This is a genomic window from Pseudomonas sp. OV226, assembly GCF_003148705.1.
In the GTDB taxonomy this organism is placed as follows: domain Bacteria; phylum Pseudomonadota; class Gammaproteobacteria; order Pseudomonadales; family Pseudomonadaceae; genus Aquipseudomonas.
This window is the reverse complement of record NZ_QGGS01000014.1, coordinates 1-115,343: the sequence shown is the minus strand read 5'-3', so window position 1 is coordinate 115,343 and position 115,343 is coordinate 1. Positions and strand designations below refer to the sequence as shown.

105 protein-coding genes and 1 pseudogene (1 of these 106 running past the window's edge) are annotated in these 115,343 nt (G+C 58.0%); 59 read left to right on the top strand and 47 right to left on the bottom strand.

What is annotated here, in order from left to right:
- The 3 genes from ctaD to C7534_RS20970 form a co-directional block, all read left to right on the top strand.
- Positions 1–1,292 carry the 3' portion of a cytochrome c oxidase subunit I gene (ctaD, locus tag C7534_RS20980; protein WP_046031074.1) on the top strand. The gene continues 307 nt to the left of window position 1, outside the view, so 1,292 of the gene's 1,599 nt are visible here — the last part of the coding sequence; its start codon lies off the left edge, out of view; it ends in the stop codon at positions 1,290–1,292.
- A 122-nt stretch (positions 1,293–1,414) separates the two neighbouring features.
- A complete protein-coding gene (locus tag C7534_RS20975; RefSeq protein ID WP_046031073.1) occupies positions 1,415–1,966 on the top strand; it encodes a cytochrome c oxidase assembly protein in 552 nt (183 codons plus the stop codon).
- A 25-nt stretch (positions 1,967–1,991) separates the two neighbouring features.
- A complete protein-coding gene (locus tag C7534_RS20970; protein WP_109786899.1) occupies positions 1,992–2,879 on the top strand; it encodes a cytochrome c oxidase subunit 3 in 888 nt (295 codons plus the stop codon).
- A 3-nt stretch (positions 2,880–2,882) separates the two neighbouring features.
- Here C7534_RS20970 and C7534_RS20965 read toward each other — a convergent pair whose 3' ends face one another.
- Entirely contained in the window at positions 2,883–3,086 is a 204-nt protein-coding gene (locus C7534_RS20965; protein ID WP_046031071.1) for a twin transmembrane helix small protein, read from the bottom strand.
- A gap of 70 nt (positions 3,087–3,156) precedes the next feature.
- Here C7534_RS20965 and C7534_RS20960 point away from each other — a divergent pair, with 70 nt between their 5' ends.
- From C7534_RS20960 to C7534_RS20940, 5 genes are read left to right on the top strand one after another with little or no spacing between them, the layout of a single operon-like run.
- Positions 3,157–3,897 carry an SURF1 family protein gene (locus C7534_RS20960; protein WP_046031121.1) on the top strand — a complete coding sequence of 247 codons (741 nt, stop codon included), beginning with the start codon at positions 3,157–3,159 and terminating at the stop codon, positions 3,895–3,897.
- A complete protein-coding gene (locus C7534_RS20955) occupies positions 3,863–4,456 on the top strand; it encodes a hypothetical protein (RefSeq protein WP_109786898.1) in 594 nt (197 codons plus the stop codon). The genes C7534_RS20960 and C7534_RS20955 overlap by 35 nt, the downstream gene beginning before the upstream one ends.
- 10 nt (positions 4,457–4,466) lie before the next feature.
- Positions 4,467–5,546 carry a COX15/CtaA family protein gene (locus C7534_RS20950; RefSeq protein ID WP_046031069.1) on the top strand — a complete coding sequence of 360 codons (1,080 nt, stop codon included), beginning with the start codon at positions 4,467–4,469 and terminating at the stop codon, positions 5,544–5,546.
- Positions 5,534–6,433, top strand: a complete 900-nt coding sequence (cyoE, locus tag C7534_RS20945) for a heme o synthase (protein WP_046031068.1) — start codon at positions 5,534–5,536, stop codon at positions 6,431–6,433. Before C7534_RS20950 ends, cyoE begins: the two co-directional genes overlap by 13 nt.
- Positions 6,430–7,065, top strand: a complete 636-nt coding sequence (locus C7534_RS20940) for an SCO family protein (RefSeq protein ID WP_046031067.1) — start codon at positions 6,430–6,432, stop codon at positions 7,063–7,065. The genes cyoE and C7534_RS20940 overlap by 4 nt, the downstream gene beginning before the upstream one ends.
- Before the next feature lie 150 nt (positions 7,066–7,215).
- On the opposite strand, the gene C7534_RS20935 is transcribed toward C7534_RS20940, so the two are convergent.
- The 3 genes from C7534_RS20935 to C7534_RS20925 all read right to left on the bottom strand — a co-directional run bounded on the left by C7534_RS20935 (position 7,216) and on the right by C7534_RS20925 (position 9,745).
- The gene (locus tag C7534_RS20935) at positions 7,216–7,986 is read right to left on the bottom strand and encodes a MetQ/NlpA family ABC transporter substrate-binding protein (protein WP_046031066.1); all 771 of its coding nucleotides are present in this window, start codon (positions 7,984–7,986) and stop codon (positions 7,216–7,218) included.
- A gap of 77 nt (positions 7,987–8,063) precedes the next feature.
- Complete coding sequence (locus tag C7534_RS20930; RefSeq protein WP_046031065.1) at positions 8,064–8,738, bottom strand: methionine ABC transporter permease; 675 nt, start codon at positions 8,736–8,738, stop codon at positions 8,064–8,066.
- The gene (locus C7534_RS20925) at positions 8,738–9,745 is read right to left on the bottom strand and encodes a methionine ABC transporter ATP-binding protein (protein WP_109786897.1); all 1,008 of its coding nucleotides are present in this window, start codon (positions 9,743–9,745) and stop codon (positions 8,738–8,740) included. Before C7534_RS20925 ends, C7534_RS20930 begins: the two co-directional genes overlap by 1 nt.
- 262 nt (positions 9,746–10,007) lie before the next feature.
- Here C7534_RS20925 and katE point away from each other — a divergent pair, with 262 nt between their 5' ends.
- Complete coding sequence (katE, locus tag C7534_RS20920; RefSeq protein WP_109786896.1) at positions 10,008–12,146, top strand: catalase HPII; 2,139 nt, start codon at positions 10,008–10,010, stop codon at positions 12,144–12,146.
- Positions 12,147–12,226: 80 nt separating this feature from the next.
- On the opposite strand, the gene C7534_RS20915 is transcribed toward katE, so the two are convergent.
- The 4 genes from C7534_RS20915 to zur are packed head-to-tail and all read right to left on the bottom strand — an operon-like array spanning position 12,227 to position 15,029.
- Positions 12,227–12,943 (bottom strand): PA5502 family lipoprotein, encoded by a 717-nt coding sequence (locus tag C7534_RS20915; RefSeq protein WP_109786895.1) that lies wholly within the window; start codon positions 12,941–12,943, stop codon positions 12,227–12,229.
- A gap of 37 nt (positions 12,944–12,980) precedes the next feature.
- Positions 12,981–13,769 carry a zinc ABC transporter permease subunit ZnuB gene (znuB, locus tag C7534_RS20910; protein WP_046031061.1) on the bottom strand — a complete coding sequence of 263 codons (789 nt, stop codon included), beginning with the start codon at positions 13,767–13,769 and terminating at the stop codon, positions 12,981–12,983.
- The gene (gene znuC / locus C7534_RS20905) at positions 13,762–14,547 is read right to left on the bottom strand and encodes a zinc ABC transporter ATP-binding protein ZnuC (RefSeq protein WP_109786894.1); all 786 of its coding nucleotides are present in this window, start codon (positions 14,545–14,547) and stop codon (positions 13,762–13,764) included. Before znuC ends, znuB begins: the two co-directional genes overlap by 8 nt.
- Positions 14,547–15,029, bottom strand: coding sequence for a zinc uptake transcriptional repressor Zur (gene zur, locus C7534_RS20900; protein ID WP_046031059.1), 483 nt, complete (start codon positions 15,027–15,029; stop codon positions 14,547–14,549). The genes znuC and zur overlap by 1 nt, the downstream gene beginning before the upstream one ends.
- Positions 15,030–15,095: 66 nt before the next feature.
- Here zur and C7534_RS20895 point away from each other — a divergent pair, with 66 nt between their 5' ends.
- Positions 15,096–16,016, top strand: a complete 921-nt coding sequence (locus tag C7534_RS20895) for a zinc ABC transporter substrate-binding protein (protein WP_109786893.1) — start codon at positions 15,096–15,098, stop codon at positions 16,014–16,016.
- Positions 16,017–16,135: 119 nt separating this feature from the next.
- Here C7534_RS20895 and C7534_RS20890 read toward each other — a convergent pair whose 3' ends face one another.
- Together C7534_RS20890 and C7534_RS20885 are read right to left on the bottom strand one after the other, a co-directional pair.
- Complete coding sequence (locus tag C7534_RS20890) at positions 16,136–17,086, bottom strand: homoserine kinase (protein ID WP_046031058.1); 951 nt, start codon at positions 17,084–17,086, stop codon at positions 16,136–16,138.
- Between the two features lie 57 nt (positions 17,087–17,143).
- Positions 17,144–17,434, bottom strand: a complete 291-nt coding sequence (locus C7534_RS20885; RefSeq protein ID WP_046031057.1) for a DUF2782 domain-containing protein — start codon at positions 17,432–17,434, stop codon at positions 17,144–17,146.
- A 74-nt stretch (positions 17,435–17,508) separates the two neighbouring features.
- Between C7534_RS20885 and polA the strand changes: the two genes are divergently transcribed.
- The gene (polA, locus tag C7534_RS20880; protein ID WP_109786892.1) at positions 17,509–20,280 is read left to right on the top strand and encodes a DNA polymerase I; all 2,772 of its coding nucleotides are present in this window, start codon (positions 17,509–17,511) and stop codon (positions 20,278–20,280) included.
- Positions 20,281–20,577: 297 nt separating this feature from the next.
- On the opposite strand, the gene yihA is transcribed toward polA, so the two are convergent.
- Positions 20,578–21,219, bottom strand: coding sequence for a ribosome biogenesis GTP-binding protein YihA/YsxC (gene yihA / locus C7534_RS20875; RefSeq protein ID WP_033049579.1), 642 nt, complete (start codon positions 21,217–21,219; stop codon positions 20,578–20,580).
- 191 nt (positions 21,220–21,410) lie between these two features.
- Here yihA and C7534_RS20870 point away from each other — a divergent pair, with 191 nt between their 5' ends.
- The 7 genes from C7534_RS20870 (at position 21,411) to C7534_RS20840 (ending at position 28,672) form a co-directional block, all read left to right on the top strand.
- On the top strand, positions 21,411–21,701 hold the full coding sequence (locus C7534_RS20870; RefSeq protein ID WP_046031055.1) for a c-type cytochrome: 291 nt from the start codon (positions 21,411–21,413) through the stop codon (positions 21,699–21,701).
- Between the two features lie 46 nt (positions 21,702–21,747).
- A complete protein-coding gene (locus tag C7534_RS20865) occupies positions 21,748–22,377 on the top strand; it encodes a c-type cytochrome (RefSeq protein ID WP_109786891.1) in 630 nt (209 codons plus the stop codon).
- A gap of 200 nt (positions 22,378–22,577) precedes the next feature.
- The gene (locus C7534_RS20860; protein WP_109786890.1) at positions 22,578–23,219 is read left to right on the top strand and encodes a thiol:disulfide interchange protein DsbA/DsbL; all 642 of its coding nucleotides are present in this window, start codon (positions 22,578–22,580) and stop codon (positions 23,217–23,219) included.
- Positions 23,220–23,233: 14 nt separating this feature from the next.
- Positions 23,234–24,112, top strand: a complete 879-nt coding sequence (locus C7534_RS20855) for an endonuclease/exonuclease/phosphatase family protein (protein ID WP_046031052.1) — start codon at positions 23,234–23,236, stop codon at positions 24,110–24,112.
- Positions 24,109–26,103: a GGDEF domain-containing protein gene (locus C7534_RS20850; protein ID WP_109786889.1), complete on the top strand. Its 1,995-nt coding sequence runs from the start codon at positions 24,109–24,111 to the stop codon at positions 26,101–26,103. Before C7534_RS20855 ends, C7534_RS20850 begins: the two co-directional genes overlap by 4 nt.
- Before the next feature lie 103 nt (positions 26,104–26,206).
- Positions 26,207–26,983 carry an N-acetylmuramoyl-L-alanine amidase gene (locus tag C7534_RS20845; protein ID WP_046031050.1) on the top strand — a complete coding sequence of 259 codons (777 nt, stop codon included), beginning with the start codon at positions 26,207–26,209 and terminating at the stop codon, positions 26,981–26,983.
- Between the two features lie 75 nt (positions 26,984–27,058).
- Positions 27,059–28,672, top strand: coding sequence for an EAL domain-containing protein (locus tag C7534_RS20840; RefSeq protein WP_109786888.1), 1,614 nt, complete (start codon positions 27,059–27,061; stop codon positions 28,670–28,672).
- A gap of 7 nt (positions 28,673–28,679) precedes the next feature.
- Here C7534_RS20840 and C7534_RS20835 read toward each other — a convergent pair whose 3' ends face one another.
- A complete protein-coding gene (locus C7534_RS20835; RefSeq protein ID WP_046031048.1) occupies positions 28,680–30,470 on the bottom strand; it encodes an ATP-binding protein in 1,791 nt (596 codons plus the stop codon).
- 11 nt (positions 30,471–30,481) lie between these two features.
- On the bottom strand, positions 30,482–31,828 hold the full coding sequence (algB, locus tag C7534_RS20830; RefSeq protein ID WP_046031047.1) for a sigma-54-dependent response regulator transcription factor AlgB: 1,347 nt from the start codon (positions 31,826–31,828) through the stop codon (positions 30,482–30,484).
- 433 nt (positions 31,829–32,261) lie between these two features.
- Between algB and C7534_RS20825 the strand changes: the two genes are divergently transcribed.
- The 4 genes from C7534_RS20825 (at position 32,262) to C7534_RS20810 (ending at position 36,417) form a co-directional block, all read left to right on the top strand.
- Positions 32,262–32,549 carry a hypothetical protein gene (locus tag C7534_RS20825; protein WP_109786887.1) on the top strand — a complete coding sequence of 96 codons (288 nt, stop codon included), beginning with the start codon at positions 32,262–32,264 and terminating at the stop codon, positions 32,547–32,549.
- Positions 32,550–32,632: 83 nt separating this feature from the next.
- Complete coding sequence (locus tag C7534_RS20820) at positions 32,633–32,797, top strand: DUF1328 domain-containing protein (RefSeq protein WP_003177151.1); 165 nt, start codon at positions 32,633–32,635, stop codon at positions 32,795–32,797.
- A gap of 859 nt (positions 32,798–33,656) precedes the next feature.
- Positions 33,657–34,988: a glutamate/aspartate:proton symporter GltP gene (gene gltP, locus C7534_RS20815; RefSeq protein WP_046031045.1), complete on the top strand. Its 1,332-nt coding sequence runs from the start codon at positions 33,657–33,659 to the stop codon at positions 34,986–34,988.
- Positions 34,989–35,187: 199 nt separating this feature from the next.
- On the top strand, positions 35,188–36,417 hold the full coding sequence (locus C7534_RS20810; protein ID WP_046031044.1) for a nucleoside recognition domain-containing protein: 1,230 nt from the start codon (positions 35,188–35,190) through the stop codon (positions 36,415–36,417).
- 56 nt (positions 36,418–36,473) lie between these two features.
- Here the strand turns inward: C7534_RS20810 and C7534_RS20805 are convergent, their stop codons facing one another.
- From C7534_RS20805 to C7534_RS20765, 9 genes are all read right to left on the bottom strand, one after another.
- Positions 36,474–37,100, bottom strand: a complete 627-nt coding sequence (locus C7534_RS20805; protein WP_109786886.1) for an ABC-type transport auxiliary lipoprotein family protein — start codon at positions 37,098–37,100, stop codon at positions 36,474–36,476.
- Positions 37,097–38,035: an MlaD family protein gene (locus tag C7534_RS20800; protein ID WP_109786885.1), complete on the bottom strand. Its 939-nt coding sequence runs from the start codon at positions 38,033–38,035 to the stop codon at positions 37,097–37,099. The genes C7534_RS20805 and C7534_RS20800 overlap by 4 nt, the downstream gene beginning before the upstream one ends.
- A gap of 1 nt (position 38,036) precedes the next feature.
- On the bottom strand, positions 38,037–38,840 hold the full coding sequence (locus C7534_RS20795) for an ABC transporter ATP-binding protein (protein ID WP_109786884.1): 804 nt from the start codon (positions 38,838–38,840) through the stop codon (positions 38,037–38,039).
- Entirely contained in the window at positions 38,837–39,985 is a 1,149-nt protein-coding gene (locus C7534_RS20790; RefSeq protein WP_109786883.1) for an ABC transporter permease, read from the bottom strand. The genes C7534_RS20795 and C7534_RS20790 overlap by 4 nt, the downstream gene beginning before the upstream one ends.
- 54 nt (positions 39,986–40,039) lie before the next feature.
- Positions 40,040–41,068: a DUF5924 family protein gene (locus C7534_RS20785; protein WP_046031039.1), complete on the bottom strand. Its 1,029-nt coding sequence runs from the start codon at positions 41,066–41,068 to the stop codon at positions 40,040–40,042.
- A 219-nt stretch (positions 41,069–41,287) separates the two neighbouring features.
- Positions 41,288–42,676, bottom strand: a complete 1,389-nt coding sequence (locus C7534_RS20780; RefSeq protein WP_109786882.1) for a M16 family metallopeptidase — start codon at positions 42,674–42,676, stop codon at positions 41,288–41,290.
- 55 nt (positions 42,677–42,731) lie between these two features.
- Complete coding sequence (locus C7534_RS20775; protein WP_046031036.1) at positions 42,732–44,390, bottom strand: Na/Pi cotransporter family protein; 1,659 nt, start codon at positions 44,388–44,390, stop codon at positions 42,732–42,734.
- 214 nt (positions 44,391–44,604) lie between these two features.
- Entirely contained in the window at positions 44,605–45,372 is a 768-nt protein-coding gene (locus C7534_RS20770; RefSeq protein ID WP_046031033.1) for a TerC family protein, read from the bottom strand.
- Between the two features lie 85 nt (positions 45,373–45,457).
- Positions 45,458–46,765, bottom strand: a complete 1,308-nt coding sequence (locus C7534_RS20765; protein ID WP_109786881.1) for a CitMHS family transporter — start codon at positions 46,763–46,765, stop codon at positions 45,458–45,460.
- A gap of 318 nt (positions 46,766–47,083) precedes the next feature.
- Between C7534_RS20765 and C7534_RS20760 the strand changes: the two genes are divergently transcribed.
- Complete coding sequence (locus C7534_RS20760) at positions 47,084–47,485, top strand: GFA family protein (protein ID WP_109786880.1); 402 nt, start codon at positions 47,084–47,086, stop codon at positions 47,483–47,485.
- Here the strand turns inward: C7534_RS20760 and C7534_RS20755 are convergent, their stop codons facing one another.
- On the bottom strand, positions 47,486–47,812 hold the full coding sequence (locus tag C7534_RS20755) for a DOPA 4,5-dioxygenase family protein (RefSeq protein ID WP_046031026.1): 327 nt from the start codon (positions 47,810–47,812) through the stop codon (positions 47,486–47,488).
- Positions 47,813–47,895: 83 nt separating this feature from the next.
- Between C7534_RS20755 and C7534_RS20750 the strand changes: the two genes are divergently transcribed.
- Positions 47,896–48,561 carry an NAD(P)-dependent oxidoreductase gene (locus C7534_RS20750; RefSeq protein WP_046031025.1) on the top strand — a complete coding sequence of 222 codons (666 nt, stop codon included), beginning with the start codon at positions 47,896–47,898 and terminating at the stop codon, positions 48,559–48,561.
- On the opposite strand, the gene C7534_RS20745 is transcribed toward C7534_RS20750, so the two are convergent.
- The gene (locus tag C7534_RS20745; protein ID WP_109786879.1) at positions 48,554–49,504 is read right to left on the bottom strand and encodes a choline sulfate utilization transcriptional regulator; all 951 of its coding nucleotides are present in this window, start codon (positions 49,502–49,504) and stop codon (positions 48,554–48,556) included. The two genes, C7534_RS20750 and C7534_RS20745, sit on opposite strands and share 8 nt — an antisense overlap.
- Before the next feature lie 114 nt (positions 49,505–49,618).
- Here C7534_RS20745 and betC point away from each other — a divergent pair, with 114 nt between their 5' ends.
- From betC to C7534_RS20730, 3 genes are all read left to right on the top strand, one after another.
- Positions 49,619–51,133, top strand: coding sequence for a choline-sulfatase (gene betC, locus C7534_RS20740; protein WP_109786878.1), 1,515 nt, complete (start codon positions 49,619–49,621; stop codon positions 51,131–51,133).
- Positions 51,134–51,149: 16 nt separating this feature from the next.
- Entirely contained in the window at positions 51,150–52,070 is a 921-nt protein-coding gene (gene choX / locus C7534_RS20735; protein WP_046031015.1) for a choline ABC transporter substrate-binding protein, read from the top strand.
- Between the two features lie 171 nt (positions 52,071–52,241).
- A complete protein-coding gene (locus tag C7534_RS20730) occupies positions 52,242–53,810 on the top strand; it encodes a SulP family inorganic anion transporter (protein WP_077430974.1) in 1,569 nt (522 codons plus the stop codon).
- 103 nt (positions 53,811–53,913) lie between these two features.
- Here C7534_RS20730 and aroE read toward each other — a convergent pair whose 3' ends face one another.
- A complete protein-coding gene (aroE, locus tag C7534_RS20720; protein WP_109786877.1) occupies positions 53,914–54,735 on the bottom strand; it encodes a shikimate dehydrogenase in 822 nt (273 codons plus the stop codon).
- A 13-nt stretch (positions 54,736–54,748) separates the two neighbouring features.
- Positions 54,749–55,663: an oxygen-dependent coproporphyrinogen oxidase gene (hemF, locus tag C7534_RS20715; protein WP_109786876.1), complete on the bottom strand. Its 915-nt coding sequence runs from the start codon at positions 55,661–55,663 to the stop codon at positions 54,749–54,751.
- A gap of 179 nt (positions 55,664–55,842) precedes the next feature.
- Here hemF and C7534_RS20710 point away from each other — a divergent pair, with 179 nt between their 5' ends.
- Positions 55,843–56,820 (top strand): NADPH:quinone reductase, encoded by a 978-nt coding sequence (locus C7534_RS20710; protein WP_109786875.1) that lies wholly within the window; start codon positions 55,843–55,845, stop codon positions 56,818–56,820.
- 129 nt (positions 56,821–56,949) lie between these two features.
- On the opposite strand, the gene C7534_RS20705 is transcribed toward C7534_RS20710, so the two are convergent.
- The 3 genes from C7534_RS20705 to C7534_RS20695 form a co-directional block, all read right to left on the bottom strand.
- A complete protein-coding gene (locus C7534_RS20705; RefSeq protein ID WP_109786874.1) occupies positions 56,950–57,507 on the bottom strand; it encodes an L-threonylcarbamoyladenylate synthase in 558 nt (185 codons plus the stop codon).
- 54 nt (positions 57,508–57,561) lie between these two features.
- A complete protein-coding gene (gene dprA / locus C7534_RS20700; protein WP_109786873.1) occupies positions 57,562–58,662 on the bottom strand; it encodes a DNA-processing protein DprA in 1,101 nt (366 codons plus the stop codon).
- A gap of 79 nt (positions 58,663–58,741) precedes the next feature.
- Positions 58,742–59,767: a LysM peptidoglycan-binding domain-containing protein gene (locus tag C7534_RS20695; RefSeq protein WP_046031000.1), complete on the bottom strand. Its 1,026-nt coding sequence runs from the start codon at positions 59,765–59,767 to the stop codon at positions 58,742–58,744.
- Positions 59,768–59,940: 173 nt separating this feature from the next.
- Between C7534_RS20695 and def the strand changes: the two genes are divergently transcribed.
- The 5 genes from def to C7534_RS20670 all read left to right on the top strand — a co-directional run bounded on the left by def (position 59,941) and on the right by C7534_RS20670 (position 64,626).
- Positions 59,941–60,447, top strand: coding sequence for a peptide deformylase (gene def, locus C7534_RS20690; protein ID WP_046030998.1), 507 nt, complete (start codon positions 59,941–59,943; stop codon positions 60,445–60,447).
- A 57-nt stretch (positions 60,448–60,504) separates the two neighbouring features.
- Positions 60,505–61,464, top strand: coding sequence for a methionyl-tRNA formyltransferase (gene fmt, locus C7534_RS20685; protein ID WP_109786872.1), 960 nt, complete (start codon positions 60,505–60,507; stop codon positions 61,462–61,464).
- Positions 61,461–62,771, top strand: coding sequence for a 16S rRNA (cytosine(967)-C(5))-methyltransferase RsmB (gene rsmB, locus C7534_RS20680; protein WP_109786871.1), 1,311 nt, complete (start codon positions 61,461–61,463; stop codon positions 62,769–62,771). The genes fmt and rsmB overlap by 4 nt, the downstream gene beginning before the upstream one ends.
- Before the next feature lie 22 nt (positions 62,772–62,793).
- Positions 62,794–64,170: a Trk system potassium transporter TrkA gene (gene trkA / locus C7534_RS20675; RefSeq protein WP_077430976.1), complete on the top strand. Its 1,377-nt coding sequence runs from the start codon at positions 62,794–62,796 to the stop codon at positions 64,168–64,170.
- 138 nt (positions 64,171–64,308) lie between these two features.
- The gene (locus C7534_RS20670; RefSeq protein ID WP_177412261.1) at positions 64,309–64,626 is read left to right on the top strand and encodes a tetratricopeptide repeat protein; all 318 of its coding nucleotides are present in this window, start codon (positions 64,309–64,311) and stop codon (positions 64,624–64,626) included.
- On the opposite strand, the gene C7534_RS20665 is transcribed toward C7534_RS20670, so the two are convergent.
- The 3 genes from C7534_RS20665 to C7534_RS20655 form a co-directional block, all read right to left on the bottom strand.
- On the bottom strand, positions 64,627–64,866 hold the full coding sequence (locus tag C7534_RS20665) for a PilZ domain-containing protein (RefSeq protein WP_109786870.1): 240 nt from the start codon (positions 64,864–64,866) through the stop codon (positions 64,627–64,629).
- 72 nt (positions 64,867–64,938) lie between these two features.
- Positions 64,939–65,826: a lysophospholipid acyltransferase gene (locus C7534_RS20660; protein ID WP_046030983.1), complete on the bottom strand. Its 888-nt coding sequence runs from the start codon at positions 65,824–65,826 to the stop codon at positions 64,939–64,941.
- A gap of 40 nt (positions 65,827–65,866) precedes the next feature.
- On the bottom strand, positions 65,867–66,424 hold the full coding sequence (locus C7534_RS20655) for a DNA-3-methyladenine glycosylase I (RefSeq protein ID WP_046030982.1): 558 nt from the start codon (positions 66,422–66,424) through the stop codon (positions 65,867–65,869).
- Positions 66,425–66,505: 81 nt separating this feature from the next.
- On the opposite strand from C7534_RS20655, the gene glyQ reads away from it, so the two are divergent.
- From glyQ to C7534_RS20635, 4 genes are all read left to right on the top strand, one after another.
- Positions 66,506–67,459: a glycine--tRNA ligase subunit alpha gene (glyQ, locus tag C7534_RS20650; protein WP_003213601.1), complete on the top strand. Its 954-nt coding sequence runs from the start codon at positions 66,506–66,508 to the stop codon at positions 67,457–67,459.
- Entirely contained in the window at positions 67,456–69,510 is a 2,055-nt protein-coding gene (glyS, locus tag C7534_RS20645; RefSeq protein ID WP_109786869.1) for a glycine--tRNA ligase subunit beta, read from the top strand. The genes glyQ and glyS overlap by 4 nt, the downstream gene beginning before the upstream one ends.
- Positions 69,511–69,514: 4 nt before the next feature.
- Positions 69,515–70,054: a D-glycero-beta-D-manno-heptose 1,7-bisphosphate 7-phosphatase gene (gmhB, locus tag C7534_RS20640; RefSeq protein ID WP_177412260.1), complete on the top strand. Its 540-nt coding sequence runs from the start codon at positions 69,515–69,517 to the stop codon at positions 70,052–70,054.
- 78 nt (positions 70,055–70,132) lie between these two features.
- Positions 70,133–70,912 (top strand): lysophospholipid acyltransferase family protein, encoded by a 780-nt coding sequence (locus tag C7534_RS20635; RefSeq protein ID WP_046030975.1) that lies wholly within the window; start codon positions 70,133–70,135, stop codon positions 70,910–70,912.
- A 287-nt stretch (positions 70,913–71,199) separates the two neighbouring features.
- On the opposite strand, the gene gyrB is transcribed toward C7534_RS20635, so the two are convergent.
- From gyrB to dnaA, 4 genes are read right to left on the bottom strand one after another with little or no spacing between them, the layout of a single operon-like run.
- On the bottom strand, positions 71,200–73,617 hold the full coding sequence (gene gyrB, locus C7534_RS20630) for a DNA topoisomerase (ATP-hydrolyzing) subunit B (protein ID WP_109786917.1): 2,418 nt from the start codon (positions 73,615–73,617) through the stop codon (positions 71,200–71,202).
- Between the two features lie 5 nt (positions 73,618–73,622).
- Entirely contained in the window at positions 73,623–74,726 is a 1,104-nt protein-coding gene (recF, locus tag C7534_RS20625; RefSeq protein ID WP_109786867.1) for a DNA replication/repair protein RecF, read from the bottom strand.
- Positions 74,727–74,746: 20 nt separating this feature from the next.
- A complete protein-coding gene (dnaN, locus tag C7534_RS20620; protein ID WP_017341709.1) occupies positions 74,747–75,850 on the bottom strand; it encodes a DNA polymerase III subunit beta in 1,104 nt (367 codons plus the stop codon).
- Between the two features lie 39 nt (positions 75,851–75,889).
- Positions 75,890–77,410, bottom strand: coding sequence for a chromosomal replication initiator protein DnaA (dnaA, locus tag C7534_RS20615; protein WP_046030917.1), 1,521 nt, complete (start codon positions 77,408–77,410; stop codon positions 75,890–75,892).
- 567 nt (positions 77,411–77,977) lie between these two features.
- Here dnaA and rpmH point away from each other — a divergent pair.
- The 22 genes from rpmH (at position 77,978) to C7534_RS20500 (ending at position 99,349) form a co-directional block, all read left to right on the top strand.
- On the top strand, positions 77,978–78,112 hold the full coding sequence (gene rpmH, locus C7534_RS20610; RefSeq protein WP_003213577.1) for a 50S ribosomal protein L34: 135 nt from the start codon (positions 77,978–77,980) through the stop codon (positions 78,110–78,112).
- 16 nt (positions 78,113–78,128) lie between these two features.
- Positions 78,129–78,530, top strand: a complete 402-nt coding sequence (gene rnpA, locus C7534_RS20605) for a ribonuclease P protein component (RefSeq protein WP_027926203.1) — start codon at positions 78,129–78,131, stop codon at positions 78,528–78,530.
- On the top strand, positions 78,523–78,768 hold the full coding sequence (yidD, locus tag C7534_RS20600; RefSeq protein WP_077430980.1) for a membrane protein insertion efficiency factor YidD: 246 nt from the start codon (positions 78,523–78,525) through the stop codon (positions 78,766–78,768). Before rnpA ends, yidD begins: the two co-directional genes overlap by 8 nt.
- 2 nt (positions 78,769–78,770) lie before the next feature.
- Positions 78,771–80,456: a membrane protein insertase YidC gene (gene yidC / locus C7534_RS20595; protein WP_109786866.1), complete on the top strand. Its 1,686-nt coding sequence runs from the start codon at positions 78,771–78,773 to the stop codon at positions 80,454–80,456.
- A gap of 79 nt (positions 80,457–80,535) precedes the next feature.
- A complete protein-coding gene (mnmE, locus tag C7534_RS20590) occupies positions 80,536–81,906 on the top strand; it encodes a tRNA uridine-5-carboxymethylaminomethyl(34) synthesis GTPase MnmE (protein ID WP_109786865.1) in 1,371 nt (456 codons plus the stop codon).
- Positions 81,907–82,457: 551 nt separating this feature from the next.
- A complete protein-coding gene (gene mnmG, locus C7534_RS20580) occupies positions 82,458–84,356 on the top strand; it encodes a tRNA uridine-5-carboxymethylaminomethyl(34) synthesis enzyme MnmG (RefSeq protein ID WP_109786864.1) in 1,899 nt (632 codons plus the stop codon).
- Positions 84,353–84,997 (top strand): 16S rRNA (guanine(527)-N(7))-methyltransferase RsmG, encoded by a 645-nt coding sequence (gene rsmG / locus C7534_RS20575; protein ID WP_046030911.1) that lies wholly within the window; start codon positions 84,353–84,355, stop codon positions 84,995–84,997. Before mnmG ends, rsmG begins: the two co-directional genes overlap by 4 nt.
- An 18-nt stretch (positions 84,998–85,015) precedes the next feature.
- Positions 85,016–85,813, top strand: a complete 798-nt coding sequence (locus tag C7534_RS20570; protein ID WP_109786863.1) for a ParA family protein — start codon at positions 85,016–85,018, stop codon at positions 85,811–85,813.
- Between the two features lie 9 nt (positions 85,814–85,822).
- Positions 85,823–86,695 carry a ParB/RepB/Spo0J family partition protein gene (locus C7534_RS20565; protein WP_008027541.1) on the top strand — a complete coding sequence of 291 codons (873 nt, stop codon included), beginning with the start codon at positions 85,823–85,825 and terminating at the stop codon, positions 86,693–86,695.
- A gap of 148 nt (positions 86,696–86,843) precedes the next feature.
- Positions 86,844–87,251 (top strand): F0F1 ATP synthase subunit I, encoded by a 408-nt coding sequence (locus tag C7534_RS20560; protein WP_095110158.1) that lies wholly within the window; start codon positions 86,844–86,846, stop codon positions 87,249–87,251.
- 16 nt (positions 87,252–87,267) lie between these two features.
- On the top strand, positions 87,268–88,137 hold the full coding sequence (atpB, locus tag C7534_RS20555) for a F0F1 ATP synthase subunit A (protein WP_046030903.1): 870 nt from the start codon (positions 87,268–87,270) through the stop codon (positions 88,135–88,137).
- Positions 88,138–88,270: 133 nt separating this feature from the next.
- Positions 88,271–88,528: a F0F1 ATP synthase subunit C gene (gene atpE / locus C7534_RS20550; RefSeq protein ID WP_002555987.1), complete on the top strand. Its 258-nt coding sequence runs from the start codon at positions 88,271–88,273 to the stop codon at positions 88,526–88,528.
- Positions 88,529–88,584: 56 nt separating this feature from the next.
- Complete coding sequence (locus C7534_RS20545) at positions 88,585–89,055, top strand: F0F1 ATP synthase subunit B (RefSeq protein ID WP_046030898.1); 471 nt, start codon at positions 88,585–88,587, stop codon at positions 89,053–89,055.
- 12 nt (positions 89,056–89,067) lie between these two features.
- Positions 89,068–89,604, top strand: coding sequence for a F0F1 ATP synthase subunit delta (locus C7534_RS20540; protein ID WP_109786862.1), 537 nt, complete (start codon positions 89,068–89,070; stop codon positions 89,602–89,604).
- A gap of 21 nt (positions 89,605–89,625) precedes the next feature.
- Positions 89,626–91,170, top strand: coding sequence for a F0F1 ATP synthase subunit alpha (gene atpA, locus C7534_RS20535; RefSeq protein ID WP_109786861.1), 1,545 nt, complete (start codon positions 89,626–89,628; stop codon positions 91,168–91,170).
- Between the two features lie 50 nt (positions 91,171–91,220).
- Positions 91,221–92,081, top strand: a complete 861-nt coding sequence (atpG, locus tag C7534_RS20530; RefSeq protein ID WP_046030892.1) for a F0F1 ATP synthase subunit gamma — start codon at positions 91,221–91,223, stop codon at positions 92,079–92,081.
- A 27-nt stretch (positions 92,082–92,108) separates the two neighbouring features.
- Positions 92,109–93,488 (top strand): F0F1 ATP synthase subunit beta, encoded by a 1,380-nt coding sequence (atpD, locus tag C7534_RS20525; RefSeq protein WP_007948086.1) that lies wholly within the window; start codon positions 92,109–92,111, stop codon positions 93,486–93,488.
- A gap of 45 nt (positions 93,489–93,533) precedes the next feature.
- Entirely contained in the window at positions 93,534–93,959 is a 426-nt protein-coding gene (locus tag C7534_RS20520) for a F0F1 ATP synthase subunit epsilon (protein WP_109786860.1), read from the top strand.
- Positions 93,960–94,075: 116 nt separating this feature from the next.
- Entirely contained in the window at positions 94,076–95,443 is a 1,368-nt protein-coding gene (gene glmU, locus C7534_RS20515; protein ID WP_109786859.1) for a bifunctional UDP-N-acetylglucosamine diphosphorylase/glucosamine-1-phosphate N-acetyltransferase GlmU, read from the top strand.
- Between the two features lie 216 nt (positions 95,444–95,659).
- Positions 95,660–96,436 (top strand): DeoR/GlpR family DNA-binding transcription regulator, encoded by a 777-nt coding sequence (locus C7534_RS20510; protein ID WP_109786858.1) that lies wholly within the window; start codon positions 95,660–95,662, stop codon positions 96,434–96,436.
- Between the two features lie 2 nt (positions 96,437–96,438).
- Positions 96,439–98,271, top strand: a complete 1,833-nt coding sequence (glmS, locus tag C7534_RS20505; protein WP_109786857.1) for a glutamine--fructose-6-phosphate transaminase (isomerizing) — start codon at positions 96,439–96,441, stop codon at positions 98,269–98,271.
- Positions 98,272–98,431: 160 nt separating this feature from the next.
- Positions 98,432–99,349, top strand: a complete 918-nt coding sequence (locus tag C7534_RS20500; RefSeq protein WP_109786856.1) for a TniQ family protein — start codon at positions 98,432–98,434, stop codon at positions 99,347–99,349.
- Between the two features lie 453 nt (positions 99,350–99,802).
- On the opposite strand, the gene C7534_RS20495 is transcribed toward C7534_RS20500, so the two are convergent.
- From C7534_RS20495 to tssI, 11 genes and pseudogenes are all read right to left on the bottom strand, one after another.
- Positions 99,803–101,752 (bottom strand): GAP1-N1 domain-containing protein, encoded by a 1,950-nt coding sequence (locus C7534_RS20495; RefSeq protein ID WP_109786916.1) that lies wholly within the window; start codon positions 101,750–101,752, stop codon positions 99,803–99,805.
- Complete coding sequence (locus tag C7534_RS20490; protein ID WP_109786855.1) at positions 101,749–102,636, bottom strand: TRAFAC clade GTPase domain-containing protein; 888 nt, start codon at positions 102,634–102,636, stop codon at positions 101,749–101,751. The genes C7534_RS20495 and C7534_RS20490 overlap by 4 nt, the downstream gene beginning before the upstream one ends.
- Positions 102,633–103,568, bottom strand: a complete 936-nt coding sequence (locus tag C7534_RS20485) for a TRAFAC clade GTPase domain-containing protein (protein WP_256594789.1) — start codon at positions 103,566–103,568, stop codon at positions 102,633–102,635. The genes C7534_RS20490 and C7534_RS20485 overlap by 4 nt, the downstream gene beginning before the upstream one ends.
- A complete protein-coding gene (locus C7534_RS20480; RefSeq protein ID WP_109786854.1) occupies positions 103,565–104,635 on the bottom strand; it encodes a GTPase-associated system all-helical protein GASH in 1,071 nt (356 codons plus the stop codon). Before C7534_RS20480 ends, C7534_RS20485 begins: the two co-directional genes overlap by 4 nt.
- A gap of 11 nt (positions 104,636–104,646) precedes the next feature.
- A complete protein-coding gene (locus C7534_RS20475; protein WP_109786853.1) occupies positions 104,647–105,921 on the bottom strand; it encodes a metallophosphoesterase in 1,275 nt (424 codons plus the stop codon).
- Positions 105,922–106,050: 129 nt separating this feature from the next.
- Positions 106,051–106,442, bottom strand: a pseudogene (locus C7534_RS20470) (transposase); the annotation flags it as partial.
- 341 nt (positions 106,443–106,783) lie between these two features.
- On the bottom strand, positions 106,784–106,915 hold the full coding sequence (locus tag C7534_RS32880) for a hypothetical protein (RefSeq protein WP_256594788.1): 132 nt from the start codon (positions 106,913–106,915) through the stop codon (positions 106,784–106,786).
- Positions 106,916–107,471: 556 nt separating this feature from the next.
- A complete protein-coding gene (locus tag C7534_RS20455; RefSeq protein ID WP_109786850.1) occupies positions 107,472–107,897 on the bottom strand; it encodes a hypothetical protein in 426 nt (141 codons plus the stop codon).
- Positions 107,894–112,636, bottom strand: a complete 4,743-nt coding sequence (locus C7534_RS20450) for an RHS repeat-associated core domain-containing protein (RefSeq protein WP_109786849.1) — start codon at positions 112,634–112,636, stop codon at positions 107,894–107,896. Before C7534_RS20450 ends, C7534_RS20455 begins: the two co-directional genes overlap by 4 nt.
- A complete protein-coding gene (locus C7534_RS20445; protein WP_109786848.1) occupies positions 112,636–113,373 on the bottom strand; it encodes a DUF4123 domain-containing protein in 738 nt (245 codons plus the stop codon). Before C7534_RS20445 ends, C7534_RS20450 begins: the two co-directional genes overlap by 1 nt.
- A partial coding sequence (gene tssI, locus C7534_RS20440; protein WP_109786847.1) for a type VI secretion system Vgr family protein occupies positions 113,363–115,343 on the bottom strand: 1,981 nt, incomplete at its 5' end. The genes tssI and C7534_RS20445, both read right to left, overlap by 11 nt.

Sequence of the window (115,343 nt, the reverse complement as noted above, 5' to 3'; positions counted from 1 at the left end):
TGATCCCGTTGATGATCGGCGCACCGGACATGGCGCTGCCACGGATGAACAACTTCAGCTTCTGGCTGCTGCCGGCCGCGTTCCTGCTGCTGGTGTCGACCCTGTTCACCCCCGGTGGCGGTCCGAACTTCGGCTGGACGTTCTACGCCCCGCTGTCGACCACCTACGCACCGGAAAGCGTGACGTTCTTTATCTTCGCCATCCACTTGATGGGGATCAGTTCGATCATGGGCGCGATCAACGTGATCGCGACCATCCTCAACCTGCGCGCCCCCGGCATGACGTTGATGAAAATGCCGCTGTTCGTCTGGACCTGGCTGATCACCGCATTCCTGCTGATCGCGGTGATGCCAGTACTGGCCGGATGCGTGACGATGATGCTGATGGACATCCACTTCGGCACCAGCTTCTTCAGTGCCGCCGGTGGCGGTGATCCGGTTCTGTTCCAGCACGTGTTCTGGTTCTTCGGTCACCCCGAGGTGTACATCATGATCCTGCCGGCCTTCGGTGCCGTCAGCTCGATCATCCCGACCTTCTCGCGCAAACCGCTGTTCGGCTACACCTCGATGGTCTACGCCACGGCGAGTATCGCGTTCCTGTCGTTCATCGTCTGGGCGCACCACATGTTTGTGGTCGGCATTCCTTTGGTGGGCGAGTTGTTCTTCATGTACGCGACGCTGTTGATCGCGGTGCCGACCGGGGTGAAGGTGTTCAACTGGGCCAGCACCATGTGGCAAGGCTCACTGACCTTCGAGACGCCGATGCTGTTTGCCGTGGCGTTCGTGATCCTGTTCTCCATCGGCGGTTTCTCCGGGTTGATGCTGGCCATCGCCCCAGCGGACTTCCAGTACCAGGACACCTACTTCGTCGTCGCGCACTTCCACTATGTGCTGGTGCCGGGGGCGATTTTCGGGATCTTCGCCTCGGCCTATTACTGGATGCCGAAATGGACCGGCCACATGTACGACGAAACCCTGGGCAAGCTGCATTTCTGGCTCTCGTTCATCGGCATGAACATGGCGTTCTTCCCGATGCACTTCGTGGGCCTGGCCGGCATGCCGCGACGGATTCCGGACTACAACCTGCAATTCGCCGACTTCAACATGGTCTCCTCAATTGGCGCGTTCATGTTCGGCGCAACGCAGCTCTTCTTCCTGTTCATCGTGATCAAGACCATTCGTGGTGGCCCGCCTGCACCGGCCAAACCATGGGATGGGGCCGAAGGCCTGGAGTGGAGCATTCCGTCACCGGCGCCGTATCACACCTTTACTACGCCGCCGGAAGTGAAATGAAATGAAACGCCTGGCCTTTGTAGGAGTGAGCCTGCTCGCGATGGGTTCGACGCGGTGTGCCAGACACACCGCCATTGCGAGCAGGCTCACTCCTACAGGGTTTGGCGTGGAGGTTGGAAACCATGGCTGATTCGATTTCGATGAAAAAACTGGTCACCCGCCTGCTGCTGGTGGTGGTGGCCATGTTTGTCTTCGGGTTTGCCCTGGTGCCGATCTACGACGTGATGTGCAAGGCCTTCGGCATTAACGGCAAGACCGCCGGGCAATACGAAGGCGAGCAAACCGTGGACACCTCGCGGCAGGTTCGCGTGCAGTTCCTGTCGACCAACACTGCCGACATGCCATGGGATTTCTATCCCAAGGCTGAGGAGTTGACCGCCAATCCGGGCGCTGTGAACGAGATGATTTTCATCGCGCACAACCCCACCGATCGGCCGATGAGCGCCCAGGCCGTGCCGAGCATCGCGCCCAGCACAGCCGCGGCGTACTTCCACAAGACCGAATGTTTTTGCTTTACCCAGCAAGTGCTGCAGCCCGGTCAACGGATCGAGATGCCGGTACGTTTCATCGTTGACCGTGACATGCCCAAGGATGTGAAGCACCTGACGCTGTCCTACACGCTGTTCGATATCACCGCCCGACATCCACCGGTAGCTGTAAACACTGGCGGCTGAGCGTGCCCGATAAGGAGAACAATAAATGGCAACTCATGAACACTATTACGTACCGGCCCAGAGCAAATGGCCGATCATCGCCACGTTCGGCATGGTCACCACGGTGTTTGGCCTGGGTACCTGGTTCAACGATCTGAAGGCCGCGCGGCCGGAATCCCACGGCCCGCTGATCTTTTTCGTCGGCGGCCTATTGCTGGCCTACATGCTGTTCGGCTGGTTCGGGACGGTGATCAAGGAAAGTCGTAGCGGCTTATATAGCGCTCAGATGGACCGCTCGTTTCGCTGGGGCATGAGCTGGTTCATCTTCTCCGAGGTGATGTTTTTCATCGCTTTCTTCGGCGCGCTGTTTTATGTACGTCACGTCTCCGGCCCGGCCCTCGGCGGTGAAGGTGCCAAGGGCATCGCGCACATGCTGTGGCCGACTTTCGAGTGGACCTGGCCGCTGCTCAACAACCCTGACTCGAAACTGTTTCCACCGCCCAAGGAAGTCATCAGCCCCTGGGGCTTGCCGCTGCTCAACACCGTGCTGCTGGTGAGTTCCAGCGTGACCGTGACCATCGCCCACCACGCGCTGAAAAAGGGTCATCGCGGCGCACTGAAACTCTGGCTGGCGATCACCGTGTTGCTGGGCTGTGCGTTCCTCACCTTTCAGGCTGAAGAATACATGCACGCCTACCACGAGCTGGGTCTGACCCTCGGCTCCGGCATCTACGGTGCGACGTTCTTCATGCTCACCGGTTTCCACGGCGCCCACGTGACCATCGGCACGATCATTCTGTTTGTGATGCTGATGCGGGTCATGCGCGGGCACTTTGATGCCGATCACCAGTTCGGCTTTGAAGCGGCGAGTTGGTATTGGCACTTCGTGGACGTGGTGTGGATCGGCCTGTTCGTTTTCGTCTACGTGCTATGAGGCTTACCAAGGCGCGTGCGACACCAACTGGCCACTGAAGAAGCCCCAGGCGATCAAGCCGACGGTGACAGCGGCCAAGGCCACACGAACACTCAAGGCAATGACGAGGCGGTTTGAGCTGCTGTCGTCCTTGACCAGAAAAAACAGGCCGCTGAACAGGCTGACAACCGTGGCAATCAGCATCAGGACGATGGCTGCTTTGAGCATGGTGAGACTCCGGGGGAAAGGCGATGCACTTGAGTATAGCTATCGCGACCAGCGACTTTTTGGCCTCGCCATGAAGCGCTTCCGGCCGGGCATCGTGCCGACCCTGGTGGTGGCAGCATTGCTGCCGCTGCTGGTGTCGCTCGGGTTCTGGCAACTGGGCCGAGGCGCGGAGAAAAGCGCGTTGCTGCAAAGCTATGCCGAGCGCCGCGCCGCCGAACCGATGGCCAGCACCGAGTTGCAACACACCGAAGACCCGGCCTTCCGCCGGGTTCACTTGCACGGCCAATTCGATGCCGCGCACAGCCTGCTGCTGGACAACCGCCAGCGTAACGGCAAGGTCGGCGTTGAGCTATTGCAACCGTTTCAGGACCAGGCGTCCGGGCTCTGGTTGCTGGTCAATCGCGGCTGGCTGCCCTGGCCGGACCGGCGCATACCGCCGCAGTTCACTACACCTGAAGAGGCCTTGAGTCTTGACGCCTCGGTCTACGTGTCCCCCGGCGCGACCTTCCAGTTGCATGCCGATCCGAGCACCACGACCTGGCCACAACTGGTGACCGCCGTTGAGCCGGCCAAGCTGTGGACGGCGCTGAACCGTGCAGGGTTCGCCTACGAATTACGTGAAGAAACCGGCCCCGCGTCCTACCAGGCCGATTGGCCAGTAGTGGCCATGGGGCCGGAAAAACACCTCGCTTATGCCGTGCAGTGGTTCGCCATGTCGCTCGCCCTGTTCGGCCTTTATCTCTATCTCGGCTGGCACAACGCAAAGGAGAAACACCATGGGAGCGGCCATGAATCCACCCAACATGTCTGAGGCGAAAACACCGGCGAGTCGACGCAAGGGCCGCTTTCAGCTGCTGCTGATTTTGCTCGGGGTGATCGGTCCGATGATCCTCGCCACCGGCATGTACAAACTGCAGTTCTGGGTGCCGGAGGGTCGCAGCTATCACGGCGAGCTGATCGGTAACGGCCAGACACGCGCCGATCTGGGTGTGCAGGCACAAGAGGATCGCTGGCAGTTGCTGGTAACGGCGCCCAAGGATTGCTCGGTCGACTGCCAGCAACTGGTGTACCTGGCGCGACAAATCCAGATCGGCCTTGGCCGCGATGCCTCCCGCGCCAGCCACGCCTTGGCTGCCGCGCAACCGCTGAGCAGCGAGTACGACGCCAAGCTGACCCGCGAGTATCCTCAACTACAACGCTACCCCATGGACCTGACCACTTTCAGCAAGACGACAGGGGATAAAACTGCACCGCAACTGTGGATCATCGACCCGCACGGCAACCTGGTGCTGCTTTATGACCCGACGGTGAAGGGCAAGGATCTGCTTAACGACCTGCGTCATCTGCTGAAACTGTCGAACATCGGATAAGGGCATCGTCATGGCCAAACCTGGATTTCGCCTCGCGCTGTTTGCCACCTTGCTGGCACTGATTGTGGTGTTGCTCGGCGCCTACACCCGCCTGACCCACGCCGGCCTCGGCTGCCCGGACTGGCCCGGTTGCTACGGTTTTATCAGCGTGCCGAAAAGCGAAGCCCAACTGGCGCATGCCGAATTGCACTTTCCCGATGCTCCGGTCGAAGCCCATAAAGGCTGGAACGAGATGGTCCACCGCTACTTCGCCGGTACGTTGGGGCTGTTGATTTCGATCCTGGCGGGCCGGGCCTGGGTGCACCGTCGTCATCCGGGGCAACCGGTGAAGTTGCCATTGTTCTTGCTGGCGGTGGTGTTCGCCCAAGCCGCGTTCGGCATGTGGACGGTGACGCTCAAGCTCTGGCCGCAAGTGGTCACCGGGCATTTGCTCGGCGGGTTTGCGACGCTGAGTTTGTTGTTTTTACTGACGTTGCGCCTGTCGGGCGTATTGCCGGCGCTGACCGTGCCACGGCGTTTGCAGTATTGGGCGACGGCAGGGTTGCTGCTGGTGATCCTGCAAATTGCCCTCGGTGGCTGGGTCAGTTCCAACTATGCCGCCGTGGCCTGCATCGATTTCCCGACCTGTCATGGACAATGGATGCCACCGGCCGATTTCGCCAACGGCTTTCATCTGACTCAACACATCGGCCCCAATTACCTTGGTGGACAACTGGACAGCGATGCCCGTACCGCGATTCATCTGACCCACCGAATTGGCGCGTTGCTGGTCACGCTGGTGCTGCTCGGGCTCGCCTGGCAACTGAAAGCCGTCGGCATGACGCGTCTTGCAGGGATGGTGCTGATCGCACTCACTGCACAAATCACCCTTGGAATCAGCAACGTGCTGTTCCATCTGCCGCTACCGGTGGCCGTCGCCCACAACGCGGGCGGCGCGGCACTCCTGCTGACGATGGTGCTGGTCAATTATCACGCACGGACCAGTCTGGTTCGGGTCAAGCAGCAATCCCTCGCGCGTTGGCACTTCAGCCCGCGTAAACACTCAGCCGGGCCCATAACAATAAAAGGAGAGATGCCATGGCGACATTGATCGGCGAACGTCACAGTCAGGCGATCTGGCGTGACTACCTGGAGCTGACCAAGCCGAAAGTGGTGGTGCTGATGCTCATCACCTCGCTGGTCGGCATGTTCCTCGCGACCCGTGCCGGGGTGCCATGGACGGTGCTGGTGTTCGGCAATCTGGGGATCGCCTTGTGTGCCGGTGGCGCCGCGGCCGTCAACCATGTGGTGGACCGGCGCATCGATACGATCATGGCCCGCACGCACAAACGTCCGTTGGCGCAAGGCCGGGTGTCACCGGCCTCTGCGCTGACGTTTGCCCTGGTGCTGGCCGTGCTGGGTCAGGCCTTGTTGCTGGCGTTCACCAATCCGCTGACCGCCTGGCTGACCCTCGCATCGCTGCTCGGGTATGCAGTGGTCTACACCGGTTTCCTGAAACGTGCGACCCCGCAGAACATCGTCATCGGCGGCCTGGCCGGGGCAGCCCCGCCGTTGCTTGGCTGGACCGCTGCCACCGGACACGTCAGCGCCGAACCGCTGCTGCTGGTGCTGATCATTTTCGCCTGGACCCCGCCGCACTTCTGGGCGCTGGCGATTCACCGCAAAGAGGAATACGCCAAGGCCGACATTCCAATGCTGCCGGTCACCCATGGCGAGCACTACACCAAGGTGCACATCCTGCTTTATACCTTTGCGTTGCTGGCCGTCAGCCTGATGCCCTACGTGATCCACATGAGCGGCCTGCTCTACCTGGTTTGCGCCGTGGTGCTGGGCGCAAGGTTTCTGCAATGGGCCGTGGTGCTGTACCGTGGCACCCGGCCGCACGCGGCGATCAACACGTTCAAGTATTCTATTTACTACTTGTTCCTGCTGTTTATCGCGCTGCTCGTAGACCACTACTTACTGTTGAACCTATGACTCGAACCCAGAAAACCGTCTTCATTCTCGTCGCCCTGATCGCACTGGTTCTGGGCCTGACCATCAACAAAGTGCTGTCTGGTAAAGGCCAGGGCGACCCGACGGCACTGATCGACGCGGGGATCATCCTGCTGCCGCAAAGTCGCAACTTGCCTGACGTGAAAATGACCGATCAGGACGGCAATCCAGTGACGGTCAATCAGCTGAAAGACAAATGGAGCCTGCTGTTCTTCGGCTACACCTTCTGCCCGGATATCTGCCCGACCACCCTCGCCCAGTTGCGTCAGATCAAAAGCGAGCTGCCACCCGAGGCGGTGGCCAAACTGCAGATCATCCTGGTCAGCGTCGACCCGAACCGCGATACCCCGCCTCAGCTCAAGCAGTACCTGGGCTACTTCGATCCACAGTTCAAAGGCCTGACCGCTTCCTCGGTGGATGACATTCAGAAGCTGGCCAACGCCGTGAGCATTCCGTTTATTCCGGCCGACACCAGCAAACCGAACTACACGGTTGATCACAGTGGCAACCTGGCGGTAATCGGCCCGGATGGCACACAGCGAGGGTTTATTCGGGCGCCGCTGAACAATGCGAAGCTGGTGGCGCAGTTGCCGGTGATGCTTAACCGCAAATAATCACCACGCTTTTCTGTAGGAGCACGGCTTGCCGGCGATGGCGGTCTCAAGGATGCCATCGCCGGCAAGCCGTGCTCCTACAGGGAGCGGTGTTTTGGCACAAAAAAAGGGGACGCACATGGCGTCCCCTTTTTCGTTGCGTTCAGACAATCAGAACGCCGGCACTACCGCGCCTTTGTACTTCTCGAGGATGAAGGCTTTGACTTCCGGGCTGTGCAGCGCGGCAACCAGTTTCTTCATCGCGTCGCTGTCCTTGTCGTCCGGACGGGCCACGAGGATGTTCACGTATGGCGAGTCGCTGCCTTCGATGACCAGCGCGTCCTTGGCTGGATCGAGCTTGGCTTCCAGCGCGTAGTTGGTGTTGATCAGCGCCAGGTCGACCTGGGTCAGCACGCGTGGGATGGTCGCGGCTTCCAGTTCACGGAATTTCAGGTCCTTGGAGTTCTCGGTGATGTCCTTCACGGTCGACAGGATGTTGTTCGAGTCCTTCAACTTGATCAGGCCAGCCTTCTCCAACAGCAACAGCGCACGGCCGCCATTGGTGGCGTCATTCGGGATCACCACGTTGGCACCACCCGGCACCTCGGCGAGGGTTTTGTACTTGCTGGAGTACGCGCCCAGCGGCTCCAGGTGCACACCGACCACGGAAACCAGGTTGGTGCCCTTGGCCTTGTTGAACTCATCGAGGTACGGCTGGTGCTGGAAGAAGTTGGCGTCCAGACGTTTTTCCGCTACCTGCACGTTCGGCTGAATGTAGTCGGTGAAGACTTTGACCTTCAGGTCCACGCCTTCTTTGGCCAGGGCCGGCTTCACGAATTCGAGGATTTCTGCGTGCGGGACCGGGGTGGCAGCGACAGTCAGGGTGTCTGCGTGGGCGGAGAAGGCCGCAACAGCAGCGAACGCGACGAGTAGTTTTTTCATTCAGCTAACTCCATATAAGGCGCCCGTCTGGCGCCTGCCAGCGAATGGCCGGCTCATTTGTTATTGACGAGAATTCTTTATTTTCTGGAAAAATGGACAACCAACTTGTCGCCAAAGGTTTGCAGCACCTGAACCAGCACCAGCAGCAGCAACACCGTCACAACCATCACGTCGGGCTGGAAACGCTGATAACCAAAACGGATCGCCAGGTCGCCCAGGCCACCAGCGCCGACTACACCGGCCATTGCCGTATAGGACACCAGCGTAATCGCTGTCACCGTAATCGCGGCGAAGATGCCGGGACGGGCTTCTGGCAGCAAGGCATTGGTGATGATCTGACGCGTCGTCGCGCCCATGGCCTGGGTGGCTTCGATGATGCCGCGATCCACTTCACGCAATGCGGTTTCCACCAGTCGCGCAAAGAACGGCGTGGCGCCCACCACCAGCGGTGGGATCGCACCCGCGACGCCCAGCGATGTGCCGGTGATCAACACGGTGAACGGGATCATCACGATCAGCAGAATGATGAAGGGCAGCGAACGCAGCACGTTCACCATCAGCGACAGTATCGCGTAGACGCCTTTGGCTTCCAGCAACTGGCGCGGGCTGCACAAGAACAGCAGCACGCCCAGCGGCAAGCCGAGCAATACAGTGAACAGTAAGGAACCGCCGAGCATCATCAACGTGTCGCCGGTGGCCAGCCAGATTTCGTACCAATCGATATTAACGAAGAAACTTGTCAGGACTTCCATCAGCGCAGCACCTCCATGTGAACGTCAGCCGCGGTGAAGCGGGCAAACGCCGCCTCCATGTCGCCACCGGTGACGGCCAGGGTCAGTTGCCCGTAGGGGATGTCTTTGATGCGGTCGATACGACCGGCCAGGATGCTGTAGTCCACACCCGTTTCGCGGGCGACGGTGCCCAGCAGTGGCGCGTAGGTCGCTTCGCCCTGGAAGGTCAGGCGTACGATGCGGCCCGGCACATGAGCGAAGTCGTCGCGCTGTTCGCTTTCGTCGATCTGCTCGTCTTCTTGCACAAAACGCTTGGTGGTCGGGTGCTTCGGATGCAGGAACACCTCGGCCACCGAACCTTGCTCGACGATCACACCGGCGTCCATCACCGCGACCTGGTCGCAGACTCGGCGAATCACGTCCATTTCGTGAGTGATCAACACGATGGTCAGCTTCAGCTCGCGGTTGATCTCGGCCAGCAAATGCAGGACCGACGCCGTGGTCTGTGGGTCCAGGGCGCTGGTGGCTTCATCGCACAGCAGGATTTTCGGCTTGGTCGCCAGGGCACGGGCAATGCCGACGCGCTGCTTCTGGCCACCGGACAACTGAGCCGGGTACTTTTTGGCGTGGTCGGACAAACCCACCCGCGCCAGCAATTCGGCCACCCGCAGGTCGATCTCACTGCGCGACAGTTCGCCGGCCAGGGTCAACGGCAACGCGACATTGTCGGCCACTGTCTTGGACGCCAGCAGGTTGAAGTGCTGGAAAATCATCCCGACTTGCTGACGGAAGCGTCGCAGGCTGTTGGCATCCAGCGCGGTGACTTCTTCGCCGTCGACGATGATCTTGCCGCCACTGGAGTTCTCCAGGCGATTGATCAGACGCAGCAGGGTACTTTTTCCCGCACCGGAATGACCGATCAGGCCGAAAACCTGACCGTTCTCAATCGTCAGACTGGTCGGATGCAGGGCGGGAATATCCTTACCGGCGACGCGGTAGGTTTTGTGGACGTTTTGAAACTCGATCACGTAGCGAACCTTGTGGGGCGCGTTAGAAAAAGGATCAGCGGTTAGCCGGGCGCGCATTTTAGCCTGTCCGTATAGAGGTTATTAGCATTTATTCCGCATTCATCCTTCGATTTGGCAATAACGCGATCAAAGGTCATAAAAAAGGAACGGCTAAAAACCTCATCAGTCACTAATAAGGCAACTCGAAAACGCCCCCGGTGCCGTGCCTGGGGAATGCACAGAGTCCTGGCTTCGGCGGGAATCGAACGAGGAGTTTAGCCTGATGAGCATCAAGAAGCCTGCAGCTAACAAAAGCGCAATGGCCGGTACCGATGCCCCGGACCGGGGCAACACCAATGCCAAGCTCGACAGCCTGGAAAAATTTCGCTCCGACGCCACCGACCAGGCCCTGCGCACCAATCAGGGCGTGAAGGTATCGGACAACCAGAACACCCTGAAAGCCGGCGCCCGCGGGCCTTCGCTGCTGGAAGACTTCATCATGCGTGAGAAAATCACGCACTTTGACCATGAACGCATTCCCGAACGCATCGTCCATGCTCGCGGAACCGGCGCTCATGGTTACTTCCAGGCATACGAAAACCATTCTGTGTTGACCAAGGCTGGTTTCCTGCAGGATCCGGGTAAGAAGACGCCAGTATTCACGCGTTTTTCCACGGTACAGGGGCCACGCGGGTCAGGCGATACCGTGCGGGATGTTCGAGGTTTCGCCGTGAAGTTCTTCACCGAAGAAGGCAACTTCGACCTGGTGGGCAACAACATGCCGGTGTTTTTCATACAGGACGCGATCAAGTTTCCTGACTTCGTGCATGCGGTAAAACCCGAGCCACACAACGAAATGCCTACGGGCGGCTCGGCACATGACACGTTCTGGGACTTCGTCTCCCTGGTGCCGGAGTCGGCGCACATGGTGATCTGGGCCATGTCCGACCGGGCGATCCCGAAAAGCCTGCGCAGCATGCAAGGCTTCGGTGTTCACACGTTCCGGATGATCAACGCCGAAGGCAAATCGCGCTTCGTCAAATTTCACTGGCGCCCCACCGCCGGCACCTGCTCGCTGGTGTGGGATGAGGCGCAAAAGCTTGCCGGCAAAGACACCGATTACCATCGTCGCGACCTCTGGGAAGCCATCGAGAGGGGCGATTACCCAGAGTGGGAATTGGGTGTGCAGATCATCGAAGAGGAAAACGAGCACAGTTTTGACTTCGACATTCTTGATCCGACCAAGCTGATTCCAGAGGAACTGGTGCCGATTACGCCGTTGGGCAAGATGGTACTCAACCGCAACCCGGACAACTTCTTCGCCGAGACCGAACAGGTCGCGTTCTGCCCGGGCCATATCGTGCCGGGGATCGATTTCTCCAACGATCCGCTGCTGCAAGGTCGACTGTTTTCCTACACCGACACGCAAATCAGCCGACTCGGCGGGCCGAACTTTCATGAGATCCCGATCAACCGGCCGGTGGCGCCGTTCCATAACGGTCAGCGCGATGCGATGCACCGCACCACCATCGACAAGGGCCGCGCAGCTTACGAACCGAACTCGATCGACGGTGGCTGGCCGAAAGAAACACCGCCCGCCGCGCAGGATGGCGGTTTCGAGAGCTATCCGGAGCGCATCGACGCCAACAAGATCCGTCAGCGCAGCGAGTCGTTCAGCGACCACTTCTCCCAGGCGCGCCTGTTCTTTCACAGCATGAGCAAGCACGAACAAGAACACATCATTGCGGCTTACAGCTTTGAACTCGGCAAGGTGGAGCGGGAGGTCATCCGGGCGCGGGAGGTGAATGAAATCCTGGCCAATATCGATCTGGAACTGGCCAGGCGAGTAGCCGCCAATCTAGGGCTGCCAGCGCCGAAGACCGGGACCGTCGACGTGCCGAAAATCACCCTGGAGCGCTCGCCGGCATTGAGCCAGGCCAACCTCCTGCCGGGGCATATAAAAACCCGGAAAGTGGCGATACTCGCAGCGAATGGTGTCGATGGTGCAGCCATTGAAGCGATGAAGAGGGCATTGAAAGCGGAAGGGGCGCACGCCAAATTGCTCGGCCCAAGCTCAGCCCCGGTGAGCACCGCCGATGGCAAAACGTTGCCGGTGGATGCTTCGATGGAAGGCTTGCCTTCAGTGGCGTTCGACGCAGTGTTCGTGCCCGGTGGCGCGGCGTCGATCAAGGCATTGAGCAGCGATGGCGTGGCGCTGCATTACCTGCTGGAGGCGTACAAGCACCTGAAGGCGATCGCTCTGCAAGGCGAGGCCAAACAGTTGCTGGATGTCTTGAAGCTGAAGGTTGATGCGGGGTTGGTCGTCGGGACGGACGCTAAGCTGATCAAGCCGTTTTTTGCGGCAATCGGGCAGCATCGGGTGTGGGATCGAGAGCCTAAGGCCAAGGGAATTCCGGCCTGAAGACTTGTGTTACAGGGAGGCTCGCTCCCACATAGATCAGCGATGATCATCCTGAGGGAGCGAGCCTGCTCGCGAAACCTCTAAGGTTTACGAGGGCTCAAGACCATTTGCGCCGGAATGTTACGCAGGATCTGTTTTTCCAGCTTCAAATCGAAGTCCGAATCCAGTTTCTTCACTCGTTTGGTCAGCAGTGTGGCCAGCCAGGGGTAATCATCGGTGCGCGGCGCCTGAATGCTCACATCGCATTGAAAATGCACCACATCGGCGGCAATAGCATCCAGTTGGCGACGTAACTGGCTCATATCGGAGATATTCAACGCAACCGTGGTGCTTTCAGCCGTCGGATCGATGACTTTGGCCTTTGGCTGGGATTCGGCAGCCTTGAGAGCCGCTTCGGCTTTATCCAGCTCAGCCTTGCGGGCCTGAGTGATTGCGCCGTTGACTCCACCGGTCAGCGCTGGCGCCTTGGGCATCAGGGCACGGGCACGGCTCAGAGCGGTGGCGGCGGCATTCACGTCGCCTTTTTGCAGCACGATCTGGCTGCGACGAAGATAAGCCTCGGCCAGTTGTCGCTGGTAGGGCTCAAGGGACGGATCGTTGGGCGATTCGGCTTGCAACGTCGCCAGCTGGTCTTCGGCGGTGGCCAATTCATCACTGGCGATGTTTTGTTCCAGCTGCGCGATGGCCGTAGCCCGCGCATCAGTGGCCCCTTGGGCCGCCGGTGGCGTGCTTTGGCAGGCACCCAGCAGCAAAGAAAATGCGACAAGGAGCAGATAACGGGAGGCGAACGACTTCATTCCTGCGACTCTCTATTTGCGCAAAAAACGAGCAAGTCTACACCCCTCGACGGGGCAGGACAAAACTCAGCAGAAACAGTGCGGCAGCCGTCACAACAATCGATGGGCCTGCCGGTGTGTCCTTGAACCACGACAGCGCCAGCCCGCCACAGACCGCGAGCATGCCCAGCAGGCTCGCGCCCAGTGCCATCTGCTCCGGCGACCGGGCGTGACGTTGTGCCGCAGCCGCCGGGATGATCAACAGCGACGTAATCAGCAAAACGCCGACGATTTTCATCGCCACCGCGATCACCACGGCGATCAGCAGCATCAGGGCCAATCGTAGCGAGGCCACTGGCAAACCTTCGACCTTGGCCAGTTCTTCATGCACCGTGATTGCCAGCAACGGCCGCCACAACGTCACCAACAGGGCCAACACGGCTGCGCTGCCGCCAAGGATCCAGGCCAGATCGGTCGGGCTGATCGCCAGCAAGTCGCCGAACAGATACGCCATCAGGTCGATCCGCACTTCGTGCATGAAGCTTAGTACCACCAGGCCCAAAGAGAGGGTGCTCGGTGCGAGTATTCCCAAAAGCGTGTCAGACGCCAGCGGCTGGCGTTGTTGCAACGTCACCAGCAACACCGCCAGTAGCAGACAGCCGACGGTGACCGCAACGGCCGGGCTGACATCCAGCAGAAAGCCCAGCGCTACGCCCAGCAGAGCGGCATGGGACAAGGTGTCGCCGAAATAGGCCATGCGCCGCCAGACCACGAACGAACCCAGCGGGCCCGCCACCAGTGCCAAGGCCAAACCTGCAAGCAGGGCGTAGAGCAGAAAATCAGCCATGCTTGCAGCTATCTCCATGAACGTGGGGTTGGGCTGCCGAAGCGGCGGTGACCACCGAACCATGCAGATCATGGGCGTGGTCGTGGTGGTGGTGATAAATCGCCAGGCTTTGTGCGTTCTTGCCGAACAGCTCGACGAACGCCGGATCACCACTGACTTGTTCAGGATGGCCGGAGCAGCAGACGTGGCGATTGAGGCAAACCACTTGGTCGGTGGTGCTCATTACCAGGTGCAAATCGTGGGAAACCATCAACACACCGCAGCCATGACGGTCGCGCAGTCGCGTGATCAGGCTATAGAGTTCGGCCTGGCCAGCGACGTCGACACCTTGCACCGGTTCGTCGAGCACCAGCAATTCCGGCTCGCGCAACAGGGCTCGGGCCAGCAGCACGCGCTGCATTTCACCGCCGGAAACGCTTTGCACCGGACTGTCGATGACCTGCTCGGCGCCGACTTCCTGCAGTGCCGCCAAGGCCATGACACGATCCACGCCCGGTACAAGGCGCAAGAAGCGCAGCACTGAAAGCGGCAGCGTCGGGTCGACATGAAGTTTTTGCGGCATGTAGCCAACGCGCAGTTTCGGCTTGCGCCAGACGCTGCCACTGTCCGGTTTCAACAGGCCGAGCACCGCGCGCACCAACGTAGTCTTGCCGGCACCGTTAGGGCCGATCAGGGTGACGATCTGCCCTGGCTCGACACTCAACTCGATGTTATCCAGCACAGGTTGCCCGGCAAACGTGACGGCAACTTGCTTAAGACGGATCAGCGCATTGCTCATCAAGCCCCCTGGCAGCCCGAGCAGAGGCCGACCACTTCTACGGTCTGGCCTTCGACAATAAATCCCACATCCTTGGCGCTACCAATGATGGCGTCACTGATGGACTGCTGTTCGAGTTCAATGGCGGCGTGGCATTCGCGGCAAATCAGGAACTGCCCTTGGTGAGCGTGCCCCGGATGATTGCAGCCGACGAAGGCGTTCAGCGAGGAAATGCGGTGTACGAGGCCGTTGTCCAGGAGAAAATCCAGCGCGCGATACACGGTCGGCGGCGCGGCACGACGGCCGTCCTGCTCACTGAGCACCGCGAGAATGTCGTACGCACCCAGCGGCTTGTGGCTTTGCCACACCAGTTCCAGCACCCGGCGGCGCAACGCGGTCAGGCGCAATCCCTGACGAGCGCACAAGGCATCGGCCTCAGACAATGCGCTATGCACGCAATGAGAGTGGTCGTGGGGACGGCTGGCAATCGGTGTTTTAGGCATGAGCGGCGACGAGTTTTGTGAGAGACGTTATTATGTTACCCGTTCTCGCCTCTTCGAGTGGTCATCGTGTCCCGACTTTTTTCTATCTTTGTCGCATTTGTCGCAAGTTTTTTGCTGATCGGTTCGGCGCACGCCGAGGTCAAAGTCCTCACCAGCATCAAACCCCTGCAGCTGATTGCCGCTGCGGTGCAGGATGGCGTGGCGATTCCGGAAGTGTTGCTACCGCCAGGGGCTTCGCCGCACAACTATGCCTTGCGTCCTTCCGACGTACGGAAGGTGCAATCGGTCGATCTGCTTTACTGGATCGGGCCGGACATGGAAGGCTTCCTGCCGCGCGTGCTTAACGGTCGTACGCTGCCGAGCGTCGCCGTGCAGGATTTGCCTGGGCTTAATCTTCGACATTTCGCCGAAGATAGCCAATCTCACGCCGAAGATGCCGACGAACATGACCACGATCACCGCCCAGGCACGCTGGATGCGCATTTGTGGTTATCACCGGTCAATGCTCGCGTGATCGCCACAAAAATGGCCGCCGACCTGAGTGCTGCCGATCCGGCCAATGCGGCGCGTTATCAAAGCAACCTGAAAGCGTTCGACGAGCGACTGGATGCGCTGGACCTGCGCTTGAAGGCGCGACTGGCGGGGATCGCGGGCAAGCCGTATTTCGTATTCCATGAAGCGTTCGACTACTTCGAAGACGCTTACGGCCTCAAGCACACTGGCGTATTCAGCGTCGCTGCCGAAGTACAGCCGGGCGCCCAGCACGTCGCGACAATGCGCGCGCGATTGCAGGAAGTCGGCAAGACTTGCGTGTTCAGTGAACCGCCGTTGCGTCCGCGCCTGGCGGAAACGTTGGTGGCCGGGTTGCCAGTGAAGCTGGCGGAACTGGATGCGCTGGGCGGATACACACCCGCGACTGCACAAGGATATGAGCAGGTGCTGGAGAAGTTGGGGAATGATTTGGCGGGGTGCCTGGAGTCGTTGTAACCCGGACATTTGTGTCGCCCCCATTCGCGAGCAAGCCCGCTCCCACATTGGATTCCTGTGCACACAAATTCTGTGGCTGGCGCAGTTCCAATGTGGGAGCGGGCTTGCTCGCGAAGCTTTTAAAGGGCGAAAGGAAGCGGTGTGCTGACTTTCTGCCGCTGCGCCAAGCGCAATTGAAACTCCATCGGATCGTGAATCAGCACGTCCTGCCCGGCGAAAGACTCTGCGGCAATCAACCGTGACAACCAGAACCGCACGCACGCCACGCGCAGCATCGTCGGCCACAACTCGGCCTCGGCCGCTGTAAACGGGCGCAACGCCGCATAAGCCCCCAGCAATGCCCTCGCCCTTGGCCCGTCGATCAAACCGCCCTCATTGGAACACCAGTCGTTCAAGGCAATCGCCACGTCGTAGAGCATCGGCCCGGAACAAGCGTTGTAGAAGTCGATCAACCCGGTCAGGTGCGTGCCTTCGAACATCGCGTTGTCGCGGAACAGGTCTGCATGGATATTGGCCCGCGGCAGCGCCAGAATTTTCTCTTTCTGCTGTGTGATTTCGTCCAGCGCCCGCTGCAGCAGTTCACGCTGTTCGGCATCCAGATGAGAGAGAAACTGCGTGCCCTCCTCTAGCATCCAGTCCAGGCCACGATCGGTTTTGCGCTTGATCATGTTGGCCTGGGTGGCCAGGTGCAGATGGCCGAGCAGTTCACCGACCTGCGCGCAATGTTGTGCGTTGGCTTGCTTGATGTGCTTGCCGGCCAGGCGCGGCTGCAGCAGCGCAGGCTTGCCAGCCAATTCACGCAAGGCAATGCCGTCGGTGGTACGCAGCGCGTAAGGCACCGGCAAATCAGCTTCATGCAGAACGTCGAGCAGTTCGATGAAAAACGGCATTTCATCAACCGGACCGCGCTCGACCAGGGTCAGGACGAACTCGCCCTGCTCCAGGCTGATAAAGAAATTGGTGTTTTCGCTACCGGCAGCAATCCCCTGGAAATCAAGCAGGCGGCCGAGGCCATAAGGGGCGAGAAAAGCTTCCAGCTCGGGCCGAGCCAGGGGGGTGAACACAGACATGTTTAAACTGCCAGTACGGGCGCCGCTCGTGAGCCAGCGCCGATTGAAATTAAGAAACTACTTCCACTCAAAGATTTTCCACGACGGAATCAGCATATCCGGCTGATCCGAGCGGATGAAGTTTGCATCTGTTCCATCGGCGCGTACCAGAAAATACGGCGGCGCGCCCTTCGGCGTGACCTTGATCGCGTACAGGAAACCGTTTTGACGGTACTCCTGGATGACCTTGTCCCCTTCCGTGTGGATGGTCACTTCCGGTTCCGGTGTCGGCGCATCGTCCGCCGCCATGACGGCTATCGGTGTGATTGCAAACAAGCCAGCCAGCAACAGGCGATTTAGTGTGCGCATGATAACCTTGTCCCTTTGTCGTCAACGGTCCCGCTATTCTAGCGCCGGACCCGCCGAAAAGGTTGATCCTGCTCATGAGCCAAGCCCCCCTCGTCCTGGTGGACGGTTCTTCTTACCTGTACCGCGCCTTTCACGCGCTGCCACCGCTGACCACGTCCAAAGGCCTGCCGACCGGAGCGGTCAAGGGCGTATTGAACATGCTCAAGAGCCTGCGCAAGCAATACCCGGACAGTCCGTTCGCCGTGGTGTTCGATGCCAAGGGTGGGACGTTTCGCGATGACATGTACGCCGAATACAAGGCTAATCGTCCAAGCATGCCCGACGACATGCGCGTGCAAATCGAGCCGCTGCACCAGAGCGTGATCGCCCTGGGCTTCCCACTGTTGTGCGTCGAAGGCGTCGAGGCCGATGACGTGATCGGCACCCTGGCGCGCAGCAGCGCAGCGGCCGATCGCCCGGTGATCATCTCCACCGGCGACAAGGACATGGCGCAACTGGTCGATGGCCACATTACCTTGGTCAATACCATGACCGGTAGCAGCATGGACGTGGAGGGCGTGAAGGAGAAATTCGGCGTCGCTCCCGAGCAGATCATCGATTACCTGGCATTGATGGGCGACTCTTCCGACAACATCCCGGGCGTTCCGGGTATTGGCCCGAAGACCGCTTCCGGCCTGTTGGTGGGCGTGAATGGCGGCCTGACCGAGCTGTATGCGCAGCTCGATATCGTCCCGACCCTACCGATTCGTGGGGCCAAAACCCTGCCGGCCAAGCTCGAAGAGCACAAGGAGATGGCGTTCCTCTCCTATCAACTGGCAACCATCAAGATCGACGTACCGCTGGACATCGGCCTTGATGACCTGCAAATGGGCAAACCGGATCACGACAAACTCGCCGAGCTCTACACCCTGCTGGAGTTCAAGAGCTGGTTCGAAGACAACCAGCGCGACGCCAAGCGTTCCGGGCAGGAAGTCACCGCTCCGGTGGCTGAAGAAGTTGCCGCCGAGACAGAACTCAAATACACGACGATCCTCACCCAGGCGGATTTCGACCTGTGGCTGAAAAAGCTCAACGACGCCAAGCTGATCGCCTTCGACACCGAAACCACCGGCATCGATGCGCAGCAGGCGCAACTGGTTGGCCTGTCGTTCGCTGTACAACCCAACGAAGCGGCCTACATTCCGTTGACCCATTCCTACATGGGTGTGCCGGATCAACTGGACCGCGACACCGTGCTTCGCGCGCTGAAACCGATTCTGGAAGACCCGAACAAGCTCAAGGTTGGCCAGCACGCCAAGTTCGACATGAACATCCTCGCCAACTGCGCCATCGGCGGCGATCAGGACTGCGGCATTACCGTGCGGGGCATCGCGTTCGACACCATGCTCGAATCCTACGTACTGGACTCCACGGCGACCCGTCACGACATGGACAGCCTGGCGCTCAAGTACCTGAATCACACCACCACCAGTTTTCAGGACATCGCCGGCAAAGGTGCCAAGCAGCTGACGTTTGACCAGATCTCTCTGGAACTGGCCGGCCCTTACGCCGCCGAAGACGCCGATGTGACGCTGCGCCTGCATCAAACCCTGCAAGAAAAACTCAATGCCATCCCGAGCCTGAGCAAAGTCCTGAGCGAAATCGAAATGCCGCTGGTGCCCGTGCTGGCACGGATCGAGCGCCAGGGCGCGCTGGTCGACGCCAACCTGCTGGGTATCCAGAGTGTTGAACTGGGCGAGAAAATGGTCGCTCTCGAGCGTGAGGCGTTTGCCATCGCCGGCGAGGAATTCAACCTCGGTTCACCGAAGCAATTGGGCGTGATCCTGTACGAAAAACTCGGCCTGCCGGTCTTCAGTAAAACGGCCAAGGGCCAGGCCTCCACCGCCGAAGCCGTATTGGCAGAACTGGCCGAGCAGGATTTCCCGCTGCCCAAAGTGCTGATGCAATACCGCTCGATGAGCAAGCTGAAAAGCACCTACACCGATCGTCTGCCGGAGCAGATCAACCCGCGCACAGGGCGGATTCACACCTCTTATCACCAGGCCGTGGCCGCGACCGGGCGCTTGTCGTCCAGCGATCCCAACCTGCAAAACATTCCGATCCGTACCGCCGAAGGGCGTCGAATTCGTCAGGCGTTTGTTGCACCAACCGGCTACAAGCTACTGGCGGCGGACTATTCGCAGATCGAACTGCGAATCATGGCCCACCTGGCCAAAGACGAAGGCCTGCTGCATGCCTTCCGCAATAATCTGGACGTGCACAAGGCCACCGCGGCCGAAGTCTTCGGCGTTGAACTGGCGGACGTGACTACTGATCAACGTCGCAGCGCCAAGGCGATCAACTTCGGCTTGATCTACGGCATGAGCGCGTTTGGCCTGGCCAAGCAGATCGGTGTAGATCGCAAACAGTCTCAGGCGTACATCGATCGCTACTTCGCCCGTTACCCAGGCGTGCTGCAATACATGGAACGCACTCGCGCCCAGGCGGCCGAGCAAGGTTTCGTGGAGACGATCTTCGGTCGTCGTCTGTACCTGCCGGAAATCAACGCGAAAAACCCGGCCCTGCGCAAAGGCGCCGAACGCACGGCGATCAATGCCCCGATGCAAGGCACGGCGGCCGACATCATCAAGAAAGCCATGGTAGCCGTGGACAACTGGCTGACCTCGTCAGGCCTCGACGCCAAAGTCATTTTGCAGGTGCACGATGAATTGGTGCTGGAGGTGCGTGAAGATCTGGTCGATCAGGTGCGTGAGGAAATTCGCATCCACATGAGCGACGCGGCGAAGCTGGATGTGCCGCTACTGGTAGAGGTTGGGGTCGGAAATAACTGGGATGAGGCTCACTGAGCCGTCTGAAAGGCGTTTTCTGCTGCGGCATAGCGCCGCGGCAGAAAAAGGCCAGGAGCCTTATTTCGAAAAATGCTGGGGCTTATTTCTAATGGGTTTGGAACTTCTTCGGAACTTATCCATCAACCACCACTCAGAGTAACTGAATGGCTGGTGAAGCCCTTCGATGCTCCTATGTTGTGTTAAGTGTTGGCAGATATCTGGACCCCGCCCTAGCGGTCCGGAACTTGGACCCCGGAACTTCCCCCTCCCCATAGAAGTCCGGGGTTTTTTTTGCCCTGAATTTGCTTAAAAGCCTTATTCAGCGGCCTCGGAACCCTTGTCCGCCAGCTCCATCCAGCCTGCCAATACAGTGTAGGCGTCTTCCAGGCCCAGACGTTTTGGCGCGGAAAAAAGCTGAATACTGACCGCATCCCCCCAGCCCTTACGAATATCTGCCTGCACTTTGAGCAGGACGTTTTTTGCCGCTCCGTAAGTCAGTTTGTCGGCTTTGGTCAGCAAAATGTGCATTGGCATACCGCTGGCGACGGCCCAATCGAGCATCAACAAGTCGAAGTCGGTCATTGGATGACGAATGTCCATCATCAAAATCAGACCTTTCAAACTCTCGCGCCCACCCAGATAGGCTTCCAGGTGACGCTGCCAGTGCAGCTTCAACGGGATAGGTACTTTTGCATAACCGTAACCCGGCAGGTCGACCAGACGACGATCATCGTCTAGCTTGAAGAAGTTCAAGAGCTGCGTGCGCCCCGGAGTTTTCGAGGTTCGCGCAAGACTGGCGTGCGTCAGCGTGTTCAACGCGCTGGACTTGCCGGCGTTGGAACGGCCCGCAAAGGCCACTTCAAAGCCTTCATCGTCCGGGCATTGATCGACTTTGGCAGCGCTGAGCATGAAGGTGGACTGTTGGCACAGGCCGAGGATGGGATTCTTGAGTTGCATGGGATTTCCGATGTGGGCGGCGCCGGGAATGGACGCGGCAAGCGGTGTCGTTTCCGTTTCAGTGACGCCAGTATATAATGCCGCAGATTTTGTGTGCGCTTTGTCCCAGCGAAGGATGAAGTTCACGAGAGCGATTGACCATGATTGCGCACTAGAACGTAGCACGCTCTCAACCCTGAAAAGGTCGTTTTATGACGAAATGGCTGCTAGCTGCCGGTGTCTTGATACCGCTTTACAGCGCTCAGGCTACACAGGATCCGGAAGCTGTGTACAACCGTGTTTGTGGTGCCTGTCATTCCGGCCAACTACCCATGGCGCCCCAAAAAGGCGATCAGGAAGCTTGGACGCCGAGGTTGGCGAAAGGTATGGAGACGCTGGTGCAACACGTGACCCAGGGTTTCAAGGCGATGCCGCCGCGTGGTTTGTGCATGGACTGCAGTGCCGAGGATTACCAGGCCATCATCCAGTGGATGAGCGAGTGATCCCGGTCCATAACTCTTTAACCCTTAGCCGTAGTTGGATTAGCTGATGAACAAACTGATCGTGAGTCTGCTGTTGACCGTGGGGATCTCTGGCATTGCCCATGCTGCAGATGGTGCAGTACAGCCCGGTGACGCAAAAGCCGGCCAGGCAAAAGCCGCCGTCTGTGGCGCCTGCCACGGCCCGGATGGCAACAGCATGGCGCCTAACTTTCCAAAACTGGCCGGGCAAGGTGAACGCTACCTGACCAAGCAACTGCACGACATCAAGTCGGGCAAGCGCACCGTTCTGGAAATGACCGGCCTGCTGACCAACCTGAGCGACCAGGACCTGGCCGATATCGCCGCCTACTTCGCCAGCCAGAAAGGCAGCGTTGGCGCCGCCGACCCGAAAGTCGTTTCTCGCGGTGAAGCCCTGTTCCGTGGCGGCGACCTGGCCAAGGGCATGCCATCCTGCACCGGTTGCCACTCGCCAAATGGCGCGGGTAACGCCGCTGCCGGCTTCCCGCACCTGGGCGGTCAGCACGCTCAATACGTCGCCAAGCAACTGACCGACTTCCGCAAGGAAGAAGGCGGACGCACCAACGATGGCGACACCAAGCCGATGCAGAGCATCTCCAAAAAGCTGAGCGACGAAGACATCGCGGCAGTGTCCAGTTACATTCAAGGCCTGCACTAAGGCCGGTTGATCGAGCGTTGCGAGCGATGGACACCTCCTGCAACGTTAACGCTCGATTAATCCGTCGATGCAAGCATAAAAAGGGTGGCTTTGGCCGCCCTTTTTTGTGGCCGCTGCCGTTACACTACAGAACTCACGCCCGCCATGACCTGTCTTAAAACAGGTCGCGCGAGGCGACTAAAATTGTCCAGGAGTAAAGCATGCGTAATCTGATCATCAGCGCCGCATTCGTCGCTGCCAGCCTGTTCGGCATGACTGCCCAAGCCGCCGAAGCCCCCGCCGCCCCTTACGTCGAACTGAGCAATCCGGTTCCGGTCGCCGTGCCTGGCAAGATCGAAGTCGTCGAGCTGTTCTGGTATGGCTGCCCGCACTGCTACGCTTTTGAGCCAGTGATCAATCCATGGGTCGAGAAGTTGCCTTCCGACGTCAACTTCGTCCGCATTCCGGCCATGTTCGGCGGTCCGTGGAACGCACACGGCCAGATGTTCCTGACCCTTGAAGCCATGGGCGTCGAAAACAAGGTTCACGCTGCGGTGTTCAACGCAATTCAGAAAGAACACAAGAAGCTGGTCGACAAGAATGAAATGGCAGACTTCCTGGCCACTCAGGGCGTAGACAAGGACAAGTTCCTGGCCACCTTCGACTCCTTCGCCATCAAGGGCCAGATCGTCAAGGCCACTGACCTGGCCAAAAAGTACGAAATCTCCGGCGTTCCGACCATGATAGTCAACGGCAAGTATCGCTTCGACGTGGGCTCTGCCGGCGGTGCCGAGCAAGCCCTGCAACTGGCCGACAAACTGATCGACAAAGAGCGAGCGGCTAACAAGGCTGCCGCCAACTAAGGGCTGCCTCTGCCATGCGCCGATGGGGTACTGAACGCATCGTTGGCCTGCATGATCCACGGGTCAACGAACATCATCTGGAGTCGACGGGCTTGCCCGCAGACAGTCGTCTGCGCTTGCTCAGTTTTAATATCCAGGTCGGCATCAGTACCGAGCGGTACCGGCATTATCTGACCCGGGGTTGGCAACACGTGTTGCCGCATACCGGGCGTGCCGACAATCTGCAAAAAATCGGCAACCTGCTGGGCGACTTCGATCTGGTCGCCTTGCAGGAAGCCGATGGCGGCAGTCTGCGCTCAGGCTACGTCAATCAAGTCGAACACCTGGCCCAACTCGGCGCCTTTCCTTACTGGTATCAACAACTCAACCGCAATCTCGGACGCCTCGGCCAGCACAGCAATGGCGTGCTCAGCCGCCTGCGCCCATGGGTGATCGAGGACCATCCGCTGCCGGGGCCCAAGGGTCGCGGGGCGATTCTGGTACGTTTCGGCGAAGGTCCGGAAGCGCTGGTGGTGGTCATGATGCACCTTGCGCTCGGTGCCCGCGCCCGCAGCATGCAACTGGCCTATATCCGCGAGTTGATTGGCGGCTATAAACACCAGGTGCTGATGGGCGACATGAACACCCATGCCAGCGACTTGCTGCAAAACTCCCCGTTGCGCGACCTCGGCCTGCTCGCGCCGCAACTGGAAGCGACCTTCCCCAGCTGGCGCCCACAGCGCTGCCTGGACCATATTCTGCTAAGCCCCACGCTGACCCTTGAAAAGGTCGAGGTCTTGGCACAGCCCATTTCCGATCACCTGCCGGTCGCGGTAGAAATTCGTCTGCCGGGTTCGCTCACGGCCGATGCATTGCCCGCGTTGAGTCCTGCCCTTCGCGGATCCCATGAATGAGCGACGAAACACAGCGCTGGAAAGAGAAATACCTTAAAAACATCGAACAACAGGAAAAGCTCGAACGTCGCTGGGACGCCCGGCTCGACCTGTTGCGCCGTGGGCTGGTGCGTAGCACGCTGGCGGCAGAAGGTACGGACCGTGCCGTCGACCAATGCATGAAGGAAATGCGCGAAGTCGTGCGTACCGATGACATGGACGCCGGTTTGGCCGCCCTGCTGCCGCGCCTGGAAAAAGCCGTACTCGATTCCGAGCAGCGCCGGGCAACCCGGGTCAATCAAACCAGCGCCGCACTGACCGCGCTGGTCACGCAGCTGCAATCATTGCCGCTGCCCCGGGAAGTGAGTCGACCGCTCAAGAGCTTTGCCAAAAGGCTCGATGGAAGAGTCAGTCAGGCCCGTGAGATTCCGTTACTGCTCAGTGAACTGAGCGGCCTGCAAGGCAAAGCCTTGAACCAATTGGAGAACCCTGCCGAGCCTGAACGCCCCGGTTTTCTGCAGCGACTGTTCGGCGGTCGCGAAGCGGATGAGGACATTCCGCGAGTGGTTGCTCAAGCCGTGCACACACCGGCTGCGCAGCCTGTGGAAACGGCTACCGAAATTGCGCCCGTCGTTCCCACACCCAACGAGGACACGCGATCAACCCAGCAGCCGGCAATACATGCTCCTCTCCCCGACGCGGCTGCACCTGAGCCACTGGAAATTGAAGCATCACCGGTAGTCACTGCTGAAGTGGTGGCGTTTGTCCCGCCCGTCCTTCACCCAGGCACCCCATGCGCGTCCGCTTCAGAACCACACACGCCGTCAGACATTGAAGTCCTGGAAGTGCCCGCCCTTCCCGTCCTTGCACCAGCCACTTCGGCAATCAATCCTGACGAGTTGATCCATACGGAACACACTGAACCAGAGCACTTCCTCTACGCCTTGCCCGACTCACCAGAGCCGTCCTATAGCTCCGTCGCCAAGCACATCGAAGACACGCTGCTGGGTCTTCTCGAGGACCTGACGTTACCTGAACGCCACCGCCCACAAGCTGAAGCGATGCGCGATCGCCTTCAAAACGGTTTGAACTGGTACGAATTGATCCCGATCCTCGACGATTTGGCGACCTTGATGCTGGCGATCAACGACAGCGGTCAACACGAATTCGAAGTCTATTTACAGCAACTCAATGAACGCCTGGAGTCCTTCCAGAGTAACTTGCAGGCCGCTAGCGAAGGACACGCGGACAGCCGTTCAGCGGCGCGCCAGATGGATTCGCAAATCCGCGAACAGGTCGATGGCCTGCAAAGCAGCATGCACGAAGCGGCGGACCTGGACGATCTCAAGCAGGTACTGGAGAGTCACCTTGAAGGCCTGCTCGGCACCATGGACCATCACCAGAAACAACGCGACGAGCGTGAGCAGGAGGTTGCGGCCCGGTTACACAGCCTGGCCGAACGGGTGGCGCACATGGAACAGGAAGCGCTGGGTTACCGTGAACACCTTGAAGAACAGCGCCAGAAGGCCTTGATCGACCCGCTCACTGGCCTGCCCAATCGCGCCGCCTGGAGCGAACGCCTGGAGCACGAAATCGGCCAGTGGCAGCGGCACGGCAATACCTTGCTGCTGGCCATGCTTGATCTCGATCATTTCAAAAGCATCAACGACAACTATGGCCATCTGGCCGGCGACAAGGTGCTGAAAATCATCGCCAACGTGCTGCGCAAGCGACTGCGCGGGACTGATTTCATCGCACGGTTTGGCGGCGAGGAGTTCGTTCTCATGATGCCCGGCACGGTGCCAGCAGTCGGTGCAAAACTGTTGGAAACCTTGCGCGCCGCGATCGAAGCCTGCCCTTTCCACTTCAAAGGTGAGCGAGTCACCATCACTATTTCGATGGGGCTTACAGCATTCAAACCCGGCGAACATAGCGATATGGCGCTGAAAAGAGCCGATCAGGCGCTGTATCGTGCGAAAAACGCCGGGCGCAATCGTGTGGAGGCCGGCTAACGGCCAATTGTTCCATTTTGTTTAAAACCGAGCATTTGCCGTCGGCACACAAGGCAGTACGTTACACTGTTGCATTACTGTCTTGTGTGTACTGTCTCTTGCCATGAAATATCTAGCTCTCATTGTGTCGTTGCTGTTGGCCGGTTGCGCCAGCGGTCCCCGGATCGACACCAGCCATCCTTCGGCCAATTACGACAGCCGTATCCAGTTCGTGGTGGTGCATTACACCAACGCCTCGCTAGAGCGCTCACTGCAGTTGCTGACCCATGGTGAAGTCAGCAGTCATTACCTGATTGGCGACGACAAGGGCGCCACCATCTATAAGCTGATGGATGAAAATTATCGCGCCTGGCATGCGGGTGAAAGCGAATGGCAAGGCCGGACGTGGCTGAACTCCAGCTCCATCGGCATCGAGATCGTCAACCCTGGCTTCAAAGACACTCCCACCGGGCGCCAGTGGTACCCCTACAGCGAAGATCAAGTGCAATCGTTGATCGTCCTGCTCAAGGACATCAGCAAGCGTTACCACATCAATCCCCGCGCCATCATCGGCCACAGCGACATTGCGCCGGGGCGCAAGCTCGATCCCGGTCCGCTGTTCCCCTGGAAACGCCTGGCCGCCGAAGGCCTTGGTATCTGGCCAAACCAACAGGCCGTTGCGCGCCAGCAAGTACGGTTTGCCGCACAACTGCCGAGCATCAGCTGGTTTCAGGGGCAACTGGCAACGCTGGGATATGCCACGCCACAAACCGGTGAGCTGGACGTAGCGACGCGTCAGGTACTGGCGGCTTTTCAGATGCATTTCCGCCCCTCCCGTTTCGATGGCACCCCGGACGCTGAAACCGCGGCGCTCCTGCAAGTCTTGAATCAGACAAAATAATGGCACCCGTCCGACGGTAAGAGCTTTTTCCCCATCAGCAGCTATAACTCATTGGTAATTCTTCGGATATCTATGATGGCTGTAGCTCGAGAGACACTCCGTAGCTGGTTCTATCGCCCCTGGTTTTTGGCGATGCTAGCTGCTGTCCTGAGTGCAGCTATTTTGATGGCCGGCAGCCTGTTCGTGGCGATGCATCAAGTCGAACAGAGCGAAAGCGAGGAAATGAATGCTCAGGGCGAACGCTTCCTCGCCCGCCTGGAACAGCTGTTCGGGCAGCTGCGCGAAAGCCTCGACGACCTGGAAGCCCAGCCGCTGAGAGGCTGCGATGATGAAATGATCGCGACCTTGCAACAGGTCAGTTTCAATTACCGCTTTGTCTACGAAGCGGCCTACATCGATGCGTCACGCCTGTGCTCCAACCGTCCTCGCCAGGAAGGCCTTTCGCGCCTGCGACCTCCCGATATCAGAGGCCCCACCTACAGCTACTGGCTGAATACCACGACAGAGCCCGATGAAAACCGGGCCGCGCTGATGCTTGGCAGGGGCAATTTCCGGGTGGCGACGTCTCGCGGGCATTTGACGGACATGGTCGACTTGTCGCCCGGTAGCAGTTTGCTGGTGGTGCTGGACCACGGTACTCGCGCCATTCCCGTCCTGGGTGCCGCCCAGGTCTGGCCGCCGACGGAATCCTGGACCCCCAAAAGCCGCGACGCACTGCAAGTCACGCAAACTCGTTTGATTTACCGCATGCCGACCGACAATCCGGAATACCAATTGGTCCTGATCACACCGCGCACCGGCATGCACGTGCCGGCGGTGTGGTGGTGGCTTCTTCCTGCCAGTCTCGTGTTGGGCATTATTGTCGGTTTTCTGGTGTTTCTACTGGTGCGTCAGCGCCAGTCGCTGGACGCCGAGCTACACGGAGCCATACGGCGGGGCGAGCTGCAGGTGTTGTACCAACCGATCTTCGATCTCGACAGCCGCAATTGTGTCGGTGCCGAAGCGTTGCTGCGCTGGCGAAGGCCCGACGGCTCACTGACCAGCCCCGATCTGTTTATTCCGATGGCGGAAAACACTGGCCAGATCCGGCAGATGACCGATTTCGTCCTGCAGCGCCTGCTCGAGCAACTGGGTCAATTGCTACGCGCCAACCCGCAGTTGTACATCTCGGTTAACCTGGCGGCATGCGATGTGATGGTGCCACGTATCGGCCAGGTGATGGCCCGCCTGCTGTCGCTACACCGCGTCGCTGCCAAACAGATTGCCTTCGAGGTGACCGAACGGGGTTTGATTGACGTGGTGGTGGCCAGGGAAAACCTGCAAGCGTTGCGCGATGTCGGGCATCAAGTGCTGATTGATGACTTTGGCACCGGCTATTGCAGCCTCGCGTACCTGCAAACCCTGCCGGTGGACTGCCTGAAGATCGACAAGGCGTTTATCGACGCCCTGGGCCATGACGCCGCCAGCAGCGGCGTGGCACCGCATATCATTCACATGGCACAAGCGCTGCAACTCAGGGTGATCGCCGAAGGCATCGAGCATGAAGCCCAGGCGGCGTTTCTAAGCAGCGAAGGGGTGAAATTCGGTCAGGGCTGGCTATTCGCTCATGCCTTGAGCGCCGTGCAGTTCATTGAACTGATCACCCGTGGGCGCCGAATGTCGGGCCGACGCATGAACGACGAACCGTGAAAACAACTTACACCGCCAGCGCCATGTAGAACTGAGTGCCCTGCCCCGGCCGTGAATAGACGCCCATCCGCCCACCATGCAACTGCACGATTTCCTTGCACAGTGCCAAACCCAACCCGGCCCCGCCCTTCTTGCGGCCGACCTGGACAAAGGGCTCGAAAATCCGCCCTTGCTGGCCATAGGCGATTCCTTCGCCGTTGTCCTCGACACTGATAATCACCCGCTCGCCGTGGCGCCGGGCCTGCAACCGAATCAGCCCTTCCCGTGCGGTATGGCGCAAAGCATTGTCGATCAAGTTGTCGAGCACCCGATCCAATTGCGGTTGATCGGCCTGCAGTCGGGGCAGCGGCCCCTGTACTTCAACCCGCAATTCAATCCCCTGCTCTGCTGCGGCTTCGGCAAAACGCGCCTGAGCCTGCGACAGTAGATCCTCGATGGAACATGGTGCCAAAGTCAGTTTCTGCAATCCGTTCTGGTAGCGAGAGAAATTCAGCAGGTCGTTGATCAATTGCATCAAGCGCTGCATTTCTTCATTCACGGTATCCAGCAAGTCGGCTTCGCGCGAATCCTGCGCAAATTTCGCCCGCTCGCGAAACAGACCAAAGGCCATGTGCATGCCGGTGACCGGCGTTCGCAACTCATGGGACGCACGCAGGACAAACTCGCTGCGCACCCGTTCAAACGCACGCTGTTCGGTCACGTCATGCAACACCATCACCGCACCAAGGATGTGACCTTGGGTATGGCTGACCGGCGTCAGGCTGTAGGTCAGCAACCTCGACTCGCCATCGACCTCGATGCTCAAGTCTTCCGGTGCACGCTCCAGCGTTCCACCTCGCAGCACCAGTTGCAGCTGTTCATCCAGCTCGGGACGTTCGAGGGCTGCGCCCAGCCCTTGGCCGAGACGATCGGTTTCCCAACCCAACTGGCGCTGAGCCACCGGATTGAGGTGTTCAAGATGACCTTCGCGATCGATCATCAACAAGCCATCGTCGATGCTGTCGAGTACAGCTTGCAGGCGTTGTTGACCGGCGAGCAACTCGTCGACGTTGGTGGCCTGGTGTTCACGCAATGCCTCGGCCATGATCCCGAAACGCTTGGTCAGCAGATTCATTTCCACGGCGGATGAAATCGGCAGGGTCACCTCGAAATTGCCCCTGCCAATATTATCGGCGGCCTGGGCCAAGGCTTCGATCGGAGTCCCGAATCGCCGTGCAATCCCATGGGCTGTCACGAACCCGATGATCAACACGGCCAATCCCACCAACCCGAGAAGCCCGGCGATCAGCAGCGCGCGCTCCCGGGACTGGCGCTCGGTGTCATTGATGTTATCCAGTGCGCGTTTGTGTTCAGTGAGCAGACCATTGCGCAGGGTGTTGAATTTTTCCGTCAGGACGTCATTGCCATTCAATACCTTGGTGGGATCCGTGACGTGGTCGTAGGCCTGAATAAAACTGAGATAGTCATCCTTGGCCTGCCTGAACCCGTACTCACTACCATTACCGGATTGCTCGAGCGCGATACCTTCCTCGAGCAATTCCATATAGTGCTTTCTGGCCGCCTCGAATTTTTCGGCATCAGGCTTCTCGCTGACCATGACCATCAATTGATCGCCCAAGGCCTGGCGTAGTTTGAGTCCCAGGTCCAGGGTGACGAAGTTGTCGCGAACAAGCACTTCCTGAGAGCCGGCCATCTGCATCACGCTGACCAGTCCGAGCAACAGCCCCAGCAGCGCCACGGTGATCAGTGCAGAAATACTCAAAAACAGCCGAGTACGCAGCTTCATCGCCAGTCTCATCGGTCAGCAGCTCACAAGTTGTACTGCTTGCGTTTGCGGTACAGGGTCGAGGCATCAATACCCAGTGTCTTGGCTGCCTGATCCAGTGTATCCGCCGTGGCGAGCACTGCACCGATGTGGGCTTTTTCCAGTTCATCCAGGCTCAACGCCGCACCGATGCGTGGCGCATTGTTGACCGGCGCTTCGGCCATGCCCAAATGGCTGATTTCGACTCGTTCTTGCGGACAGATGATGCTTGCCCGCTCCACCACGTTGCGTAGTTCGCGGATGTTGCCGGGCCAGCGATAACCCAGCAACGCCTCGCGGGCCTCATCGCTGAAGGCCCGGGCCGGGCGCGCGTATTCCTTGACGAAACGGGCCAGGAAACGGTCGGCCAGCGTCAGGATGTCTTCACGGCGTTCGCGCAGCGGCGGCAGGTGCAACGTGATCACGTTCAGGCGATAGAGCAAGTCTTCGCGGAATCGGCCGTCGCGCACCATGTCTTCAAGGTTCTGGTTAGTCGCCGCGAGAATGCGCACATCGGCGCGGCGGGTCACCGGGTCGCCCACCCGCTCGTATTCCTTGTCCTGAATGAATCGCAACAGTTTGGGTTGTAAAACCAACGGAAAATCGCCGATCTCGTCGAGAAACAGCGTGCCACCGTCAGCCTGATTGACGCGCCCCAACGTGCTTTCGCTGGCACCGGTAAAGGCGCCACGACTGTGACCGAAAAGTTCGCTTTCCATAAGTTCGGCGGTCAAGGACGGGCAATTGATCGTGATGCAGGACTTTTTCTGACGCTTGCTCCAGCCGTGGATGGCCTGGGACAGTTCTCCCTTACCGGTGCCGGACTCCCCCAGAATCAGAATGTTGGCATCCGTGTTGGCGACCTGGCGGGCGGTTTCGAGCACCACCTTCATGGCCGGGCTGTGGGAATCCAGACCATCCTTGGGTTTACGCACCTCCCCCTCAAGGGCCTCCAGGCGAGCGGACAGCTGCCGCACTTCCAATTGCTTGGCGGTGGCCAGGCGCAATTGATCGGGGCTGCACGGCTTGACGAGGTAGTCGGCAGCCCCTGCCTGAATCGCATCGACTGCCGTGTCCACGGCTGAGTGCGCAGTGACGATCACCACCCGCATCCATGGCGCCTGGATGCGCATTTGCGCCAGGACATCCAGGCCATTGTCCTCACCGAGGCGCAAATCAAGGAAGCAAAGATCGAACACCTGACGCTGCAACAAGGCGTCGGCCTGGGCCGCGCTGGTCGCGGTGGAGACGCTATAGCCTTCATCTTCGAGGCAGTAACGGAAGGTTCGCAGGATCGCGGACTCATCGTCCACCAGCAGAATGCGGCCTTGATGCACAGTGGCTGATTCCATATTCCTACGCTCCTTTAGTGATTATCTTGGTTAGTCCCGGATAAATCGGGCAAGTTGCATGGTCGATTCTGATCCATTCCAGCACTGGCAGGGTAGCTATCTACTGTCACCTTGCCTAATCCACTGAATAGTCTGGTTTTTTACCCAAACATCGGGTTCCAGGCGAATGCCCGCCTCCCTCTCTGACATCTGCGCTGGTCGCTCAATTCAAAAATAATCAAAGCGGCGGTGAATCTATCGTGCAATTCGCACGACCCTGCCGGGGTCATCGTGCAGGATGCGTCGCAATCGATTTGCACAAACTTTATAACTAATTGTTTTTGTTGAATTTTATGTGCAAAAAAAGCTGGCATGCCGACTGCAATGGTCTGGGTAATCAGGGCATTTAAATAACCGCCTGACAGATCACCACCAAAGTGGGAGGAGCTACAGGATGAATAGCCACCGTGCCGCCCAAATGCGTATCTCGCCACTGCACATCCAACAAGGCTTGTTTGTTGTGCTGGCATTGCTGATCACGCTGATCACCGGCCAACAGTTCCTTCGTTGGGAACAGAGCCAGCAGCCAGAGACGCCGCACGTGTCGATTCAACATGCAGCTCAAACCCACTTCAGCGCCGCCAGCAGCAACCTGGCTGACACCGCTCCCATGCGGATGATGGATGTCGACCAGCCTCAACCGCTGGATGAGCTGCCGCGCCAGGAGCGTTGGGTGTTCTAGGTAAACGAACTTGGCGTGCACCGCGCGCCGGGAAAAGCACCACAAGCGACACTTCTAAATAATGAAGCGTAAGGAGAATCACCATGTTGAGCTGGGCAATCACATTCTTGATCATTGCCATCATCGCTGCAGTACTGGGCTTCGGTGGTATCGCGGGCACCGCCACGGGTATCGCCAAGATTCTCTTTGTCGTGTTCCTGGTGATGTTCATCGCCTCCTTCTTCTTTGGCCGTCGCGGCCGAGGGTGAACTTTAGGGTTATGTCAAAAGACACGGGCAGCCGCCCAGCTTCTGGGCGGTAGTGCCGTCGCAAAAGCGGCGTGGTGAAGTAAGTGCGATCAGGGCATGCAGGACTGATTGATGGAACGGCTCAAAAAAATCCGCACTGGTAGCGAATTCGTCATATGAAAGAAGCACCATGCTTCTTTCTACTGCGCTACCCGAAGAAGGTAGACGCATGACCATGGGGCCGGGACGTTCTGACTGTTACAGGGTCGGAGTGACCTACGGGTACAGGGAGTACCTGCGCAAGGGCCGGGTCAGGCAAAAGCTGCGACGCAAGTTCGCCGGGTCATCGGGACTCGGCGAATTTGCGGAGAGCTTCACTCGCTGCACGCATTGTCCCCCAGACAACGGCTTTTATATCCCTATGCTGTTTCCGCTAAATCCCCGCAAAAACATTACGCAGTGTTTCTTATGGTTCTTCGCGACCGTATATCGAGAAAGCTGTGAACAAATAACACTAATTTTTCGCGGCTAAACGTAGGTTTTTTCTGAATTTTTAGCCCGTGATCCTTCGCACGAAAAATACCCAACCTCCTCTGAAATGGCCGGTTCGCGGCACTTATAGCTGCCGAAATGTCGTATTCGAACCGGTTGGGACGCCAGTTTCATTTAGAAAAGCTCATGCCGATTCGGCATAGGGTAGGCGTTTACGGCATTAGACGTCGCCCCCTTGCATCGGAATAGTTGCGCCTTTTTTCGCCTGCCAGAGAGCCATAACAAGCGCTCCGGGGCTCCTTATACGGGGGCAGATGCAAACACTTTTTCGCCACAAGCGTTCCAGTGACCGCGTCTGTCTGAGTCAAACGCAAGTAAGGGTAATGATATGAAGAAGGCAAAGCTTAGCCTCGCCTGGCAGATCCTCATCGGTCTGGTATTGGGGATTGCAATTGGTGCGCTGCTCAACCATTTCAGTGCCGAAAAAGCCTGGTGGATCAGCAACGTCTTGCAACCGGCAGGCGATATCTTTATCCGTCTGATCAAGATGATCGTGATCCCGATCGTGATTTCCTCGCTGATCGTCGGTATCGCTGGCGTCGGCGACGCGAAGAAGCTCGGGCGCATCGGCCTGAAGACCATCGTCTACTTCGAAATCGTCACCACCATCGCGATTCTGGTGGGTCTGGTGCTGGCCAACGTGTTCCATCCGGGCACCGGCATCGACATGAGCACCCTGGGTACCGTGGATATTTCCAAGTACCAGGCCACGGCCGCCGAGGTTCAGCATGAACACGCGTTCGTCGAAACCATCCTCAACCTGATCCCGTCGAACATCTTCGCGGCCATGGCGCGCGGCGAGATGCTGCCGATCATCTTCTTCTCCGTGTTGTTCGGCCTCGGTCTGTCGAGCCTGCAATCGGACCTGCGCGAGCCGCTGGTGAAGATGTTCCAGGGCGTATCGGAAAGCATGTTCAAGGTCACTCACATGATCATGAACTACGCCCCGATCGGCGTGTTCGCCTTGATCGCGGTGACCGTGGCCAACTTTGGCTTCGCGTCCCTGCTGCCGCTGGCCAAGCTGGTGGTGCTGGTGTACTTCGCCATCGCCTTCTTCGCGTTTGTGGTGCTGGGCCTGATCGCTCGCCTGTTCGGCTTCTCGGTGATCAAGCTGATCCGCATCTTCAAGGATGAGCTGGTGCTGGCCTACTCCACCGCCAGTTCCGAAACCGTGCTGCCGCGTGTGATCGAGAAAATGGAAGCCTACGGCGCGCCGAAAGCCATTTGCAGCTTCGTGGTTCCAACCGGCTACTCGTTCAACCTCGACGGCTCGACTCTGTACCAAAGCATCGCGGCCATCTTCATTGCCCAGCTGTACGGCATCGACCTGTCGATCAGCCAGCAGTTGTTGCTGGTACTGACCCTGATGGTCACCTCCAAAGGCATCGCCGGCGTTCCAGGCGTGTCCTTCGTGGTGTTGCTGGCCACCTTGGGCAGCGTGGGGATTCCGTTGGAAGGCCTGGCATTCATCGCCGGCGTCGACCGCATCATGGACATGGCCCGTACCGCACTGAACGTCATCGGCAACGCCCTCGCCGTGCTGGTCATCGCACGTTGGGAAGGCATGTATGACGATGCCAAGGGTCAGCGCTACTGGAACTCCCTGCCGCACTGGCGCAGCAAGGAAAAGCTGCCGGCAGGTGAAACCACCCGCAACTGATCACGCCCCCTGTAGGAGCATGGCTTGCCCGCGATGAACGATAACGCGGTGCATCTGATAAACCGAGGCGCCCCGATCGCGGGCAAGCCTTGCTCCTACAAGTGCGGTTACGCGTCTAAACAAACCCCGGAGAAATCCGGGGTTTGTCGTTTCTGGCTACCCCGCTATCATTCGCCGCATCTTCCGGGGGATTTGACTGATGCTTAATGGCCTGTGGCTTGGCTTTTTCATCGTGGCGGCCGTTTCGGCGCTGGCGCAATGGCTGATCGGCGGTAACGCCGGGATCTTCGCGGCGATGGTGGAAAGCATTTTCGCCATGGCCAAGCTGTCGGTGGAAGTGATGGTATTGCTGTTCGGCACCCTCACCCTCTGGCTCGGTTTTCTGCGCATTGCCGAGAAAGCCGGGATTGTCGAGTGGCTGGCCAAGGCGCTGGGGCCGTTGTTCCTGCGATTGATGCCGGAAGTGCCGCCCGGTCACCCGGCCATCGGCCTGATCACCCTGAACTTCGCCGCCAACGGCCTGGGCCTGGACAATGCCGCCACACCGATCGGCCTCAAGGCGATGAAGGCGCTGCAAGAGCTCAATCCCAGCGCCACCGTGGCCAGCAACGCACAGATCCTGTTCCTGGTGCTCAACGCCTCCTCCCTGACCCTGCTGCCGGTAACGATCTTCATGTACCGCGCCCAGCAAGGTGCGCCGGACCCGACGCTGGTGTTCTTGCCCATCCTGCTGGCCACCAGTTGTTCGACCATTGTCGGCTTCCTCTCAGTCGCGTTCATGCAACGCCTGCGCATCTGGGACCCGGTGGTGCTGGCGTATCTGATTCCCGGCGCCCTCGTCCTCGGTGGCTTCATGGCGCTGCTGGCGACGATGTCGGCGACGGCGCTGGCCGGTTTGTCGTCCATCCTCGGCAACCTGACGCTATTCGGGCTGATCATGCTGTTCCTGGTGATTGGCGCGTTACGCAAAGTGAAGGTCTACGAAGCGTTCGTCGAAGGCGCCAAAGAAGGCTTCGACGTGGCCAAGAATCTGCTGCCATACCTGGTGGCGATGCTCTGCGCGGTGGGCGTACTACGGGCGTCCGGCGCGCTGGATTTTGGCCTGGATGGCATTCGTCATCTGGTGGAGTGGGCCGGTTGGGACACGCGATTCGTCGATGCCTTGCCGACTGCCATGGTCAAACCGTTCTCCGGCAGCGCCGCGCGGGCGATGCTGATCGAAACCATGAAGACGTCCGGCGTAGACAGCTTCCCGGCGCTGGTGGCGGCCACGGTCCAGGGCAGCACCGAGACGACGTTCTATGTGCTGGCGGTGTACTTCGGCGCGGTAGGCATCCAGCGCGCGCGGCATGCGGTGGGGTGTGCGTTGCTGGCTGAATTGGCCGGGGTGCTTGGCGCCATCGGGGTTTGTTACTGGTTCTTCGGTTAACCACGATCCCCTGTAGGAGTGAGCCTGCTCACGCCTACAAGGGGTCCGTGTTGGTTTCAGGGTTTAGGTGGCGGGGCGGATTTTTGCCCTTGCTCAACCGCCCAATTCACCACCTGCACCGTCAATTGGTCACTCGCCTGGCCAAACCCGACCACTACCGCCGGCACCTTCACATCGCTCAACGGCTGGCGCACTTCGAAGCGCCGGCTGGCGAGGATTCGCTGATCGTAGCCACGCACCAGCACGGCATCCAGGCTCACGACCACGCTAGCGGTCGTGCCCTGATATTCGGTCTGAAACGACTGCAAATGGCCACCCAACTCCAGGTCCGCGTGGAAAATACTGTCATCGGTGCTCAGCAGCGGTACCCGGCCGTCCTGCTGGAAGCCGTCCAGCAGACGATTGCGCAGTAGCACCGGTGCCGGGTCACTCCAGCGTGAGCCTTTGTAGGTGCTGATCAGATCGCCTTGAGGAATTACCGCAATGTTCGGGCCGTCCAACGCATCACTGGCGTGGAGCTTATTCAAGCGCAACGACCAGCGTTGCGGCGTGCCATGACTGGCTGACACGTTGCTCTGGGCCGAAGGCAATCGATACACATCGAACGGCTCTGGCTTGGGCAGAATCGAGCACGAACTGATCAGCGTGAAGCCGGCGAGGAGGGCGATACGAGTCAGTTTCATGGGGTGAATTCCTTATTCTTGTCGCTGCCCAGCAGGTAACCGCTGGGGTTTGCCTCCAGGCGCTGAGAGATGGCGCGCAATGAAGTCAGGGTTTCGCGCAGCTCGCGAACGGCCGGGGCCAGGCCGTTGAGGCCCTGCATGCCGTTGTTGAGCGACTCCTGATTGGTGACGAGCAACTTGTTGATCGTCGCCGTGGACTGCTCCAGCGACTTCATTGCCTGTTCGGCGCTGCCGATGGCCTGCTTGCCATGGTCATTGAGCAGGCCATTGGCGTTGCGCATCAACGCCGTGGTTTGATCCAGCATGGTGTTGGCTTGCTTGCCCACCGACGCCAGTTGCTGCATCGCCTGACGGATATCGCCACGCTGATCGGCGATGGTGCCGGTGGTCTGTTCCAGATGCTCCAGCGTCTTGCTGATGCGCTCGACGTTTTCCGTGGAGAACAGCAGGTTGGCGTTTTGCATCAATGTATTTACGCCAGACATCAGGTCATTGCTGTCATTGAGCAGGCGCGCGATAGGCGAGGGGGAGGCTACGATGGTCGGCAGATTGCCGTCCTTGCCCTTGAGCGCCGGGCTTTGTGGCGTACCGCCGCTGAGCTGGATGATCGAAGTGCCAGTCACGCCGGTCAGTGCGAGCTTGGCCTGGGTGTCTTCCTTGACCGGAGTGTCACCGCCCAGGCGAATTCGCGCCAGCACCCGGCGTGGGTCTTTGGGGTCCAGGCGCAACGTCACCACGTCGCCAACCTTGATCCCGCTGTACTGCACGGAACTGCCCTTGGACAGGCCGCTGACCGCCTCGTTGAAGACCACTTCGTAATCCTTGAACTCGGTGTCGACGCTGGACTTGGCCAGCCACAAGCCGAAGAGCAGGGCGCCCGCCACCACAATCACGGTGAACAGGCCGATCAATACATGATGGGCTCGGGTTTCCATGTCAGACCTCGTTCAACTGTTGAGCGGCTGTCAGCGCCGCGCGGCCGCGAGGGCCATGGAAGTATTCGTGAATCCACGGATCGTCGGTTTCCGAGACCTTGTCGATGGCGTCCGCCACCAGCACTTTTTTCTGCGCCAGCACCGCCACGCGGTCGGTGATGGTATAGAGCGTGTCGAGGTCGTGGGTCACCAGAAAAACACTCAGCCCAAGCGCGTCACGCAGGGTCAGGATCAACTGATCGAATGCCGCCGCGCCAATCGGGTCGAGGCCGGCGGTGGGTTCGTCGAGAAACAGGATGTCCGGGTCCAGCGCCAGCGCACGGGCCAGCGCCGCCCGCTTGATCATGCCGCCGGACAGCGCAGCGGGGTACTTGTCAGCTGCCGACAGCGGCAGCCCGGCCAGTGCCAGTTTGACCGCCGCCAAGTGTTCGGCATCTTCACGACTCAGGCCGGCGTGTTCGATCAGGGGCAGGGCGACGTTTTCGGTCACGGTCAGCGAAGTGAACAGGGCGCCTTGCTGGAACAGTACGCCGAAGCGTCGTTCAATCATCGAGCGTTCATGTTCGGACAATGTCGGCAGGTTTTTCCCGAAAACCCTCACCACCCCTTCACTGGGCTGCCGCAAACCGATAATGCTGCGCAGCAGCACCGATTTGCCGCTGCCGGAGCCGCCGACCACGGCAAGAATTTCACCTTTGTATAAATCGAGGTCGAGATTTTCGTGCACGCTCTGACTGCCGAAGCGATTGCACAGCCCACGGACTTCGATCACCGCCTCAGAAGGCGCTCGGGGTAAACGACTCACCAGCCCATCTCCATGAAAAACAGCGCTGCCACGGCGTCGAGCACGATCACCACAAAAATCGACTGGACCACACTGGACGTGGTGTGAGCGCCCACCGACTCGGCGCTACCGCTGACTTTGAAGCCTTCGAGACAGCCAATCGAGGCGATCAGAAAGGCGAAAACCGGCGCTTTGACGATCCCGACCAGAAAGTGCTGAACGCCGATGTCCGATTGCAGCAGCGACAGAAACATTGCCGGTGAAATATCCAGCGCCACCGCACACACCACGCCGCCGCCGACAATCCCCGAGACCATTGCCAGGAAGGTCAGCATCGGCAACGACACCAGCAACGCCAGGACGCGCGGCACCACCAACAATTCCATCGGGTCGAGGCCCAAGGTACGGATGGCGTCGATTTCTTCGTTGGCCTTCATCGAGCCGATCTGCGCGGTGAACGCACTGGCAGTGCGCCCGGCCATCAGGATGGCGGTGAGCAACACGGCAAACTCACGCAGGAATGAAAAGGCCACCAGGTCCACGGTAAATACCGTCGCGCCGAAATTGGCCAACACGGTCGCCCCGAGAAACGCCACCACCGCGCCCACGAGAAACGTCAGCAGGGCGACGATGGGCGCGGCATCGAGACCGGTTTGTTCGATGTGCGCCACCATCGGCGTGATGCGCCAGCGCTTGGGTTGAAACAGGCCGCGGGCGATGGTTTCGATAATCAGCCCGACGAAGCCCAACAGTTGCAGGGTGTCCTGCCAGACCGTGTCCACGGCGCGGCCAATTCGGGTCAACAATTGAATACTGACGCTGACTTCCGGTTCCTTGATCGGTACGCAGAAATTGGTCATTGAGCAGTAGATGGTTTGCAGCAACGCGCGATCGGCAGTGGAGAGCGTGCAATCGGGATGTTCGGCGGAGCGACCGAGCCGCTCGGCCCCCAGCAACTCCACCAACAACGAGGCGCCGGCCGTATCGAGGGCGCCCAGATGATTGAGGTCGATGTGGGTGTCGTCGTTGTATTGGTCGCGAAGTTTTTCGCACAGGTGCTTGAGATCAGCGTAATGGGCGAGCGTCCAGTCACCCGTAACCCGCAGCTGTGCAGGGGAGTGAGAAGCGTCCAGTTGGGCATTGCCGGCCATTGTGCTGCTGGTCATAAACTCCGTGCTTGTTCGGTAAATGCGTAGAGCTACGTAATAGCACGAACCGCGTTACTTTTCTTTGGTCGGTGTGCTGTCCGTTACGGTGAAGCGCAGCACACCGATAAGCTGACCGTCTTCGGTCAGCACCCGGACCTGCCATTTACCTGCCGGGTTGCCCGGGAAGTTCTGCTTATGCGTCCAGGCGCGGTAGCCTTCCTTGCGTCCACCGTGGATATCCAGCGGGATGCGGTCGACTTCTTTACCGTTGAACTGCCACACGTGATAAATCCGCTCATCCAGGCCGCGCGGGGCGTTGATCGCAGTGTAGGCGTACAACCCGTCACCACGGATCTGCTCGGCGCTGACTTGATCCAGACTCTTGCCGGGGGTGCGGTCCTGCATTTGCGTGCTGATCGCCACGTCGGTCATCCACAGGGTCGCCGGCGGCACCCATGAACGCATGACCCAGCCGAGGCCACCGATGCCCAGCGTGATACTCAGAATCGCCAAGGCGTTGCGCACGGTACGGATCGGGAAGATCGACGCCAGGCTCGGGAACGACAGCAGCACGGCGATACCCAGCGCCCACTTGAAACTCTGGGACGTGGTGAGGTGCATGATGACGGGCAGGGCGGTCAGCAACGCGGCAAACAGGGTCAGCGTGTGCAGCGCCAGGAACGCCCAGCGCCGGGGGGCCAGCCATTTGTAGTAGAGCGGGTCGGTGATGGAAATCAGCGCCGCAATACCCAGCAGGCCGGTGAAGAACAGTTGGCCGCTGTTCCAGGTGGTGGTGATGAAGAAGAACGGCAGGACAAAGAACAGGCTTTCCTGGTGGATCATCTGCGTGGCGTAACGCAGCAGCGGCTGGGGAATTTCGCGTTTGAAGATTTTGGCGAACAGCTTGGTCAGGCTGTTTTCCAGCATCAGCCAGACCCAACTGAGCACCATAATGATGGTGATCCAGGTCGCCAGGCCTTGCTGGCGATCCACCAGGATGAAGCTGCCGACACCGGAAATGAACCCGCCGAGCGCAATGACCCCAGGATAGCGCTTCATCAATTCCAGGATGCGCTGGACGAAAAGGGTCAGGGTCGGCATTTGGCGGTTCACATTCGTCGTAGGAAAAATCCTCGACAGGTTACCCGCCGGGGGGCGGTGTGGCGAGGCCCGCGGCCGGAGCCGGAACCCGTGTAGCAGCTGCCGAAGGCTGCGTTCGGCTGCGCAGCAGTCGCAAATCTATTGTGTCAAATGTTCCTGATACACCGTGGTGAAGGGTTTAACGACTGCTTCGCAGCCGAACGCAGCCTTCGGCAGCTGCTACACCGGCGGCGGCGATTTTCGGTGCAAGCGCCAGCTCAGCAGTATCAGCGCAATCAGCGCCAACACCCCGCCAATCACCAAAACCAACTGGTCATCACTCATCAGTGGCTTCTCGATCCGCAAATACCCCGGTTGCAGCAACAACTCGCGCAACGCCTTGTTGGCTTCCTCCAGTGTTACGCCTTGCAGTTCTTTGGCCGGGTCAGCGAAGCGTCCGTCCTCGTAATCTCCAAGGGCACTCCAGTAATAATCGGCCAACGCGCTATTGCCCTGCACGGCCCAGGCCTGGCGGGCAATAGCCGCCTGTTTGAGGCGGTTGAATGTGTCGCTGTCGAGGCCGTCCTTGAGCAACCGGGCTTTCAACTCATCGAGGACTTGTTCAGCCTCCGGCACATTGTCACGTTCAAGGTCGGCGTTCAGGCTCATGAAGCCCACACCGCCAAACAGCTCGCGCTCGGCGGAAGGCCCGTAGGACAAACTGTGGACCAGGCGCATCTGGCGATACAGCGCCCAGTCCAGATAGTCCTTGAGCAGGTCTAACGTTTCGTCTTGCTGATCGTCCAGTACAGGCTCCGGCACCAGCCAGTGCAGCTTGGCCGCGCCGCCAAGGAAACCGCTACTCAGCGTGCGCTCGTGAGCGGCACTGGCGCGAATTTCCGGCAGGGGCAGGTGTTCGCTCGGGTCGACCGCTTTCAACTCACCCCATGCCCGCTCCAGATAGGCCGGCAGCAATCGGTCGAGGTCGCCGACCATGATCAGGGTCATGTTGTTGGGCGCGTACCAAAGCTTGCGGACTTTCTCCAGTTGCTCGCGGGTCAGGTGATCGACTTCGGCGCGCTGCGGGCATTTGAGGCCCAGCTCCACCGCCAGTTGATTACTGGCCGTGTGACCGAGGTCCTGTCGATCGAGCCAGCGTTGCAGGTGTGTGTAATGACCGCCATCTTCGCGCTCGACCACTTGCTTGGCAGCGTTGATGGCGTTGTCGTCGATTCGGGTCTGGGTCAACAGCGCCAGCAACAGGTCGAGGACCTTGCGCTGGTTTTTCGCCGGTGCCTCGATGACGAATGTCGTGTCGGCGTTACTGGTGAACGCGTTCCACTCACCCCCCAGCGCTTGCATGCGCTCTTCCAGGCCGCCTTCGCCGGTGGCATCGATACCACTGAACAGCAAGTGCTCCAGCAGGTGGGGCAGTTCTTTGTCATCGCAGCTGAAATCATCCAGACCGACGCCGACGACCAGACGAATCGCCACATGCCCGCGCTCGGTGCCCGGCTTGAGCAGCAATTGCAGGCCATTGGGCAGCGTATAACCCTCGACCTGAAAGCGATCCAGGGCAAACGAAGGGAGTGAGCCAAGCAACAAACAGGCAAACAACAGGCAACGCATAACGAGCTTCCATACGGCGAGCGCAGTTCAACAGACTTCAGACAACGGTGGACGTTCAGGGTGAATGCGTGATGTCAGCCAAATCATCGACCGCCAGCGCGCCGGTGTCGGACGTTTCAAGCACCACGTACGCACTGCTGCAGAACAGCGAATTCAAACGTTTCATGTCGGCGATCAGCTCCAGATGCAACGAGCTGGTCTCGATACTTTGCACAATCTTAAGCTGCAACCGGCTGACATGGGCATGGGCCAGACGCCGCTCCTGTGCGCGAAAACGGCGTTTCTCACGCAGTAACTGGCGAGCACTTTCCTTGTCAGCGCTCAGGAACACCGACAATCCTAGCCGCAAATTGGAGATCAACTGACGTTGCAATCCTGACAACTCCTCCAGCCCGACCTCGGAAAAGGACCGGCGGTGTGAGGTTTTCTGCTGCTGAACCTTGCGCAGCATGCGTTCAATCAGGTCGCTGGCGAGCTTGAGGTTGATCGTCAACTCAATGATTTCTGCCCAGCGCCGGCTGTCCTGGTCGCTGAGGTCTTCGCGGGGCATTTGCGCCAGATAGAGCTTGATCGCGCTGTAGAGTGCGTCGACATCATCGGTCAGACGACGCACTTCCTGGGTAACGGCCGTTTGCTTGCCATTCAACACATCGAGCATCGCTTCCAGCATGTTGTCGATCAGATCGCCCATGCGCAGGGTTTCCCGGGCCGCATTGGCCAGCGCCAGGCTCGGTGTGACCAGCGCGGTGAGATCGAGATGGCGGGGTTTGGCGGTTCCGTTGACTTCCGGCCGCTCCGGCAACAGCCAGGCGCACAGCCTGGCCATCGGACCGACGGTCGGCAGCAGGATCAAGCAGCGGACGCTGTTGTAGAGCAAGTGAAAGCCAATGACTGTTTCCTGGGGACTGAAGTCCAGGCTATCGAGCCAGTGTACCAATGGGTTCAGCACCGGAATGATCAACAACAGGCCGATCAGTTTGTACAACAGGCTGCCCAGCGCCACTTGGCGCCCGGCGGGGTTCTGCATGCTGGTACTGAGGAACGCGAGGACGCCGCTGCCAATGTTGGCGCCAATCACCAGGCCGATGGCCACCGGCAAGCTGATCACCTTGGCACCGGCCAGGGTCGCGGTCAGCAGCACGGCGGCCAGGCTCGAGTAGGAGATCATCGCGAACAATGCGCCGACCAGGGCATCGACCAAAATGTCGCCGGTCAGCGAGGCGAAGATCACTTTTACCCCTTTGGCGTGGGTGATCGGCGCAGCAGCCTCCACAATCAGTTGCAACGCCAGAATGATCAGCCCAAGGCCAATCGCCACGCGCCCCATCTGCCCGAGTCGGGTCTGTTTGCGCGACAGAAATAAAATCACCCCGACAAAGATCAGCAGCGGCGACAGCCACGACAGGTCCAGGGTCAGCACCCGCGCCATCAGCGCCGTACCAACATCCGCCCCGAGCATGGTTACCAGTGCCGGAGTCAGCGCCATCAGGCCCTGGCCGACAAACGAGGTGACCAGCATGGCGGTGGCGTTACTGCTCTGGACCATCGCGGTCACCGCGATCCCGGAGAGAAACGCCAGCCAGCGCTTGGACATGTTCTGGCCAATCACATGGCGCAGGTTGGACCCGTAGACCCGCAAAATGCCGGTTCGGACAATGTGCGTGCCCCAGATCAACAAGGCCACGGCCGATAACAAATTGAGCAGGGTGAGCATAAAGGCCCCCTGTGATGGTCGCGCCCCAGCGGGGCAAGTTGACGGTACCGCGCGTTTTTCTACGTTCTGTACTTAAGCTGTAGTTGGCTAACGGTCTGAGCGCCAGCATTACATAGCCAAGGAAGTGATTGAAACAAAAGTGTCATGAAAACGGTTTTATGCAGGCGTGAAAAAGGGGCCCGAAGGCCCCTTTTTCTATCGCATGACAATCGGGTTATTGGCCCGGAATGTCCTTACGCAGTTTCACCGGATCTTGCTGCTTCTTCTTTTTCGCAATCGCGGTGCGCATCTTGATGTTGATCGCTTCAACCGCCAGCGAGAACGCCATGGCGAAGTAGACGTAGCCTTTTGGTACGTGTACGTCCAGGGACTCGGCAATCAGCACGGTACCGACGATCAACAGGAACGACAGCGCCAGCATTTTCAGCGACGGGTGTTTGTCGATGAACTCGCTGATGGTGCCGGAAGCCCACATCATCACCAGTACGGCAACGACGATCGCCGCGACCATGACCGGAACATGGGAGACCATGCCGACAGCGGTGATCACCGAATCCAGCGAGAACACGATGTCGATGATCGCGATCTGCACGATGGTGTAGAGGAAGTTGCCGCCCTTGCCGCTCGGTTCCTCGTTGGTTTCGTCTTCGCCTTCCAGCGCGTGGTACATCTCTTGCGAGCTCTTCCACAGGAGGAACAGACCACCGAAGAACAGAATCAGGTCGCGGCCGGAAATGCCCTGGCCAAACACCACGAACAGGTCCGCCGTTAGGCGCATGACCCAAGTGATCGACAGCAGCAACAGGATCCGCGTGATCATGGCCAGCGCCAGACCGAAAATCCGGGTGCGCGCCTGCATGTGCTTGGGCATGCGGCTGACCAGGATCGAAATCATGATGATGTTATCGATGCCCAGGACGATTTCCAGGGCGGTCAGGGTGAAGAAGGCAACCCAGATTTCAGGGTTGGTCAGCCATTCCATGTGTATTCCTTTGAGCGATTGTTAAACCGCAACGGGCCCAGGCTTCAAACCGCGAAGCCGGGACCCGTTGTGGTGAGTCTTGGGCTTATAGAGTGCTGAAGAGCGGAAAGATCCCCATCAGCAACGCTGCAACCAGTATGCACATGCACACCAACACTGCCCATTTCAGGGTAAAGCGCTGATGGTCACCGAATTCGATACCGGCCAGTGCCACCAACAAGTAGGTCGATGGTACCAGCGGGCTCAGCAAGTGGACGGGCTGACCGACGATCGAGGCACGTGCCATTTCAACTGCGGTTATACCGTAATGACTGGCGGCTTCGGCAAGTACTGGTAACACGCCGTAATAAAATGCGTCGTTCGACATGAAAAACGTGAACGGCATGCTCACCAGCGCAGTAATGACTGCCAGGTACGGACCGAGGAATTCAGGGATGACCGCCAACAGGCTCTTGGACATCGCATCGACCATACCGGTGCCGGTCAGGATACCGGTAAAGATACCGGCCGCGAAGATCAGGCCGACCACCGATAGAACGCTACCAGCGTGGGCCGCAATGCGATCCTTCTGCTGTTGCAGACATGGGTAGTTAACGATCATCGCGATACTGAACGCCACCATGAACAGCACCGGCAGCGGCAACAGGCCGGCGATCAGGGTGCACATCAGCGCCAGGGTCAGGAGGCCGTTGAACCAGATCAGCTTCGGACGACGCGCATCCGGGAACTGCGAAACGCTGATTTCACTGTGGTCGATTTCATCGCCGATCAGGTGCAACTCACCCAGGCGAGCACGCTCACGCTTACCGTAGAAGTAGGCAATCGCCAGGATCGCCACCACACCGGCCAGCATGGCTGGAATCATCGGTACGAAAATATCGGACGGGTCCACATGCAGTGCACTGGCCGCACGGGCAGTCGGGCCACCCCACGGGGTCATGTTCATCACGCCACCAGCGAGGATGATCAGACCGGCCATGATCCGCGGGCTCATGCCGATGCGGCTGTAGAGCGGCAGCATCGCGGCCACGCAGATCATATAAGTGGTCGCGCCGTCACCATCGAGGGAAACAACGAGCGCCAGAACGGCGGTGCCGACCGAAACTTTCAACGGGTCGCCCTTGACCAGTTTGAGGATCTTGCGCACGGCCGGGTCGAACAGGCCGGAGTCGATCATCAGGGCGAAGTACAGAATGGCGAACATCAGCATCACACCGGTCGGCGCGAGCTTGGTGATGCCTTCGAGCATCATCGGACCGATCTTCGGTGCAAAACCGCCGAACAGGGCGAAGAGGATCGGGATGATGATCAGGGCGATCAGCGCGGACAGGCGCTTGGTCATGATCAGGAACATGAACGTGATGACCATGGCAAAGCCAAGGAAAGTCAGCATGGGAATACTCCAGGCGTAGCGCGGCGAGGGGAAATGGGCGAACCGGGTGGGGTCAGCGCAGAACGGGGAGCACGAGGCGTACGGACGGAGTGACAGCGAAGCGGCGGGTAGCAGAGAACATCAGGATCACCATTGTTGTTGTTAAATGGGCCGTGCGAGCGATAAAACACTCATTGGCCAACCGGTCTGTTGCCGGCAGTGGGGCGATCCTAATCGGGGAAGCTTTCAGCCAGCTTTCGCCGATGAAAGCTTTGCGCGGATGTGCGACCGGTCGTCGGACGGGTTCAAAGCCCCTGAATACGGGGCAGGAGGCGAAATATGGGTGAAATTCATACAGGCGGATGCCACTGCGGACACATACGCTACCAATTCAGCGGGCCGCTGCACGACATCGCCCACTGTCATTGTTCGATTTGCCGAAGGGTCAGCGGCGGGATCGTGACCACCTGGATCACTGTGCCGACATCGGCGTTTGAATGGGTGAAAGGCACACCGACGCAGTACGATTCTTCAACAACCGGCGTACGTTACTTCTGCCCGAATTGTGGGGCGCAACTCGCGTTTATGACCCGTCTCAGCCCGCAGAACATCGACTTGACCATCGCCACCCTCGACCACCCGGAGCAGGCCCCGGCCGAGCGGCATATCTGGATGGACAGCCGCTTGCCCTGGTTGCACCTGGACGAGCACTTGCCGGGCGAAGCCGAAGAAAGCCTCTGATCAAAAAATAGACAGATCCAGCGGCCGGATTGCACCCATCCAGATCGCGTGCTCGGTGTGGTCGAGCAAGTCGTCGCCGGTGTCCGGGTGCAGGAACACCACCAACCCCTTGCGGTTGAGGGCCAGCCACGGCAATACATCGCCGATGAGTTCGGGGCCGAACGCCAATTGGCAGCTCCAGTCCGGGTGCGGGCCGACCAGCCGTTCATGCACGCGGCCCATCTTCAGCGGGAACAACTGCGCCGCCTGCTCGCACAAGGCCCGTGCCTGGTCGACCGTCCCGGCATCGAAATAAACGTGGGCGTGATAACCCTTGATCGGTTGCATCTGAATCCCTCAAATCCTGTTCGAACCCTCGACGATCCCCGCAGGTCACACGTCATATACTCAATGGAGGAGGAGTCTCAGCCATGAAAAACGCGGAAACCCCGGTGGTCAAAGTAGTGCTTTATGGTGCCATGAGTAGCTTGGGCAGTGCGCTGATTGCGCAAATGCTGCGCCGCCAACATGAAGTGATCGCCATTCTGGATGACCTGACGGCGCTGGCGCCGCGCCCGGGCCTTCGAACTAAAACCGGCGACCTGTTCGAGGCACAACGCGTTAAACAAAGTGTGGCGGGCTGCTCGGCCGTCATCTGCCTGTTAGACGCACCCGGGTTGCCTTTCAACAGCGAATACGTGGAAAAAACCATCGTGGTGGGCCCGGTCGAACAAGTGCTGGCGGTGGATGCACTGATCGACGGCATGCAAGCCGCCGGGGTGCACCGGCTGTTTCTGGTGGGCGATTTTGAAGTGCTGGATGATTCAGAAACAGAGGATCAGCTGCAACTCCACGCCGCCGAAGAAATCCGCGAGTCGCTACAAGCCAGTGCCTTGAAGTGGACCCTGGTGAATGCGCCACGCGGGGTGCCCGGGTTGAGCATCGAACATTTCAGCCATGTCTCCAGCCATCTGGAGCCGGGGCTGGCCGAACCGCTGGAGCGTCTGAACCGGGTCGCGGTGGGCATCGCCGATGAGCTAAAGCTGAACCTGCACATCCGTGAACACGTGAACTTCATCGCCACCGATCCTAAATAGCGATGGAAGGCAGCGCCAGGCCATTGAGCGATTGCGCGCTGCTGGCCTGCTCGGCCATCAACCAGTCCACAAACTGGTGAATCAACGCCCCGCGCCGTTTGCGCTGGGGCACGACCACGTAATAGCCGAGGCTGGACATCGCCGATTCCGCGACGGGACGACACAACAAACCCTGCGCCAGCAAGTTATCCACAAGGTGCCGCCAGCCGATCGCCACGCCCTGGCCGCCAATCGCCGCTTGAATCAGCAGCGTGTAATTGTCGAAGCGCAGTTGCCCCGGCGCCGGCGCCGAAGTTATCCCCAATTGACGAAATACACCGCTCCAGTCGAACCAGTTGCTGCTGTGTTCTCCCCGCAAGTGCAGCAAGGGAAATTCCAGCAGCGACTTGACCGGCAAGGGCAGGGGCCGATCCTTGAGCAACAGCGGGCTGCACACCGGAAAGACTTCTTCGCTGAACAGCCAATGGCTTTCACCCTGTTTGAAACGCCCATCGCCAAACAACACCGCCACATCGATATCCGTGCGCAGCATGTTGTGACTGCGCTCGCTGGTGACCAGGCTCACATCGACGTGCGGATTGGCGGCATGGAAGCGGTGCAGACGTGGCATCAGCCAGTACGCGGCGAAGGCAAAGTCGGTCGCCACTTGCAACACTTCATGTTGCTGTTGTGCGCTGATTGCGCTCAATCCTGCGTCGATATTCTGCAAACCGAGCTGAACCTGATCAAAAAGTATGGCCCCGGCCTCGGTCAGTTCGATACCTCGGTAGATGCGGTCGAACAGCCGCGTGGCGAGTTGCTCCTCCAACCGTTTGATCTGCTGGCTGACCGCCGGCTGCGTCGTGCCAAGCTCCACCGCCGCAGCGGTAAAGCTGCGATGGCGGGCCGCCGCTTCAAAGGCCCGCAGCAGGTCCAACGACAAGTCACCAAGGGCGTCATACATAAGCTGTGCTAATCCTAGTCATTGCCTGGCGTGGGCTTTACCACAATGTGCGTGGGTTACATGCTCGATCGCAGCACTCTCGCATAAATATTCACTATGGAATGCCGCGATCACATGAAGCGCAAGAACATTCTTTTCATCATGGCCGATCAAATGGCCGCGCCAATGTTGCCGTTCTACGGTCCTTCGCCCATCAAACTGCCGAACCTGAGCCGCCTCGCCGCCGAAGGCGTGGTGTTCGATGCCGCCTATTGCAACAGCCCCCTGTGCGCACCATCGCGTTTTACCCTGGTCAGCGGCCAGTTGCCGAGCAAGATCGGCGCCTACGACAACGCGGCCGATTTCCCCGCCGATGTGCCGACCTATGCCCACTACCTGCGTCGACTCGGTTATCGCACGGCGCTGTCCGGCAAAATGCACTTTTGCGGCCCGGACCAACTCCACGGCTACGAAGAGCGCCTGACCAGCGATATTTACCCGGCTGATTACGGCTGGGCAGTGAATTGGGATGAACCGGACGTGCGTCCGAGCTGGTATCACAACATGTCGTCGGTGCTGCAAGCCGGGCCGTGCGTGCGCACCAATCAGCTGGATTTCGATGAGGAAGTGGTGTTCAAGGCCCAGCAATACTTGTTCGACCACATCCGCGAAGACGGCGACCAACCGTTCTCCCTGACCGTTTCGATGACCCACCCACACGATCCGTACACGATTCCCAAGGCTTTTTGGGATATGTACGACGACGCCGACATCCCGCTGCCCGAAACACCGGCGCAGACAGAACTCGATCCGCACGCCCAGCGCTTGCTCAAGGTTTACGACCTGTGGGACAAGCCATTGCCTGTGGATAAAATTCGCGATGCGCGCCGCGCCTACTTTGGTGCTTGCAGCTATATCGACAGCAACGTCGGCAAACTCCTGCAAACGCTTGAAGAAACAGGGCTGATCGATGACACGATTATTGTCTTCTCCGGTGACCATGGCGACATGCTCGGCGAACGCGGGCTCTGGTACAAAATGCACTGGTACGAAATGGCTGCGCGAGTACCGCTGCTGATCAATGCGCCAGGGCAGTTCGGGCCAGGGCGAGTCAGCGCGGCTGTTTCCACCGCCGATCTGCTGCCCACCTTCGTAGAACTGGCTGGCGGCTCACTGGAACCTGGCTTGCCGCTGGACGGTCGTTCGCTGGTTTCGCACCTGCAAGGGCAGGGCGGTCACGACGAAGTGTTCGGCGAATACATGGCCGAAGGCACCATCAGTCCATTGATGATGATCCGTCGCGGCGCCTACAAATTCATCTACAGCGAAGACGACCCTTGCCTGCTCTTCGACGTACACAACGATCCGCGAGAACAGGAAGAACTCAGCCAGTCACCACAACATCGTTCGCTTTTCGAAGAATTTCTTGCCGAAGCCCGGGCCAAATGGAACATCCCGGCGATTCACCAACAGGTGCTCGCCAGCCAGCGACGCCGGCGTTTCGTTGCCGATGCGCTGACCCTCGGCAAGCTGAAGAGCTGGGATCACCAGCCGCTGGTCGACGCCAGTCAGCAGTACATGCGCAACCACATCGACCTCGATGATCTGGAGCGCAAAGCACGTTATCCACAACCCTGCCAAAACCAATAATCTCAAGGGGAAGTCCATGCAAAAGTTATCCACAGCACTGACGGTCGGGCTGCTGGCTCTGGGCAGTGCATCGGCGTTCGCCGATCAGAGTTGCGAGACGGTAAAAATGGCCGACCCAGGCTGGAGCGACATCGCCGCGACCAACGCCATCACCGGGTTTTTGCTGGATGGCATGGGCTACAAGGCAAAAGTCGACACCCTCGCGGTGCCCATCACCTTCGGCGGCCTGAAGGATGGCCAGGTCGATGTGTTCCTGGGTAACTGGATGCCGGCCCAGCAGGGTTTTTACGACAAGTTCGTGGCCACCGGCGATGTCACGCAATTGGCGAAAAACCTCGACGGCACCGAATTTACCCTCGCGGTTCCGGATTATGTGTGGGACGCGGGTGTGCATAACTTTGCCGACCTGAACAAATACGCCGACAAGTTCGACCATAAAATCTACGGCATTGGCTCCGGCGCCCCGGCGAACATCTCGCTACAGGAAATCATCAAGAAGAATGATTTCGACATGGGCCAATGGAAACTGGTGGAGTCCAGCGAGCAGGCGATGCTGGCCGAAGTGTCTCGCGCCGTGAAAAAGCAGAAATTCGTGACCTTCCTCGGCTGGACCCCGCACCCGATGAACGTGCAGTTGAAAATGCACTACCTCAAGGGTGGCGAAAAGTATTTCGGTGACACCGGCAGCGTCCATACCCTGACCCGCAAGGGCTACGCCGAAGCCTGTCCGAATGTGGGTAAGTTGCTGACCAACCTGAGCTTCACCCAGGACATGGAGAACAGCATCATGGCCGAGGTGGTGAACAAGAAGGTCAGCAATGCGGAGGCGGTCAAGGCGTGGATCAAGGCCAATCCAGCGGTGCTGGATAAATGGCTCGATGGCGTGAAAACCGCCGATGGCAAGGATGCGTTGCCGGCGGTGAAAGCCAAACTCTGAACCCCCGCCACCGATCGTTCCCACGCTCTGCGTGGGAATGCATCCCGTGACGCTCCGCGTCACATCTCCAAGCGGACGCAGAGCGTCCATGGCGGCGTTCCCACGCGGAGCGTGGGAACGATCGGCGGCTAGTCCTGCTACCCTTGCGCAAAAACCCACCCGAGAGGACCCATGGCCTTCCCCAGCCGCCATTCACTCTTTCCCTTTCTCAGTTGGTTGCCCCGGCAAACCCGCGCCAGCGTTGGTCGTGACCTGATCGTCGGCCTCAGCGGCGCGATTCTCGCGTTGCCGCAGTCCATTGCCTACGCACTGATCGCCGGTCTCCCACCTGAATACGGGTTGTACGCGGCCATCATCCCCGTGTTGATCGCCTGCCTGTGGGGTTCCTCGTGGCATTTGATCTGCGGTCCTACAGCGGCGATCTCCATTGTCCTGTTCGCCAGCGTCAGTCCTCTGGCCGTCCCCGCGTCACAGGACTACATCACGCTGATTTTGCTGCTGACACTCCTGGCCGGCGTTTTCCAGTGGCTGTTGGGCCTGTTACGTTTCGGCGCCTTGGTGAATTTTGTCTCGCATTCCGTGGTGCTGGGTTTCACCCTCGGTGCGGCGGTGGTAATTGCCATCGGCCAGTTGCCGAACCTGTTGGGCCTGGACTTGCCCAGCCAGGCCACGGCGCTCGACAGTTTCCTGATGCTGTTCAAGCACCTCGGCGCCCTGGATAAACCGTCGTTGGCGCTGGGGCTGGCGACGGTTGTTGTCGGCGCGGTGCTGAAATCATTGCTGCCTCGCTGGCCGACGCTGTTGATCACGCTGGTCCTCGCCGGGCTGCTGGTGTGGCTATGGCCCTCCATGTTCGGCCATGTGAAATTGGTCAGCGCATTTGTCGGGCGCTTGCCACCCTTGAGCCCCCTGCCGCTGGATCTGGACCTTATCCTGCGTTTGCTGCCGAGCGCAGTGGCGGTGGGCATGCTGGGGCTGGTGACCAGCCTGTCGATTGCCCGCTCGTTGTCGGCCCGCTCCCAGCAGTTGCTCGACGCCAATCAAGAAGTTCGCGCCCAGGGCTTGTCCAACATTGTCGGTGCGTTTTTTTCCGGTTCGCTGTCCGCCGGCTCCTTCACCCGCTCGGGCCTGAGCTATGAAGCCGGCGCCTGCTCACCCATGGCCGGGGTGTTCTCGGCGGTGTGGGTCGCGCTGTTCGCCATCTTCGGCGCCGGGTTGATCGCCCACATCCCGATCCCGGCCATGGCCGGCAGCATTTTGCTGATCGCCTGGGGATTGGTGGACCATCGCGGGATTCGTGCCCTGTTGCGCGTCAGCCGTGCCGAATTCGCGGTCATGGCCCTGACCTGTGTCGCCACTTTGCTGCTGGAGTTGCAGACGGCGATTTATGCCGGGGTGCTCGCCTCGTTGTTCTTCTACCTCAAACGCACCTCGCAACCGCGCGTGCAGCATTCGCGCGATGGGGATGAAGACATTCTGCGGGTGGGCGGTTCGATTTTTTTCGGCGCCAGCCATTACCTGCAAGTGCGCCTGCAACGTCTGCACGGTGCGCGCGTCGTGATCGAGGCGCAGCAGATCAACTTCATCGATTACTCAGGGGTGGAAATGCTGCATCAGGAAGCGCGGCGGCTGCTCAAGCAGGATCGCAGCCTGACCCTGCGACGCGCGCGGCCGCAGGTGGTGGACGAATTGAGGAAGCTGGAAGGGGCCGACAAGTGCCCGATCCGGTTTGAAGACTGAAACACGCCTTTGTAGGAGCAAGGCTTGCCCGCGATAAACGATAACGCGGTATGCCTGAGACACCGCGGCGCCTGAATCGCGGGCAAGCCTTGCTCCTACAAAGTTATATGGCGAGCTGGCGGCGCAGTTCGGCCAGCACTGGCGCCGTATCCGGGCGCACACCGCGCCACAGGAAGAAGGCTTCTGCCGCCTGTTCAGCGAGCATGCCCAAACCATCCATCGACACCGCCGCGCCATGCTCCGTGGCCCAACGGCAGAACGAAGTCGGCTCCTTGCCATACATCATGTCGTAGCAAACGGTTTTGCCCGGCTCGATCAAGCTGCCGGCAATCGGCGGCACGTCACCCGACAGGCTCGCCGACGTCGCATTGATGATCAGGTCCACCGACTCTTTCAACCAGTCGAAACTACTGGCCGAGACCGGGCCCAGGTCTGCGAACAACTCCGCCAGTAACTCGGCTTTTTCCACGGTGCGGTTGGCGATCACCAAGGAGGCCGGTTGTTCGGCCAGCAACGGTTCCAGAGCGCCGCGCACTGCGCCACCCGCCCCCAGCAACAGGATGCGTTTGCCCTTGAGGCTGAAACTGGCGTTGACCGTCAGGTCCCGCACCAGCCCGGCGCCGTCGGTGTTATCGCCCAGCAGGCTGCCATCGGCGAGTTTGCTCAGGGTGTTTACCGCACCGGCCCGCTGTGCCCGCGCCGTCAGGCTATTCGCCAGCCGATAAGCCTCTTCTTTGAACGGTACGGTCACGTTGGCGCCGCGACCTTCGAGGAAAAATGTCCGGGCGCAGGTGGAGAAGTCGTCAAGTGGCGCCAGCAGCGTGTTGTAGTCCAGCTTTTGCGCGGTCTGCTCGGCGAACAGGCGATGGATCAGAGGCGACTTGCTATGGCCAATCGGGTTACCGAATACAACGTAACGGTCCATAAGAACTCCTCGTTCAGGCCTCGGCCAACCAATCGCGGTCTTGCAGGAAGTACTCGGTCAGGCGGGCTTCTTCGCTGCCTGGTTCGGCTTTCCAGTCATAGCCCCAGCGCACTTGCGGCGGCAGGGACATGAGGATCGACTCGGTACGCCCGCCCGATTGCAGGCCGAACAAGGTGCCACGGTCGTAGACCAGGTTGAACTCAACGTAACGGCCACGACGGAACTCCTGGAATTCACGTTGCCTGGCGGTGAACGCATCGTGTTTGCGGCGCTGCACGATCGGCAGATAAGCGTCGATGTACGCATCACCGATGGCGCGCATGAACGCGAAGCTGGTATCGAAGTCCCACTCGTTCAAGTCATCGAAGAACAGGCCGCCGATGCCGCGCGGCTCGTGACGATGCTTGATGTGGAAATAGCTGTCGCACCAGGCTTTGTAGCGCGAATAGACGTCCGGGCCGAACGGTGCGCAGGCCTGCTCGGCGACGCGGTGCCAATGCACGCAATCGTCTTCATTGCCGTAATAAGGGGTCAGGTCGAAGCCGCCGCCGAACCACCAGACCGGTTCTTCACCTTCTTTTTCAGCGATGAAAAAGCGCACGTTGGCGTGGGAAGTGGGTACGTGCGGGTTGTGCGGATGAATCACCAGCGACACGCCGAGGGCTTCAAAGCCACGCCCGGCCAGTTCTGGCCGATGAGCGCTGGCAGAAGGCGGGAGACCGCTGCCGAAAACGTGGGAAAAGTTGACACCACCCTTTTCAATCACTGCACCGTTTTCGATCACTCGCGTGCGACCGCCGCCACCGGCAGGCCGGGTCCAGGCGTCTTCGACGAAGCGTGTGCCGCCGTCTTCAGCTTCGAGGGCCGCGCAAATGCGGTCTTGCAGGTCGAGCAGGTAGGCTTTTACGGCCTCGGTGCGGGTCGTCATGTCATCACCTTGAATCGGGCAAAACTACGCGGCGCTCCATCAGAGCGGGGACCGGCGCAAATGGGCGCGTAGCATAACATCGCAGACAGGCCTGCCGCAGTTGACGAAGATCAGGGTTAGGAGTTCGATAGGGCGCTTCGCGCTACAACCCCAGTAGCTAAGACCTAAGGAGAGTTCTGATGGCCAAGCGTATCCAGTTCCGCGCCCATGGCGGCCCCGAAGTGCTCGAGTATGTCGATTACCAACCCGCCGAGCCCGGCCCGCATCAGGTCCGCGTCACCAACAAGGCCATCGGCCTGAATTTCATCGATACCTATTACCGCAGCGGCCTCTATGCGCCCCCCGCGCTGCCGTCAGGTGTGGGCTCGGAAGGCGCGGGCGTGGTCGAGGCGGTGGGCAGCGAAGTCACACGTTTCAAGGTTGGTGATCGCGTGGCTTACGGCAGCGGTCCGTTGGGCGCCTACAGCGACGTTCATGTGTTGCCCGAGGCCAATCTGGTGCTTCTGCCGGACGCCATCAGCTTCGAAACGGCGGCCGGGGTCATGCTCAAGGGCCTGACCGTGCAGTACCTGCTGCGTCAGACCTATGAACTCAAGGGTGGCGAAACCATTTTGTTCCACGCTGCCGCCGGTGGCGTAGGCTCCCTGGCTTGCCAATGGGCGAAGGCGTTGGGCGTGAAGTTGATCGGTACGGTCAGCTCGCCTGAGAAAGCCGCGCTCGCCAAGGCCAATGGCGCTTGGGCGACCATCGATTACAGCCATGAAAACGTCGCACAACGCGTGCTGGAACTGACTGACGGGAAGAAAGTACCGGTGGCGTATGACGGTGTCGGCAAAGACACCTGGCTGACATCGCTCGATAGCGTTTCGCCGAGGGGGTTGGTGGTGAGCTTCGGCAATGCGTCCGGCGCGGTGGACGGGGTGAACCTGGGGATTTTGGCGGCGAAGGGTTCGCTGTACGTGACCCGGCCAACGCTGGCGACTTATGCCAACAATGCCGAGAACTTGCAGCGCATGGCCGATGAACTGTTCGAGATGATCATCAGCGGGAAGCTGAAGGTGGACATCAGCCAGACGTTTGCCTTGGAAGACGCGGCGAAGGCGCAGACCGAATTGTCGGCGCGGCGTACGACGGGTTCGATAGTGCTGCGGCCATAAGACATTCGATGTCAGTCAGGACCTCATCGCGGGCAAGCCCGCTCCCACAGGTCCGAGTCGTACACAACTTATGTGAACGACCGAAACCTTGTGGGATCGGGCTTGCCCGCGATGAGCGATGACGCGATCTTAGTCCGGGCGCACAACGTGCCCGGTCGCGAGGTCTCGAATCACGCTCGGGTTCTTGCGCCCCCCCAGATTCCCGCCCAACACCAAATCCAGCTCTCCGCGGAAATACTGCTCCACGCGAAGCCGCGTGCGCGCCGCCGGCCGTCCCTGCGGGTTGGCCGAAGTCGACACCAACGGCCCGACAATGGCGCATAAATCCCGCACCAGCGGATGATCGCTGACCCGCAACGCAACGGTTTCATGCACTCCGGTGATCCACTGCGGCAACAGATTCTGATGCGGCACCAGCCAGGTGTTAGGCCCCGGCCAGGTACTGGCCATGCGGTCCATCCACAGTTCCGGGAAGTCTTCGAAGAGGAAGTCGAACTGACGAATGTTGTCGGCTACCAGAATCAGGCCCTTCTCCATAGACCGACCCTTGAGCATCAGCAGACGATACACCGCTTCTTCGTCCCACGGATCGCAACCCAGCCCCCAGACCGCTTCGGTCGGATAGGCAATGACCGCCCCTGCGCGAACGGCTTGCGCGGCTTGTTGCACACGCCAACTGTTGACCATGAAAAACTCTCCAGAATAAGGCTCTGCGCAGTTTACCGATCTTCCTTATAAAACCTAGCTCACCCGCGCAAACCAACGCCCGCTTTCGCAGATTGCGCGACCGTCCATCTCCAGCTCCGTCAGCGCGGCCAGCACTTTGGACAACGCCCAGCCACTGGAGACGGACAACGCCTCACTGGTGTGCGGCGCGGCGTGCAACAGTATGAGCAACGGATGGGTCACCGAGGGTTTCTCGCTGGATAACGGCAACCGCTGCCAGCCACGCAAGGCTTCGAGGATATGTTCGACAGTTTCCACCAGTATCGCACCGTCACGGATCAGCCGATGGCAGCCCTTGGCGCCTGGGTGATGAATCGACCCGGGAATCGCATAAACCTCCCGACCTTGCTCCCCTGCCAGTCTCGCCGTAATCAACGAACCACTGGCAACGCTGGCCTCGACCACCAGCACGCCGAGCGACAAACCGCTGATAATTCGATTGCGCCGGGGGAAGTTGCTGGCGGTAGGGCCGGCGTCCAGCGGGAACTCCGAAAGCACTGCGCTCCCCGACGCAATCATGGCGTCAGCCAGACGTCTGTTGCGCTGTGGATAAAACTTTTCAAGTCCCGTGCCAAGCACCCCGACCGTTCGCCCGCCCACATCCAGAGCGGCTTGATGCGCGGCGGCATCAATACCCAGTGCCAGACCGCTGGTGATGACAAAACCGGCCCCCGCCAGGCTGCGGGAAAACGCGGCGGCGGTGTCCATGCCCGGACGCGAGGCGCGACGACTGCCGACCATCGCCAGCTGCGGTTTCTCCAGAATCCCGGGATCACCTGCAACGAACAACAATGGCGGCGCATCACTGATTTCTGCGAGCAGCGCCGGGTAGTCAGGTTGGTCCCACATCAATAAATGCTGGCCTGGACGCTCTAGCCAGGCCAATGCGTGGCTGGCGCCATCACGTACTTCATTGGTACGGCGAGCTTCGGCGCACGCCAATGGCAAGCCCAGCGAACGCCAGGCACTGGCCGGCGCGCTGATGGCTTTTGAGGCCGAGCCGAAGGCTTCGAGCAGTTTTTTGAAACGCGCCGGGCCGAGTTCAGGCAAACGGTGCAAACGTAAACGAGCTTCCAGCTCCGCAGGGGACACCGGTGTAACAGCAGGCAGCGACATGGATCATCCTTGATCGTTATGAGCCCCGTCGAAACGGGAATAAGCTGTGGATAACTCTGTTGGTAACTTGTGGAGCAGGTTAAGGATTTCGCACCTTGTCCATGACGGCCAGTGAGCGCGAAGCGTTGAGCACAAGCCCGTAGCTGAGCTTGTCGTAAGTGCGGAAAACCATCAGCAGACCGGCGCGCTCATCGGGAATTTTCAGTGGCTGACCGGTGATCCGGTCGCGTACGGTTTCGCCGGTTTTCATCACCACCAGCACGTTGCCTTCGGCCAGGCCATCACGTTGCCCCTTGTTCAGCGTGACCACGTCCAGCGCGCCAATCTGCGTCACCCCTCGCGGCACATCGATGATCACCCCGTTGACCTGGGTTTTCGGTGCACTGGGCATAAAGGTCGAGTTGATCGAGCGTTCTTCGCCACTGAACAAGCGGTCACCGAGACGCACCTCTTGAGTCGTGCGTTGTAGCGCCAATGTCGCGACGTCGCCTTCGGTGGCGACAATTTCGCCGCCGCCGATGTCGTCGGCGTTGATCCCCAGGAACTCCTTGCTCTCGGGATCGGTGTAGACCTTGCCTTGGCGGAAAATGCCGTAGACCGGCTGGTTCGGGTCAAAGTGGCCACGGGCGAAGATGCGGTCGCCCATGCCGCTGAGCACGCGCTCCGCATCGCCGGCGACGATGTAAGGCGCCTTGTCGAAATCCTCGACCTTGTCGACGATGCGGTTGCTCAACAGAAAGCTGTTGATCGATCGCAGCGCAATGCTCGGGATGGCCTCGGCCACTGGCGAGCTGCGCACCTGTGGCGAGAGTTTGATGGTGCCGCGCGATGCCCCGCGATTGAGGGTCAGACGGGGCTGGCCGTTGACGTAGACCAGCGACAGTGAGTCGCCGGGGAATATCAGATTGGGGTTTTCGATTTGCGGATTAACCTGCCACAGCTCGGGCCATTGCCACGGCTGGCGCAGAAATTTTCCCGAGATGTCCCAGAGTGTGTCCCCCGCAACCACTGTGTATTGCTGTGGAAAACCTTCCTTGAGTTGCACTTGCCCGTGCGCCAAACCGGCCGAGGCCAGAAGGAGCAAGGCGAGTAGTGATTTCCTCATGCGGTGAATCCCTTTATTATGTGCGTTCGCGTAAAACGCCAGAGCCTTCGTGGCTCGCTCCCTTTTTCTTTCCTGAACAGAAAAAGAGAGCTACGTTTTACAACGGTAGCCTGCATCTTCGGACCCGCCAGGCCATCGACCCGACTTCCCTCACACGTGCAGCAATTGAGCTTATGGCCATTTTAAACATCCTCGAATTCCCCGATTCGCGCCTGCGCACTATCGCCAAACCTGTGGCCGTAGTGGACGACGAAGTGCGTCAGTTGGTCGATGACATGTTTGAAACAATGTATGAAGCGCCAGGCATCGGCCTCGCCGCGACCCAGGTCAACGTGCACAAACGCATCGTGGTGATGGACCTCTCCGAAGACCGCACCGAACCACGGGTGTTCATCAACCCCGAGTTCGAAACCCTGACTGACGAGATGGAGCAGTATCAGGAAGGCTGTCTCTCGGTGCCGGGCTTCTACGAAAACGTCGATCGCCCGCAGAAGGTCAAGATCAAGGCCCTGGACCGCGACGGCCAGCCTTACGAACTGATCGCCGAAGGCCTGCTCGCGGTGTGCATCCAGCATGAATGCGACCACCTGAACGGCAAATTGTTCGTCGACTATCTGTCCAGTCTCAAACGCGACCGAATCAAGAAGAAACTGGAAAAGCTCCATCGCCAGAACGCTTGATGCCCTCCTTTCAAAGGCTTGCTGCGGCAAGCCTTTTTCTTTTGCGAGACCTTCTATATGACTGAGCCACTGCGCATCGTCTTTGCCGGCACCCCGGAATTCGCCGCCGAACACCTCAAGGCCCTGCTTGACAGCCCTTATGAGATCGTCGCGGTTTACACCCAGCCGGACCGTCCGGCGGGCCGTGGGCAAAAGCTGATGCCTAGCCCGGTCAAACAGTTGGCTCAGGAAAACAACATCCCGGTGTTGCAACCGCCAACCCTGCGCAACGAAGAGGCTCAGGCTGAACTGGCCGCGCTCAAGCCGGACTTGCTGGTGGTGGTCGCCTACGGCCTGATCCTGCCGCAAGTGGTGCTGGATATTCCGCGCCTGGGTTGCATCAACAGCCACGCCTCGCTGCTGCCACGCTGGCGCGGGGCGGCGCCGATCCAGCGCGCCGTCGAAGCAGGCGATGCTGAAAGTGGCGTGACCGTGATGCGCATGGAACTGGGCCTGGACACTGGCCCGATGCTGCTGAAAGTCACCACACCGATCACCGCTGAAGACACCGGTGGTAGCCTCCACGACCGTCTGGCGGAACTGGGCCCACCGGCCGTGATTCAAGCCATTGCCGGCCTCGCAGCGGGCACGTTGGAAGTCGAAGTGCAGGACGACAGCCTCGCCACTTACGCACACAAATTGAACAAGGATGAAGCGCGCATCGACTGGAGCCGTCCGGCCATCGAGCTTGAACGTCTGGTCCGCGCCTTCAACCCATGGCCGATTACCCACAGCACACTGAACGGCGAAGCGCTGAAAGTGCTGGCCGCGAGCCTCGCTGAAGGAAAGGGCGCGCCAGGGGAAATTCTCAGCGCCAGCAAGGACGGTCTGATCGTCGCGTGCGGTGAGCAGGCGTTGTGCCTGAGCCGTCTGCAATTGCCCGGCGGCAAGGCACTGAACTTCAGCGACTTGTTCAACAGCCGTCGTGAGAAATTCGCGGTCGGCACCGTGCTCGGTCACACGGCGGACGCTCAATGAACCCGCGCCTGGCCGCCGCCAAGGCACTTGCCGCTGTTCTTAACGGAAAAGCCTCACTCAACAGTTCTCTGCCCACGCAAATGGACAAGGTGGAAGACCGCGACCGCGGTTTCACCCAGGACCTGGCGTTCGGCACCGCGCGCTGGCAGCCGCGTTTGTCGGCGCTGGCGGCCAAGTTGCTGCAAAAACCCTTCAAGGCTGCGGATGCCGACGTCGAGGCGCTGTTGCTGGTCGGCCTCTATCAACTGCTCTACACCCGCGTTCCGGCCCACGCCGCCATCGGTGAAACGGTCGGTTGCGCCGACAAGTTGAAGAAGCCTTGGGCCAAAGCCTTGCTCAATGCTGTGCTGCGCCGCGCCCAGCGGGAAAGCGAAGCGTTGCTGGCCGAGCTGGAGCACGACCCGGTGGTGCGCACCGCCCACCCGCGCTGGCTGCAAAAGTCTCTGAAAGCGTTCTGGCCGCAGCAATGGGAAGCCATTTGCGCGGCGAACAATGCGCATCCACCGATGATTCTGCGGGTCAACCGTCGTCATCACACTCGCGATGCTTACCTTGGGTTGCTGACCGAAGCCGGGATCGCCGCGACGCCGTGCGTGTACAGTCAGGACGGCATCATCCTGGAGTCCGCCGCCGATGTGCGCAGCCTGCCGGGGTTCGCCGAAGGCTGGATCAGCGTGCAGGATGAAGCGGCGCAACTGGCTGCCGACCTGCTCGATCTGGCGCCGGGCCAACGGGTACTGGACGCTTGCTGCGCACCGGGCGGCAAGACCTGCCACATCCTTGAAGCCGAACCGAAGCTGGCGGGCGTGGTAGCGGTGGACCTTGAAGCCAAGCGTCTGGTGCGGGTGCGGGAAAACCTCGAACGCCTGAAACTCAGCGCCGAGCTGATCGCCGCCGATGGCCGTGACACCGCCACCTGGTGGGATGGCAAACCGTTTCAACGCATCCTGCTGGACGCGCCGTGCTCGGCGACGGGGGTCATCCGTCGTCATCCGGACATCAAGTTGACTCGCCAACCCGACGACATCGCCGCGCTGGCGGTACTGCAAGGTGAACTGCTCGACGCCCTGTGGATAACTCTGGAAGTGGGTGGCATTCTGCTGTACGCCACCTGTTCCACACTGCCGACCGAAAACACTGAAGTCATCGAAGCCTTCCTCGCCCGTACGCCGGGCGCCCGAGAGCTGGACCTCGCCACTGCCGCTGGCATCAAGCAACCTCACGGTCGCCAGTTGCTGGCCCAGGAAGGCGGGCACGACGGGTTCTACTACGCCAAGCTGATCAAGATTGCCGCTGCGCGCGGTTAAACGGATTTAATGGAGTGACTGGATGAAAATCATCATCCTCGGTGCAGGGCAGGTCGGTGGTTCGCTGGCAGAACATTTGGCGAGCGAAGCCAATGACATCACGGTGGTCGACACCGACGGCGAACGCTTGCGCGACCTCGGTGATCGCCTGGACATCCGCACGGTGCACGGCCGCGGCTCGCTGCCGACGGTACTGCGCCAGGCCGGCGCAGACGATGCCGACATGCTGGTGGCCGTGACCAACAGCGATGAAACCAACATGGTTGCCTGTCAGGTCGCGCACACGCTGTTTCATACGCCGACCAAGATCGCTCGCGTACGCGAAGCCTCCTACCTTACGCGCGCCGACGAGTTGTTCGACAACGACGCGATCCCGGTGGATGTGCTGATCAGTCCCGAACAAGTGGTGACCAACTACATCAAGCGCCTGATCCAGCATCCAGGCGCCTTGCAGGTGATCGACTTCGCCGAAGGCAAAGCACAATTGGTGGCCGTGAAGGCGTATTACGGCGGGCCGCTGGTGGGTCAGCAACTGCGGCAATTGCGCGAACACATGCCGAATGTCGAAACCCGTGTCGCTGCGATTTTCCGCCGTGACCGGCCGATCCTGCCGCAGGGCGATACAGTCATCGAGGCGGACGACGAAGTGTTTTTCATCGCGGCCAAGGCGAATATTCGCGCCGTGATGAGCGAAATGCGCCGGTTGGATGAAACCTACAAACGCATCGTGATTGCCGGGGGCGGGCAGATCGGCGAGCGCCTGGCCGAGGCCATCGAAAGCCGTTATCAGGTGAAAATCATCGAGATGAACCCGGCACGCTGCCGTCATCTCTCGGACACCCTCGACAGCACCGTGGTGTTGCAGGGCAGTGCCTCCGACCGCGACTTGTTGATGGAAGAGAACATCGCCGACGCCGATATCTTCCTGGCCCTGACCAACGATGACGAAGCCAACATCATGTCCTCGTTGCTGGCCAAGCGCCTGGGCGCGAAGAAGGTGATGACCATCATCAACAACCCGGCGTATGTGGACCTGATTCAGGGCGGTGACATCGACATCGCCATCAGCCCGCAATTGGCGACCATCGGCACGTTGCTGGCCCACGTGCGCCGCGGCGATATCGTCAGCGTGCACTCATTGCGCCGGGGCGCGGCAGAGGCGATTGAAGCGATTGCCCACGGTGATGCGAAATCGAGCAAGGTGATCGGCAAGGCCATCGAGAACATCGGTTTGCCGCCGGGCACCACCATCGGCGCGATTATTCGTGATGAAGAAGTGATCATCGCGCATGACAACACCGTGATTGAAACGGGCGACCATGTGATTTTGTTCCTTGTGGATAAAAAGCATATTCGCGATGTGGAGAAGCTGTTCCATGTGGGGCTGAGTTTCTTCTGAGGTTTTAACTGATCGTTCCCACGCTCTGCGTGGGAATGCAGCCCGGAACGCTTCGCGTCCCTGCCGAAGCGGACGCCGAGCATCCATTGAGGCATTCCCACGCGGAGCGTGGGAACGATCACTGACTGAGGGGTAGTGCTGATGATCGAATCCCTGGAAAAAATGCTCGCCAAGGGTGTGGATAACTCATTGCTGCGCTTTGGCCTGGGCAAGGGTTATCTGGATCTTGGGGAAAACGCCAAGGCTGCCGAGCATTTCCAGCGCTGTGTCGAGTTCGATCCGAAGTATTCGGCGGCCTGGAAACTATTGGGCAAGGCCTGGCTGGCGCAGGAGGATTTCGCGGCGGCCCGGCAGGCGTGGGAACAAGGTCTGAATGCCGCTCGCGCCCATGGCGACAAGCAGGCAGAGAAGGAGATGACGGTGTTTCTGAAGAAGCTCGAGCGCAACGCGCACTGATCAGAGGTAGCGCAGGCCTATCCCGTCGGCATCCACCTGAATCACTTCCATGCGCACACGCGGCGCACCTGTGGGTAAGCCCTGCACCTGCCCATAGACCACCGCGCCCTTAGGCAACGACGACAGCCCCGGATGTTTGACGTAGACACCCGTGGTCGAAAGGTTGCGTGTCTGGCCCAGGCATTCACCGAAGCTTTCATGGCTGATTTTGATGCGAAACGATTTGCGGTGTTCGGACATCTGCTGCGCCCTTTAATGAACAGTTGTGGATAACCCAGGCTCGGGAATTATCCACAGATCATGCCAATCAACTCAATACCAGCGTTCTTCACCCGGTGGACGCTTCTTGAAGCGCTTCATACTCCACATGTACTGGCTCGGATACGCCCCGACATAACGCTCGACCACTTTACTCATGGCCGCACAGGACTCCGCTGTGTCGGTGCTGTACATGGCCTCTGGCGCGGCTTCCAGGATCACTTTGTAGCCCGAACCGTCCGGCAACCGCAGGGCATGCAGGAACACGCCGACCGCTTTGCCGCCGGCGAGCATGTTCGGCACGAACTTGCTGGTCAGCGCCTGGGTTGCGAAGAAGGGCACGAAAATTCCGGCGGATTCGGCCGGTTCCGGGTCAGCGGGAATGCCCACTGCACCACCTTTGCGCACTTCTTTGATGACGCTGAGGATGCCTTCCTTGGTGGAAGCGGCCACTTTGTTGCCAAGCTGTACCCGTTGCTTTTGCAGCAATTCATCCACAGCCTTCAACTTCGGTGGACGATAAAAAATGATCGGTTTGCACTGGCTGCAATAGAAGTGATTGAGCACTTCCCAGTTGCCCAGGTGGCTGGTGATGCCGACCACGCCTTTGCCGGAGGCGAGGGCGTCCTTCAATATGTCGAGGCCTTCGACTTCGCGCACCAGGTCAATGGAGCGCTGGGCCGGCCAGATCCACGCGCAGGCGCTTTCGGTCAGGGACTTGCCGATGTCCTTCAAGCTCTGGCCCACCAGGCGCTCACGCTCGGCCGGGTCCATCTGTGGAAAACATTTGGCGAGGTTGATCCGCACCACGTCGCGGGATCTGTTCGGGGTTTTCCACATGACCCAGCCAATCGCCGAGCCCACGGCCTGTACGGCCCGCCACGGAAGCAGGGCAAACAGCCGCAGAGCGCCTACCAGCAAGGCGCCTTTCAACTTATCCACAGGTCACTCCTGAATTTGTGCTGTGCGCGAGGCGGCTATTCTAACCGCCGTTCGCTAAAGTCGCGTAGCGATCGCAATCGCGGGTGTGGTCCATGACCATGCCCGAGGCCTGCATCAGCGCGTAGCAAATCGTCGGGCCGACGAACGTGAAGCCGGCCTTTTTCAGGCCTTTGCTCATTTCCACGGCGGTCGGCGTGACGGCCGGAACTTCGCTGCGATCCTTGAAATGATTGATCACCGGCGTACCGCCGACGAACGACCAGAGAAACGCCACCGGGTCCTCCAGCGCCAGCCAGGCCTGCGCATTACGCCGGGCCGCGTTGAGCTTGAGGCGGTTGCGGATGATGCCCGGGTCGAGCATCAATTCATCGATTTCCGCGTCGCTCATTTGCGCCACGCGCTGTACATCAAACCCAAACATCACCTGGCGATAATGCTCGCGTTTGCGCAACACAGTGATCCAGGAAAGACCGGCCTGGAACCCTTCGAGCAAAAGCAACTCGAACAATCCCTGCGCATCGCGTAGCGGCGTGCCCCACTCCTGATCGTGATAAGCCATGTACAGCGGATCTTCGGAACACCAAAAGCAGCGTGGCATAAGGCTCCAGGGGGCGTGCGCAGCAACGAATCGGGTATACTCCCGCTCTTTAAATCGCAGCCCAAGAAACAGGTGAATTTCGTGAGCCAGCCTACGCCAGCCGTGCGTACCTTCCAAGACTTGATCCTCGCCCTCCAGCAATACTGGGCCGAGCAAGGTTGTGTGGTACTTCAGCCCTACGATATGGAAGTAGGCGCCGGCACTTTCCACACCGCGACCTTCCTGCGCGCCATTGGCCCGGAAACCTGGAACGCCGCCTACGTGCAACCAAGCCGCCGTCCGACTGACGGCCGCTACGGTGAAAACCCGAACCGTCTGCAGCACTACTACCAGTTCCAGGTTGTGCTGAAGCCGAACCCGGACAACTTCCAGGAACTGTACCTGGGCTCCCTCAAGCATGTCGGCCTGGACCCGCTGGTCCACGACATTCGCTTCGTCGAAGACAACTGGGAATCGCCAACACTCGGCGCCTGGGGTCTGGGCTGGGAAGTCTGGCTCAACGGCATGGAAGTGACCCAGTTCACTTACTTCCAGCAAGCGGGCGGCATCGAATGCTACCCGGTGACCGGCGAGATCACGTACGGTCTGGAGCGTCTGGCCATGTACCTGCAAGGCGTGGACTCGGTCTACGACCTGGTCTGGGCTGACGGTCCGTTCGGCAAAGTGACCTACGGCGACGTGTTCCACCAGAACGAAGTGGAGCAGTCCACTTACAACTTCGAACACGCCAACGTCGAGAAACTGTTCGAACTGTTCGATTTCTACGAAAGCGAAGCCAAGCGCCTGATCGAACTCGACCAGCCGCTGCCGTTGCCGAGCTACGAAATGGTGCTGAAGGCCTCCCATACCTTCAACCTGCTGGATGCACGCCGGGCGATCTCGGTGACCGCGCGTCAGCAATACATTCTGCGAGTACGCACCCTGGCGCGTTCCGTTGCGCAAGCCTACCTGCTGGCTCGCGCCAAGCTGGGCTTCCCGATGGCGACCCCGGACCTGCGTGACGAAGTACTGGCCAAGCTGGAGGCTGCACAATGAGTGCTCTGGATTTTCTGGTTGAACTGGGCACTGAAGAACTGCCACCCAAAGCCCTGAACACCCTGGCCGAGGCGTTCCTCGCCGGTATCGACAAGGGCCTGCAAGCGGCCGGCCTGAACTACGAGACCAAAACCGTCTACGCCGCGCCGCGTCGCCTGGCCGTGCTGATCACGTCGCTGGCCACCCAGCAACCGGATCGCAGCATCAACCTCGATGGTCCGCCACGTCAGGCAGCGTTCGATGCCGAAGGCAACCCGACCCAGGCAGCCCTGGGTTTTGCCAAGAAGTGCGGCGTCGAGTTGAGCGAAATCGATCAGAGCGGCCCGAAACTGCGTTACAGCCAAAGCATCGCCGGCAAGCCGACCGCGAGCCTGCTGCCGACCATCGTCGAAGATTCGCTGAACGACCTGCCGATCCCGAAACGCATGCGTTGGGGCGCTCGCAAGGAAGAATTCGTTCGTCCGACCCAATGGCTGGTGATGCTGCTCGGTGACGAAGTCATCGATTGCACCATCCTCGCCCAGAAGGCTGGCCGCGATTCCCGTGGCCACCGCTTCCATCACCCGGAAAATGTACGCATCACCTCGCCGGCCAATTACCTGGCCGACTTGCGTGCCGCTTACGTCCTGGCCGATGCCAACGAACGTCGCGAGATCATCAGCAAGCGCACCGAAGAACTGGCCACCCGTCAGGAAGGCACGGCGATTGTTCCGCCGGCGCTGCTCGACGAAGTGACCGCGCTGGTCGAATGGCCGGTGCCGCTGGTGTGCTCGTTCGAGGAACGTTTCCTCGACGTGCCGCAAGAAGCGCTGATCACCACCATGCAGGACAACCAGAAGTATTTCTGCCTGCTGGATGCCGACGGCAAGTTGCTGCCACGTTTCATTACCGTGGCCAACATCGAAAGCAAAGACCCGCAGCAGATCATCGCCGGTAACGAGAAAGTGGTTCGCCCACGACTGACCGACGCCGAGTTCTTCTTCAAGCAAGACAAGAAGCAAAAACTCGAAGACTTCAACCTGCGCCTGCAGAACGTGGTGTTCCAGGAAAAACTCGGCAGCGTCTATGACAAGGCCGAGCGTGTTTCCAGACTCGCTGCGTTCATCGCCCAGCGTATTGGCGGCAATGCAGCCTGGGCGTCCCGCGCCGGCCTGCTGTCCAAGTGCGACCTGTCGACCGAGATGGTCGGTGAGTTCCCGGAGATGCAAGGTGTTGCCGGTTACTACTACGCCCTCAACGACGGCGAGCCGGAAGAAGTCGCCCTGGCACTGAACGAGCAGTACATGCCGCGCGGTGCTGGCGCTGAACTGCCGTCCACCCTGACCGGTGCGGCCGTGGCCATCGCGGACAAGCTCGACACGCTGGTGGGTATCTTCGGTATCGGCATGTTGCCAACCGGCAGCAAAGACCCGTATGCCCTGCGCCGTGCAGCGCTGGGTGTGTTGCGCATCCTGATCGACAAGAAGCTGGACCTGGACCTGACCGACGCCGTGGCCTTGGCCGTCGATGCGTTCGGTGCCAAGGTCAAGGCCGCCGGCCTGAACGACGCGGTGCTGGAGTTCATCTTCGACCGTCTGCGTGCCCGTTACGAAGACGAAGGCGTGGATGTCGCGACTTACCTGTCGGTGCGTGCCCTGAAGCCGGGTTCGGCACTGGACTTCGACCAGCGTGTTCAAGCGGTAGAAGCTTTCCGCAAATTGCCGGAAGCTGCGGCCCTGGCTGCGGTGAACAAGCGCGTATCGAACTTGCTGAGCAAGGTCGAAGGCTCCGTTCCGACGGTGGTTGAAGCCAAGTACTTCGACAATGCCAACGAGTTCTCCCTGTACTCGGCGATCCAGCAGGCGGACCAGGCTGTTCAGCCGATGGCCGCGGCCCGTCAGTACAGCGAATCGCTGGCACGCCTGGCCGCATTGCGCGAGCCGGTGGATGCGTTCTTCGAAGCCGTGATGGTCAACGCAGAAGATGCCAAGGTCCGCGCCAACCGCTATGCCTTGCTGGCGCGTCTGCGTGGCCTGTTCCTAGGCGTCGCTGATATCTCGCTGCTGGGCTAAGGGGCTGCGTTTGAAACTGCTGATTCTCGATCGCGACGGGGTGATCAATTACGACTCCGACGCTTACATCAAGTCGGTGGAGGAGTGGATTCCACTTCCCGGTTCGATCGAAGCCATCGCGCAGTTGAGCAAGGCCGGCTGGACGGTAGCCGTGGCTACCAACCAGTCGGGTATCGCTCGCGGCTATTACGACATTGCCACCCTGGACGCCATGCACGAGCGCTTGCGCTCATTGGTGGCGGAGCAGGGCGGTGAAGTCGGGCTGATCGTCTATTGCCCGCACGGGCCGGACGAAGGCTGCGATTGCCGCAAGCCGAAACCCGGGATGTTGAAAACCATCGCCGGGCATTACAACGTGTCGCTGACCAATCTCTGGTTCGTCGGCGACAGCCTTGGTGACCTGGAAGCCGCCAAAGCCGTCGATTCACAACCTGTTTTGGTAAAGACCGGGAAAGGCGTAAAGACTCTGGGCAAGTCCCTACCGGTGGGCACCTTGATTTTTGACGATCTGGCGGCGATTGCCGCAGAACTTATCCACAATTAAAGTGCTTCGATTGTTCCGATTAAGGACTGATCGGGAGTACGCTTATAGACGGGCAGAGCCCGCACGGTAAACGTCACCATGTCGATACTGCAGGCCATCAGAACGTTCCTCTTTTATCTGTTGCTGGGCACCAGCTCTTTGCTTTGGTGCAGCCTGAGCTTTTTCATCGCGCCTTTTCTGCCGTTCAAGGCGCGATATCGCTTCATTAATGTGTACTGGTGCCGCTGCGCCTTGTGGCTGAGCAAAGTGTTCCTGGGCATCAGCTACGAAGTGAAGGGCGCCAAGAACGTGCCTGACCAACCCTGCGTGATCCAATCGAACCACCAGAGCACGTGGGAGACGTTCTTTCTCTCCGCTTACTTCGAGCCGTTGAGCCAGGTGCTCAAGCGTTCATTGCTGTATGTGCCGTTCTTCGGCTGGGCCATGGCCATGCTGCGACCAATTGCTATCGACCGCGACAATCCAAAAGCCGCGCTCAAGCATGTGGCGAAGAAAGGCGACGAGTTGCTCAAGGACGGCGTCTGGGTCCTGATCTTTCCGGAAGGGACACGGGTTCCGTTTGGCACCATCGGGAAATTTTCTCGCGGTGGTACCGCCTTGGCCGTCAACGCTGAGCTTCCCGTGTTGCCGATTGCGCACAATGCCGGCAAGTTCTGGCCAAAAACCGGCTGGGCGAAGAAGCAGGGTGTCATCACGGTGATCATAGGGGAACCGATGTACGCAGAGGGTAGCGGGCCTCGCGCCATTGCCGATCTGAACGACCGGGTGCAAGCCTGGAACGAGCAGATGCAACGGGAAATGGGTTCACTTCCGGCAACCCCGGCGGCGCCGACTGCCAGTGATCAAGTGACTGTCTGAGATTCTGTGGATAACCTGTGTACCGTTTTGTCGAAAAGCAGCGTTATTGTTTTATAAGCTTATGATTTATATACATATTTCTTAAACACATAAAACGCAGAAAATGGTGCATAAGTTTTTTTCGGGCGCAAAAAAACCGGCTGATATAGCCGGTTTTTTTATGCCTCGGATTTGCGGTTTTCCACTCTATGAACTAAAGGAGTGGACGACCTGAATCGAGGTGTTTTTAGTCCATAAAAAAGGCCAACGCTAAGCGTTGGCCTTTTTGGTTTGGCAGGTTCGCTGGATCAGAAATCCAGGTTGGAAACCGCCAAGGCGTTGCTTTCGATGAAGTCACGGCGAGGTTCGACCGCATCACCCATCAGGGTGTTGAAGATCTGGTCTGCGCCGATGGCGTCTTCGATGGTCACTTTGAGCATCCGGCGCTGGCTTGGGTCCATGGTGGTTTCCCACAGCTGATCCGGGTTCATTTCGCCCAGACCTTTGTATCGCTGGATGGTGTGACGCTTGGTGCTTTCAGCCATCAGCCATTCAAGGGCTTCCTTGAACTCGGTCACCGGCTTCTTACGCTCGCCACGCTGGATGTACGCACCGTCGTCCAACAGGGTGCTCAGTTGCGCGCCCAGGGAAACGACAGTCCTGTAATCGTTGCTGCCGAAGAAGTCGCGGTTGAAGGTGACGTAGTTCGACAGGCCGTGGGAGATCAGTTCGACCTCTGGCAGCCAGACGTTACGTTCGCGGTCTTCACGCAGGCTGGCTTTGTAAACCAGGCCGGACTTCTCGACGGTACGCAGGCGAACTTCGTACTGAGCCAGCCAATCCTGCATCGCTGCGTGATCGGACAGTTGCTCCATGCTCACCGCAGGCAGGTAGATGAAGTGCTCGGTCAGCTCCTGTGGGTACAGGCGCGACAGACGCTTGAGGGTCTTCATCACCAGACGGAAGTCATTCACCAGACGCTCAAGCGCCTCGCCGGAGATACCTGGGGCTTCTTCGTTCAGGTGCAGGCTCGCATCTTCAAGGGCCGACTGCGTCATGTACTCTTCCATGGCGTCGTCGTCTTTGATGTATTGCTCTTGCTTGCCTTTCTTGACCTTGTACAGCGGTGGCTGAGCGATGTAGATGTAGCCGCGTTCGATCAGCTCTGGCAACTGACGGAAGAAGAAGGTCAGCAGCAGGGTACGGATGTGCGAACCGTCGACGTCAGCATCGGTCATGATGATGATGTTGTGGTAGCGCAGCTTGTCGATGTTGTACTCGTCGCGGCCGATGCCGCAGCCCAGCGCGGTGATCAAGGTGCCCACTTCTTGCGAAGAGATCATCTTGTCGAAGCGCGCCTTCTCGACGTTCAGGATCTTGCCCTTGAGCGGCAGGATGGCCTGGGTGCGACGGTTACGCCCCTGCTTGGCGGAGCCGCCAGCAGAGTCACCTTCCACGAGGTACAGTTCGGAAAGGGCAGGGTCTTTTTCCTGGCAGTCAGCCAGTTTGCCCGGCAGGCCGGCGATATCCAGCGCGCCTTTGCGGCGGGTCATTTCACGGGCTTTACGCGCCGCTTCACGAGCACGCGCCGCGTCGATCATCTTGCCGACGACCAGTTTGGCTTCGTTCGGGTTTTCCAGCAGGAAGTCGGAGAAGTACTTGCCCATTTCCTGTTCGACGGCGGTCTTCACTTCGGAAGAAACCAGCTTGTCTTTGGTCTGGGAGCTGAACTTCGGATCCGGTACTTTCACCGAAATGATCGCGGTCAGGCCTTCACGGGCGTCGTCACCGGTGGTCGCGACTTTATGCTTCTTCGCCAGACCTTCAGCTTCGATGTAGGTGTTCAGGTTACGCGTCAGTGCGGAACGGAAACCCACCAAGTGAGTACCGCCATCGCGCTGTGGAATGTTGTTGGTGAAGCACAACAGGTTCTCGTTGAAGCTGTCGTTCCACTGCAGGGCGATTTCCACGCCAATGCCGTCTTCACGCTGGATGTTGAAGTGGAACACCTGGTTGACCGCAGTCTTGTTGGTGTTCAGGTATTCAACGAATGCACGCAGGCCGCCTTCGTACTTGAACAGCTCTTCCTTGCCGCTGCGCTCATCCTTGAGGACGATGCCGACACCGGAGTTGAGGAAGGACAGTTCACGAATCCGCTTGGCCAGGATGTCCCAGCTGAAGTGGATGTTCTTGAAGGTGTCTTCTGAAGGCTTGAAGTGAATCTGGGTACCAGTGGATTCGCTTTCGCCAACGATCTTCATCGGCTCTTTCGGAACACCATGGATGTAAGTCTGTTCCCAGATCTTGCCACTGCGGCGAACGGTCAGGACCAGTTCTTTGGACAGGGCGTTCACCACCGACACACCTACACCGTGCAGACCGCCGGATACTTTGTAGGAGTTGTCATCGAACTTACCGCCGGCGTGCAGCACGGTCATGATGACCTCGGCTGCCGAAACGCCTTCTTCTTTGTGCACGTCTACCGGGATGCCACGGCCGTTGTCACGAACGGTGATGGACTCATCCGGGTGAATGATGATGCTGATGTCGTCGCAGTGGCCGGCGAGAGCTTCGTCGATCGAGTTATCGACCACTTCGAACACCATGTGGTGCAGACCGCTGCCATCGTCGGTGTCACCAATGTACATACCGGGACGTTTGCGTACGGCATCCAGGCCTTTCAGCACTTTAATGCTCGTTGAGTCGTACGTATTTTCTTCGCTCAATGCCTTCACTCCCGATGGTCGTGGGTCTGGGTGATACGGCCCTGTTCCACGTGGAACAGAGCGACTGGCGTTTCCGTCTGCCAGCCTTCCCTCAATAATTCATGATCTACACAGGTGATAAAGACCTGGCAGCGTAAGTCTTCCAGCAAGCGGCACAGCGCGCGTCGGTGGTGCTCGTCCAGTTCGGACGGCAGGTCATCCACCAGATAAATACACTGGCCGCGTCGAGCTTGGCTAACCAAGTGCCCTTGGGCTATCCGCAATGCGCAGACCACCAACTTCTGCTGACCCCGGGACAAGATGTCCGCGGCATTATGTGCGCCCAGTCTTAGACGCAAATCAGCGCGTTGTGGTCCGGCCTGGGTGTGACCCATTTGCTGATCCCGTTGCAGGGATCCAGCGAGTACTGCACTCAGTTCGCGGTCTTTGTCCCAGCCTCGGTAATAGCTGAGGGTCAAGCCTTCAAGCTCAACCAGTTCGCTCAAGGTTTGTTCAAAGACTGGTTTCAAGACTTTGATATAAGCGCGGCGGTATTCATCGATTTCAGCGCTGGCCTGGCACAGTTCCCTGTCCCAAACCGCTTGCGAAACGGCGTCAAGTGTACCATGTCGCAGCCAAGAGTTTCTCTGGCGCAGGGCCTTCTGCAAGCGCTGCCAAGTGGACATGAATCGTGGTTCCACATGGAACACACCCCAGTCGAGAAACTGTCGGCGAATCTTCGGTGCGCCTTCAAGCAAACGAAAGCTGTCAGGGTTGATCAGCTGCAACGGCATGATTTCCGCCAGCTGCGCCGCACTGCGCGCATTCTGACCGTCGATGCGGATCTGAAATTCACCCTGACGGTCACGCGATATGCCCAACGCGCTGTTCCCCCCCTCAGCCAATTCGATCTGACCAAATACCGTACAGGCTAATTGTTCGTACTGAATGACCGGCAACAGACGGGTGCTACGGAACGAACGGGCAAGCCCCAGCAGGTGAATGGCTTCCAGAACACTGGTTTTGCCGCTGCCGTTGGCGCCGTAAAGAATGTTGATTCGGGGGGAGGGAGAGAAGGTCACCGGGTGCAAATTGCGCACCGCGGTGACCGAGACGCGACTGAGCGACATCTAGCTTCTGCTGAACATGATTACAGGCGCATCGGCATGACAACGTAAGCCGAGTCGTCGTTGTCGGACTCTTGCACCAACGCGCTGCTGTTGGAGTCGGACAGGATCAGGCGAACTTGTTCAGTGGTCATAACACCCAGCACGTCGAGCAGGTAGCTCACGTTGAAGCCGATTTCCAGATTGCCGCCGTTGTATTCAACACCCACTTCTTCTTCCGCTTCTTCTTGCTCCGGGTTGTTCGCCTGGATTTTCAGCTGACCGTTGGCCAGTTGCAGACGGATACCACGGTACTTCTCGTTGGACAGAATCGCGGTACGGCTGAAGGCTTCACGCAGCGCTTGACGGTCGCCCAGTACAAGTTTGTCGCCACCTTTAGGCAGAACGCGCTCGTAATCCGGGAATTTGCCGTCAACCAGTTTCGAGGTGAACGTGAATTCGCCGGTAGTTGCACGGATATGGTGCTGACCCAGGACGATGCTGACGATGCCGTCCGGCTCGGTCAGCAGGCGCGCCAGTTCAAGGATACCTTTGCGTGGGACGATGACCTGATGGCGATCGGGTTGACCGATGTCGGCCTGCATCGAGCACATGGCCAGACGGTGACCGTCGGTGGCAACGGCGCGGATGATGCCGGCCGACACTTCCAGCAGCATGCCGTTCAGGTAGTAACGAACGTCCTGCTGAGCCATGGCGAAGCTGGTGCGTTCGATCAGGCGACGCAGTTTGCTTTGCTCCAGGCTGCACGTCAGCGAGCCCGGGCCTTCTTCCACTGTAGGGAAATCGTTGGCGGGTAGCGTCGACAGGGTGAAGCGGCTACGGCCAGCTTTCACCACCAGCTTCTGCTCGTCGACCTTGATGTCGATCAGCGCGTCATTCGGCAGGCTCTTGCAGATGTCCATCAGCTTGCGCGCCGGCACGGTGATGGAGCCTGGGTCTGCCGGCTCTTCGAGTTGCACACGACCAACCAGCTCGACTTCCAGGTCGGTACCGGTCAGCGACAGTTGCTGGCCTTCGACAACCAGCAGCACGTTGGAGAGCACCGGCAAGGTCTGTCGGCGTTCGACGACGCCTGCGACCAGTTGCAGGGGTTTCAACAGGGCTTCGCGTTGAATGGTGAAATGCATGGTCTAGTCCCTTGCCTTAATAAGCTGCGCTGGTGTTCATCATGTGGTCAGTGTACGCAGCAGGTTCTTGTAGTCCTCGCGGATGTCCGCGTCGGATTCCTTAAGCTCGTTGATCTTGCGGCAGGCGTGCAAAACCGTCGTGTGGTCGCGGCCGCCAAACACATCGCCGATTTCCGGCAGGCTGTGGTTAGTCAACTCTTTGGACAATGCCATTGCAACCTGACGCGGACGTGCGACCGAACGTGAACGACGCTTGGACAGCAGGTCGGAGATCTTGATCTTGTAGTACTCGGCGACCGTGCGCTGAATGTTATCCACAGAGACCAGTTTGTCTTGCAGCGCCAACAAGTCTTTCAGGGATTCGCGAATCAGCTCGATGGTGATGTCGCGGCCCATGAAGTGCGAGTGGGCGATCACGCGTTTCAGCGCGCCTTCCAGCTCACGGACGTTGGAGCGAATACGCTGGGCAATGAAGAACGCCGCGTCATGTGGCAGATCAACTTTGGCCTGATCGGCCTTTTTCATCAAGATCGCCACACGGGTTTCCAGCTCCGGCGGCTCGACGGCAACCGTCAGGCCCCAGCCGAAGCGGGATTTGAGGCGTTCTTCAAGGCCTTCGATTTCTTTCGGGTAGCGGTCACTGGTGAGAATGACCTGCTGACCACCTTCAAGCAGGGCGTTGAAGGTGTGGAAAAACTCTTCCTGGGAACGCTCCTTGCGGGCAAAGAACTGAATGTCATCGATCAACAACGCATCCACTGAACGGTAGAACCGCTTGAATTCGTTGATGGCATTCAGTTGCAACGCCTTGACCATGTCGGCCACGAAACGCTCCGAATGCAGGTACACGACCTTGGCATTCGGATTCTTCTTTAGCAGGTGGTTACCCACAGCGTGCATCAAGTGGGTTTTACCCAAGCCGACGCCGCCATAAAGGAAGAGCGGGTTATAGCCATGCTTTGGATTGTCCGCCACCTGCCAGGCCGCAGCCCTGGCTAGTTGGTTGGACTTGCCTTCGACGAAATTTTCGAAGGTGAAGGTGCGGTTCAGGTAACTGGTGTGCTTGAGCGCGCCTTCAACCTGAACAGTACGCTGTTCGGCACGAACCGGAGCCTGTTGAGAACTGGCGCCGGCCATCGGGTCGAAACTGTCGCGGGACGGCTCTTCACTGACCTCGGCAACCTTTTGGGTAGCCCGCTTGGTCGGTGCAGCTGTCGGAGCGGGTGCCGGTGCGCTAATCGGCGCTTGAGCAGCCTGAGCCTGGGACGCTGCAGCAGCCAGCGGAGCATTGGGTGCTGCGCGTGGTGCTGAACTGCGTTTACTGCCTATTAATAAGGACAGTGCCGGCGCCATCCCGTTGCCATGCTCATCCAGCAGTTCAAGGACGCGGCCCAGGTACTTTTCGTTGACCCAGTCGAGAACAAAACGATTCGGTGCGTAGACACGCAACTCGTCGCCTTCGGCTTCGACCTGTAGTGGACGGATCCAAGTGTTGAATTGTTGGGCAGGCAGCTCTTCGCGCAAAAGCTCCACGCACTGCTGCCAAAGTTCCACTGACACGGATATCCCCTAAGTTGAAAGCCGGTGAGGCAAAAACAAGCCGCCATTGTAACGACCAGACGCCCACTTATCCACATGCAGGTTGCGCACAGGGCATGAATTATCAACGCCTTAACCGACAAAAAGCAGACCAATGGTCTGTGCATAAGCTCTGTGGATAACCGGTCCTGAGGGCATTGGACAAGTGGGGGCGAAACTCGGTGGATAACAAGCCTGTGGATAACAAGCCCTTTCACACACAGCTTATCCGACAGCGCAGCACAGGCTTACCACCGTTTTCCACCGTAGTTGTCATTCTCTGTACATCACGGATTAGAAGGCTTAAAGCTAGTTATCCACAGATGATCGCCACCCTAGCTTTTATAAGCTTTACAGAAAAGCTTTAAATAATTCCCTTCTTTATTCTTATATCTAGCGAATGACCATCGGTGAACAAAACGCCTGGAGATCTATTTATAAGGAAACGCTGGTTGGAAATTGACCTAGAGGCTTGCTTTCTCTAGAATCCCCGGTCTCTTAAAACGGGGGCCATTCCGGCCCGTTGTGGACGAACCAGGTAACACGACAATGAAACGTACTTTCCAACCAAGCACTATCAAACGCGCTCGTACCCACGGTTTCCGTGCTCGCATGGCTACCAAGAACGGCCGTGCCGTTCTGTCGCGTCGTCGCGCCAAAGGTCGTGCGCGTCTGGCAGTTTGATAAGCCGGCACTGGAGGTGAGTCAGGACTTCAGTCGGGAAAAGCGTCTGCTTACTCCCCGGCATTTCAAGGCAGTCTTTGACTCCCCTACCGGCAAGGTTCCGGGGAAAAATCTCCTGCTCCTTGCGCGCAACAACGATCTTGATCACCCCCGTCTCGGGTTGGTTATCGGGAAAAAGAGCGTAAAGCTCTCCGTTGAGCGCAATCGCCTCAAACGTCTGATGCGCGAATCGTTCCGTCTGCACCAGGATTCACTGGTCGGCTGGGACATCGTTATCGTCGCGCGCAAAGGTTTGGGTGATGTAGAAAACCCCGAATTGATTCAGCATTTCGGCAAACTCTGGAAGCGTCTGGCACGCAGCACGCCAGTACCAGCAGTCAAAACCGAAACTGTAGGGGTAGACAGTCCCGATGCGTAAACTGGCACTCGTTCCGATCCAGTTTTATCGCTATGCCATTAGTCCCCTGATGGCCAACCACTGTCGCTTCTACCCCAGTTGTTCCTGCTACGCGTTAGAGGCCATAGAAAATCATGGTCTTCTGCGCGGTGGCTGGCTGGCCTTTCGTCGTTTAGGTCGCTGTCATCCGTGGAATCCCGGTGGTTATGACCCGGTTCCACCTATCCCTACCTCCCGTTCTTCTTCGATGGCCGAGTAATCATGGATATCAAACGCACGATCCTGATCGTCGCCCTGGCAATCGTGTCCTACGTTATGGTTCTTAAATGGAACCAGGACTATGGCCAGGCTGCCCTGCCGACTCAGAATGTTGCTTCCAGTACGACCGCACCGGGCCTACCGGATACGGCTACTGGCAATAATGCTTCTGTCAGTGACGACATTCCACGCGCTGCAAGCGATACCAGTGCCACTGCACCTGCTGAAACACCAGTAGCTGCAAGCAAAGACCTCATCCAGATCAAAACGGATGTGCTCAACCTGGCTATCGATCCACAAGGTGGTGATGTTGCCCAGCTGACGCTGCCACTGTATCCACGTCGCCAGGACCATCCGGAAATTCCGTTCCAGTTGTTCGATAACGGCAATGAGCGGACTTATCTGGCTCAAAGCGGTTTGATTGGCACTGATGGGCCGGACGCAAGTCCTGCCGGTCGTCCGGTTTATTCCTCGGAGAAGAAGGTTTATCAACTGGCTGACGGTCAGGACCAATTGGTCGTAGACCTGAAGTTCAGCAAGGATGGCGTCAACTACATCAAGCGTTTCACCCTGAAACGTGGCCTGTATGACGTAACCGTCTCCTACTTGATCGACAACGAAAGCGCCAAGCCTTGGTCGGGTGCGATGTTCGCCCAACTGAAGCGTGACGCCAGCTCCGATCCTTCTTCCAGCACTGCCACCGGCACCGCGACTTACCTGGGCGCCGCCCTGTGGACAAGTAACGAGCCGTACAAGAAAGTGTCGATGAAGGACATGGACAAGGCTCAGCTGAAAGAAACCGTCAACGGTGGTTGGGTTGCCTGGTTGCAACACTACTTCGTGACCGCGTGGATTCCGGCGAAGGGCGAAAACAATGTCGTCCAGACCCGTAAAGACAGCAAAGGCAACTACATCATCGGCTATACCGCCCCGGCAATGACTGTTGCGCCAGGTGCGAAAGCTGAAGTCAGCGCTGTTCTGTACGCCGGCCCGAAAAGCCAGGCTGTGCTGAAAGAGTTGTCCCCAGGTCTGGAACTGACCGTCGACTACGGCATTCTGTGGTTCATTGCCCAGCCTATCTTCTGGCTGCTGCAACATATCCACGCCATTGTCGGTAACTGGGGCTGGTCGATCATTTTCCTGACCATGCTGATCAAGGGTTTGTTCTTCCCTCTGTCGGCCGCCAGCTACAAATCCATGGCGCGCATGCGTGCAGTGGCACCGAAACTGGCTGCGCTGAAAGAGCAACATGGCGATGACCGGCAGAAAATGTCGCAAGCCATGATGGAGCTGTACAAGAAAGAGAAGATCAATCCGCTGGGTGGTTGCTTGCCAATCCTCGTGCAGATGCCGGTTTTCCTTTCGCTGTACTGGGTTCTGCTGGAAAGCGTTGAAATGCGCCAAGCGCCGTTCATGCTGTGGATTACTGACCTGTCGATCAAGGACCCGTTCTTCATTCTGCCGATCATCATGGGTGCAACCATGTTTATCCAGCAGCAGTTGAACCCAACACCTCCGGATCCGATGCAGGCCAAGGTGATGAAGCTGATGCCAATCATCTTCACCTTCTTCTTCCTGTGGTTCCCGGCTGGTCTGGTGCTGTACTGGGTAGTGAACAACTGCCTGTCCATCACTCAACAGTGGTACATCACTCGTAAAATCGAACGGGCTACCAAAGCAGCCGCTTGATTTACACTGTGGATAACCACTCAAAACGCCCCCTAGTGGGGCGTTTTGCTATCTGTCACTTTTGTCTGGATACCGGTTTATGAGCGTTCCTCGTGAAACCATCGCAGCCGTCGCCACCGCTCAAGGTCGCGGTGGCGTGGGCATCGTCCGTATTTCCGGACCGTTGGCGAGCCTTGCGGCCAAGGCCATCAGCGGTCGGGAATTGAAACCCCGGTTTGCCCATTACGGCCCGTTCCTCAGTGCAAACGAAGAGGTGCTGGACGAAGGCATTGCGCTGTATTTCCCGGGACCGAACTCCTTCACCGGCGAAGACGTGCTGGAACTGCAGGGCCATGGCGGGCCGATTGTTCTCGATATGTTGCTCAAGCGTTGCCTGGAATTGGGCTGTCGTCTCGCTCGTCCCGGTGAATTCAGCGAGCGCGCGTTCCTCAATGACAAACTCGACCTGGCTCAGGCTGAAGCCATCGCCGACTTGATCGAGGCGAGTTCTGCACAAGCAGCGCGAAACGCCCTTCGATCCTTGCAAGGCGCATTTTCCCAGCGTGTGCATAACCTCACCGAGCAACTGATAGGCCTGCGCATCTATGTCGAGGCCGCCATCGACTTTCCAGAGGAGGAAATCGACTTCCTTGCTGACGGTCATGTATTGGCCATGCTCGACAAAGTACGCAATGAATTATCCACAGTGCTCCATGAAGCAGGGCAAGGCGCCTTGCTTCGAGATGGGATGACGGTGGTGATTGCCGGTCGGCCAAATGCCGGTAAATCCAGTCTGTTGAATGCTCTGGCGGGTCGAGAAGCCGCGATCGTGACCGAGATTGCCGGCACAACCCGGGACATTCTTCGTGAACATATCCACATTGATGGCATGCCGCTGCACGTGGTCGATACCGCTGGTCTGCGAGATACCGATGATCAGGTCGAAAAAATCGGCGTCGAACGCGCGTTGAAAGCCATCGGCGAAGCGGATCGTGTGTTGTTGGTGGTCGATGCTACGGCACCGGAAGCGCTTGATCCGTTCGCGCTGTGGCCCGAGTTTCTGGAAGTGCGTCCCGATCCCGCCAACGTCACGCTGATTCGTAACAAGGCGGATCTGACGGGCGAAGCCATTGCCCTGGAAGTCAGCGAAGATGGCCACGTCACCATCAGCCTGAGTGCCAAATCTGCTGGTGATGGCCTGGAATTACTGCGCGACCACCTCAAGGCCTGCATGGGTTACGAGCAAACGTCGGAAAGCAGCTTCAGTGCCCGCAGGCGTCACCTCGAGGCACTTCGTCATGCCAGCGCGTCCCTTGAGCATGGCCGCGCACAATTGACCCTGGCAGGTGCTGGCGAGTTGCTGGCCGAAGATTTGCGTCAGGCACAGCACTCTCTTGGTGAAATCACCGGTGCATTCAGCTCCGATGACCTGTTGGGACGAATCTTTTCCAGCTTCTGCATCGGCAAATAGTCCTTCCGTTGTCCACAGACAGGCTATTCGTGCCTGTCTGTTCCCTCCCTTTTCAACAATCTTCGCTGAGTGCCGAGCAGATTCTTTCTGCTTGAGCGGTTTTCCCGCGCCCCGAATTCACTCGATCGAGCCTTTTCTGTGGATTAAGCCCTGTGAATAACTGCCACTGAGGGCAGTTGATAACAGGGCCTCAAAACTGAAGATAACCGCCCCTGTGGATAACCACCTCTTTCATCCACAGGCTTACACCGGTTATCCAAGGGCCTCATTGGCACATGACCACAGGGTTTTGAATCTCTGTACATATTGAATATAAAGGCCTGTAGAGATCTATCCACAGAAAGGTGCCTCAGTAGAAATAAACATAAAAACAAAGATTTAATAAATTTCTTTCTTTTTAATTTCTATAACCCCGACTTCTCCACAGCTGGTTAAATTTTGTGCAGAGGGTTCTTTAGGGAGGGCGAAGTCCCTATACTTGTCGACCAGGTCCAGAAACCTGAGCTCAAACTATTCCTGAATTACCTACTTAAGCAGGCACGAGGTGCGTGGTGGATTTCCCTTCCCGTTTTGAAGTGATCGTCATCGGCGGCGGTCATGCCGGTACCGAGGCAGCACTGGCCTCAGCACGTATGGGGGCAAAAACCCTGTTGCTGACGCATAACGTGGAAACCCTCGGCGCAATGAGTTGCAACCCTGCCATCGGCGGGATCGGCAAAAGCCACCTGGTCAAGGAAATCGACGCCCTCGGCGGCGCGATGGCCATGGCGACAGACAAGGGTGGTATTCAGTTTCGCGTGTTGAACAGCCGTAAAGGCCCGGCCGTGCGAGCTACTCGTGCTCAGGCAGACCGGGTTCTCTACAAAGCCGCTGTCCGCGAAGCACTGGAAAACCAGCCGAACCTGTGGATATTTCAGCAGGCAGCTGACGACCTGATCGTTGAACAGGACCAGGTACGCGGTGTTGTCACCCAAATGGGCCTGCGTTTCTTCGCCGATTCAGTGGTGTTGACCACTGGCACCTTCCTGGGTGGACTTATCCACATCGGTTTGCAGAATTTTTCCGGCGGTCGCGCCGGTGATCCGCCATCGATCGCGCTGGCTCACCGTCTGCGTGAACTGCCATTGCGTGTGGGTCGTTTGAAAACCGGTACTCCGCCGCGTATCGATGGCCGGTCTGTGGATTTCTCGGTGATGTCCGAACAACCGGGTGATACGCCGATCCCGGTGATGTCGTTCATGGGCAACAAGGAACAGCATCCACAGCAGGTCAGCTGCTGGATTACCCACACGAATGCGCGCACACACGAAATCATTGCCGCGAACCTCGACCGTTCGCCGATGTATTCCGCTGCCGGCGAAATCGAGGGCATCGGCCCGCGTTATTGCCCATCGATCGAAGACAAGATTCACCGCTTTGCCGACAAGGAAAGCCATCAGGTCTTCATCGAGCCGGAAGGCTTGACCACCCACGAGCTGTATCCGAACGGGATATCCACATCCCTGCCGTTCGATGTGCAGTTGCAGATCGTGCAATCGATCCGTGGCATGGAAAACGCCCACATCGTGCGTCCGGGTTACGCCATCGAATATGACTACTTTGATCCGCGCGACCTGAAATACAGCCTGGAAACCAAAGTGATTGGCGGGCTGTTTTTTGCCGGTCAAATCAACGGCACCACCGGTTACGAAGAAGCCGGCGCCCAGGGTTTGCTGGCCGGGGCCAACGCCGCACTGCGTGCAAAGGGCAAAGAAGCCTGGTGCCCGCGACGCGACGAGGCGTACATCGGCGTGTTGGTCGACGACCTGATTACGCTCGGTACTCAAGAACCGTACCGGATGTTCACTTCACGTGCCGAGTACCGCCTGATCCTGCGCGAAGACAACGCGGACCTGCGCTTGACCGAAAAAGGTCGCGAATTGGGTCTGGTCGATGACGCGCGTTGGGCGGCGTTCTGCAAGAAGCGCGAAAGCATCGACCTGGAAGAGCAACGCCTGAAAAGTACCTGGGTTCGCCCGGGCACCGAGCAAGGCGATGCAATTTCCGAGAAGTTCGGCACGCCGCTGACCCACGAATACAACTTGCTCAATCTGCTGAGCCGTCCGGAAATCGACTACGCTGGTCTGATCGCCGTGACCGGTGGCGGCGCAGAAGATCCACAAGTCGCCGAGCAGGTCGAAATCAAGACCAAATACGCCGGTTACATCGATCGCCAGCAGGATGAAATCGCACGGCTGCGGGCCAGCGAAGACACAAAACTGCCTGTGGATATCGATTACACGAATATTTCCGGTCTCTCCAAAGAGATCCAGAGCAAGCTCGGTGCGACCCGTCCAGAGACTTTGGGCCAGGCGTCGCGTATCCCGGGTGTGACGCCGGCAGCGATTTCGCTGTTGATGATTCATTTGAAAAAACGCGGCGCGGGCCGTCAGTTGGAGCAAAGCGCTTGAGTTCGTTGGTCACCTCGCAACACGCAGAAGAGTTATCCACAGGTGCTCGCCAGCTCGGTGTCACGCTGACAGAAACCCAGCATGCCCAGCTGCTGGGTTATCTGGCCCTGTTGATCAAATGGAACAAGGCTTACAACCTGACCGCCGTGCGCGATCCGGACGAAATGGTTTCCCGTCATTTGCTTGATAGTTTGAGCGTGATGTCGTTCGTCGAAAACGGTCGCTGGCTGGACGTTGGCAGCGGTGGCGGCATGCCGGGCATTCCGTTGGCTATCCTGTTCCCAGAGTCCCAAGTGACCTGTCTCGACAGCAATGGCAAGAAAACCCGCTTCCTGACTCAGGTCAAACTCGAACTCAAACTGGATAACCTGCAAGTTATCCACAGTCGCGTCGAAGCCTTCCAGCCTGCCCAGCCATTCAACGGGATCATTTCCCGGGCGTTCAGCAGCATGGAAAACTTCAGCAACTGGACTCGCCACCTCGGCGACGCCGATACACGCTGGCTGGCAATGAAGGGCGTTCATCCGGCCGATGAGCTGGTAGCATTGCCGGCAGACTTCCACCTCGATAGCGAACACGCCCTGGCCGTACCTGGTTGCCAAGGCCAACGCCATCTGCTGATACTGCGCCGCACGGCATGATTGGGAACACAAGCAAGAATGGCTAAGGTATTCGCGATAGCGAACCAAAAGGGTGGTGTGGGTAAAACCACCACCTGCATCAACCTCGCAGCTTCCCTGGTCGCTACCAAGCGTCGGGTGCTGCTGATCGATCTCGATCCACAGGGCAACGCCACCATGGGTAGCGGTGTGGATAAACACGGCCTGGAAAACTCGGTCTACGACCTGCTGATCGGCGAATGCGATCTGGCCCAGGCCATGCACTATTCCGAGCACGGTGGTTACCAACTGCTGCCGGCCAACCGCGACCTGACGGCAGCCGAAGTGGTTCTGCTGGAAATGCAGATGAAGGAAAGCCGCCTGCGCAGTGCGTTGGCGCCGATCCGTGAAAACTACGATTACATTTTGATCGACTGCCCGCCGTCGTTGTCGATGCTCACATTGAACGCACTGGTTGCCGCCGATGGGGTGATTATCCCCATGCAGTGCGAGTACTTTGCGCTCGAAGGTCTGAGCGACCTTGTGGATAACATCAAGCGCATTGCCGAATTGCTGAACCCGAACCTGAAAGTCGAAGGGCTGTTGCGCACCATGTACGACCCGCGCCTGAGCCTGATGAACGACGTATCTGCCCAGCTCAAGGAACACTTCGGCGAGCAGCTCTACGACACTGTGATTCCGCGCAACATTCGCCTGGCCGAAGCGCCTAGTTATGGCATGCCGGCGTTGGCTTACGACAAGACATCGCGGGGTGCCATTGCCTACCTGGCACTGGCGGGCGAAATGGTTCGCCGTCAACGCAAAAACTCACGCACCACCGCTGCTCAGGCAACTTAAGGAATCCCCATGGCCGTCAAGAAACGAGGTCTCGGACGTGGACTGGATGCACTGCTGAGTGGTCCGACTGTCAGCTCGCTTGAAGAACAAGCGGTACAAGCTGATCAGCGTGAGCTGCAGCATCTGCCTCTGGACCTGATCCAGCGGGGCAAATACCAACCGCGTCGGGACATGGATCCGCAGGCGCTGGAAGAATTGGCGCAATCGATCAAGGCCCAAGGTGTGATGCAGCCGATCGTGGTTCGCCCGATTGGCAGCGGTCGCTTCGAAATCATCGCCGGTGAACGCCGCTGGCGTGCAAGCCAGCAGGCGGGCCAGGAAACCATCCCGGCGATGGTTCGCGATGTTCCGGATGAAACGGCCATTGCGATGGCGCTGATCGAGAACATCCAGCGTGAAGACCTCAATCCGATCGAAGAAGCCGTGGCGTTGCAGCGTTTGCAGCAGGAATTCCAGCTGACTCAACAGCAAGTTGCCGAGGCCGTGGGCAAATCCCGCGTAACTGTGGCCAACCTGCTACGCTTGATCGCGTTGCCGGAAGTTATCAAAACCATGCTGTCACACGGCGACCTGGAAATGGGTCACGCACGTGCTTTGCTCGGTTTACCGGAGAATCAACAGGTAGAAGGGGCGCGACATGTTGTCGCACGGGGGCTGACTGTGCGCCAAACTGAAGCACTGGTTCGCCAGTGGTTGAGTGGCAAACAGGAGCCTGCCGAACCGGTAAAACCGGACCCGGATATAGCCCGACTCGAGCAGCGCCTGGCTGAACGCCTAGGCTCTGCGGTGCAGATTCGCCACGGTAAGAAGGGGAAAGGGCAGTTGGTCATTGGTTACAACTCCCTCGACGAATTACAAGGTGTGCTCGCACACATTCGTTGAAACATTTCCTCATGTAGCGTGCAGTCGGAAATCACTACCTGACAGTTGAATAGGGGCCGAACCGCCCCTATACTCTGCGCGCATTTTGTCGGCACAAATTATGCCAAGTTATTGATTTCTGGCAGCCGACCATTGGAGAGTAAACGTGATGGAAACCCGCACGCCAAACCGCTTGCCGTTCCATCGCCTGGCAGTTTTTCCGGTGTTAATGGCTCAATTTGTCGTTCTGCTGATCGCTGCTTTGGCGCTTTGGCAATGGCGTGGAGTCGTTGCCGGGTACTCGGGACTTTGCGGAGGCCTGATAGCCTTGCTTCCCAATGTTTATTTCGCTCACAGGGCATTTCGGTTTTCCGGCGCCCGAGCAGCTCAAGCCATCGTCCGGTCATTTTATGCCGGTGAGGCGGGCAAACTGATTTTGACGGCAGTGCTGTTTGCGCTGACGTTTGCAGGTGTGAAGCCATTGGCGCCGCTAGCTGTATTCGGCGTCTTCGTGTTGACCCAACTGGTCAGCTGGTTCGCGCCCCTGCTGATGAGAACAAGACTTTCGAGACCTTAGGGCGTTTGAGGCAACCATGGCAGAAACAACCGCTTCGGGCTATATCCAGCACCACTTGCAAAACCTGACTTTCGGTCAGCACCCAACTGGCGGGTGGGGTTTTGCCCACACCGCAGCAGAAGCCAAGGAAATGGGCTTCTGGGCTTTCCACGTCGATACTCTCGGCTGGTCGGTCGCGTTGGGTTTGATCTTCGTTCTTCTTTTCCGCATGGCGGCAAAGAAAGCGACTTCCGGTCAGCCTGGTGCTTTGCAGAACTTCGTTGAAGTATTGGTCGAATTCGTCGATGGCAGCGTGAAAGACAGCTTCCATGGCCGTAGCCCGGTGATTGCACCGTTGGCACTGACCATCTTCGTCTGGGTGTTCATGATGAACGCCGTCGACCTGATCCCGGTCGACTGGATTCCTCAACTGGCCATCCTGATCACCGGCGACCATCACATTCCGTTCCGCGCCGTGTCGACCACTGACCCGAACGCAACGCTGGGCATGGCCCTGTCGGTGTTCGCGCTGATCATTTTCTACAGCATCAAGGTCAAGGGCATTGGCGGCTTCGTCGGCGAACTGACCCTGCACCCGTTCGGCAGCAAGAACATCTTCGTTCAAGCCCTGCTGATTCCGGTGAACTTCCTGCTGGAGTTCGTGACACTGGTTGCCAAGCCAATCTCCTTGGCACTGCGTCTGTTCGGCAACATGTACGCCGGCGAACTGGTCTTCATTCTAATTGCTGTGATGTTCGGCAGCGGTCTGCTCTGGCTTAGCGGCCTGGGCGTTGTTCTGCAGTGGGCGTGGGCAGTGTTCCACATCCTGATCATCACCCTGCAGGCGTTTATCTTCATGATGCTGACCATCGTTTACTTGTCGATGGCGCACGAAGAGAACCATTAAGACCAGTTTCGACTAGTCTGATGTCCCACTCGGTAAAACGAGTGGGTGCCCGAACAGGGCTATGAAACGATTTGTTTTACCGCTTTAAAATCTAAAAAACCTAAACCATACGACGTAAAAGTCGGGAGGAAAGATGGAAACTGTAGTTGGTCTAACCGCTATCGCTGTTGCACTGTTGATCGGCCTGGGCGCACTGGGTACCGCAATTGGTTTCGGCCTGTTGGGTGGCAAGTTCCTGGAAGGCGCAGCGCGTCAGCCAGAGATGGTTCCAATGCTGCAAGTTAAAATGTTCATCGTTGCCGGTCTGCTCGACGCCGTAACCATGATCGGTGTTGGTATCGCTCTGTTCTTCACCTTCGCGAACCCATTCGTTGGTCAACTCGCTGGCTAATTACTCGAACCTTCGAGTAATTGGTGTGATGTGTAACGAACGAGCGAGGTGTTGGCGTGAACATTAATGCAACCCTGATTGGCCAGTCCGTTGCGTTCTTCATTTTTGTGCTGTTCTGCATGAAGTTCGTGTGGCCTCCGGTCATCGCGGCTTTGCACGAACGTCAGAAGAAGATCGCGGATGGACTGGACGCTGCCGCCCGAGCAGCTCGCGACCTGGAATTGGCCCACGACAAAGTGGGTCAACAACTGCGCGAAGCTAAAGCTCAGGCAGCCGAAATCATTGAGCAGGCCAAGAAACGCGGTAATCAGATCGTTGAAGAGGCTGTTGAAAAAGCCCGTATCGACGCTGACCGTGTGAAGGTTCAGGCTCAGGCCGAGATCGAGCAGGAACTGAACAGTGTCAAAGACGCGCTGCGTGCCCAATTGGGTGCTCTGGCCGTTGGCGGCGCCGAGAAGATCCTGGGTGCCACAATCGATCAAAACGCGCACGCGGAGCTGGTAAACAAACTGGCTGCTGAAATTTAAGCGAGGGCGATCATGGCAGAATTGACCACGTTGGCCCGACCTTACGCTAAGGCAGCCTTCGAGCACGCCCAGGCCCACCAGCAACTGGCCTCTTGGTCAGCCATGCTCGGCCTGGCTGCAGCAGTGTCGCAAGACGACACTATGCAGCGCGTGCTCAAGGCCCCGCGACTGACGAGCGCAGACAAGGCCGCCACGTTTATTGACGTGTGCGGCGACAAGTTTGATGTCAAGGCACAGAACTTCATTCACGTCGTTGCCGAAAACGACCGTCTCCCGCTGTTGCCGGAGATCGCCGCTCTGTTTGACCTGTACAAGGCCGAACAAGAGAAGTCGGTAGACGTTGAAGTGACCAGTGCTTTTGCATTGAACCAAGAACAGCAAGACAAACTCGCCAAGGTTCTCAGTGCACGACTCAACCGGGAAGTGCGCCTGCAAGTCGAGGAAGACAAATCCCTTATTGGGGGCATTGTCATCCGCGCCGGCGACCTGGTTATCGATGGCTCGGTTCGCGGCAAACTCGCGAGCCTTGCCGAAGCATTGAAATCTTGAGTTTGAAGGGGCAGCAGAGCAATGCAGCAACTCAATCCTTCCGAAATAAGTGAAATTATCAAGGGCCGCATCGACAAGCTCGATGTGACCTCCCAAGCCCGTAACGAAGGCACTGTCGTCAGCGTATCTGACGGTATCGTGCGGATTCACGGTCTGGCCGACGTAATGTACGGCGAGATGATCGAGTTTCCGGGCGGCGTCTTCGGTATGGCTCTCAACCTGGAGCAAGACTCCGTAGGTGCCGTTGTATTGGGCGCATACCAGTCTCTGGCTGAAGGCATGAGCGCCAAGTGCACTGGCCGCATCCTCGAAGTTCCGGTTGGTAAGGAACTGCTGGGTCGCGTAGTCGACGCACTGGGTAACCCGATTGATGGCAAAGGTCCACTGAACAACACCTTGACCGACGCGGTCGAGAAAGTTGCTCCAGGCGTGATCTGGCGTAAGTCGGTAGACCAGCCTGTACAGACTGGCTACAAGGCTGTCGATGCCATGATCCCTGTCGGCCGTGGCCAGCGTGAGCTGATCATCGGTGACCGTCAGATCGGTAAAACCGCTCTGGCGATCGACGCGATCATCAATCAGAAAGACAGCGGCATTTTCTGCGTCTATGTAGCCATCGGTCAGAAACAATCGACCATCGCTAACATTGTTCGCAAGCTGGAAGAAAACGGCGCACTGGCTAACACGATCATCGTGGCAGCGAGCGCTTCGGAATCTGCAGCACTGCAATACCTGGCACCTTATGCCGGTTGCACCATGGGTGAATTCTTCCGCGACCGCGGTGAAGACGCGCTGATCGTTTATGACGATCTGTCCAAGCAAGCAGTGGCTTATCGCCAGATTTCCCTGCTTCTGCGCCGTCCACCAGGCCGTGAAGCTTACCCAGGCGACGTGTTCTATCTCCACTCCCGTCTGCTGGAGCGCGCATCCCGCGTTTCGGAAGAATACGTTGAGAAGTTCACCAACGGCGCAGTGACCGGCAAAACCGGTTCCCTGACTGCACTGCCGATCATCGAAACCCAGGCTGGCGACGTTTCCGCGTTCGTTCCGACCAACGTGATTTCCATCACTGACGGTCAGATCTTCCTGGAATCGGCCATTTTCAACTCCGGGATCCGTCCCGCTGTGAACGCCGGTGTTTCGGTATCCCGTGTGGGTGGTGCCGCTCAGACCAAGATCATCAAGAAGCTCTCCGGTGGTATCCGTACCGCTCTGGCTCAGTACCGTGAACTGGCGGCATTCGCCCAGTTTGCATCTGACCTGGACGAAGCGACCCGTAAGCAACTTGACCATGGTCAGCGCGTTACCGAGCTGATGAAGCAGAAGCAATACGCACCAATGTCGATTGCTGACATGGCGCTGTCGCTGTATGCCGCTGAGCGTGGGTTCCTGACTGACGTCGCAATCGCCAAGATCGGTAGCTTTGAACAAGCGCTGATTTCCTTCTTCAACCGCGATCACGCCGATTTGATGGCGAAGATCAACGTGAAGGGCGACTTCAACGACGAAATCGATGCGGGCATGAAAGCCGGTATCGAGAAGTTTAAGGCGACCCAAACCTGGTAAGCCGCAGCGGGAGCCGCAAGGCTCCCGCTTGCTAACCTGATAGGTGTTACATGGCAGGCGCAAAAGAGATTCGCAGTAAGATTGCGAGCATCAAAAGCACGCAAAAGATTACCAGCGCCATGGAAAAAGTGGCGGTCAGTAAAATGCGCAGGGCACAAATGCGCATGGCTGCTAGCCGTCCTTACGCGGAGCGCATCCGCCAGGTTATTGGTCATTTGGCCAACGCCAACCCGGAATATCGCCACCCGTTCATGATCGAGCGTGAAGTAAAGCGCGTCGGTTACGTTGTGGTGAGCTCTGACCGTGGTTTGTGTGGTGGTTTGAACACCAACCTGTTCAAGGCCCTGGTCAAGGACATGGCGGTAAACCGCGAAAACGGCGTCGAGATTGATCTGTGTGTAGTGGGTAGCAAGGGTGCGGCTTTCTTCCGCAACTTCGGCGGCAACGTCGTAGCAGCTATCAGCCACCTGGGTGAAGAGCCGTCGATCAATGACCTGATCGGCAGCGTCAAGGTGATGCTGGATGCCTACCTGGACGGCCGTATTGACCGCCTGTCCGTGGTGTCCAACAAGTTCATCAACACCATGACGCAATCGCCTACCGTGGAGCAGTTGATTCCACTGGTGGCAACCCCGGATCAAGGACTCAAGCACCACTGGGACTATCTCTACGAACCGGACGCCAAAGAGCTGCTTGACGGCTTGATGGTTCGTTACGTGGAGTCGCAGGTCTACCAGTCGGTGGTCGAGAACAACGCGGCTGAACAAGCTGCGCGGATGATCGCGATGAAGAACGCTACCGACAACGCCGGTGATTTGATCAGCGATTTGCAGCTGATCTACAACAAGGCGCGTCAGGCTGCGATCACCCAAGAGATCTCGGAAATCGTCGGCGGCGCTGCCGCGGTTTAACGGTTCAAATATTCAGAGGATCCAGCTATGAGTAGCGGACGTATCGTTCAAATCATCGGCGCCGTTATCGACGTGGAATTCCCACGCGACAGCGTACCGAGCATCTACAACGCGCTGACTGTACAAAGCGCGGCCGCAACCACTCTGGAAGTTCAGCAACAGCTGGGCGACGGCGTGGTTCGTACCATTGCGATGGGCTCCACCGAGGGCTTGAAGCGTGGTCTGGACGTCATCGACTCCGGTTCCGCCATCTCCGTACCGGTCGGTAAAGCGACGCTGGGCCGGATCATGGACGTACTGGGCAACCCGATCGACGAAGCTGGCCCGATCGACACCGAAGAGCGCTGGGGCATTCACCGTCCTGCGCCAACCTTCGCTGAACAAGCGGGCGGCAACGACCTGCTGGAAACCGGCATCAAGGCTATTGACTTGGTTTGCCCGTTCACCAAGGGTGGTAAAGTCGGTCTGTTCGGTGGTGCCGGTGTAGGCAAAACCGTAAACATGATGGAACTGATCCGTAACATCGCCATCGAGCACAGCGGTTATTCCGTGTTCGCCGGTGTGGGTGAGCGTACTCGTGAGGGTAACGACTTCTACCACGAGATGAAGGATTCCAACGTTCTGGACAAAGTGGCACTGGTTTACGGTCAGATGAACGAGCCGCCGGGTAACCGTCTGCGCGTAGCACTGACCGGTCTGACCATGGCCGAGAAGTTCCGTGACGAAGGTAACGACGTTCTGCTGTTCGTCGACAACATCTATCGTTACACCCTGGCCGGTACTGAAGTATCCGCACTGCTGGGCCGTATGCCTTCCGCAGTAGGTTACCAGCCGACCCTGGCCGAAGAGATGGGTACTCTGCAAGAGCGTATCACTTCGACCAAGAACGGTTCGATCACCTCGATCCAGGCGGTATACGTACCTGCGGATGACTTGACCGACCCGTCGCCAGCGACCACTTTCGCCCACTTGGACGCGACCGTCGTTCTGTCCCGTGACATCGCTTCCCTGGGTATCTACCCGGCAATCGATCCACTCGACTCGACTTCGCGCCAGCTGGACCCGAACGTAATCGGCCAGGATCACTACGACACTGCTCGCGGTGTACAGTACGTCCTGCAGCGTTACAAAGAACTGAAGGACATCATTGCGATCCTGGGTATGGACGAGCTGTCGGAAGAAGACAAGCAGTTGGTAAACCGTGCTCGTAAGATCCAGCGCTTCTTGTCGCAGCCGTTCTTCGTGGCTGAAGTCTTCACCGGTTCTTCGGGCAAATACGTTTCCCTGAAAGACACCATTGCTGGCTTCAAAGGCATCCTCAACGGTGACTACGACCACCTGCCAGAACAAGCGTTCTACATGGTCGGCGGCATCGAAGAAGCGATCGAGAAAGCCAAGAAACTGTAATCCCGGCGCCCGGAAACGGGCGCTAATTTAGGTTGAGGCAATCAGATGGCTATGACAGTCCATTGCGATATCGTCAGCGCGGAAGGAGAAATCTTTTCCGGCCTGGTCGAGATGGTGATTGCGCACGGTGCTCTGGGTGATCTTGGTATCGCTCTGGGTCACGCGCCGCTGATCACTAATCTCAAACCGGGTCCGATCCGCCTGATCAAGCAGGGCGGGGAAGCCGAGGTGTTTTACATCTCCGGTGGTTTCCTCGAGGTTCAGCCGAACATGGTCAAAGTACTTGCCGATACCGTGCAACGTGCTGTCGACCTGGATGAAGCCTCTGCTCAGGAAGCCGTTAAGGCTGCCGAGAGGGCCTTGCATGACCGTGGTGCAGAATTCGACTACGGTGCTGCTTCCGCACGTCTGGCCGAGGCAGCAGCTCAGCTGCGCACCGTCCAGCAGATCCGCAAGAAGTTCGGTGGCTAATTGCCTGCGACTTGTTGCGCGATTGATTAAAAAGGGTAGCCTCGGCTACCCTTTTTTCTTTTCCGACTTTCATAATCTGGTCGCAGCCGCTGACCACCCAGGATTGGTAGCCAGTCATGTCTCTTGAAATCGTTATCCTCGCTGCTGGCCAAGGCACGCGCATGCGTTCGGCATTGCCGAAAGTTCTGCACCCGATTGCCGGCAACTCGATGCTTGGCCATGTTATCCACAGCGCCCGGCAACTTGATCCACAGCGTATTCATGTGGTCATTGGTCATGGAGCCGAAGCGGTGCGTGAGCGCCTGGCGGCGGACGACCTGAATTTCGTCCTCCAGGACAAGCAACTGGGTACCGGTCATGCGGTGGCGCAGGCCGTGCCGTTCATCGAGTCCGATACCGTACTGATTCTCTACGGTGATGTGCCGCTGATTGAGGTCGAAACCCTGCAACGCCTGCTCAAGAAAGTGGCGCCGCAGCAACTGGGTTTGCTCACCGTTGAGCTGGACGACCCTACCGGTTATGGCCGCATCGTCCGCGATGCCGACGGCAAGGTCACGGCGATCGTCGAGCAAAAGGACGCCAACGAAAAAGAGCGCGCAATCACTGAAGGCAACACTGGCATTCTGGCCATGCCTTTCGAACGCCTTGGCAACTGGATGAGTCGTCTCTCCAACAACAATGCCCAGGGCGAGTATTACCTGACAGACGTGATCGCCATGGCGGTCAGCGATGGTCTGATCGTGGCCACCGAGCAACCTCATGACGCCATGGAAGTGCAGGGCGCCAATGATCGCAAGCAACTCTCCGAACTGGAGCGCCATTATCAGCTGCGCGCCGGCCGTCGCTTAATGGCTCAAGGCGTGACCCTGCGTGACCCGGCCCGTTTCGATGTGCGCGGTGAAGTCACCGTTGGCCGCGACGTGCTGATCGATATCAACGTGATCCTCGAAGGCAACGTCGTCATCGAAGATGACGTGGTGATCGGCCCGAACTGCGTGATCAAGGACAGCACCCTGCGTAAAGGTGTCGTGATCAAGGCCAACAGCCACATTGAAGGCGCCATTCTGGGTGAAGGCAGTGACGCCGGCCCATTCGCCCGCCTGCGGCCAGGCACTGTGCTTGAAGCTCGCGCGCATGTGGGTAACTTTGTTGAACTGAAGAACGCACACTTGGGTGAAGGCGCCAAGGCGGGTCATTTGAGCTATCTGGGCGACGCCGAGATCGGTGCGCGGACCAACATTGGCGCGGGCACCATTACGTGCAACTACGATGGCGCCAACAAGTGGAAGACGGTGCTGGGTGAAGATGTGTTCATCGGTTCCAACAACTCGTTGGTGGCACCTGTGGATATCTTGTCAGGTGCGACCACGGCGGCCGGTTCGACGATTACCTCGACTGTGGATAAATCCCAGTTGGCGGTAGGGCGAGCTCGTCAGAAGAACATCGATGGCTGGAAACGGCCGGAGAAGATCAAGAAGAGCTGAGTTATCCACATACCTGTTGTCAGCCTGATTTATTCACAGTCTGCACAACTGCATTCGCGGGCCAGCCCGCTCCCACAAGGATCTCCCAATTCCTGTGGGAGCGGGCTGGCCCGCGATGCTTTTACCCATAGACATTTTATCGCTATCCGCTTGACGAACTTTCGCTGATAGGTTTTGATTGCTTCCGTTATCTTTCGAATCGAAACTTACAAGCCCATGTCGAAGCGCAATACACCCCAACGCCGGCACAATATTCTCACCTTGCTCAATGAGCAGGGCGAAGTCAGTGTGGATGAGCTGGCGAAGCGCTTCGAAACTTCTGAAGTTACGATTCGCAAGGACTTGGCAGCGCTCGAAAGTAACGGCCTGCTGCTGCGCCGTTACGGCGGAGCAATCACCATGCCTCAGGAACTGGTGGCCGACATCGGCCAACCGATCTCCAAATACAAACAAGCCATTGCTCGCGCCGCCGTCCTGCGCATTCGCGAGCATGCACGCATCATCATCGACAGCGGCAGCACCACGGCGGCCATGATTCCGGAACTCGGCCAGCAGCCGGGTCTTGTGGTGATGACCAACTCGCTGCACGTTGCCAATGCCTTGAGCGAACTTGAACACGAGCCGGTGCTGTTGATGACCGGCGGGACCTGGGATCCGCATTCCGAGTCTTTCCAGGGGCAAGTCGCCGAGCAAGTATTACGCTCCTACGACTTTGACCAATTGTTCATCGGTGCCGACGGCATCGATCTGGTTCGCGGTACGACCACCTTCAACGAATTGCTGGGTTTGAGCCGAGTCATGGCCGAAGTCGCCCGTGAAGTCGTCGTGATGGTGGAGGCCGACAAGATCGGTCGCAAAATTCCCAACCTGGAGCTGCCGTGGAGCAGTGTCCATACCCTTATCACCGATGATCGCCTGCCCCTGGAGGCTCGCGATCTGATACAGGCGCGCGGTATCAATTTGATTTGCGCAGCTATCAGTCAGGAGAAATAGCCATGTGTGGAATTGTCGGCGCAGTCGCAGAACGTAACATCACCGCCATCCTGCTCGAAGGCCTCAAGCGCCTGGAATACCGTGGCTATGACAGCGCCGGTGTGGCGGTCTTCACCAACGATGAAAAACTCGAGCGTATGCGTCGTCCGGGCAAGGTCAGCGAACTGGAAGCGGCGCTCGAAGCCGAGCCACTGGTCGGCCGCCTCGGCATTGCTCACACCCGTTGGGCCACACACGGCGCACCCTGCGAGCGCAACGCACACCCGCATTTCTCCGGCGACCTGGCCGTGGTGCACAACGGCATCATCGAAAACCACGAAGCCTTGCGTGAGCAGCTCAAAGCCTTGGGTTACGTGTTCACCTCGGACACCGACACCGAAGTTATCGCTCACCTGCTGAACCATAAACTCAAGGACCTGCACGATCTGACCGCCGCCCTGAAGGCGACTGTCAAAGAGTTGCACGGTGCTTACGGTCTGTCGGTTATCAGTGCTCATCAACCGGATCGCCTGGTTGCGGCCCGCAGCGGCAGCCCGTTGGTAATTGGCCTGGGCCTGGGTGAAAACTTCTTGGCTTCCGACCAACTGGCACTGCGTCAGGTCACTGACCGTTTCATGTACCTGGAAGAAGGCGATATTGCTGAAATCCGCCGTGACAGCGTGCAGATCTGGGACGTGAATGGCAAAGCCGTCGAGCGTGAAACCGTGCAGTACCGCGACGGTGCCGAAGCCGCGGACAAGGGCACGTTTCGCCACTTCATGCTCAAGGAAATTCACGAACAACCCGCCGTCGTGCAGCGTACCCTCGAAGGTCGTCTGAGCCCCAACGGCGTGTTGGTACAGGCATTCGGCCCACAGGCCGCCGAACTGTTCGCCAAAGTGCGCAACGTACAGATCGTTGCCTGCGGCACCAGCTATCACGCCGGCATGGTTGCCCGTTACTGGCTCGAAGAACTGGCCGGTATCCCGTGCCAGGTCGAAGTCGCCAGCGAATTCCGCTACCGCAAGGTGGTGGTGCAGCCAGACACTCTGTTCGTGACCATCTCGCAGTCCGGTGAGACGGCCGATACCCTGGCCGCGTTGCGCAATGCCAAGGAATTGGGCTTCCTCGCCAGCCTGGCGATCTGCAACGTCGGCATCAGTTCGCTGGTGCGTGAGTCCGACCTGACGCTGCTGACCCAAGCCGGTCGTGAAATCGGCGTGGCGTCGACCAAAGCCTTTACCACCCAACTGGTGGGTTTGCTGTTGCTCACCCTGTCCTTGGGTCAGGTACGCGGCACGTTGGCCAAAGGCGTCGAAGCCACGTTGGTCGAAGAATTGCGTCGTCTGCCAACCCGCTTGGGTGAAGCCTTGGCCATGGACAGCACCGTGGAGAAAATCGCCGAACTGTTCGCCGAGAAAAACCACACGCTGTTCCTCGGCCGTGGTGCGCAATTCCCGGTAGCGATGGAAGGGGCCCTGAAACTCAAGGAAATTTCCTACATCCACGCTGAAGCCTACCCGGCGGGCGAACTGAAACACGGCCCGTTGGCACTTGTGGATAACGACATGCCAGTGGTGACCGTGGCGCCGAACAACGAGCTGCTGGAGAAGTTGAAATCCAACCTCCAGGAAGTCCGCGCCCGTGGTGGCCAACTGATCGTCTTTGCAGACGAAAAGGCTGGCATGACCAACGGCGAAGGCACGCACGTTGTCCACATGCCGCACATCCACGACACCCTGTCGCCGATCCTCTACACCATCCCGCTGCAATTGCTGTCGTACTACGTGGCTGTCTTGAAAGGCACGGACGTTGACCAGCCGCGTAACCTGGCGAAGTCGGTGACGGTGGAATAAGTTATCCACAGGTGATCGAAACGGTAAATTTAGAGAATAAAAACTGTCGCTGGTGAATAAAAACTGTCGCAGGAGGAAGAAGGCCGGTCGGCCTCCTACCTCTGTGGCAGGCGCCCAGCCTTAAGTCGCATGCTTATGCGGACGAATCTTGTGAACAGAAATGCTTTTAAAAATACAAAGTGGCGAATCTGTGCATTCTTACATCGACAGGAATATTTCCCTGAATTGGAGGGATCCCTCTGCGAGATTTTTCAAAGCTTTTTCCAAATCAAACCTTTCATTCTCAGAGTTAAAGACTATCGCTTCAACTATGGGGTGGTTAGGTTGTCGAGGTCTAAATCGCCTTCTCCATTTTCATACGGAATACCCTGTCTATTCAGTGATTAAAAATGGCCAAAATCTTTCTTATTCCCAAGATGCTTACATAAGCCAAGCAAAGTGGATGGGCGCGAAAAGGCAAGCTTTTAGTTTCTGCCCAGACTGCATAAGAGAAGACATACTTACGCTCGGATTTCCTTTTTGGCATAGATTGCACCAAAAAAATATCGAGGTTTGTGAGAAACATAACGTGCTTTTGCAAAGAGTCTGCCCTTTCTGTCAAAAAGGGTTTTATTTTGATAATCACGGTCTAGATGTTATATGGAATGGCTGCGATAGCCGCAGTCTCGCAGAAACTGTAGCGATTGCTAACAATGACCCAATAAAATATAAGAGGTCTAAACTTTTAAACGAAATGTATCATTGTGGCTTTCATATTTCCGAACAGGCTGCGCTCAAAGTTTTATATGAAAAGCTCTCATCGGTTGATTATCAAAATTTCCTGCCAGCTCAAAATGCAGATTTATATATTGATCATCTAAAATTAACAGTTTCAAGGTTGAATCTTAAAATATTTAATAGTCGCGTTCAATTAAGCATTACTGGGTTGTGCTTTGAAGCAATAATGCTTGCATATGAGGATTTTGATAGCTTTTTAAGTGATATTAAATGTCACGATAATGCGTTACGTCCGATAGATTCGTTGTGGGGGACTTATCAAGCAGGGGGTGGATCTTGTTTTAATTACATAACTGTTTAGAACCGAGTAAATCGCCATCTGATCGATTCTCTCAGCTCTCTCGTAAGGAAGCTCTTCGTCGTACCCTTCGTAGTCATCCTTGGTTCCATCTTTTAAACGAGCTTCGATGTTCACAACTTACCGCTTTGCTCAATGCTGACCGACAGTCTTTGGAGTTCGGCTGCATCGACCTACTGCTAGGCAATGTGGCGATTAGCGATACCGTTTTATCGGCCGCTCGCTCAAGTCGATCCTTCACTGCGGACCAGCCATAGCGGTCGGCTATAGACCGGTCGCTGCTGGGGAATACGTCCCTCGGAAACAGCCGATCACCACAGTATTTAGGTCAATGAGTGTAGTCAGGCTGCATTTGAGTATTTTTAATCTAAATATTCCTTGGTGATACCCGACAAGGCCGCGTCGCTTCCTTTCGTAATAGCCGCGACAAAGTGGCCACAAGTGAATTACCACGCCTCAGAAGTCTGCGGCTTTCGCATATCGCTTCCCGCCTGGAACGTCTGACGCTGCATCGGCAAGCATTACCCTCCCTTTCCGAGTTGCAGATAACTTGGCGTAACTTTGAGTCGGCCACTGAAATCGAACGTAAGCGTTTGCTATCGCTAAACGGAAGCGCAGAGCTATGTCCCACCCACGAAACCAACCAATGTCTGGCAGTAGGTTCCCGAGTTTTTCTCTCGCGGTGTCAGATAGCTGTGATCTAAGCAACTGATCATGTATGACATCAAAGAGCTTTTCGACTATGTCTATTCCGCGGCTATCTCCAGAGGAGAGCGCGATAGCAATCAAGAAACAATACAACGTGTCCGATTTCTCTGCAGGAAGATCGTTTAAAGCGTTTCTGAGAGTTGAGGTCCACAACTCGGGACCTGCTGCAATAACATTTGGAGTCAGCCAACCCAAAAACTCGGCCATAGCGTAAAGCTGGCTCGTGCAAGATACAAAGCGCCAAACCTCGGGCTGCAATATTACAGCGGGACGTTGCATAAGCGTGTGTCGCCAGGCATCTGCTACTCGGCGGCCCGCCCCCGTCGCCAATATGATTTGTCCAGCTGTAACGACGGAAAAATGCTCGAACGCTACCTTTGCCAAGGCATCGTCATTTCGGGTAAGCAATTTCGCCAATAGAGCGTCAACTCCTGCAAGCTTGTCAGGGATCAATGGAAGTAGTTCGACCAGAGCAGAGCTTTCCAGGTCAAGCACCCAATCTGCGAGCAAAAGCTCTGGACTTGCTTTCGCAATCCGCTTTCGAGCGTGGGAGGAGGCGTGCACGAGGAGCCAAGCCAGAGACTCCTTAGGTCCCCCGGTAAGAAGGTCAAACACCGATTTACCCATAGGATCAGCCGCGTCCACAGTGATCTCCACTAGGGAAATCATCTCCTCTCGCCTCTCCGGCCACAGATCAGCTAGTTTTGATACACCTGAATGTGTCGGCATTGGGAAGACAGTGTTTCCTGTGCCTGAGAGCACCGATCGCAGCAATTGTGGTTGGGCTATCGAGGCCAGATTGCCATCCACGAGGTCTTGTTTCAGGCTCTTTGCATCATCTGAAGCAGAAAATGATTCGGTGACGATTTCGATCAAGCGCTTGCCTGAATCATGCCCCCCGCCGATGTCGATGTCCCTAATTTCTACCAGCGGGAGAAACGAGCCGCGCTGACGTCGGACATCGCGCCCATACCGCCACAGAAAAGGCCTCAGTGCCCCTGCTACCCCCTCTTGAACATCAAGTGCAGCAGCCACCAGCCAAGGCTCACCCTTCACGCTAATACCTGATAGCGCTGCACTGGTTTGAGCCAGTTCTGCTGTGACGTCAAAGCGTATGGAGCCGGTGGAACGCGGAGCTCTCGAAGCAGCGGTCTGGAAACGAAGGTTACGTCTTAATCTCGGCCATTGTTGGGACCAGACAGCAAAAAGCGGAGCGTCCAGTTGTCCAGGTGAGTCGACCTCTACAGACGTCGTACCTGCAGCGTAAAGCGCCAAGAGGAGTCGCTTGACTACAGCGTTGTCGACCAACTCGGGTTGATGGACTAAGTGACTTACATCGACCGTTAATGGCTCACGATAACGCTCCTTATCAGCTAACCCAAATGGGCGGATCGCAAAGTCTTGTAATACTGACAAATCTTCAATCGATTCCAAAAGTGCTGGTTCGAGAAGAAGAGCGTGGGTCCATACACATCCCGGCCGAGACATTTCGGGTGCTGGCCAAGTGCGCATCAACACATAGCGGCCTATGGCTGGCAGCGGGAGACCAGTCCAGTAGCCCTCCGACTGATTGAAAATAGTCCCGGGAGCCAAGTCGCTGAGCTCTGTAAGAAGTGATGTTTCGCTACCCAAGGGTAGCGAGGATGCGAGTAGCCTATGCCCGTCATCATAACCAAATAGACATTGATCGAATTTCATTCTGCCGCCGACATCAGCCATACAAGGGGGGCTGTTAAGTCGTGCCCTTCGCCATCATGCCCCACAATTTGAACACGCCGACTTGGCGCAATCTTCGTCGCACCGTCAACTGCAACGTCGTCATCAAGGCGAACACCCTGTGCTGAGACACCAAAAACCTGGTAGGTAAATGACATACCGTTGGTGCGAAGAAATTGGTCCACGAGTGGCATAGTTCTAGCCAGCCACTGTTCAGGGGTATTTCCTTGATCTCGAACGAGATCCCATGCAGAAATCAATAAGGCTAACTTGCGGGTACGATAGGTGAATGGCGGGCGCAGGAGGTCGCTAAGCAACTGTACGATTCGAACCTGCGCAGGCAAAAATTTCGGTTCCCACTCTGGTGCAACGACCGGGGCATTCACATCCCCCACCGCTTGCGGAGACTCTCCCGCTAAAACAGCACCTACCGCTTCCTTTGGCAATCTTGCATTCAGATCAATGATTGATAGACCGTCTTCTTTCACATCGGCGTTGACGAAAAAGAGGATTCCATCCTCTGCATCGGCTTGCACGACAAACTCGGGTCTACAGCGTCGTTCCTCAACCTGAAGGTCAAATATTTCCCCGGCCAAGTCAGGGAAAAGTGCCGTTCCCCGTGCACCGGTTACACGATCATGTAGATAGATAGTAACGTCTGTGTCGCCAATTTGAGATGTGCGAGGGACTTTTTTAAAATTACGCCACGCATCGGCAATATTATTGAGGTAAGTAAAATCTCCTCGGTAATGGTCCATCATAAGGCGGCAGTCAGTCTCTCCTGACTCCACGAGATGCCACAGCGCTGCCAGGAAGGTAGTTTTACCTGACGCAGGTAATCCCATGATTACGAAACTAGCGTTCATGAGCTGCTTCCTCTCAACAAAAGTCGATCAAACTCGCTCACTAGTACGGGCAGCTCCGGCTCTTCCAAATGAGAGCGGGATGGCGGCGAAATCCAGCTCTGCAAAAGCCGATCCATCCCGCTGGCAGGGGCGACATTTCCATCTGGATCACGTGCCGCAGTACGAAATGTTGCTAACAGGAATTTGCCGTCTAGCAGTGCAGTAAGGTTAGCTTCAAACGCCGTCAACGCTTCCAAGGCATCCGCCGCCCCATCTCCCATTAGCAAGTCGCATTTGGTGGTAACGAGCTGGATCCGCGTTTGAGGACCAATGTCGCCAGAACCCACCAGTGCCCGAGCAATATTGCGAACGGAAGCAAATACCCCCGCGCGCATTCGTGGCTCAGCCACGCGCTGACCATCGACGATAAGCACAATCGCGGCAGCTTTCCGGATTTCTATCAGATTGGCGGCAAGCTCAGGTCTATCACGCAGTTCCCTATAAGTTTCTCCTGCACGCTCGGAAATCAGGAGATCTGTGCGTTCCAGGCTGGTTTCATCTGAAACTGCAATATGAAAGAAAGTCAGTCCGTCTTGAGCCGATGTTCGTGGGGTATCTGGGCGGTCTGCCCCATATTCTGCTCGAGACTGAAAGCTTTTCCTTTCAAAACCTTGAAGGCTCAAGCTGTGGGAAAAAAGCGTCTGTGCGAAAGGGCCGCGTAAGAACTGCTCGTACAGTTGAGCGACCAGAGTTGTTTTGCCTCCATTTCGCTCGCCAACTACTGTGATAATCGAGGCCTTTCGCCACTGTAGTAGTACCTCAGCATCCTCTATCGACAGCATCGAGGATGCAGGCAATAACTCCCAACGCAGATCCGAACTGGCAGCCTGCTCCGTCACCGACTGCTCGAAGACATCAATGTCTACGTCTACCTCTTCATTCTCATCTGTCACAGCAGTTGACCTAACAAATGTTCGCGATAGAGTTGATTTGCAAGGGTTAACGGCTCGCTCACGATGGAGGCGTCCAGGCCGGTCTTACTTGAGAAGCGCGCGTGCCATGCTCCATTCCCCATAGTCTTGGCGAGATCGATCGCAGCGGTGAATGGAGCTAGTCTGGGGGGCAACTGTGTCGAAGCGACTTCAAGACTCTCAAGATCCTCAGGGTTAAAACCGTCGATAACCTTGGAAAGCTCAACCGCCTGCGTTCCCTTCGATTTTTTGGATAAGCCGATTATTCGTTCAAGGATGGCTGGAGCGGCAACTGGACCTAGAAACGAAACTGTAGTTAAGGTGCCTAAGTCGCAGGCACCAACAACTGCGGCTTGGTGGGGGGTGAGCAAGCTGAAACTGCGCTCTACTGATCTACTATGGCCACTGAACAACCACCATAGCATCTGACTTTCTTCGCGGAGTAGGTCAACCTCTCGATCAAGCGCCTTGAGCGCTTTTGTAGACTGCGTTGCCACTGTACTAGCTGACGACTGCGTTTCCGCTCTCATTTTGCCGAGCGCTACCAGCAGTGCCGCCCAATCACCCTCTCCAATAGCCGCAATTTCTTCTTTCAACTTCGCCGTATACGTCGAGGTGACATTCGTCTCCACAGTCTGCGGCTCTCGATTCGTCACTGAAAACCGCCCAAGTGCTTCTTTTGCGTCGCGAAGTAGCCATTCGCACTCAGCAGGCTGTCGTAGCCCCATTACGCTGCCGACAATGATCGCCAAAATCGCTTCGGAGCGAGCTTTCCCAACCAGCTGTTCAAGGATCAGCGCAGCAAGCAATTTCGTTTCTCGCTCGTTGTTGACGAGACTGAAGCTTGCATCCTCTTTAGCAAACTCGTCTCTGAACCAACTCAGATCGACATCAGGACTACCGTAGTACGCGCCTACAAGATCCAAGATACCTGTTCCGACGACAGTAGAGACGATGCGATTCGCTGGCTCCTGTCGGGAGCTGATTACTTGGGGGCTGGGCGCCAACGAAGCCTGTGCGTATCGGTCTGCAAACGTAAATTTAGCCATTACCGCTCCATTCATTCTTTTTCTGCGGCCGTGACGGCCCGTGCAAACTCTTCAAGCTTCCCGCGCTCATGTGCGCGAATAAATACGCGCCGAAAACGTTCGTGATCCGGCTGCCCCATATCCTCGTCTTCGAGGAGCTCTAACCGTCCTGCAATTTCCGATTTTTTGCTGAATGACAGCCGATAGAAACGCAGTCCTAAATCTCGGATGGTGTTCATGGCCTGGCCTTCCTCGATTAGCATCGTTGCAGCGCCGATGCCCGAAATTGGCACTTCAGTTGGTATAGCCGTTACCGGGGTCACCTGAGGAGGATGCCACGGCTCCAAGTCAACATAGTGCTCAAATACCGAAGAATCCCTGTCCATCTTGGCTTGGAAGCTGCCAGGTGCCGTCTGCCACACTCTGACATGGGCTTTGAGATGAAGCTTGCGCGCTTCAGGCTCTCCGACTACAGACACCTCTAAAAAATTATATCCAGGCTCCCAGCCGGCTTCTCTCCGGTCAGGGTGAGCCGCACTTGCGGTTAGACGCATGAAGTCCCGGTTCATCTCGATCCGGTTCGTATGTATATGACCAAAAATTTGTACAGGCGCGACATCGTTGAGATGGTCAGCGAGTTCGGCATTCTGTCGCAGCCATGAAAGGTGATGGTGTGCAACCACCAGATTCACTACTCCGGTTTCGCGTGTGATCTGCAAGCTTGCGCGGTCGACAAAGAGTTCGCCCACCCGATCGTGACGACTCGATACCACGGCAGTATTCAACCCCCACAGCCGAAGGATTGAGCCATCATTGAGTTGTAGATCGCGTGTCGCTCGAGTCCTTTCCGGTGGAAGCAAATCGCAAAGAAACTGAAATGCGAACTGATTGAAATTGTCTAGGCTCTGGTAAAGCAAACGGCTGACAGCAGGGTTGCCCAAGTATTTGGCGATCTCGGCGGTTGGGTCGCTAGCTCTTTTTATTTGTCCATGAATTAGCTGCACGAGATCTTGGTCTGCCAATTCACGCACAACGTCGTGATTGCCAGGGACCACAAAGACGGATTGCATGGAGCAGCCGCAAGCATCACAGAGCGTTCGAAGCCATTCCGTTGCGAATTCGAACTCATCTTGGTCGCCGGCAAATGCGATATCACCCGATATGATAATCGCATCAGGCGCACCTAAGAGCCTGCTCTGCCGGACTACGTCACGAACCAATTCAGATCGAAGATGGAAGTTCGGGTCTTGTGCTGTGCTGATCTCAGATTTACGGAAATGAATGTCCGAGAAATGAAGTATTAGCAAGGGCCACTCCTTTGGTTTGTGCCCATCCTAATGGATCTCGGCGACGAGCGGAACTGACAGATCTGGTACGCCTGATGCTCTGAGCAGTTGCGCATCGATGGCGACCAGATGTTCTCCGAACAGTCCCTATTGCTGACACAGCACGACGAACTGGCGACAGACACCTCGGATGGCCTTGCTGTTGTCTTTTGGGAAGTTGGCGATGGTCTTAAAATCCGGCATCAAAAGCCCGGTCAACCACATCAGCTCGACGTTTCGTTGAGCTTCTCGCTCCAAACGTCGGCTCGACTGGATGCGGTTGAGATAGCCGTAGATGTAGATCTTCAGCAAGATCGCGGGGTGGTAAGCAGGCGGCCAGTATCGGCTGGAATGGCGCCTTCAAAACCCAGATTGACCAGGTCGAGTTCGTCAACGAAGACGTCGACTGCGCGAACCGGATTGGTATCGCTGACGTAGTCGTCGAGGCTCTCGGGAAGTAAGGTGCCTTAGCCTCGATGTTCACCTTGGATAAAGCGCTTCATGGGCGATCTCTGCGATGAAATCCTCAGAAATCATAGCAAGGGTTCAAGAAAGCGTTTTTACACACTCTGGGCCATTAGGTGCCGGTCGGAATGACCGGGGCCGGCCCAAAAGTTGACGCCCAGCTACATCAATATCGTGGTCTGTCCTCGATATTTGTCTGGCTGCTGGGCAGCAATCTACCCGCGGTGAATTGGGCTGCCACAAAGTTCATCGCCGTTTACAAATGTCGCATTCAAATCGAAGATGTTCCCGAGATGTCAAAATCGAGCATTTAGCTTTGACCTATCCTGACTCTCATGTTGATGTATAGCTCCGCCATGTAAGGCGGGACTTTTACAGGTCACTTACCTTTTTTGTGCTTATGTACGTCTAGATCCGGATGTTTGGGTTTGTTCTCAGGGGTAACACTACGGCGCTGGTCTGTTTTGCCTGTCGAATCAGCGATCGGTTTTGGTCCAGGTTTGATACTCATATAGTTATCTCCTTCAATTGATATGTACATGCCTTTGCAAACCATCACCGTGTAGTTATCCGCCCAGCACGGGCACATGAACACGGGCACACCTGACACTGTAGCTTGCATATCAGCCTTCAGCCTTCAGCCTTCATCCTTGTTTCCCTCTTCCCTGCGGGCATACCTGCCAAGCTATTTCCTGGGTAATCGCTATCCCGCGCTCTGACTGGTCAAGTTTCGGTTGGCCTCGTCGTACTCGGGGCTGGTTTGGCTGCTCTCTGGGATGGTCTGTCCGCTTGCGAGCCATCGCGTTTACTGCGGGAGGACTATCACGAGTAAATCGATCTCTCTGTACTAAGTTCAAGGATCGCCGCCGACTCTCTGTTTTGGTGAAAATGTGACCCAACCTGCATGGTGTTGCATTGGCTGAAGGTCATCGTCGATTTTCCATCCTCGACGTAGATTCGGGACAAACCACAGCAGTGTTCACCACTAGGCCCGTAAGCTTGAAACATTTGGCCCAATGCCCAGGATCAATTGGCACGGTTAGAAAAACCTATTTATCTAATTATTTCTAAGATAAATACCATGTAAGAAACTCATAAAAACTATGCCATTTTATCCCCTGCTTTCCAGCTAAAAACTCATCTCTGCTAGCAAGACTAAAATCTAAAACCTCACCGCTATTTTTATCATATAAATAACAACCTTCACCTTGTACATTTGTGAGGCAGATGAAATTCTCGGGAAGCTCCCACACTTCATGGATAAAGTCGGTGCCAACTTTTATCTCATTGCTCGGGTCGGCGATATCACATAGTTCTTCATCTGAAGAGTTGCTCCTAAAAAATGTTATCGTATATTTTAAAAAAAACTCTGACAGCTCACTATCTAAGCTTATGTCCAGCGCTGTCAGGGCCTCAATGACGGAGCGTTTATCTGTCCGGTGAATATCGCCAGGCTGCTTTTCGATTAGTTGAATCAGCTCATTCGGGATCATTTAGAGGTCTCTGCTGCTCGATCTTTCCAGTATTGTGGGACTTCTTTCTTAAAGAGCTCTCTATCTACAGGCGCATCTGGGTGTTGGTTATGTCCGTAGGGGTGAACTGCTTCTCGGCCCTGGCCTTTTAAGGTTGTAAGATGAGTCTTACGACTTAGCTCAAAAAGCGGCCCCTTACCGTTTTGCCTAGAGTGGTGCAGCTGAAGCTGTTGAGGAACCCCATCTTTCATGATGTATGGCGCGCCGCCTTCTTTTGCTCTATCCAAATTCGACATGCCTTTGTGTTCTAAATCCCAGTCGATATCCTGTTGGTAAACTTTGTATTCATTCCCTGTACCTTTTCCACTTGCTTTCCATTTGGTTTCAGTTTTGAAAAAAACCGGATTCTTACCACTTTCGGGTCGCGGGGCATCAGGGGCTCCTTCGTTTACCTTAGCGCCAGTTTCAGGAGACTCAAGTCCTGATGCTGGCTTACACCCATCCGCACCCGGACAATTATCCAACCCCAACGGATCCACCCACCCCGTAGGGTTAGGCACGTACTGGTAGTTGTTCAACCCACCCGCAAGCTTGATCGGATCCGGCGTCAGATACCGCCCAGTCCCCGGATTGTAGTAGCGATGCCGGTTGTAGTGTAAGCCCGTCTCCGTATCGAAGTACTGCCCCTGAAAGCGCAATGGGTTGTCGATTTCAGCCACATCCAGCGCGGCGAGGTTACCGTAGGCGCGGTACTTGGCGGACCACATGATCTCGCCGCTGTAATCAGTGAGTTCCTGCGGTGTGCCGAGGTGGTCGAGTTGGTAGTAAAACGGCGTCGCTTTCAGCGAGCCTTCGCCGTCGAGCATCGCCAGTGGGCGGAAGCTACCCGGTTCATAAATGTAACTGCGATAGCGGTTGTCAGCGCTTTCGGCGACGAGGCGTTCGCCTTGCCAGAGGAACTCGGTGGTACTTCCGTCGACGATTTTTTCGATGCGGCGGCCGAAGGCGTCGTACTTGTAGCTCGCGACGCTACCGCCCGGCAGGCTGGCGCCGATCAGGCGGTGCTGGCAGTCGTAGCGGTATTCGGTGACGAGTTTTTGCCCGGTACCGCGGCGTTCGCGGATCAGGTTGCCGTAGGCGTCGTAGTCGTAATGGCGGTCGCCTTGCATCAGCAGGCGGTTGCCTTTGATGTTGGCCAGGTTGGCGCTGGCTTGGTCGCCTTGGCCCAGCAAGTTGCCGGCTGGGTCATGGGCGAAGCTTTCCGGGGTGCTGCCACGGACGTTGATCAGGCGATCAAGCGGGTCGTAGTGGTAACTGCGATTGCCTTTGCGGCTGTCGTCGATGCCGGCGAGGTTACCGTTGGCGTCGTAGGCGTAGCGCCTGCGGAACAGGTTGCGTTCCTGCTGGCTAACGCTGTGCGCCTGCAATCGACCTTGCTCGTCGTATTGGTATTGGCTCAGCAATAGGCCTTGTTGGCGCTGGAGTTCGCGACCGGCAGTGAACTGATGGGTCGTGAGGCGTGAGCCGTTGAGGTCGATGCTGCTCAGTCGGCCGCCGGACTGATGACGGTAGTCGAGTTTGCTGCCGTCGGGGAGCCGGCAATGACTGAGTTGACCGAGGGTGTCGTACTCATAACGCAGAGTGCCCCAGCCTTGGTGCTCCGTGATCAGGCGGTCTTGCAGGTCATATTCATAGGCGAGCGGCCAATGGCCATCGTCGACGTTGACCAGGCGCCCAAGCGCGTCGTAGCTGTAGTGAATTTCCTCACCGTCAGCCAGGGTTTTCACCAGCAAGCGACCAGCAGCATCGCGTTGGTACTCGGTGATCAGCTCACTGCCGTCGTCACCGAACTCGGTTTTCTTCAGCAACTGGCCGTTAAGGTCGTACTCGTAGGCCGTGCGGCGCCCGTCGAAGCCGGTTTCCTGCTGGATCAGGCCGTTGGCGTAGTAATCGAGGTGGTAGTGCTCGCCACGTTCGTTTTCGATCTCGGTCAGCAATAAGCGCGAGTTGTCATAGCGGTAGCGCAGTTGGCTGCCGTCCGGATTGAGGCGGCGGCTAACCAGGTGCAGGTCATCGGCGTACTCGTAGCGCGTGACACGGCCCAGTTCGTCGCGTTCGGCCGTGACTTTGCCGTAGGCGTTGTAGGTGAATGCACGGGTGGCGCCACCGGGCAGAGTGACTTGTGCGAGGCGATTGACGGCGTCCCATTGGTATTGAGTGATCGCGCCGGTTTCTTCCTGGCGGGTGATCTGCCGGCCCAAGGCATCGTAACGGTATTTGCGCTGACCGCCGTCGGGCAACTGTTCTTCCAGCAGTTGGCCGAGGTTGTTCCAACCCAGTTGGTGGCGACTGCCATCGGTGTGGCGGATTTCCAGCAGACGGCCTTGGCGATCGTAGCTGTAGAGGGTGGCGTTGCCATCCGGGTCGATCTGTTGGGTGATGTCGCCCTGGTTGTTGCGCTGATATTTCCAGGTGGCTTTGCCGCGATGGACTTCACTCACCAAACCATTGCTGTACTCATATGACGTGGGCTCGTCCTCCGGCGGAACTACCTCTACCAAGTCACCCACCTCGTCATAGCGGTACTCGGTCACGGCGCCCAGTGGATCTTTTTCTGCAATCAGACGGCCCTTGTCGTCGTAGGCCTTGAGGTGTTCAGCACCATCAGGATCGACTCTGCTGATCAGTCGCGCCTGGTCGTCGTGGGTATAGACCTCTTCACTGCCATCGGCCTCGGTGGAGGTGACACTGCCTTTGTCATCCCAGGCGTAGCGTTGATCCATCTGAGAGAAGTTCGCCCAGTGATGGATACAGCGTGCTGCTTTGCCCGAAAGTTCCCACTCCCAATAGAAACTCGCCCCACCCGCCAGTTGCCGCTCAAGAATCACGTTCTGATCGTCGTAGGCATAGCGTTCGGTTTCACCGGCGGCGTTCTTCGCTTCAATCAGGCGATGCTGCGCGTCATAGCTGTACGTGACCAACGTCTGGACGGTGTTCCAGGCGTCTTCCAGATTGTCTGCCGGCAGGAACTGCTGATAATCGACGGCGACGATGTGCTTGCGGTCGTAACGCAAGAGAAGGGCGCGACCGGCACCATTATCGAGGCGTTTAATCCGGCCGTGAATGTCACGGGTGATGTGCAACCGGTTGCCATAGCTGTCGCTGATGGCGATCAGCGTGGCGCCCTTGCTGTCGTAGCGGAAGTGGTAAAAACGGGAGCGAACACCGGCTTGCGCGAGGATCAATTCAGACGGGTCGTCGCCCAAAAAAATGGCTGCGCGTGACAATGTGTTGGTAATGGTCGGGCGTTGTTCGCTGGGCAATGGAAACGCCATCGAGCGATTTTCATGGTCAGTCCAGAGGACTTCCTCGCCGTTGATTTCAATACGTTGCGCCAGCGCATGACTCCAGCCGTAACCCAGGCCGCAGTCGATTTCTGCAGCGCTGGTGCGGTACAGGCGTGTCCATTCGAAGGGCAATAGCCCATCGAGTTGGCCATCAGTCAGGGTCAACAGTTCTTCACCCGTGACCATCGAGACCGGGCAGCCTTTCTTTTGGGTCTTGCTGTCTGAGTCAACGTTCTGATTGTTACCGTTCTTGCCACCTTTGGATGCATCGGGTCTGGCTTTTTTGCCAGCAAGCTTGGTGTTTTTTCTGCCATCAAAACGCAGCAGCGCCTTCCCTTTTTTGACTTGAGCTGTCACTCCACGGGCGGCGACCACGACGTACTTTTCCACGTACCCCATGAAGCTTTTGATGATGTTGAACAGGGATTTCACGAAGCCTGTCACGGCCTTGATAACAATTTCGCCGTATTTCTTTAAGCGGGCAGCCAGGTAAATGAGACCGGTACCTTCTGCTGCGACGGTCAGCACCACCGAAATTACGATGTCGATCAGAATCCCAACGACCGCCGCCGTGGTCATTTTCGCCGCCTTGCCGGCCATCTGGGTCGGTGGTAAACCGGCAAGCCAGATTGCCGCACTGCGTACCATTAGAAACAGGGCCGCCTCGTCGCTGGCGAGCAACATGGCTTTTTTCATGACGTCCGGTGCTTCTTTGGCCAGTTTGACCAGTTCTTGGGCACCTGCTCCCAAGTCTGCGGCAAATTTCATCGGATTCTGAAGTATGTCGAGGACCAGAGTAATCCCGTCCCAGACACCTTTGATGGCTTCCCAGCCGCCTTCCAAAATACCGCTACCAATCGCCATGGCTGTGGCTGAAGCTGACTGAGTTTTCCATTGGGGCTTAAAGCCGGCCCATTCTTTGCGCAGGAAGCCTTCCAAGTCAGCACTTAAACCGTCATAGGATTTGAACAGGGCGTCGAGCTGCGAAGGTGTCACTTCATTGTGAACGCGTATTTTGTAAGACTTACCCGGCACTCCGCCGGTCCAGCTGGCTTTGCCTTGAGCATCCAGTTTGACTTTGCTGACCGCACCGCCATCCACCTCGACGATTTCAACTTCAATGCCGCCCAAAGGAATGTCGTAGACCGATTCGAACTTGCTCTCGATCAGCAACGGGCCCTTGAGCGGACACTTGGCTACGTACGAGCTGAAGTCGCCATCAGTAACACTGACAGCTTTGCTGGTGTTACCGACTTTGATTACCCGCTCCATGCCCAGCAGAGATGGTAAATCCCCCTTTCTGCTGACAGCGTCGGCGGTATTGGCGTACCAGGTTTTGGTTTGTTCCTGGTACAGCTTCAGACTGTCCTTGAACGTACTCAGTTGGTTATCAACGTAGGCAACGCGATCCATCAGCCTTGCTCCAGAATCAGGTGGTTTAACAGTGCTTCATTCAGGTTTTTCGGAGCATCTGGCCGGCGCACGAAGCGTGCGACTTTCAGCTTCAGGTTGCTCTCGGGGTAAGCGGCGTAGATGTCTGGACGTTCCTCTTCCAGCCACTGCATCAAGTTGTCGATCAGGGTGGATTGGTCTTGGGTGGCCAAGCTGTCGAGCAAGTGCTGCGGTACTTCCCACCAAGGCCAATCCTTCGCCACCGGCACCATGCGCGGCCTAACCTCCAGCCGCTTGCCGTTAATCAGATACCGATCAAACACCGGCAGCACTTCCCCCGCAGCATCACCTAACCCCTCCAGAATCGGGTAGATATGCCGCCCATCCCAGAACCGGAAAAACACTTCGGTCCCATCGGGCATGCGCACTTGGGTCAGGCTGCGAAGGTGTTCAAAGACCACCTCCGGCGTGCTGGTTGAAACCGCCAGCCATCCCCAGTCCTGCGCGTCCGTTTCGGCAATCCACGACAGAAAACCCGAGTTCGGCTTCAACTCGGTGAAGTAAGGCATTACCTGTTGCCAACTCGCGTAGGGTGTTCCGCCCCAGATCGGGGTGGCCTGGGTGGTGGGTTCATTTTGATAAAGCGTCTTCAGCGCGTCGGCATCGCTGGCCGCACTGACCATCAGATAAAGCCGTTCACCCGCTTGCAACGGCCGTTCAGCCAACCACGCCTGTGGCGTCAAAAGATCAGCTTGCACAAACACCTGCCTTGCATTTCTCGCATTCTTCACAGAACGGCGCGTTACGTTTGAGGGTGTTCACCTGCGCCGGCGTCAGTACCGCCCCAGCCTTGTCCGCATCGGCCTGTTTCAAAACCCCCGGCATCAACGGTGCAGCGCCGGTGCCGCTGCCTGGGCTGCCGCCGGAGTTCATGTTAATCACCGGGCCGCTCAGGGTTACGCCGCTGGCGTCGATCTTGATGAAGCTGCCGCCGGCCTTGAGCGTCAGTTCGCTGCCGGCTTCGAGCACGACTTTCATGCCGCTGCTCAGGTGGATTTCCTGGCCGGCTTCGATGAACTGGCCGGTGCCGATCTTGATGTGCTGGTTTGCACCCACGGTCAGGTGGTCATTGGCGCGTGCTTCGACTTTGCGGTCGGCGTACACCGTGTGGTGTTCTTCGGCCTTGAATTCGCTGTAGCTGTTTTGCTCGACGGTGTCGTGGCGTTCGTTGCCGACGCGGATTTTCTGGTCGTGTTCGACGTTTTCGTCCCAGTCGCGCTGGGCGTGCAGGAAGATTTGTTCCTGGCCCTTTTTGTCCTCGATGCGCAGTTCGTTGAAACCACCGCCACCGGGGGAGCTCAGGGTCTTGAAGGTGCTGCGGGTCTTGTTCGCCGGCAGCGGATACGGGACGACGTTTTCCTTGTGGTACAGGCAGCCGCTGATCAGCGGTTGGTCGGGGTCGCCTTCGAGGAAGGTGACGAGCACTTCCATGCCGATGCGTGGAATGGCGATGCCGCCGTAGTGGGCGCCGGCCCAGGCGGAAGAGACGCGCAGCCAGCAGCTGGTCTTGTCATCGGCCTGGCCTTCGCGGTCCCAGTGGAATTGCACTTTGACGCGGCCGTACTCGTCGCAGTGGATCTCTTCACCTTTCGGGCCGGTGACCACGGCGCTTTGGCTGCCGAGGATTCGTGGCTTGGGATGCTGCAGTGGCGGGCGATTCGGCACGTCCCACGGGGTGGCCTGGAAGCGGTTGCGGTATCCCTGGTGGAAATCGTCCTTAAGGTTGGTCGTGTGGCTGGTGACCGATTCTTCCAGCACTTGCGGCTGTTTACCTTCGTGGAGGATTTCGGTGAGCAGCCACAGGTCGTTCCATTTGGCTTTCGGGTGTTGGGTCAGGGCCAGGAAGTGGCCGCTGACCAGTATCGGCTGATCGCTTTTGCCTTCGGCGAGCTGGAAGTCGCTGCGGTGACGTTCGAGGGCGCGTTTGGCCAGGTGCTTGCCGCGTTCGCGGTCGAGGAAGCGACCGGGGTAGTCGTAGTCTTCGAGGTCGGGCAGGGCGTCGCCACGGTTTTCGCTTTCGAGGGTGATGCTCGGTTTTTCGAAGTCGTAGTCGCGGCGGGTGGTGCGGCTGGTGCGGGTTTCCAGGCGCAGGTCGAAGCGCTTGATCACCGGGTCGTTGGCGACCATGCCGGAGTCTTGCTGGTAGGCCACGGGTGCGAGTTTCGGGAACACCGTCTGGTCATCGCCGAACACCAGTTTGTGGGCCGTGGCGCTGTGCTGGAAGTGGTAATGGATACCTTCTTCCTCGCACAGGCGCTGGATGAACTGCAGGTCCGATTCATCGTATTGAACGCAGTAGATGCGCTCGGGATAAGTCGCCCCGACTTTGAATTCGTAGGCGTTGCTCTGGATACCGTGCTCTTCGAGGACCTTGCCGATGATTTTCGGCACGTTGAGGTTCTGGAAGATGCGTTGGTTGATGCGGTGCGCGAGGTAGAACAGTTGCGGACGCAGGGTCACTGCGTAGCGGGTCAGGCGTTTGCCGGAATCACCCTGGGCGGCGCGGTAGATCTGGCCGTGAATGCCGCTGCCGTCCGGCGAGAGCTGCAGGAAGGCCGGTTTGTGCAGCAGGGTTTCGAGGTCCAGGGACGGCTGTTCACTGACCAGCTCCACCTCAAACACGAACGGTTGGCTGATCGCCTCCCGACCTTGCAAGGACAGCACCTGC

What these genes read in the sequence shown, in the direction of transcription:
- C7534_RS20975 (WP_046031073.1), top strand. Translation starts at nt 1,415, where the DNA reads ATGGCTGATTCGATTTCGATGAAAAAACTGGTCACCCGCCTGCTGCTG.
- C7534_RS20970 (WP_109786899.1), top strand. Translation starts at nt 1,992, where the DNA reads ATGGCAACTCATGAACACTATTACGTACCGGCCCAGAGCAAATGGCCG.
- C7534_RS20965 (WP_046031071.1), bottom strand. Translation starts at nt 3,086, where the DNA reads ATGCTCAAAGCAGCCATCGTCCTGATGCTGATTGCCACGGTTGTCAGC.
- C7534_RS20960 (WP_046031121.1), top strand. Translation starts at nt 3,157, where the DNA reads ATGAAGCGCTTCCGGCCGGGCATCGTGCCGACCCTGGTGGTGGCAGCA.
- C7534_RS20955 (WP_109786898.1), top strand. Translation starts at nt 3,863, where the DNA reads ATGGGAGCGGCCATGAATCCACCCAACATGTCTGAGGCGAAAACACCG.
- C7534_RS20950 (WP_046031069.1), top strand. Translation starts at nt 4,467, where the DNA reads ATGGCCAAACCTGGATTTCGCCTCGCGCTGTTTGCCACCTTGCTGGCA.
- cyoE (WP_046031068.1), top strand. Translation starts at nt 5,534, where the DNA reads ATGGCGACATTGATCGGCGAACGTCACAGTCAGGCGATCTGGCGTGAC.
- C7534_RS20940 (WP_046031067.1), top strand. Translation starts at nt 6,430, where the DNA reads ATGACTCGAACCCAGAAAACCGTCTTCATTCTCGTCGCCCTGATCGCA.
- C7534_RS20935 (WP_046031066.1), bottom strand. Translation starts at nt 7,986, where the DNA reads ATGAAAAAACTACTCGTCGCGTTCGCTGCTGTTGCGGCCTTCTCCGCC.
- C7534_RS20930 (WP_046031065.1), bottom strand. Translation starts at nt 8,738, where the DNA reads ATGGAAGTCCTGACAAGTTTCTTCGTTAATATCGATTGGTACGAAATC.
- katE (WP_109786896.1), top strand. Translation starts at nt 10,008, where the DNA reads ATGAGCATCAAGAAGCCTGCAGCTAACAAAAGCGCAATGGCCGGTACC.
- C7534_RS20915 (WP_109786895.1), bottom strand. Translation starts at nt 12,943, where the DNA reads ATGAAGTCGTTCGCCTCCCGTTATCTGCTCCTTGTCGCATTTTCTTTG.
- znuB (WP_046031061.1), bottom strand. Translation starts at nt 13,769, where the DNA reads ATGGCTGATTTTCTGCTCTACGCCCTGCTTGCAGGTTTGGCCTTGGCA.
- znuC (WP_109786894.1), bottom strand. Translation starts at nt 14,547, where the DNA reads ATGAGCAATGCGCTGATCCGTCTTAAGCAAGTTGCCGTCACGTTTGCC.
- zur (WP_046031059.1), bottom strand. Translation starts at nt 15,029, where the DNA reads ATGCCTAAAACACCGATTGCCAGCCGTCCCCACGACCACTCTCATTGC.
- C7534_RS20890 (WP_046031058.1), bottom strand. Translation starts at nt 17,086, where the DNA reads ATGTCTGTGTTCACCCCCCTGGCTCGGCCCGAGCTGGAAGCTTTTCTC.
- C7534_RS20885 (WP_046031057.1), bottom strand. Translation starts at nt 17,434, where the DNA reads ATGCGCACACTAAATCGCCTGTTGCTGGCTGGCTTGTTTGCAATCACA.
- polA (WP_109786892.1), top strand. Translation starts at nt 17,509, where the DNA reads ATGAGCCAAGCCCCCCTCGTCCTGGTGGACGGTTCTTCTTACCTGTAC.
- yihA (WP_033049579.1), bottom strand. Translation starts at nt 21,219, where the DNA reads ATGCAACTCAAGAATCCCATCCTCGGCCTGTGCCAACAGTCCACCTTC.
- C7534_RS20870 (WP_046031055.1), top strand. Translation starts at nt 21,411, where the DNA reads ATGACGAAATGGCTGCTAGCTGCCGGTGTCTTGATACCGCTTTACAGC.
- C7534_RS20865 (WP_109786891.1), top strand. Translation starts at nt 21,748, where the DNA reads ATGAACAAACTGATCGTGAGTCTGCTGTTGACCGTGGGGATCTCTGGC.
- C7534_RS20860 (WP_109786890.1), top strand. Translation starts at nt 22,578, where the DNA reads ATGCGTAATCTGATCATCAGCGCCGCATTCGTCGCTGCCAGCCTGTTC.
- C7534_RS20855 (WP_046031052.1), top strand. Translation starts at nt 23,234, where the DNA reads ATGCGCCGATGGGGTACTGAACGCATCGTTGGCCTGCATGATCCACGG.
- C7534_RS20850 (WP_109786889.1), top strand. Translation starts at nt 24,109, where the DNA reads ATGAGCGACGAAACACAGCGCTGGAAAGAGAAATACCTTAAAAACATC.
- C7534_RS20845 (WP_046031050.1), top strand. Translation starts at nt 26,207, where the DNA reads ATGAAATATCTAGCTCTCATTGTGTCGTTGCTGTTGGCCGGTTGCGCC.
- C7534_RS20840 (WP_109786888.1), top strand. Translation starts at nt 27,059, where the DNA reads ATGGCTGTAGCTCGAGAGACACTCCGTAGCTGGTTCTATCGCCCCTGG.
- C7534_RS20835 (WP_046031048.1), bottom strand. Translation starts at nt 30,470, where the DNA reads ATGAGACTGGCGATGAAGCTGCGTACTCGGCTGTTTTTGAGTATTTCT.
- algB (WP_046031047.1), bottom strand. Translation starts at nt 31,828, where the DNA reads ATGGAATCAGCCACTGTGCATCAAGGCCGCATTCTGCTGGTGGACGAT.
- C7534_RS20825 (WP_109786887.1), top strand. Translation starts at nt 32,262, where the DNA reads ATGAATAGCCACCGTGCCGCCCAAATGCGTATCTCGCCACTGCACATC.
- C7534_RS20820 (WP_003177151.1), top strand. Translation starts at nt 32,633, where the DNA reads ATGTTGAGCTGGGCAATCACATTCTTGATCATTGCCATCATCGCTGCA.
- gltP (WP_046031045.1), top strand. Translation starts at nt 33,657, where the DNA reads ATGAAGAAGGCAAAGCTTAGCCTCGCCTGGCAGATCCTCATCGGTCTG.
- C7534_RS20810 (WP_046031044.1), top strand. Translation starts at nt 35,188, where the DNA reads ATGCTTAATGGCCTGTGGCTTGGCTTTTTCATCGTGGCGGCCGTTTCG.
- C7534_RS20805 (WP_109786886.1), bottom strand. Translation starts at nt 37,100, where the DNA reads ATGAAACTGACTCGTATCGCCCTCCTCGCCGGCTTCACGCTGATCAGT.
- C7534_RS20800 (WP_109786885.1), bottom strand. Translation starts at nt 38,035, where the DNA reads ATGGAAACCCGAGCCCATCATGTATTGATCGGCCTGTTCACCGTGATT.
- C7534_RS20790 (WP_109786883.1), bottom strand. Translation starts at nt 39,985, where the DNA reads ATGACCAGCAGCACAATGGCCGGCAATGCCCAACTGGACGCTTCTCAC.
- C7534_RS20785 (WP_046031039.1), bottom strand. Translation starts at nt 41,068, where the DNA reads ATGCCGACCCTGACCCTTTTCGTCCAGCGCATCCTGGAATTGATGAAG.
- C7534_RS20780 (WP_109786882.1), bottom strand. Translation starts at nt 42,676, where the DNA reads ATGCGTTGCCTGTTGTTTGCCTGTTTGTTGCTTGGCTCACTCCCTTCG.
- C7534_RS20775 (WP_046031036.1), bottom strand. Translation starts at nt 44,390, where the DNA reads ATGCTCACCCTGCTCAATTTGTTATCGGCCGTGGCCTTGTTGATCTGG.
- C7534_RS20770 (WP_046031033.1), bottom strand. Translation starts at nt 45,372, where the DNA reads ATGGAATGGCTGACCAACCCTGAAATCTGGGTTGCCTTCTTCACCCTG.
- C7534_RS20765 (WP_109786881.1), bottom strand. Translation starts at nt 46,765, where the DNA reads ATGCTGACTTTCCTTGGCTTTGCCATGGTCATCACGTTCATGTTCCTG.
- C7534_RS20760 (WP_109786880.1), top strand. Translation starts at nt 47,084, where the DNA reads ATGGGTGAAATTCATACAGGCGGATGCCACTGCGGACACATACGCTAC.
- C7534_RS20755 (WP_046031026.1), bottom strand. Translation starts at nt 47,812, where the DNA reads ATGCAACCGATCAAGGGTTATCACGCCCACGTTTATTTCGATGCCGGG.
- C7534_RS20750 (WP_046031025.1), top strand. Translation starts at nt 47,896, where the DNA reads ATGAAAAACGCGGAAACCCCGGTGGTCAAAGTAGTGCTTTATGGTGCC.
- C7534_RS20745 (WP_109786879.1), bottom strand. Translation starts at nt 49,504, where the DNA reads ATGTATGACGCCCTTGGTGACTTGTCGTTGGACCTGCTGCGGGCCTTT.
- betC (WP_109786878.1), top strand. Translation starts at nt 49,619, where the DNA reads ATGAAGCGCAAGAACATTCTTTTCATCATGGCCGATCAAATGGCCGCG.
- choX (WP_046031015.1), top strand. Translation starts at nt 51,150, where the DNA reads ATGCAAAAGTTATCCACAGCACTGACGGTCGGGCTGCTGGCTCTGGGC.
- C7534_RS20730 (WP_077430974.1), top strand. Translation starts at nt 52,242, where the DNA reads ATGGCCTTCCCCAGCCGCCATTCACTCTTTCCCTTTCTCAGTTGGTTG.
- aroE (WP_109786877.1), bottom strand. Translation starts at nt 54,735, where the DNA reads ATGGACCGTTACGTTGTATTCGGTAACCCGATTGGCCATAGCAAGTCG.
- hemF (WP_109786876.1), bottom strand. Translation starts at nt 55,663, where the DNA reads ATGACGACCCGCACCGAGGCCGTAAAAGCCTACCTGCTCGACCTGCAA.
- C7534_RS20710 (WP_109786875.1), top strand. Translation starts at nt 55,843, where the DNA reads ATGGCCAAGCGTATCCAGTTCCGCGCCCATGGCGGCCCCGAAGTGCTC.
- C7534_RS20705 (WP_109786874.1), bottom strand. Translation starts at nt 57,507, where the DNA reads ATGGTCAACAGTTGGCGTGTGCAACAAGCCGCGCAAGCCGTTCGCGCA.
- dprA (WP_109786873.1), bottom strand. Translation starts at nt 58,662, where the DNA reads ATGTCGCTGCCTGCTGTTACACCGGTGTCCCCTGCGGAGCTGGAAGCT.
- C7534_RS20695 (WP_046031000.1), bottom strand. Translation starts at nt 59,767, where the DNA reads ATGAGGAAATCACTACTCGCCTTGCTCCTTCTGGCCTCGGCCGGTTTG.
- def (WP_046030998.1), top strand. Translation starts at nt 59,941, where the DNA reads ATGGCCATTTTAAACATCCTCGAATTCCCCGATTCGCGCCTGCGCACT.
- fmt (WP_109786872.1), top strand. Translation starts at nt 60,505, where the DNA reads ATGACTGAGCCACTGCGCATCGTCTTTGCCGGCACCCCGGAATTCGCC.
- rsmB (WP_109786871.1), top strand. Translation starts at nt 61,461, where the DNA reads ATGAACCCGCGCCTGGCCGCCGCCAAGGCACTTGCCGCTGTTCTTAAC.
- trkA (WP_077430976.1), top strand. Translation starts at nt 62,794, where the DNA reads ATGAAAATCATCATCCTCGGTGCAGGGCAGGTCGGTGGTTCGCTGGCA.
- C7534_RS20665 (WP_109786870.1), bottom strand. Translation starts at nt 64,866, where the DNA reads ATGTCCGAACACCGCAAATCGTTTCGCATCAAAATCAGCCATGAAAGC.
- C7534_RS20655 (WP_046030982.1), bottom strand. Translation starts at nt 66,424, where the DNA reads ATGCCACGCTGCTTTTGGTGTTCCGAAGATCCGCTGTACATGGCTTAT.
- glyS (WP_109786869.1), top strand. Translation starts at nt 67,456, where the DNA reads ATGAGTGCTCTGGATTTTCTGGTTGAACTGGGCACTGAAGAACTGCCA.
- C7534_RS20635 (WP_046030975.1), top strand. Translation starts at nt 70,133, where the DNA reads ATGTCGATACTGCAGGCCATCAGAACGTTCCTCTTTTATCTGTTGCTG.
- recF (WP_109786867.1), bottom strand. Translation starts at nt 74,726, where the DNA reads ATGTCGCTCAGTCGCGTCTCGGTCACCGCGGTGCGCAATTTGCACCCG.
- dnaN (WP_017341709.1), bottom strand. Translation starts at nt 75,850, where the DNA reads ATGCATTTCACCATTCAACGCGAAGCCCTGTTGAAACCCCTGCAACTG.
- rpmH (WP_003213577.1), top strand. Translation starts at nt 77,978, where the DNA reads ATGAAACGTACTTTCCAACCAAGCACTATCAAACGCGCTCGTACCCAC.
- yidD (WP_077430980.1), top strand. Translation starts at nt 78,523, where the DNA reads ATGCGTAAACTGGCACTCGTTCCGATCCAGTTTTATCGCTATGCCATT.
- yidC (WP_109786866.1), top strand. Translation starts at nt 78,771, where the DNA reads ATGGATATCAAACGCACGATCCTGATCGTCGCCCTGGCAATCGTGTCC.
- mnmE (WP_109786865.1), top strand. Translation starts at nt 80,536, where the DNA reads ATGAGCGTTCCTCGTGAAACCATCGCAGCCGTCGCCACCGCTCAAGGT.
- C7534_RS20570 (WP_109786863.1), top strand. Translation starts at nt 85,016, where the DNA reads ATGGCTAAGGTATTCGCGATAGCGAACCAAAAGGGTGGTGTGGGTAAA.
- C7534_RS20565 (WP_008027541.1), top strand. Translation starts at nt 85,823, where the DNA reads ATGGCCGTCAAGAAACGAGGTCTCGGACGTGGACTGGATGCACTGCTG.
- C7534_RS20560 (WP_095110158.1), top strand. Translation starts at nt 86,844, where the DNA reads ATGGAAACCCGCACGCCAAACCGCTTGCCGTTCCATCGCCTGGCAGTT.
- atpB (WP_046030903.1), top strand. Translation starts at nt 87,268, where the DNA reads ATGGCAGAAACAACCGCTTCGGGCTATATCCAGCACCACTTGCAAAAC.
- atpE (WP_002555987.1), top strand. Translation starts at nt 88,271, where the DNA reads ATGGAAACTGTAGTTGGTCTAACCGCTATCGCTGTTGCACTGTTGATC.
- C7534_RS20540 (WP_109786862.1), top strand. Translation starts at nt 89,068, where the DNA reads ATGGCAGAATTGACCACGTTGGCCCGACCTTACGCTAAGGCAGCCTTC.
- atpA (WP_109786861.1), top strand. Translation starts at nt 89,626, where the DNA reads ATGCAGCAACTCAATCCTTCCGAAATAAGTGAAATTATCAAGGGCCGC.
- atpG (WP_046030892.1), top strand. Translation starts at nt 91,221, where the DNA reads ATGGCAGGCGCAAAAGAGATTCGCAGTAAGATTGCGAGCATCAAAAGC.
- atpD (WP_007948086.1), top strand. Translation starts at nt 92,109, where the DNA reads ATGAGTAGCGGACGTATCGTTCAAATCATCGGCGCCGTTATCGACGTG.
- C7534_RS20520 (WP_109786860.1), top strand. Translation starts at nt 93,534, where the DNA reads ATGGCTATGACAGTCCATTGCGATATCGTCAGCGCGGAAGGAGAAATC.
- glmU (WP_109786859.1), top strand. Translation starts at nt 94,076, where the DNA reads ATGTCTCTTGAAATCGTTATCCTCGCTGCTGGCCAAGGCACGCGCATG.
- C7534_RS20510 (WP_109786858.1), top strand. Translation starts at nt 95,660, where the DNA reads ATGTCGAAGCGCAATACACCCCAACGCCGGCACAATATTCTCACCTTG.
- glmS (WP_109786857.1), top strand. Translation starts at nt 96,439, where the DNA reads ATGTGTGGAATTGTCGGCGCAGTCGCAGAACGTAACATCACCGCCATC.
- C7534_RS20500 (WP_109786856.1), top strand. Translation starts at nt 98,432, where the DNA reads ATGCTTTTAAAAATACAAAGTGGCGAATCTGTGCATTCTTACATCGAC.
- C7534_RS20495 (WP_109786916.1), bottom strand. Translation starts at nt 101,752, where the DNA reads ATGAAATTCGATCAATGTCTATTTGGTTATGATGACGGGCATAGGCTA.
- C7534_RS20490 (WP_109786855.1), bottom strand. Translation starts at nt 102,636, where the DNA reads ATGAACGCTAGTTTCGTAATCATGGGATTACCTGCGTCAGGTAAAACT.
- C7534_RS20480 (WP_109786854.1), bottom strand. Translation starts at nt 104,635, where the DNA reads ATGGCTAAATTTACGTTTGCAGACCGATACGCACAGGCTTCGTTGGCG.
- C7534_RS32880 (WP_256594788.1), bottom strand. Translation starts at nt 106,915, where the DNA reads ATGAGTATCAAACCTGGACCAAAACCGATCGCTGATTCGACAGGCAAA.
- C7534_RS20455 (WP_109786850.1), bottom strand. Translation starts at nt 107,897, where the DNA reads ATGATCCCGAATGAGCTGATTCAACTAATCGAAAAGCAGCCTGGCGAT.
- C7534_RS20450 (WP_109786849.1), bottom strand. Translation starts at nt 112,636, where the DNA reads ATGGATCGCGTTGCCTACGTTGATAACCAACTGAGTACGTTCAAGGAC.